General features: G+C 63.7%; 95 protein-coding genes and 1 tRNA gene (1 of these 96 running past the window's edge). 50 read left to right on the top strand and 46 right to left on the bottom strand.

From position 1 onward, the window contains the following. The 5 genes from ACTIFE_RS03145 to ACTIFE_RS03125 all read left to right on the top strand — a co-directional run. A protein-coding gene (locus ACTIFE_RS03145; protein ID WP_439527713.1) for an ATP-binding protein crosses the window boundary here: on the top strand, positions 1-1,582 show its final stretch. 2,801 nt of this gene lie to the left of the window's left edge; only the last 1,582 of its 4,383 coding nucleotides appear in the window; its start codon lies off the left edge, out of view; its stop codon occupies positions 1,580-1,582. A gap of 200 nt (positions 1,583-1,782) precedes the next feature. Then, positions 1,783-1,859, top strand: a tRNA-His gene (locus ACTIFE_RS03140). A gap of 407 nt (positions 1,860-2,266) precedes the next feature. Next, positions 2,267-3,094 carry a sulfite exporter TauE/SafE family protein gene (locus ACTIFE_RS03135; RefSeq protein WP_439527712.1) on the top strand — a complete coding sequence of 276 codons (828 nt, stop codon included), beginning with the start codon at positions 2,267-2,269 and terminating at the stop codon, positions 3,092-3,094. Then, a complete protein-coding gene (locus ACTIFE_RS03130) occupies positions 3,094-3,819 on the top strand; it encodes an AzlC family ABC transporter permease (RefSeq protein WP_439527711.1) in 726 nt (241 codons plus the stop codon). Before ACTIFE_RS03135 ends, ACTIFE_RS03130 begins: the two co-directional genes overlap by 1 nt. Beyond that, positions 3,812-4,132 carry an AzlD family protein gene (locus ACTIFE_RS03125; RefSeq protein ID WP_439527710.1) on the top strand — a complete coding sequence of 107 codons (321 nt, stop codon included), beginning with the start codon at positions 3,812-3,814 and terminating at the stop codon, positions 4,130-4,132. Before ACTIFE_RS03130 ends, ACTIFE_RS03125 begins: the two co-directional genes overlap by 8 nt. Here ACTIFE_RS03125 and ACTIFE_RS03120 read toward each other — a convergent pair. Further along, positions 4,129-5,691, bottom strand: a complete 1,563-nt coding sequence (locus ACTIFE_RS03120; RefSeq protein WP_439527709.1) for an AAA family ATPase — start codon at positions 5,689-5,691, stop codon at positions 4,129-4,131. The genes ACTIFE_RS03125 and ACTIFE_RS03120 overlap by 4 nt on opposite strands. A gap of 149 nt (positions 5,692-5,840) precedes the next feature. Here ACTIFE_RS03120 and ACTIFE_RS03115 point away from each other — a divergent pair, with 149 nt between their 5' ends. The 8 genes from ACTIFE_RS03115 (at position 5,841) to ACTIFE_RS03080 (ending at position 17,247) form a co-directional block, all read left to right on the top strand. Then, positions 5,841-6,221, top strand: coding sequence for a hypothetical protein (locus ACTIFE_RS03115; RefSeq protein ID WP_439527708.1), 381 nt, complete (start codon positions 5,841-5,843; stop codon positions 6,219-6,221). Between the two features lie 190 nt (positions 6,222-6,411). Then, complete coding sequence (gene lysM / locus ACTIFE_RS03110; protein WP_439527707.1) at positions 6,412-6,855, top strand: peptidoglycan-binding protein LysM; 444 nt, start codon at positions 6,412-6,414, stop codon at positions 6,853-6,855. 456 nt (positions 6,856-7,311) lie between these two features. Continuing rightward, positions 7,312-8,982, top strand: a complete 1,671-nt coding sequence (locus tag ACTIFE_RS03105) for a thiamine pyrophosphate-binding protein (RefSeq protein ID WP_439527706.1) — start codon at positions 7,312-7,314, stop codon at positions 8,980-8,982. A 126-nt stretch (positions 8,983-9,108) separates the two neighbouring features. Continuing rightward, positions 9,109-9,939 carry a universal stress protein gene (locus tag ACTIFE_RS03100; RefSeq protein ID WP_439527705.1) on the top strand — a complete coding sequence of 277 codons (831 nt, stop codon included), beginning with the start codon at positions 9,109-9,111 and terminating at the stop codon, positions 9,937-9,939. A 438-nt stretch (positions 9,940-10,377) separates the two neighbouring features. Then, on the top strand, positions 10,378-13,107 hold the full coding sequence (locus ACTIFE_RS03095) for a bifunctional acetate--CoA ligase family protein/GNAT family N-acetyltransferase (RefSeq protein ID WP_439527704.1): 2,730 nt from the start codon (positions 10,378-10,380) through the stop codon (positions 13,105-13,107). Between the two features lie 77 nt (positions 13,108-13,184). Continuing rightward, positions 13,185-14,192 carry a threonine dehydratase gene (locus ACTIFE_RS03090; RefSeq protein WP_439527703.1) on the top strand — a complete coding sequence of 336 codons (1,008 nt, stop codon included), beginning with the start codon at positions 13,185-13,187 and terminating at the stop codon, positions 14,190-14,192. 165 nt (positions 14,193-14,357) lie between these two features. Continuing rightward, positions 14,358-15,410 (top strand): Fe(3+) ABC transporter substrate-binding protein, encoded by a 1,053-nt coding sequence (locus ACTIFE_RS03085; RefSeq protein ID WP_439527702.1) that lies wholly within the window; start codon positions 14,358-14,360, stop codon positions 15,408-15,410. 91 nt (positions 15,411-15,501) lie between these two features. Continuing rightward, complete coding sequence (locus tag ACTIFE_RS03080; RefSeq protein WP_439527701.1) at positions 15,502-17,247, top strand: ABC transporter permease; 1,746 nt, start codon at positions 15,502-15,504, stop codon at positions 17,245-17,247. Here ACTIFE_RS03080 and ACTIFE_RS03075 read toward each other — a convergent pair. The 9 genes from ACTIFE_RS03075 to ACTIFE_RS03035 all read right to left on the bottom strand — a co-directional run bounded on the left by ACTIFE_RS03075 (position 17,223) and on the right by ACTIFE_RS03035 (position 28,507). Beyond that, a complete protein-coding gene (locus ACTIFE_RS03075) occupies positions 17,223-19,373 on the bottom strand; it encodes a putative bifunctional diguanylate cyclase/phosphodiesterase (protein ID WP_439527700.1) in 2,151 nt (716 codons plus the stop codon). The two genes, ACTIFE_RS03080 and ACTIFE_RS03075, sit on opposite strands and share 25 nt — an antisense overlap. A gap of 397 nt (positions 19,374-19,770) precedes the next feature. Next, a complete protein-coding gene (locus ACTIFE_RS03070; RefSeq protein WP_439527699.1) occupies positions 19,771-20,400 on the bottom strand; it encodes a CoA transferase subunit B in 630 nt (209 codons plus the stop codon). Positions 20,401-20,418: 18 nt separating this feature from the next. Then, positions 20,419-21,114: a CoA transferase subunit A gene (locus tag ACTIFE_RS03065; protein ID WP_439527698.1), complete on the bottom strand. Its 696-nt coding sequence runs from the start codon at positions 21,112-21,114 to the stop codon at positions 20,419-20,421. 262 nt (positions 21,115-21,376) lie between these two features. Further along, the gene (locus ACTIFE_RS03060; RefSeq protein ID WP_439527697.1) at positions 21,377-22,519 is read right to left on the bottom strand and encodes a GNAT family N-acetyltransferase; all 1,143 of its coding nucleotides are present in this window, start codon (positions 22,517-22,519) and stop codon (positions 21,377-21,379) included. Positions 22,520-22,758: 239 nt separating this feature from the next. Next, the gene (locus ACTIFE_RS03055; protein ID WP_439527696.1) at positions 22,759-23,583 is read right to left on the bottom strand and encodes an ABC transporter permease; all 825 of its coding nucleotides are present in this window, start codon (positions 23,581-23,583) and stop codon (positions 22,759-22,761) included. Beyond that, positions 23,580-24,506, bottom strand: a complete 927-nt coding sequence (locus ACTIFE_RS03050; RefSeq protein WP_439527695.1) for an ABC transporter permease subunit — start codon at positions 24,504-24,506, stop codon at positions 23,580-23,582. The genes ACTIFE_RS03055 and ACTIFE_RS03050 overlap by 4 nt, the downstream gene beginning before the upstream one ends. Before the next feature lie 26 nt (positions 24,507-24,532). Next, positions 24,533-25,690 carry an ABC transporter ATP-binding protein gene (locus ACTIFE_RS03045; RefSeq protein ID WP_439527694.1) on the bottom strand — a complete coding sequence of 386 codons (1,158 nt, stop codon included), beginning with the start codon at positions 25,688-25,690 and terminating at the stop codon, positions 24,533-24,535. A gap of 118 nt (positions 25,691-25,808) precedes the next feature. Beyond that, positions 25,809-26,894: a polyamine ABC transporter substrate-binding protein gene (locus ACTIFE_RS03040; protein ID WP_439527815.1), complete on the bottom strand. Its 1,086-nt coding sequence runs from the start codon at positions 26,892-26,894 to the stop codon at positions 25,809-25,811. A gap of 227 nt (positions 26,895-27,121) precedes the next feature. Then, complete coding sequence (locus ACTIFE_RS03035) at positions 27,122-28,507, bottom strand: glutamine synthetase family protein (RefSeq protein ID WP_439527693.1); 1,386 nt, start codon at positions 28,505-28,507, stop codon at positions 27,122-27,124. A 235-nt stretch (positions 28,508-28,742) separates the two neighbouring features. Between ACTIFE_RS03035 and ACTIFE_RS03030 the strand changes: the two genes are divergently transcribed. The 4 genes from ACTIFE_RS03030 (at position 28,743) to ACTIFE_RS03015 (ending at position 33,415) form a co-directional block, all read left to right on the top strand. Then, positions 28,743-29,531 carry a GntR family transcriptional regulator gene (locus ACTIFE_RS03030; RefSeq protein WP_439527692.1) on the top strand — a complete coding sequence of 263 codons (789 nt, stop codon included), beginning with the start codon at positions 28,743-28,745 and terminating at the stop codon, positions 29,529-29,531. A 126-nt stretch (positions 29,532-29,657) separates the two neighbouring features. Next, positions 29,658-31,109, top strand: a complete 1,452-nt coding sequence (locus ACTIFE_RS03025; protein WP_439527691.1) for a glutamine synthetase family protein — start codon at positions 29,658-29,660, stop codon at positions 31,107-31,109. A 53-nt stretch (positions 31,110-31,162) separates the two neighbouring features. Then, a complete protein-coding gene (locus ACTIFE_RS03020; RefSeq protein WP_439527690.1) occupies positions 31,163-32,554 on the top strand; it encodes an aspartate aminotransferase family protein in 1,392 nt (463 codons plus the stop codon). Between the two features lie 495 nt (positions 32,555-33,049). Beyond that, positions 33,050-33,415: a BA14K family protein gene (locus ACTIFE_RS03015; RefSeq protein ID WP_106754024.1), complete on the top strand. Its 366-nt coding sequence runs from the start codon at positions 33,050-33,052 to the stop codon at positions 33,413-33,415. Between the two features lie 171 nt (positions 33,416-33,586). Here the strand turns inward: ACTIFE_RS03015 and ACTIFE_RS03010 are convergent, their stop codons facing one another. After that, positions 33,587-34,039, bottom strand: coding sequence for a YaiI/YqxD family protein (locus ACTIFE_RS03010; protein ID WP_439527689.1), 453 nt, complete (start codon positions 34,037-34,039; stop codon positions 33,587-33,589). Then, positions 34,036-35,292 carry an NAD(P)/FAD-dependent oxidoreductase gene (locus ACTIFE_RS03005; protein ID WP_439527688.1) on the bottom strand — a complete coding sequence of 419 codons (1,257 nt, stop codon included), beginning with the start codon at positions 35,290-35,292 and terminating at the stop codon, positions 34,036-34,038. The genes ACTIFE_RS03010 and ACTIFE_RS03005 overlap by 4 nt, the downstream gene beginning before the upstream one ends. Positions 35,293-35,440: 148 nt before the next feature. Here ACTIFE_RS03005 and ACTIFE_RS03000 point away from each other — a divergent pair, with 148 nt between their 5' ends. Then, positions 35,441-36,781 carry an HD domain-containing phosphohydrolase gene (locus ACTIFE_RS03000; protein ID WP_439527687.1) on the top strand — a complete coding sequence of 447 codons (1,341 nt, stop codon included), beginning with the start codon at positions 35,441-35,443 and terminating at the stop codon, positions 36,779-36,781. A 10-nt stretch (positions 36,782-36,791) separates the two neighbouring features. Here ACTIFE_RS03000 and ACTIFE_RS02995 read toward each other — a convergent pair whose 3' ends face one another. Then, entirely contained in the window at positions 36,792-37,583 is a 792-nt protein-coding gene (locus ACTIFE_RS02995) for a glycosyltransferase family 2 protein (protein ID WP_439527686.1), read from the bottom strand. 445 nt (positions 37,584-38,028) lie between these two features. Here ACTIFE_RS02995 and ACTIFE_RS02990 point away from each other — a divergent pair, with 445 nt between their 5' ends. The 6 genes from ACTIFE_RS02990 to ACTIFE_RS02965 all read left to right on the top strand — a co-directional run bounded on the left by ACTIFE_RS02990 (position 38,029) and on the right by ACTIFE_RS02965 (position 44,457). Further along, a complete protein-coding gene (locus ACTIFE_RS02990; protein ID WP_439527685.1) occupies positions 38,029-39,195 on the top strand; it encodes an acetyl-CoA acetyltransferase in 1,167 nt (388 codons plus the stop codon). Between the two features lie 425 nt (positions 39,196-39,620). Continuing rightward, positions 39,621-41,072 (top strand): siroheme synthase CysG, encoded by a 1,452-nt coding sequence (gene cysG / locus ACTIFE_RS02985; RefSeq protein WP_439527684.1) that lies wholly within the window; start codon positions 39,621-39,623, stop codon positions 41,070-41,072. Positions 41,073-41,122: 50 nt separating this feature from the next. Continuing rightward, a complete protein-coding gene (locus ACTIFE_RS02980) occupies positions 41,123-41,419 on the top strand; it encodes a DUF2849 domain-containing protein (RefSeq protein WP_439527683.1) in 297 nt (98 codons plus the stop codon). Between the two features lie 52 nt (positions 41,420-41,471). Then, positions 41,472-43,130: a nitrite/sulfite reductase gene (locus tag ACTIFE_RS02975; protein WP_439527682.1), complete on the top strand. Its 1,659-nt coding sequence runs from the start codon at positions 41,472-41,474 to the stop codon at positions 43,128-43,130. After that, a complete protein-coding gene (locus ACTIFE_RS02970; RefSeq protein ID WP_439527681.1) occupies positions 43,117-43,881 on the top strand; it encodes a phosphoadenylyl-sulfate reductase in 765 nt (254 codons plus the stop codon). The genes ACTIFE_RS02975 and ACTIFE_RS02970 overlap by 14 nt, the downstream gene beginning before the upstream one ends. Positions 43,882-43,902: 21 nt before the next feature. After that, the gene (locus ACTIFE_RS02965; RefSeq protein ID WP_439527680.1) at positions 43,903-44,457 is read left to right on the top strand and encodes a DUF934 domain-containing protein; all 555 of its coding nucleotides are present in this window, start codon (positions 43,903-43,905) and stop codon (positions 44,455-44,457) included. Between the two features lie 439 nt (positions 44,458-44,896). Here the strand turns inward: ACTIFE_RS02965 and ACTIFE_RS02960 are convergent, their stop codons facing one another. From ACTIFE_RS02960 to ACTIFE_RS02930, 7 genes are all read right to left on the bottom strand, one after another. Beyond that, complete coding sequence (locus ACTIFE_RS02960; protein WP_439527679.1) at positions 44,897-45,109, bottom strand: cold-shock protein; 213 nt, start codon at positions 45,107-45,109, stop codon at positions 44,897-44,899. 300 nt (positions 45,110-45,409) lie between these two features. Then, positions 45,410-46,216 (bottom strand): alpha/beta fold hydrolase, encoded by an 807-nt coding sequence (locus tag ACTIFE_RS02955; protein ID WP_439527678.1) that lies wholly within the window; start codon positions 46,214-46,216, stop codon positions 45,410-45,412. 20 nt (positions 46,217-46,236) lie between these two features. Next, positions 46,237-47,298 (bottom strand): branched-chain amino acid ABC transporter permease, encoded by a 1,062-nt coding sequence (locus ACTIFE_RS02950; protein WP_439527677.1) that lies wholly within the window; start codon positions 47,296-47,298, stop codon positions 46,237-46,239. Between the two features lie 10 nt (positions 47,299-47,308). After that, a complete protein-coding gene (locus tag ACTIFE_RS02945) occupies positions 47,309-48,337 on the bottom strand; it encodes a branched-chain amino acid ABC transporter permease (protein WP_439527676.1) in 1,029 nt (342 codons plus the stop codon). Continuing rightward, positions 48,334-49,059: an ABC transporter ATP-binding protein gene (locus ACTIFE_RS02940; protein WP_439527675.1), complete on the bottom strand. Its 726-nt coding sequence runs from the start codon at positions 49,057-49,059 to the stop codon at positions 48,334-48,336. The genes ACTIFE_RS02945 and ACTIFE_RS02940 overlap by 4 nt, the downstream gene beginning before the upstream one ends. Continuing rightward, a complete protein-coding gene (locus tag ACTIFE_RS02935; protein ID WP_439527674.1) occupies positions 49,052-49,831 on the bottom strand; it encodes an ABC transporter ATP-binding protein in 780 nt (259 codons plus the stop codon). The genes ACTIFE_RS02940 and ACTIFE_RS02935 overlap by 8 nt, the downstream gene beginning before the upstream one ends. A gap of 335 nt (positions 49,832-50,166) precedes the next feature. Further along, the gene (locus ACTIFE_RS02930) at positions 50,167-51,387 is read right to left on the bottom strand and encodes a substrate-binding domain-containing protein (protein ID WP_439527673.1); all 1,221 of its coding nucleotides are present in this window, start codon (positions 51,385-51,387) and stop codon (positions 50,167-50,169) included. 301 nt (positions 51,388-51,688) lie between these two features. Between ACTIFE_RS02930 and ACTIFE_RS02925 the strand changes: the two genes are divergently transcribed. From ACTIFE_RS02925 to ACTIFE_RS02915, 3 genes are all read left to right on the top strand, one after another. Continuing rightward, positions 51,689-52,330 carry an NUDIX domain-containing protein gene (locus ACTIFE_RS02925; protein ID WP_439527672.1) on the top strand — a complete coding sequence of 214 codons (642 nt, stop codon included), beginning with the start codon at positions 51,689-51,691 and terminating at the stop codon, positions 52,328-52,330. Positions 52,331-52,393: 63 nt separating this feature from the next. Continuing rightward, the gene (locus ACTIFE_RS02920) at positions 52,394-53,866 is read left to right on the top strand and encodes an aldehyde dehydrogenase family protein (protein WP_439527671.1); all 1,473 of its coding nucleotides are present in this window, start codon (positions 52,394-52,396) and stop codon (positions 53,864-53,866) included. A 38-nt stretch (positions 53,867-53,904) separates the two neighbouring features. Beyond that, positions 53,905-54,657 (top strand): SDR family oxidoreductase, encoded by a 753-nt coding sequence (locus ACTIFE_RS02915; protein WP_439527670.1) that lies wholly within the window; start codon positions 53,905-53,907, stop codon positions 54,655-54,657. Between the two features lie 17 nt (positions 54,658-54,674). Here ACTIFE_RS02915 and ACTIFE_RS02910 read toward each other — a convergent pair whose 3' ends face one another. The 6 genes from ACTIFE_RS02910 to ACTIFE_RS02885 all read right to left on the bottom strand — a co-directional run bounded on the left by ACTIFE_RS02910 (position 54,675) and on the right by ACTIFE_RS02885 (position 60,156). Beyond that, on the bottom strand, positions 54,675-55,055 hold the full coding sequence (locus ACTIFE_RS02910; protein ID WP_439527669.1) for a phosphate acetyltransferase: 381 nt from the start codon (positions 55,053-55,055) through the stop codon (positions 54,675-54,677). Further along, positions 55,055-55,435, bottom strand: a complete 381-nt coding sequence (locus tag ACTIFE_RS02905; RefSeq protein WP_439527668.1) for a MaoC family dehydratase — start codon at positions 55,433-55,435, stop codon at positions 55,055-55,057. The genes ACTIFE_RS02910 and ACTIFE_RS02905 overlap by 1 nt, the downstream gene beginning before the upstream one ends. A 497-nt stretch (positions 55,436-55,932) precedes the next feature. Then, complete coding sequence (locus ACTIFE_RS02900) at positions 55,933-57,477, bottom strand: AMP-binding protein (RefSeq protein ID WP_439527667.1); 1,545 nt, start codon at positions 57,475-57,477, stop codon at positions 55,933-55,935. Between the two features lie 38 nt (positions 57,478-57,515). Further along, entirely contained in the window at positions 57,516-58,322 is an 807-nt protein-coding gene (locus ACTIFE_RS02895) for an enoyl-CoA hydratase/isomerase family protein (RefSeq protein ID WP_439527666.1), read from the bottom strand. Beyond that, complete coding sequence (locus ACTIFE_RS02890) at positions 58,319-59,020, bottom strand: TetR/AcrR family transcriptional regulator (RefSeq protein WP_439527665.1); 702 nt, start codon at positions 59,018-59,020, stop codon at positions 58,319-58,321. The genes ACTIFE_RS02895 and ACTIFE_RS02890 overlap by 4 nt, the downstream gene beginning before the upstream one ends. 260 nt (positions 59,021-59,280) lie before the next feature. Further along, positions 59,281-60,156 carry a MurR/RpiR family transcriptional regulator gene (locus tag ACTIFE_RS02885; RefSeq protein WP_439527664.1) on the bottom strand — a complete coding sequence of 292 codons (876 nt, stop codon included), beginning with the start codon at positions 60,154-60,156 and terminating at the stop codon, positions 59,281-59,283. A gap of 185 nt (positions 60,157-60,341) precedes the next feature. On the opposite strand from ACTIFE_RS02885, the gene ACTIFE_RS02880 reads away from it, so the two are divergent. From ACTIFE_RS02880 to ACTIFE_RS02850, 7 genes are all read left to right on the top strand, one after another. After that, positions 60,342-61,121 (top strand): N-formylglutamate amidohydrolase, encoded by a 780-nt coding sequence (locus tag ACTIFE_RS02880; protein ID WP_439527663.1) that lies wholly within the window; start codon positions 60,342-60,344, stop codon positions 61,119-61,121. After that, positions 61,121-61,717 carry a TRAP transporter small permease subunit gene (locus ACTIFE_RS02875; RefSeq protein ID WP_439527662.1) on the top strand — a complete coding sequence of 199 codons (597 nt, stop codon included), beginning with the start codon at positions 61,121-61,123 and terminating at the stop codon, positions 61,715-61,717. Before ACTIFE_RS02880 ends, ACTIFE_RS02875 begins: the two co-directional genes overlap by 1 nt. Continuing rightward, positions 61,717-63,057 (top strand): TRAP transporter large permease, encoded by a 1,341-nt coding sequence (locus tag ACTIFE_RS02870; RefSeq protein WP_439527661.1) that lies wholly within the window; start codon positions 61,717-61,719, stop codon positions 63,055-63,057. The genes ACTIFE_RS02875 and ACTIFE_RS02870 overlap by 1 nt, the downstream gene beginning before the upstream one ends. A 174-nt stretch (positions 63,058-63,231) precedes the next feature. Continuing rightward, positions 63,232-64,281 (top strand): TRAP transporter substrate-binding protein, encoded by a 1,050-nt coding sequence (locus ACTIFE_RS02865; RefSeq protein WP_439527660.1) that lies wholly within the window; start codon positions 63,232-63,234, stop codon positions 64,279-64,281. A gap of 84 nt (positions 64,282-64,365) precedes the next feature. Further along, a complete protein-coding gene (locus tag ACTIFE_RS02860) occupies positions 64,366-65,733 on the top strand; it encodes a glutamine synthetase family protein (RefSeq protein ID WP_439527659.1) in 1,368 nt (455 codons plus the stop codon). Between the two features lie 85 nt (positions 65,734-65,818). Further along, positions 65,819-67,207: an aldehyde dehydrogenase family protein gene (locus ACTIFE_RS02855; RefSeq protein WP_439527658.1), complete on the top strand. Its 1,389-nt coding sequence runs from the start codon at positions 65,819-65,821 to the stop codon at positions 67,205-67,207. Positions 67,208-67,516: 309 nt separating this feature from the next. Beyond that, a complete protein-coding gene (locus tag ACTIFE_RS02850; RefSeq protein ID WP_439527657.1) occupies positions 67,517-68,680 on the top strand; it encodes an iron-containing alcohol dehydrogenase in 1,164 nt (387 codons plus the stop codon). Between the two features lie 264 nt (positions 68,681-68,944). Here ACTIFE_RS02850 and betB read toward each other — a convergent pair whose 3' ends face one another. The 3 genes from betB to betI all read right to left on the bottom strand — a co-directional run bounded on the left by betB (position 68,945) and on the right by betI (position 72,793). Further along, on the bottom strand, positions 68,945-70,408 hold the full coding sequence (gene betB, locus ACTIFE_RS02845) for a betaine-aldehyde dehydrogenase (RefSeq protein WP_439527656.1): 1,464 nt from the start codon (positions 70,406-70,408) through the stop codon (positions 68,945-68,947). A 91-nt stretch (positions 70,409-70,499) separates the two neighbouring features. Continuing rightward, entirely contained in the window at positions 70,500-72,161 is a 1,662-nt protein-coding gene (gene betA / locus ACTIFE_RS02840) for a choline dehydrogenase (protein ID WP_439527655.1), read from the bottom strand. Further along, positions 72,158-72,793, bottom strand: coding sequence for a transcriptional regulator BetI (betI, locus tag ACTIFE_RS02835; protein WP_439527654.1), 636 nt, complete (start codon positions 72,791-72,793; stop codon positions 72,158-72,160). The genes betA and betI overlap by 4 nt, the downstream gene beginning before the upstream one ends. A 237-nt stretch (positions 72,794-73,030) precedes the next feature. Here betI and ACTIFE_RS02830 point away from each other — a divergent pair, with 237 nt between their 5' ends. The 8 genes from ACTIFE_RS02830 to ACTIFE_RS02795 all read left to right on the top strand — a co-directional run bounded on the left by ACTIFE_RS02830 (position 73,031) and on the right by ACTIFE_RS02795 (position 80,153). Further along, entirely contained in the window at positions 73,031-73,999 is a 969-nt protein-coding gene (locus ACTIFE_RS02830) for a choline ABC transporter substrate-binding protein (RefSeq protein ID WP_439527653.1), read from the top strand. A gap of 89 nt (positions 74,000-74,088) precedes the next feature. After that, positions 74,089-74,934, top strand: a complete 846-nt coding sequence (gene choW / locus ACTIFE_RS02825) for a choline ABC transporter permease subunit (protein WP_439527652.1) — start codon at positions 74,089-74,091, stop codon at positions 74,932-74,934. Then, complete coding sequence (gene choV / locus ACTIFE_RS02820) at positions 74,934-75,956, top strand: choline ABC transporter ATP-binding protein (RefSeq protein ID WP_439527651.1); 1,023 nt, start codon at positions 74,934-74,936, stop codon at positions 75,954-75,956. Before choW ends, choV begins: the two co-directional genes overlap by 1 nt. A 66-nt stretch (positions 75,957-76,022) precedes the next feature. Next, positions 76,023-77,201, top strand: coding sequence for an NAD(P)/FAD-dependent oxidoreductase (locus ACTIFE_RS02815; RefSeq protein ID WP_439527650.1), 1,179 nt, complete (start codon positions 76,023-76,025; stop codon positions 77,199-77,201). A gap of 128 nt (positions 77,202-77,329) precedes the next feature. After that, entirely contained in the window at positions 77,330-78,448 is a 1,119-nt protein-coding gene (locus ACTIFE_RS02810) for a LacI family DNA-binding transcriptional regulator (protein WP_439527649.1), read from the top strand. A gap of 86 nt (positions 78,449-78,534) precedes the next feature. Continuing rightward, positions 78,535-78,990 (top strand): Rrf2 family transcriptional regulator, encoded by a 456-nt coding sequence (locus ACTIFE_RS02805; RefSeq protein ID WP_439527648.1) that lies wholly within the window; start codon positions 78,535-78,537, stop codon positions 78,988-78,990. A gap of 516 nt (positions 78,991-79,506) precedes the next feature. Next, positions 79,507-79,701 (top strand): hemin uptake protein HemP, encoded by a 195-nt coding sequence (gene hemP, locus ACTIFE_RS02800; protein WP_439527647.1) that lies wholly within the window; start codon positions 79,507-79,509, stop codon positions 79,699-79,701. A gap of 101 nt (positions 79,702-79,802) precedes the next feature. Next, positions 79,803-80,153, top strand: a complete 351-nt coding sequence (locus ACTIFE_RS02795; protein ID WP_439527646.1) for a DMT family protein — start codon at positions 79,803-79,805, stop codon at positions 80,151-80,153. A 72-nt stretch (positions 80,154-80,225) separates the two neighbouring features. Here ACTIFE_RS02795 and ACTIFE_RS02790 read toward each other — a convergent pair whose 3' ends face one another. The 6 genes from ACTIFE_RS02790 to kynB all read right to left on the bottom strand — a co-directional run bounded on the left by ACTIFE_RS02790 (position 80,226) and on the right by kynB (position 85,675). Next, positions 80,226-81,431: an ABC transporter substrate-binding protein gene (locus ACTIFE_RS02790; protein ID WP_439527645.1), complete on the bottom strand. Its 1,206-nt coding sequence runs from the start codon at positions 81,429-81,431 to the stop codon at positions 80,226-80,228. Between the two features lie 150 nt (positions 81,432-81,581). Further along, on the bottom strand, positions 81,582-82,565 hold the full coding sequence (locus ACTIFE_RS02785) for a branched-chain amino acid ABC transporter permease (RefSeq protein WP_439527644.1): 984 nt from the start codon (positions 82,563-82,565) through the stop codon (positions 81,582-81,584). A gap of 13 nt (positions 82,566-82,578) precedes the next feature. Further along, the gene (locus tag ACTIFE_RS02780; RefSeq protein ID WP_439527643.1) at positions 82,579-83,451 is read right to left on the bottom strand and encodes a branched-chain amino acid ABC transporter permease; all 873 of its coding nucleotides are present in this window, start codon (positions 83,449-83,451) and stop codon (positions 82,579-82,581) included. Between the two features lie 12 nt (positions 83,452-83,463). Further along, positions 83,464-84,171, bottom strand: a complete 708-nt coding sequence (locus ACTIFE_RS02775; RefSeq protein ID WP_439527642.1) for an ABC transporter ATP-binding protein — start codon at positions 84,169-84,171, stop codon at positions 83,464-83,466. Further along, positions 84,168-84,938 carry an ABC transporter ATP-binding protein gene (locus ACTIFE_RS02770; RefSeq protein WP_439527641.1) on the bottom strand — a complete coding sequence of 257 codons (771 nt, stop codon included), beginning with the start codon at positions 84,936-84,938 and terminating at the stop codon, positions 84,168-84,170. Before ACTIFE_RS02770 ends, ACTIFE_RS02775 begins: the two co-directional genes overlap by 4 nt. Before the next feature lie 107 nt (positions 84,939-85,045). Then, positions 85,046-85,675 carry an arylformamidase gene (gene kynB, locus ACTIFE_RS02765; protein ID WP_439527640.1) on the bottom strand — a complete coding sequence of 210 codons (630 nt, stop codon included), beginning with the start codon at positions 85,673-85,675 and terminating at the stop codon, positions 85,046-85,048. A 624-nt stretch (positions 85,676-86,299) separates the two neighbouring features. Here kynB and ACTIFE_RS02760 point away from each other — a divergent pair. After that, a complete protein-coding gene (locus ACTIFE_RS02760; RefSeq protein WP_439527639.1) occupies positions 86,300-88,384 on the top strand; it encodes a putative bifunctional diguanylate cyclase/phosphodiesterase in 2,085 nt (694 codons plus the stop codon). Positions 88,385-88,447: 63 nt separating this feature from the next. Here ACTIFE_RS02760 and kynA read toward each other — a convergent pair whose 3' ends face one another. Together kynA and kynU are read right to left on the bottom strand one after the other, a co-directional pair. After that, positions 88,448-89,287, bottom strand: coding sequence for a tryptophan 2,3-dioxygenase (kynA, locus tag ACTIFE_RS02755; RefSeq protein ID WP_439527814.1), 840 nt, complete (start codon positions 89,285-89,287; stop codon positions 88,448-88,450). 22 nt (positions 89,288-89,309) lie between these two features. Continuing rightward, positions 89,310-90,539, bottom strand: a complete 1,230-nt coding sequence (gene kynU / locus ACTIFE_RS02750; RefSeq protein WP_439527638.1) for a kynureninase — start codon at positions 90,537-90,539, stop codon at positions 89,310-89,312. A gap of 158 nt (positions 90,540-90,697) precedes the next feature. On the opposite strand from kynU, the gene ACTIFE_RS02745 reads away from it, so the two are divergent. The 3 genes from ACTIFE_RS02745 to ACTIFE_RS02735 all read left to right on the top strand — a co-directional run bounded on the left by ACTIFE_RS02745 (position 90,698) and on the right by ACTIFE_RS02735 (position 93,464). Further along, entirely contained in the window at positions 90,698-91,414 is a 717-nt protein-coding gene (locus tag ACTIFE_RS02745) for a GntR family transcriptional regulator (protein ID WP_439527637.1), read from the top strand. Positions 91,415-91,627: 213 nt separating this feature from the next. Then, complete coding sequence (locus tag ACTIFE_RS02740; protein ID WP_439527636.1) at positions 91,628-93,010, top strand: L-serine ammonia-lyase; 1,383 nt, start codon at positions 91,628-91,630, stop codon at positions 93,008-93,010. 52 nt (positions 93,011-93,062) lie between these two features. Beyond that, on the top strand, positions 93,063-93,464 hold the full coding sequence (locus ACTIFE_RS02735) for an MAPEG family protein (protein WP_439527635.1): 402 nt from the start codon (positions 93,063-93,065) through the stop codon (positions 93,462-93,464). A gap of 355 nt (positions 93,465-93,819) precedes the next feature. Here the strand turns inward: ACTIFE_RS02735 and ACTIFE_RS02730 are convergent, their stop codons facing one another. From ACTIFE_RS02730 to ACTIFE_RS02715, 4 genes are all read right to left on the bottom strand, one after another. Then, complete coding sequence (locus ACTIFE_RS02730) at positions 93,820-94,866, bottom strand: P1 family peptidase (protein ID WP_439527634.1); 1,047 nt, start codon at positions 94,864-94,866, stop codon at positions 93,820-93,822. An 82-nt stretch (positions 94,867-94,948) separates the two neighbouring features. Then, a complete protein-coding gene (locus tag ACTIFE_RS02725) occupies positions 94,949-96,031 on the bottom strand; it encodes a TRAP transporter substrate-binding protein (protein WP_439527633.1) in 1,083 nt (360 codons plus the stop codon). A gap of 492 nt (positions 96,032-96,523) precedes the next feature. Next, entirely contained in the window at positions 96,524-97,141 is a 618-nt protein-coding gene (locus tag ACTIFE_RS02720) for a GntR family transcriptional regulator (protein ID WP_106753971.1), read from the bottom strand. A gap of 41 nt (positions 97,142-97,182) precedes the next feature. Further along, a complete protein-coding gene (locus tag ACTIFE_RS02715; RefSeq protein WP_439527632.1) occupies positions 97,183-98,253 on the bottom strand; it encodes an anhydro-N-acetylmuramic acid kinase in 1,071 nt (356 codons plus the stop codon). A gap of 169 nt (positions 98,254-98,422) precedes the next feature. Here ACTIFE_RS02715 and ACTIFE_RS02710 point away from each other — a divergent pair, with 169 nt between their 5' ends. Together ACTIFE_RS02710 and ACTIFE_RS02705 are read left to right on the top strand one after the other, a co-directional pair. Beyond that, entirely contained in the window at positions 98,423-99,838 is a 1,416-nt protein-coding gene (locus tag ACTIFE_RS02710; RefSeq protein WP_439527631.1) for a pyridoxal phosphate-dependent decarboxylase family protein, read from the top strand. A gap of 23 nt (positions 99,839-99,861) precedes the next feature. After that, positions 99,862-100,092, top strand: coding sequence for a DUF2798 domain-containing protein (locus tag ACTIFE_RS02705; RefSeq protein WP_439527630.1), 231 nt, complete (start codon positions 99,862-99,864; stop codon positions 100,090-100,092). 15 nt (positions 100,093-100,107) lie between these two features. Here the strand turns inward: ACTIFE_RS02705 and ACTIFE_RS02700 are convergent, their stop codons facing one another. Next, a complete protein-coding gene (locus ACTIFE_RS02700; protein WP_439527629.1) occupies positions 100,108-102,441 on the bottom strand; it encodes a S8 family serine peptidase in 2,334 nt (777 codons plus the stop codon). A gap of 372 nt (positions 102,442-102,813) precedes the next feature. After that, positions 102,814-109,569 (bottom strand): DUF4214 domain-containing protein, encoded by a 6,756-nt coding sequence (locus tag ACTIFE_RS02695; protein WP_439527628.1) that lies wholly within the window; start codon positions 109,567-109,569, stop codon positions 102,814-102,816. A 147-nt stretch (positions 109,570-109,716) separates the two neighbouring features. Here ACTIFE_RS02695 and ACTIFE_RS02690 point away from each other — a divergent pair, with 147 nt between their 5' ends. After that, positions 109,717-110,607 carry a LysR substrate-binding domain-containing protein gene (locus tag ACTIFE_RS02690; RefSeq protein ID WP_439527627.1) on the top strand — a complete coding sequence of 297 codons (891 nt, stop codon included), beginning with the start codon at positions 109,717-109,719 and terminating at the stop codon, positions 110,605-110,607. A 125-nt stretch (positions 110,608-110,732) separates the two neighbouring features. Continuing rightward, the gene (locus tag ACTIFE_RS02685) at positions 110,733-112,517 is read left to right on the top strand and encodes a diguanylate cyclase (RefSeq protein ID WP_439527626.1); all 1,785 of its coding nucleotides are present in this window, start codon (positions 110,733-110,735) and stop codon (positions 112,515-112,517) included. A gap of 11 nt (positions 112,518-112,528) precedes the next feature. Here ACTIFE_RS02685 and ACTIFE_RS02680 read toward each other — a convergent pair whose 3' ends face one another. The 3 genes from ACTIFE_RS02680 to ACTIFE_RS02670 all read right to left on the bottom strand — a co-directional run bounded on the left by ACTIFE_RS02680 (position 112,529) and on the right by ACTIFE_RS02670 (position 115,121). Continuing rightward, positions 112,529-113,959 carry an FAD-dependent oxidoreductase gene (locus ACTIFE_RS02680; RefSeq protein WP_439527625.1) on the bottom strand — a complete coding sequence of 477 codons (1,431 nt, stop codon included), beginning with the start codon at positions 113,957-113,959 and terminating at the stop codon, positions 112,529-112,531. Between the two features lie 59 nt (positions 113,960-114,018). Beyond that, the gene (locus tag ACTIFE_RS02675) at positions 114,019-114,396 is read right to left on the bottom strand and encodes an ArsR/SmtB family transcription factor (RefSeq protein ID WP_439527624.1); all 378 of its coding nucleotides are present in this window, start codon (positions 114,394-114,396) and stop codon (positions 114,019-114,021) included. A 317-nt stretch (positions 114,397-114,713) separates the two neighbouring features. Further along, positions 114,714-115,121, bottom strand: a complete 408-nt coding sequence (locus ACTIFE_RS02670; protein ID WP_439527623.1) for a cyclophilin-like fold protein — start codon at positions 115,119-115,121, stop codon at positions 114,714-114,716. Between the last annotated feature and the right edge of the window lie 222 nt (positions 115,122-115,343).

Here is a 115,343-nt window from a genome sequence, read left to right as displayed (position 1 = left end):
GGCCACCGTTCAGGCCGCTGTGCAGACGCCTGCTGCTGCGGACACCGGACCGCTGCGTCCGGTTGCGCCCCCGGCTGAGCCGATCGACCCGCGCCTGCTCGACCGGCTGCCCATCGGCATCGGCATCGTCCGCGACCGGGAAGTGCTCTATGCCAACGAGACGCTCCTCTCCCTGCTCGGCTATCCGCACATCGAGGCGCTTGAGGAAGCCGGCGGCTTCGAAGCAATTTTCGTCGATCCGGAACACATGCCCGGCGACCGGCTGGAAGGCACGATCGACGAGGCCATGCTGCTGCGCCGTGCCAATGGCCGCCTGTCTCCGGTGGACGCGCGGATGCACACCGTGCCGTGGAACGGCGGACGCGGCCTGATGGTTTCCATCGTGGAACGTCCCGTCGCCGCCCAGCCGGCCTCGCCGCAGCCAGCCGCCAACACGGCCGATATGGAACTTGGCCTGTCGCTGGCGCGCGAGCAGATCAGCGAGATGGACACGATCCTGGAGACGGCCACGGACGGCGTGCTGCTGCTTGACCGCTTCGGCACGATCCTGAAGGCCAATGGCTCGGCGGAGGCGCTGTTCGGCGCCGCCCGGTCTGACCTCGTCGGCACGCCGCTGACCGGGTTCCTGGCCCAGGAAAGCCACCGCTCGGCGATGGATTATCTCGATGGCCTTGCCCGCAACGGCGTTGCCAGCGTGCTCAATGATGGCCGCGAGGTGATCGGCCAGGTGTCGTCAGGCGGCCTGATCCCGCTGTTCATGACCATCGGCCGGCTCGGCTCCGGTGATACGCTGAAGTTCTGCGCCGTGCTGCGCGACATCACCCAGTGGAAGGCGGCGGAAGAAGAACTGACCAAGGCCAAGCGGCAGGCGGAGAACGCCAGTTCGCAGAAGTCCGACTTCCTCGCCAAGATCAGCCACGAGATCCGCACGCCGCTGAACGCCATCATCGGCTTCTCGGAGGTGATGATCGAGGAACGCTTCGGCGCCATCGGCAACGAGCGCTACAAGGAATATCTCAAGGACATCCGCACCTCCGGCTCGCATATCATGAGCTTGATCAACGACTTGCTCGACCTGTCGAAGATCGAGGCGGGCAAGATGGACCTGACGTTCGAGGCCGTGTCCGCCAATGACATCGTGCGCGAATGCGTCGCCCTGATGCAGCCCCAGGCCAACCGCGAGCGGGTGATCATCCGCGCCAGCCTGCCCGGCACCGTGCCCAATGTGGTGGCGGACCTGCGCTCGCTGCGCCAGATCGTGCTGAACCTCCTGTCCAATGCGATCAAGTTCAACAAGTCGGGCGGCCAGGTGATCGTCTCCACGGCGCTGGAGCCCTCGGGCGAGGTCGTGCTGCGCGTGCGTGACACCGGCACGGGCATGAATGCCAAGGATCTGGCCGCCGCGCTGGAACCCTTCCGCCAGGTGCACACCGCTCGCCATGGCGGCGGCACCGGCCTCGGCCTGCCGCTGACCAAGGCGCTGGTGGAGGCCAACCGCGCCGGCTTCAAGATCGACAGCGTGCCGGACCAGGGCACGCTGGTGGAGATCACCTTCCCGCCGCAGCGGGTGCTGGCGGAGTAAACGCTGCCAAAGACATGGGGCGGGCTGCTAGCCGGCTCGCCCTATGCCCTTGACGGCATTCAGCTGTTGATCTTTTTGTGCGCAGCGCGAATTGGCGCTTGAGATCACCGCCCGGCTCGGCTAAGTACCCCCTTGCAAAGCGGATGACTGCAAAGTATGTTCCGCGCCACTTTGCAAGGCCATTTCGCCTTGCTGCTTGTGCAGACGTAGCTCAGTTGGTTAGAGCGTCGGATTGTGGCTCCGAAGGTCGGTGGTTCGAATCCACTCGTCTGTACCATCTCCTCCTCTGCGAATTTGCTCCCAGATCAAGCAAGGGTTACACGACCCTGCGGCGGAGCAATTGCGGGCAATTAAAGTCCTGTTTCAACAGCTGCCGTGATCTTCGCCGTGGCGTAAAAACGCCTTCACCAGCGCCAAACGGATCTGGCCAAACGGCAGCAGCCACGTATAGTGGGTGAGCCTTCTACCCGGCTGTGCCGCGATCCGTCTGCCCCGGACGCGCGGGCGGCGCGGGTGGGATCCGGGCATGGACCTGTCCCAGGCCGAATGCGCGAACACTTGGTGTAAACGGCAGGACTGTGTTCAAAGGAGAACATCAATCGCATTCCGGTCAGCCGGAACCGGCGCAACTGACCCGACGGATGCGGGCCCCGGCGCTGGTCCGGCGCGCCGTTCGGGGTCATCATGGACGAACTTTCCCTTGCAACGCTGGCGCTTCTCGCCGGCACGCTGCTTGCCACCGGCTTTGTCACAGGCATCATCGCCGGCCTCCTGGGTGTCGGCGGCGGCATCGTCATCGTGCCGGTGTTCTACTATGTGCTGCCGCTGATCGGCGTCGCGGACAGCGTCACGATGCATCTGGCCGTCGGCACCTCGCTGGCCACGATCATCGTCACCGGCGCTTCCTCGGCGCGGGCGCACATGAAACGCGGCAGCGTTGACAAGGCCCTGTTGAAGCGCTGGTGGCTGCCGATTGTTGCCGGGACCGTGGCTGGCGGCGTGCTGGCGGGCAATGTCTCGGGTGGCATGCTGACGCTGATCTTCGGAACGGTTGCCCTGCTGGTCGCCCTTAACATGGTGCTGCGCAAGGAAGGCTCCGGCATTGCCGACAGTCTGCCGGGCGCCCCCTTCCGCGAGCTGCTCGGCTTCATCATCGGCGGCATTTCGGTGATGATGGGCATCGGCGGCGGCACGCTCGGCGTACCGATCCTGACCCTTTTCTCCTATCCGATCCGCCAGGCCGTCGGCACGGCTTCGGCCATCGGGTTGATCATCGCAATCCCCGGCACCCTGCTGGCAATCTACTATGGCTGGGGCCATCCGGATCTGCCGCCCTTGTCACTCGGCTACGTCAATCTCGTCGCCTTTCTGCTGATCGTGCCGACCTCGGTCTATTCGGCCCCGATTGGCGCAAAACTGGCGCATACGCTGCCGCCGGCCAAGCTGCGGCTGGTGTTTGCCGCCTTCCTGTTCTTCACCGGCGCCCGCATGATCTGGGGTGTGTTCGGCTGATGGGAGGACGGGCACCGATTACCGCCGAAGGCATGTGGCTGGGGGCGCGGCTCACCGTGCCGCTCGTGCCGGGCATCATCACCTTTGCTGCCGTGTTCGGCACCGTCTGCGCCCAGAAAGGGCTGACGATTGCCGAGACGATGCTGATCAATTCCTTCGTCTTTGCCGGGGCATCGCAGTTTGTCGCGATGGAGCTCTACCGCGATCCGGTCACACCCACCGTGCTGATTGCCATGACGGGCATCGCGGCGGCAGTAAACCTGCGCATGCTGTTGCTGGGGGCGTCCTTGCGTCCCTGGCTTGGCCAGTCACCGGCCTGGCAGGTCTATCCTGGCCTCTATTTCCTGACCGACATGAACTGGCTGCTGGCCCTGCGCTACCATGCCGAGGGCGGGCGCGACTGGGGCGTCTATTTCGGCAGCGGCATCCTGCTGTGGCTGCTGTGGACCGTCTCGGTGGTGCCGGGCTACTACCTCGGCCAGCTTTTTGCCGAACCTCAGAAATGGGGGCTGGATCTCGTCATGCCCGCCCTGTTCATCACCATGCTGGTGCCGATCTGGAAGGGCCGGCGGCAAACGCTGAGCTGGCTCGTCGCGGCCTTTGTCGCGGTGGCAAGCTGGCAACTGATCGGCGGCTACTGGTTCGTGCTGACCGGTGCCATCGCCGGCGCTGTAGCCGGCGCCTTCATTGATGACCCGGAACCGAAGGAGCAGGCCCGTGGCTGAGAGCGCCTGGACAATCGACGGTCTGTTCTTCCTCACCGTGCTGGCCATGACGGCGGCGACCTATTCCATGCGGGCGGGCGGCTACTGGATCATGGGCCGGGTGCCGCTGACCCCGCGCGTAAGGCGCGGACTGGAATCCCTGCCCGGCGCCATCATCGTCTCCACCATCCTGCCGATCGCGCTGAAGGGCGGCATCCCGGCGGCTCTTTGCCTGGCGGTCGCAGCCGCCGGAATGGCAGTGCTGCGCAAGGACATCATCGCCGTCTTCCTTGGCGTTGCAGCAGCGGCGGCGGCACGAGCTGCCGGCATCTAGGGCAGCTGCAGTGCAGCCCTTGCCGCGGCAAGCGCCGTCTCCCGGTCGGCTCCACCCGGCAGGACAGTCCAGTCCATCCGGCCGAGATCATAGGACAACTGGCGGGTGACGATTTCGGCGGTGGCATCCGATGCGTCCCCCTTGCGTGCGGTGACGCGCGCCTTCAGCACCGCCGCATCCGCCTCAAGCCACAAGCCCTTGAAGGGCAACTCCATAGCCTGCGCCAGGGCAGCAACGGCGGCGCGCTCCTCGGGCTTCGCATAGACGGCGTCGAGGACGACAGAATGGCCGGCAGCAAGCGCAGCCCGGGCCTTTTCAAGAAGCGCGCCATAGACAGCATCACTGGCAGCCTGTGTGTAGGCGGCGGCCGGGGCAGGCTCGGTCTCACGCAGGCCAAGGCCGCGCTTGCGCTCCACATCCGAGCGCAGCACCCTTGCACCAGGCAACGGCTTCAACTCTGGCGCAAGGGCATGGGCAAGTGTTGACTTGCCGGACCCGGACAGGCCGCCAACGGCAATCAACCACGGTGTTGCCGGTTCAAGCGCCCTTTGTGCCAGATCGAAATAGGCAAGCGCCGCAAGTTGCTGGACCCGGGCGGCGGCAGCTTCCTGCTGCATGCCGATGCTTGCCGAGGCAATCTTGGCGCGGATCGCCGCGCGCATGGACAGATAGAATGGCAAGGCTGCAAGCCCTTCCTCCCCATGCGGCAAAGCGGACTGGTCGAGGTAACGGTTGAGGAGATGACAGGCCGGACCAGCCTGGCCCCGCTCGACAAGGTCCATCAAGGTAAAGGCAAGGTCATAGAGGACATCCCCCGTGGCGATCGCCTCATCAAACTCCACGGCATCGAACAGAACTGGCTGACCGTCAATCAGCGCCACATTGGCAAGATGCGCATCCCCGTGCGCGAGGCGAACGAGGCCCTGCTCTCCGCGCCAGTGCACCAGCGGCGTGATCCGCTTCAGCGCTCCAACGGCTGCAGCCGTCAGGGCGTCGGCCTGCGCCGTGTCAAACAAGTGCGGTGCGGCGCGAAAAGCGGCTTCATTCTGGGCCGTAAAGGCAGCAAGATCGGCAAGCCAAACGCCGGCATCCCGGCGGAAAGCCCCTGCATGGGCGGCGGCCAGTGTGGCTGCCAGGGCATCGATCAGCTTTAGCGGCAACGGGCCGGCATCTGCCAGGCGGTCCAGCGTCAAGGTCTCGTCAAACCGTCGCATGTGTACGAGGGGTTCAACCAGCGTACCGTGGCCATTGAGCCCAAGACTGCCGTCAGCCTCCCGCGTGATCGAAGCCTCGCCGAGATAGAGATCGGGCGCAAACAGGCGATTGCGGCTGAGTTCGGCCGCGACAGCCGACCGCCGCAGCTCAAGGGTCGAATAATCGAGGAACGGAAAGCGCACGGCGCGTTTCATCTTGTAGGCGTCCGGTCCAATCAGGAAAATGATGTTGGCATGGGTATCGATGCGGCGCGCATCCGGGGTGCGTGCTGCGATCTTGTCGAGAGCGGCAAGGGCTTCACTCTGAAGCATGGCGTGGCTGGCACTGGACTGTCCGGTCTGCATTCTGGTCTCCGCAACTGACCCCTCAGACAGACTGTGCCGAGCCGGACAGGGGCAACTTGATCCTGCTCAAGGAACCGGCACAGAACTGTGACAGTCTGGGGTGGATGACGAAACCGGCAAAACGTCGGTTCGCACGGAGGGATACGCCCATGACCGAGAGCCTTGGCCTGAAGAAGATACGCCTCAACCTCGCCCGCACGAAGGATCATCCCAACGGATCCGCCCGGCATGGCTATGAGTTCACGGCGCCGCTGGACGAGACCGGCCATATCGATGCCGCAGCCTGGAAGAAGGCGCGGGCCCATTGCCGGGTGCGCCGGTTCTGGGGCAGCGAGGAAGAGGAAATCGGCCATCTGGTTCACCGGCCAGGCGGCTCCTGGGCCTTCCACTATGACATCGAGGGGGAGGACGATGACGAGGCCGGATATCGTTTCGGCACGCATGCCTTTGAACCGGGGGAATATGTGTCGATCCGCGACGAGGACGGAGAAATGCACACGTTCCAGGTGGTCACGGTGGTCAACGTGTAAGCCGGTGGACTGGAAAATCTTCCCGCTTTCCTAACGTTACATCTACAGGAATGTCGTTTTCCAGTGTTACAATTGCGGAGTAACGAGCGCGCCAGAGGGCCGGCAAAGAGCCTTCGCCCTCCGGCCGGGCTCACGATTGTAGAGGTCGGCCAGATCGGTTGACGGTATTTTTCAAGGGTGGAACACGACCATGGGTTTCTTTGATTTTGTGAAGGATGCGGGCAAGAAGCTGTGGGGCAGCGATGAGCCGGAGGCCACCAGCGCCGAAGCCATCGAGAAGGAAGTGGCCGCGCTTGGCCTTGATGGCGACATCAAGGTGGAAGTCTCGGGCGACAAGGTGAAGATCGCCGGCGCCGCTCCGACCCAGGAAGCCCGCGAAAAGCTCATTCTGGCCGCCGGCAATGTGCTGGGTATCGCGTCGGTGGAAGAAGAGATCACCGTCGCGACAGCCGAACCGGAAGCCCGGTTCCACACTGTTGCCAAGGGCGACACGCTGTGGAAGATCGCGGAAGACACGCTCGGCAAGGGCGGCCGCTATATGGAAATCTTCGAGGCGAACAAGCCGATGCTCAGCCACCCGGACAAGATCTATCCGGGCCAGGTTCTGCGCATTCCGGGTTCGGCCGTCGCCTGACAGGGATTTGCACTCAGCGGCGCGCGGCTTTCTGCTGCGCGCCGGTGTTTGTTGAAACACCTCGGCCACACCCACATCATCCCGGCCAAGCAAAGCGCAGAGCCGGGACCGGAGAGCCGGGGTCTTGATAGTTCAGAGAGTTAACACTGGAGAGACCTTGCCTCTCCGGTCCCGGATCTTCGCTTCGCTGCGTCCGGGATGACCACAGAGGCGGCGTCAGCAATCCGGCGCGCAAGGTCCGGCTGCGCGCCGTTTTCATTCCAAAGCGGCGCATGATCCGGCCATGTTGGCGGAAATAGCGCATCAGATTGCTCGCCAGCATTCCAATTTGGAATAACCCCATTGCAAAAAGCCGTGCATGTGCGCCCCGGCTTGCGTGTCCTGGCGGCTCGATCTGCGCTATAGGACGGGGAGATTCCCTTGCGGGGTGCCCCGCAATGACGGCGGGTGACGAACATGGCGCAGAAGACAGGCGGGCAGCTCCTCGTTGAGGCCCTTGAAACCCACGGCGCAGAGCGCGTGTTCTGCGTGCCGGGCGAAAGCTATCTCGCCGTTCTCGACGCCCTGCATGATGCGAAGATCCCCATCACCATCTGCCGCCAGGAAGGCGGCGCGGCGATGATGGCGGAAGCCCATGGCAAGCTGACCGGCCGTCCCGGCATCTGCATGGTGACGCGCGGCCCCGGCGCTACCAATGCCTCTGCCGGCGTACATGTGGCGGCGCAGGATTCGACGCCGATGATCCTGTTCATCGGCCAGATCGAGCGCGGCATGCGCGAGCGCGAGGCCTTCCAGGAAGTCGACTACCGGCAGATGTTCGGCGGCATCGCCAAATGGGTGGCCGAGATCGACCACGCCGAACGCGTGCCGGAGTTCATCTCCCGCGCCTATCACGTCGCCACCTCCGGCCGGCCTGGGCCGGTGGTGCTGGCGCTGCCGGAAGACATGCTGGTGGATCTTGCCGAGGTGAGCCAGCCGCAGCCCTGGCGGCAGGTGGAAACCCATCCAGGCCTGACCCAGATGGCCGACCTGCAGAAGCGCCTGTGGGCAGCGGAACGCCCGATCGCCATCCTCGGCGGCAGCCGCTGGACCGAGGAGGCGGTGGCTGCCTTCACGCGTTTTGCCGAGCGTTTCGACCTGCCGGTCGCCTGTTCCTTCCGCCGGCAGATGCTGTTCGACAACCTGCATCCGAATTACGCCGGTGATGTCGGCATTGGCGCCAACCCGAAGCTGCTGGCACGCATCAAGGCCAGCGACCTGATCCTGCTCGTCGGTGGCCGCCTGTCCGAGATGCCGAGCCAATCCTATTCGCTGCTGTCGATCCCCGTGCCGGCGCAGCAGCTGGTGCATGTGCATCCGGACCCCGAGGAACTGGGCCGCGTCTACCGCGCCAGCTTGCCGATCAATGCCGCGCCGACCGGCTTCTGCAAGGCCGTCGAAGGTCTGCAGCCGCCGACCGCGCCGAAGAACGCCGGACAGGCCGCCGAAGCCCATGCCGACTATCTGGCCTGGTCCGGCGCACGGCCGCAGACGCCGGGCGCGCTGCAGATGGCCGGCGTGATGGAGCACATCGAGGCCGAGATGGCCGCGGACACGATCTTCACCAATGGCGCCGGCAACTATGCCACCTGGCTGCACCGGTTCCACCGCTTCCGCCGCTTCGCCACGCAGGCTGCGCCCACCTCCGGCTCGATGGGCTACGGCCTGCCCGGCGCCATTGCCGCCAAGCTCGCCTTCCCGGAGCGCGACGTCATCTGCTTTGCCGGCGACGGCTGTTTCCAGATGACCATGCAGGAGCTGGGCACGGCGGTGCAGGACAATGCGGCGGTCATCGTGCTGGTGATCGACAACGGCATGTATGGCACCATCCGCATGCACCAGGAGCGGCATTATCCCGGCCGTCCCTCCGGCACCAAGCTGGTCAATCCGGATTTCGCAGCCCTTGCCCAGGCCTATGGTGCCCATGGCGAGACGGTGCGGGAGACGGCGGAGTTCGGGCCCGCCCTCGCCCGGGCCAAGGCCAGCGGCAAGCCGGCGGTGCTGCATCTGCTCATCGATCCGGAAGCGCTGACGCCGGCGGCCTCGCTGTCGCAGATCCGGGCGGCGGCAGAGGCGGCCAAAGCCTGAAGCCACCGCTAGAAACCACCGCCTGAATCCGTTTCGTCTTGATGCGCGTCAAAGTCTGGACACGACAATGGACCTATTGTCGGATGTGACAGGCTCGACGGGAAGCCCAACGGACGGAGGAAGCACATGGCTTTGAAGGATATTCTGGCGATCACCGATCTTGCCGGCGACCAGACGGCAGCCAAATATGCAATCGACCTTGCCGCGCGCTGCGATGCGCATGTGACTGGTCTGGCGCTGGCCTTCGAGCCGGTCGTCCCGGCTTTTGCCGCAGCCCCCCTGCCGGCCGACTTCATCGAGGCCAGCCGGCAGCAGGCTCTGGCCGCCGCGCAGGCGTCGCTGGCCGCGTTCAACGAACTGACCCGCCTTGGCGGCGTCAAAGGGGAAGGCCGGCTGGCCGAACTGATGACCGGCGGACCGATGGAACCCGTGCTGCGGCACTGCCGGCTGACGGACCTGATCGTCGTCGGTCAGGAAAACCCGGACAAGCCGGAGCCGATGCGCGAATTGCTGATCGAGACAGCGCTGTTTGAAAGCGGCGTGCCGGTGCTGCTGGTGCCCTACATTGGCGCGCCGTCGCCGAAGCTGGACAGCGCGCTCGTCGCCTGGGATGGCAGCCCGACGGCCACGAGAGCCGTACATGCTGCACTGCCGATGCTGTCCCTTGCCAAGAAGGTAACGGTCCTCATCGTCAACAAGGGCCGCAAGATGGCCGGAGAGCCCGGCGCCGACATGGCGACCTATCTCGCCCGCCACGGCCTGAACGTGACCGTTGACGTGGTGACCAACCCGCAGACCTCGGTCGCCGACACGCTGCTCAACTATGTCAGCGACAACGGCAATGATCTGGTGGTGATGGGCGGCTACGGCCACAGCCGGGTGCGCGAGTTCCTGTTCGGTGGCGCAACCCGCGATATCCTCGCGTCCATGACCGTTCCGGTCCTGATGGCGCACTGAGATAGGCCTCACAATACCGTCCTTCCCCCTTTGGGCAGGCTATCGCATATGTGGCCAGACGCTTTTCGAGGTGTCTCAGCCCCCCTCCCCCTCGTGGGGAGGGGTAAGGGGGGGGGGCACGGCAGGTCGTTTGGTCATAAAGCGTCTGATGAAAGCCAAGTTAGGAACGTGAACCCTGGATTTTAGTCCTCTCCCCCCACCCCCAAGCCCCTCCCCACGAGGGGGAGGGGAGCGGAGAGGCCTCGACCGGGTTTGATTCTAGGCTCAGTCCCTGACATCGATTAAGTGCCAGACTTCATATGTGATAGCCCTGCGTTGGCGGGGGAGGCGCGTCCTGCGGCAATCACGCAAACGAAATACAAACCGGGTACTGACTTGATTGTCGTCTTGCTGCTGACGAAATGAACCAGCATCAAGGCCATGCTCAAGGAGGCCGCCGTGACGATCCGCAACCTGGAAGCCGCGTTCCAGCCGAAGAGCATCGCCCTTGTAGGACCGAACCGGCACGGAGACGCCGTTCTGCGGCACCTCCTCCACCGCCTCGCTGCAGCAGGCTTTCCGGGTGCAAAGGCACTGGTCAGCATCACAGTCCCCGAAGACATCGATCCGTCTGGCTACACGATCGCCAGTTCCCTTGCCGATCTTGGTTTTCCTGCCGATCTCGTCGTCTATCTGGGTCCGGCGGACTTGGCTGAGGACCTCACCACGACGGCCAGCATCATCGGCGCCCGGGTTGTCCTGTTTGCGTCTGCCGGTTTTGACAGCTTTCCCGAGGCGACCGTTGCCGCCTGCCTGCGTGCTGCCAGGCCGCAACGCCTGCGGCTGATCGGTCCAGGCAGCATCGGGCTGGCCGCGCCGCATGCCAGGCTTGATCTGCTGGTGACGCGGGATCCGCCACTTGCCGGCGATCTGGCGCTGATTGCGCGGTCCAGCGCCATCGTCAATGCCACCGTCACCTGGGCCAAGGCCCGCAAGCTGGGGTTCTCCGGCATCGCCGCGGTCGGCCAGCGCTCCGACGTGGATGTGGGCGACCTCATCGACTATTTCGCCGCCGACATACGCACGCGGGCCATCCTGTTGCATATCGAAAGCCTCAGCAATCCGCGCAAGTTCCTGTCAGCCGCCCGCGCAGCTGCGCGTGGCAAGCCCGTCGTACTGGTGCGGACAGGCCGTAGCCGTGATGCCTTTGCCACCGGCAAGACCCACGCCGGCAAGGTCACGCAGCGCGATCCGGTGTTCGAGAGCGCCCTGCGCCGGGCCGGCATCCTGCGCGTCGGCGACCTCGACGAGATGTTCGAGGCGGTCGAGACGCTGACACGTTTGCGTGCGCCGCAGTGCCGCAAGCTGGCAATCATCGCCAATGGCCGCAGCCTGGCGACGCTGGCGGCGGACAAGCTGATCCATGGCGGCGGTGAAATGGCCGAACTTGCCGAAGAAACGCGCGCCAAACTTGCGCCTCTCGGGCGGCCAGAAGCAGTGCCCGGCAATCCGATGACCCTGCCAGAGGCGGCCGGCCCCGAGGCCTTTGCCGCCGCGATCGGCGCGGTTCTCGCTGATCCGGCTCCCGATGGGGTGCTGGTGCTGGCTGCGCCCAATCCCTTCATTCCGGCCGGCGACATCGCACAAGCCATTGCAGCAGCGGCGAAAGCTGACCTGAAACGGCTGGGCCGGCGCAAGACGTTGATTGCCGCCCTCATCGGTGAAGATCCCCTGCCTCGCAGTGCGCTGGACGAGGCCAAGGTACCTGTGTTTGCCAGCCCGGCAGAAGCGGTCCGCGCTGTCCTGCACCAGATCCGCAGCGCCGAAGCGCAGGAGGCGCTGATGGCGGCACCGCCCAGCTTGCCGGCGGATTTCACGCCCGAACCGGACAAGGCCCGGCATTTGCTGCGCCATGTTCTGGCCGACGGACGGACGATGCTCGACCCGCGCGAGACCGCCGACCTGCTGGCCGCCTATGACATTCCGATGATCGAGACGCATCTGGCCGCCGATTGTGATGCGGTGCGGGCGCTTGCCTTGGACATCCTGACCCGCCATGCCGCGCTGGTGGTCAAGGTCTGGTCACCGGACCTGCCATTCAAGTCCGACATCGACGGTCTGCGGCTGCGGCTGACATCGGCCGAGGCTGCCGAGACGGCAGCGCGCGACATGGCCGCTGCGATCATGGCCAAGTACCCGCAGGCCCGCATCCATGGCTTCACCGTTCAGGCCATGCACGACGCCCGCCAGACCCTGGAAGTATTCACCGGGATTGCCGACGAGCCGCTGTTCGGACCGGTCATGGTGTTCGGCCAGGGCGGAACCTCGGTGGAAGTTTCAGCCGATGTCGCCCATGAGCTGCCGCCGCTCGATCTCAATCTTGCAGACAACCTGATCGGCCGGACGCGCGTCTCCCGCCTGTTGCAGGCGCATCGGGGCCAGCCAGAGAAGAACCGCGCCGCCGTGGCCCTCACCCTGGTCAAGCTGTCGCAGATGTCGGTCGACTTGCCGGAACTGAAGGAACTGGACATCAATCCGCTTGCCGTCGACGCCAACGGGGTGACTGCTCTGGATGCCCGGGTGGTGCTGGGCGAACCAGCCCGGCAGGCCGGCCGGAGCGGCGCTTCGCGGCTTGCCATCGCGCCCTATCCGAAGGAGTGGGAGCAGGTCATGCCGCTGAAGGACGGTTGGGAGGTCTTTGTGCGGCCGGTGCGGCCGGATGACGAGGACCTGTTCCGGACCTTCTTCGAACAAATTTCGCCAGATGACCTGCGGCTGCGCTTCTTTGCGCCGGTAAAAGACTTCAATCACAAGTTCCTCAGCCGCCTGACCCAGCTCGACTATGACCGGGCCATGGCACTTGCTGCGATCGATCCACAAACCGGGGCTTTGCTCGGCGTTGTGCGCCTGCATGCCGATCCGGACCACCGGACGGGGGAGTATGCGGTGATGGTGCGTTCGGACCTGAAAGGCCGAGGACTTGGCTGGGCCTTGATGAAACTGATCATCCGCTATGCCCAGGTCGATGGCATCGAAACAATCAAGGGCGAGGTGCTGAAGGAAAACACCAGCATGCTGGCCATGTGCGGTGCGCTCGGCTTTGCCATTGCAACTTCCCCGGACGACGCAGCGATAGCCATCGTCACGCTACCGGTGCACGCGGCCGTTGCACGACTTGATACGCCCTGAACGCACCTTCCCGGCGCAAGCCCGATTGGCTAGGGTTGGCGGATCTTGTTGCCAAGCCCCGACTGGACGGTTGTTTCATGCTGACCCTTGCCGCCCTTGAAGACGCCGCCCGCATCGTCTATCGTCATATGCCGCCAACGCCGCAGTATGTCTGGCCCCTTTTGTCAGAGGCGGTCGGGGCAGAGGTCGCCGTCAAGCACGAGAATCATACGCCGGTCGGTGCCTTCAAGGTCCGCGGCGGGCTCGTCCATCTGGCTCGGCTGGCGCAACAACTTCCGGCCGGCAGCGGCGTGATTTCAGCGACACGAGGCAACCATGGCCAGAGCCTCGCCTTCGCGGCCCGCCAGTTTGGCCTGACCTGCACCATCGTCGTCCCGAAAGGCAATTCGAAGGAGAAGAACGCCGCCATGCGGGCGCTCGGTGCCGAACTGATCGAGTTCGGCGAGGACTTCGATGCGGCGAAATCCCACGCCATCGAGCAGCAGCAGTCGCGGCGCTTGACCTTTGTCGCCTCGTTCCAGGCCGACCTTGTCGCCGGCGTTGCCAGCTATGCGCTCGAGTTTCTCCGGGCCTTTCCGCGTCTTGATGCCGTCTATGTGCCGATCGGGCTTGGGTCGGGCATCTGCGGCATGATTTCCGCCCGTGACGCGCTCGGGCTGAAGACTGAAGTGGTCGGCGTTGTTTCGGACCGGTTCGACGGCTACGCGACCGCGTTCGAAACCGGCCAGATCCGCGACACAGGGGCCGCGTTCAGCTTCGCCGACGGCATGGCGGTTCGCGTCGCTGATCCCATTGCCCTGGCCGTGATCCGCGGCGGAGCCTCACGGATCCTCAGGGTCAGCGACCACGACATCGGCCGCGCCACGCGGCTTCTGTTCCGGGCAACGCATAACCTGGCCGAGGGCGCAGGCGCGGCAGCGCTCGCTGCACTGATGCAGGAGAAGGACAAGATGGCGGGCCGCAAGGCCGGGGTCGTTCTGACCGGACAGAACATCGACCGGGACTGGATGGTCGACATTCTTGCCGGCGGCACGCCGCTGCCCGGTCGGCCCAAGCCATTGGCGGAGCCAGCCGGAACTGACTGAAAAACCTGCATGTTTTACTCATATTCACATTACAATAATTCTAAACTATTGATTTCTCAAGTTTTCTTGACTTTCCGGAACGTTACACTCATATATCCGCCCGTACTGTCCTCTCATCGAGGACAGGGTTCCCAGGGCCTTTACCCCTGCCGACTGGAGGATATCATGGCGTTCAATGCACTTTCGACCCTCGCCCGCCGCGCGCTGCTGGCGACCACCTTCGTGGCCGTTGCCGCTCCTGCTGCGCTCGCTGACGGTGAAGTGAACATCTATTCCTACCGCCAGCCGACGCTGATCCAGCCGCTTCTGGACGCTTTTACCGCTGAAACCGGCGTGAAGACCAACGTGATCTTCGCCAACGAGGGCCTTGAAGAACGTATCGCTGCCGAGGGCGCAAATTCTCCGGCCGACGTGCTGCTGACGGTTGACATTGGCCGCCTCGATGGCGCCAAGCAGGCCGGCATTACCCAGCCGATCGTGTCCGATGTCGTCAAGGAAAACATTCCCGCGACCTATCTGGATCCGGAAGGCCATTGGGTCGGCCTGACGACGCGCGCGCGCGTGATCTATGCCTCCAAGGACCGCGTCCAGCAGGACACGATCACGTATGAGGAACTTGCCGATCCGAAGTGGAAGGGCAAGATCTGCACCCGCTCGGGCCAGCACGTCTACACCATCGGCCTCGTCGCCTCGATGATCGCCAACAAAGGCGCTGAAGAGACCGAAAAGTGGCTCGTTGGCCTGCGTGACAACCTTGCCCGCAAGCCGGCCGGCAACGACCGCAGCCAGGTGCAGGGCATCAAGAACGGCGAATGCGACATCTCGCTCGGCAACACCTATTACATGGGTGCAATGATGACGAACGAGAAGGAGCCGGAACAGAAGGAATGGGCCGCTTCGGCCAAGATCCTGTTCCCGAATGCGGCTGATCGCGGCACCCAGGTGAACATCGCCGGCATCGTCATGGCCAAGAATGCCCCGAACAAGGACAATGCGCTGAAGCTGGTCGAGTTCCTGTCGACCCCGAAGGCGCAGCAGATCTATGCCGAAGCAAGCCACGAGTACCCGGTCACCCCGGGCACCGAGCCTTCGGATCTGGTCAAGTCCTTCGGCACGCTGAAGGCTGACACCCTGCCGCTGGCCGAAATGGCCAAGAACCGCAAGGCTGCCAGCGAACTGGTCGACAAGGTCCGCTTCGATGATGGTCCGGCCAGCTGAGACCTGAACTGAACCTGTCAATTCCGGGCGCCGCGAAACCATCGCGGCGCCCTCTTGCATTTGAAGGCCGCAGCAGGCTTATGGCAGGACGATGACGAATGCCTCCCCCTCCCCTGTTCAGCCCCGCATGTCCGCCGGCGTGATGCCGGCCCGGACCGGTGACCGGCTATGGCAAGGGCTGGCCTGGATTGCGGCAGCTATCGTCCTGATGCCGCTGATCTCGCTTGGCGTACTGGCTTCAGGCTCGTCAGACGGGGTGTGGGGCCATCTGCTCACGACCGTCCTGCCAGGATCGCTCAAGACAACCTTCCTGCTGATGCTGGGCGTCGGGCTTGTCACGACGATAACCGGGGTCTCGACAGCCTGGCTCGTCACCATGTGCCGCTTTCCGGGCAGGGGTCTGTTCGACTGGGCGCTTCTGGTGCCACTGGCGGTGCCGACCTACATCATCGCCATCGCCTATGTGGAAGTGCTGCAATATTCCGGTCCGGTGCAATCCGCGATCCGGTCCGTGTTCGGCTTCACCTCGGCGCGGGACTACTGGTTCCCAGAGTTACGCTCGCTGGGCGGGGCGATTTTCGTGATGTCGGCCGTGCTCTACCCGTATGTCTACCTGACAGCACGGGCGAGTTTCCTGCTGCAGTCCGCCGGCACGCTGGATGTCGCCCGTACCCTTGGCGCCGGCCCGTTCCGGGTGTTCGCCAGGGTGGCGTTACCCCTGTCGCGCCCGGCCATCGCCGTTGGCGTGTCACTGGCGCTGATGGAATGCCTCAATGATATCGGCGCGGTCACCTTCTTCGGCGTCAAGACGCTGACCTTCTCAATTTATGACACCTGGCTCAACCGCTCGAACCTGACCGGAGCCGCACAGCTCGCCTGCGCCATGCTGGTCGTCGTCTTTGTGCTGCTCACTCTGGAACGGCACGCAAGGGCGCGGCAACGGTTTGACCAGTCGCGCGGCAAGCACCACGCCCCAACACCCTACCGCCTGACCGGATGGCGCGCAGGGGGGGCCATGCTTGCCTGTGCACTGCCGGTGTTCCTGGGTTTCGTTGTCCCGGCAAGCCTCTTGGCCGAGCGCTCCAGCCGCCGGCTGGAGATGCTCGCAGACCCGGCTTTCCTGAGGGCTGCGGGGAACAGTACCCTGTTGGCCATCATCGCCAGCCTGGTCATCGTCACGCTGGCGGTGGTGCTTGTCTACGCTGTTCGATTGCGCAAGTCGGGCCGTTTGCGGCTCGCCTCCCGGATTGCCGCGGTCGGCTATGCTGTGCCGGGCACTGTTCTGGCGGTCGGCATTCTCATTCCGCTTGCCCGCTTCGACAACGGCCTTGATGCCATCATGAAGCAGATGTTCGGGTTCGGCACGGGGCTCTTGTTGCTCGGATCAGGCGCCGGGCTTGTCTATGCCTATACCGCGCGTTTCCTGGCAGTGGCACATGGACAGGTCGAGGATGGATTCAGCAAGATATCTCCGCATCTCGACATGGCGGCCCAGACCCTGGGCCGGCGCGCGACCCGCATTCTTGCAGAGGTGCACCTGCCGCTGCTGAAGCCGGTGCTGTTGTCGGGGCTGCTCATCACTTTTGTCGACTGCATGAAGGAACTGCCTGCGACCATCCTGTTGCGGCCGTTCAACTTCGACACATTGGCAACAACCGTCTTCGAGGCCGCATCGCGCGAGGCCTTCGAGGATGCCGCCCTGCCGGCCCTGACCATTGTTCTTGTCGGGCTGGTGCCGGTCATCCTGCTGGCGCGAACCAGTGCCCGTACCTACCGGGATGCGGTGTCGCGCCGGACGTCCGCCAGCACGGATCAGACGGCGGTCGGTCGGGCCTGAGCCAACCGGGCGCTGTCAAGGGGCGCCACCGGCTTGGTCGCGCCGAGGAACGGCTGACGCCAGGCAGCAAACATTGACGCAGCCATCGGCATGCTGAAGAGGTATCCTTGCGCCGTCTTGCAACCGCAAGCCCGCAGGAACTCCAGTTGCTCCTGCGTCTCCACGCCCTCTGCAACCACTTCGTAGTTCAGATTGCGGGCCATCACCAGAATGGTCTCGACGATCCGCTGATGCCGCCCCTCCTCACCGGTGCCGGCAATGAAGGAGCGGTCAATCTTGAGGGTGTCGAAGGGCAGGTTCTGCAGGTGGGCAAGGCTCGAATAGCCCGTGCCAAAGTCATCGATCGCAAAGCGGATACCCGCTGCGCGCAACCGCTGGGTCGCCGCGCATACAAGATCCGGATTGGCCATGGCCACGGTCTCGGTGAGTTCCAGTTCCAGCATCTCGGGCGGAAAGCCGGTATCCCGCAGAATTCCCAGAACGCGGTCGGTATAACCCGACCATTCCAATTGGCGCGTTGAGACATTGACAGCGAGCGGCAAGGGGTGGCCCGCATCAATCCATTCGCGCCCCTGGCGACAGGCCAGTTCAAGCACCCTGTCCCCCAGTCGCAGGATCAGGCCAGTCTCCTCGGCGATTTCGATGAAGGCAACAGGAGCCAGCAGGCCGCGCTTCGGATGGTTCCAACGCGCAAGCACTTCAGCGCCCGTTACCTTGCCGCCGGCACAATCGACCTTGGGCTGAAAGAAAATCGTAATCTGGTCACTGGCCAGCGCGACCCGCAGTTCCGTTTCCATGCGCAGCCGTTCGCGGGCCTCGACATCGCCGTCCGTGCGATTGAAGATACGCAGCGCGTTTCCGCCGGCAGCCTTGGCCGCGTACATCGCAATGTCCGCATGCTTGAGGATCGCGGACATGTCAGCACCATCGTCCGGATAGACGGCAATGCCGATGCTCGCACCAACCGACAGTTCCTGTCCATTGACACGGCACGGCGTTTCCACCGCATGCAACAGCTTTTCGGCAAGCGACGTGGCTTCGCCATACCCCGGCTCATGCAGAGGAATGATCAGCGCAAACTCGTCGCCGCCAAAGCGTGCCATGCGGCGCAGCGGTCCATGCGGCAAGGCGCCAGGACGCACCTGCATCTGTGGCCCAAGCAGGATCGCTTCAAACCGCTCGGCAATCTGCCCGAGAAGCAGGTCGCCGTAGTCATGGCCGAAACTGTCATTGACCCGCTTGAACCGGTCGAGGTCGATGAACAGGACCGCCATCCGGCGCGGGCTGCCATCTGACAGGAGTTGCCAGCGCTGGAAATGCTGACGGAAGAATTCCCGGTTCGGCAGGCCTGTGACGCCGTCCATGAAGGCGAGCTTGTTGATCTGCTCCATGTTGGAACGGATTTCATCGACCATGTTGCTGTAAGCGCGCGCAAGAACGCCGATCTCATCGATGCGCTCCACCGGAAACCGGGTACTGAAGTCGCCCGCACTGATCTGATGGGCAACATTGGTCAAGTGTTTGATCGGCTTCAGGAACCCGTTGCCAAACTTCAGCACCACGGGAACAGCCATCGCGAGCAACATCGCAGCGACTGCGGCATTGCGTTGCCAGATCCGGGACAGGATCTCGAAAAGCTCCGGATGACGCGCACTGACAAGGACGGCACCGGCAACAACACGCCCGTCACGGCTCCAGACCGGCATCGCCACCTGGACAAGGGGCCCATCGACCTCTTCGATCGGTTGGGAGGTCTCGATTGTCTGCAGCAGCAGCGGATCAATGGGAACACGGTCGAACAGGCTGGTGGCCGGATCGGAATCGATCAGGATCGTGCGCCTGGGATCATAAACCTTGGCAACCGTGATCATGCCGCTGGCGGCGATGCTCTCCAGTTCCTGGGCCAGGATGAGATAGTGGTGATTGGCAAGTTGCGGCGTCGCCAACCGGCTGACGGTATTGGCAATCGCCTGGACGTTGGCGAGCGACTTGGTTTCCTCGTCGCGATAGTCGAGATAGCTGGCCGTTCCGACCATGATGACGATCATGATGGCACAAAGGGAGACAACGAAGAAGGTGAAGCGCGTGCGAAGGCCCGATGCCCGCCGCAGGGCCCAAATCTTCAATCTCGCCAGTTGTTTCCGCATATGCCCCCCTGATCGCGTGATGCGATCCGTGCCGGCATGTCATGGCAGAAAATCATGTCGGCCCGATTGACGCAGCGCAGCAAATCAATCGAAGCCCGTAAACCAGGCAGGACAATGAGCTGGCTAATTTAATGCCGTGGAGAGCTGCCTGTTCGAGGCATAAAAGCACGGCAGAAAAAATGTTGCCGGCAAATATAAGTTAACCGGCAGTCGCTCAAGCCAGATACCAGAAGTCTGAAAGCGATCCAAAACGGAACAAATTCCAGAAATTCAAAACATCCAATTCCGGAAATAGTGCAATTCGATCAAACAAACTATCCGTTACGTCAAGAAGAAATTCAGGCGGATCAATTAATTGATCCGCCTGAATACAGAATCAGAACTTGAGGGAGGCTTCTGTGGCCGCCTTCACTTCATCTTCGGTTACGTCCTTGGCCAGCTCGACAACTTTCAAGCCGTCAGGGGTAACATCAAACACACCGAGATTGGTGATGATGCGGTCGACACAGCCAACACCAGTCAGCGGCAGGGTGCAGGCTTTCAGCAGCTTGCTTTCGCCCGCCTTGGACGCGTGGTCCATGATGACAACCACGCGCTTGACCCCGGCCACGAGGTCCATCGCGCCGCCCATGCCCTTGACCATCTTGCCCGGGATCATCCAGTTGGCGAGATCGCCCGTCTCCGACACTTCCATAGCACCCAGGATCGACAGATCGATGTGGCCACCACGGATCATGCCAAAGCTGTCGGCGGAGGAGAAATACGAGGTCTGCGGCAGCTCGGTGATCGTCTGCTTGCCGGCGTTGATGAGGTCGGCGTCGACTTCGTCATCGGTCGGGAACGGCCCCATGCCGAGCATGCCGTTCTCCGACTGCAGCGTCACGTGGACGCCTTCGGGGATGTAGTTGGACACCAGCGTCGGGATGCCGATGCCAAGGTTGACGTAGAAACCGTCTTCCAGTTCCTGCGCGGCCCGCTGGGCCATTTCGTCACGAGTCCAGGCCATTGCTCAGTCTCCTCGGCTTCAGGCGGCGCGGGTGGTGCGCTTTTCGATGCGCTTTTCGAAGGTGCCGACCACGATGCGGTCAACGAAGATGCCCGGAGTGTGGATCTGGTCCGGATCAAGATCTCCGATCTCGACCAGTTCCTCGACTTCGACAACCGTCACCTTGCCGGCGGTCGCCATCATCGGATTGAAGTTCCGCGCCGTCTTGCGATAGACGAGGTTGCCTTCCTTGTCGGCCTTCCAGGCCTTGACCAGCGACAGGTCCGACACAAGCCCGGTTTCGAGGATGAAGGTCTCGCCGTTGAACTGCTTGTGTTCCTTGCCTTCGGCGATCAGCGTGCCCACACCGGTCTTGGTGTAGAAGCCCGGAATGCCGGCGCCGCCAGCGCGGATGCGCTCGGCCAGCGTGCCCTGCGGGTTGAATTCAAGTTCGAGTTCGCCGTTCAGGTACTGCTTCTCGAACGTGGCATTCTCACCCACATAAGACGAGACCATCTTGCGGATCTGGCGCGTCTGCAGCAGCAGGCCGAGGCCGAAATCGTCCACGCCGGCGTTGTTGGATATCGCCGTCACGCCCGTCACGCCGCTGTCGCGCAGGGCGACGATCAGGTTCTCGGGGATCCCGCACAGGCCGAAACCACCGGCCATGATGGTCATTCCGTCAAACACAAGGCCATCCAGCGCGGCCTTTGCGTTCGGGTATACCTTGTTCATCGTTGTCTCCTCAAAACCGACCGGAACAGGCGTCGCGACCGACGCGCGCGACCGGGCTGACACCTGGAAGGCTGCTCCTCCCGCCCAGGCCCGGCCACCACACCGACATGACGCCGCGGTCAGGTTGCGACGCAACAAGACCGGTATTTTCCGCCCACGTCAACTGTCTGAAGGCGGGATAGCACAATTGAACAGGTCTCCGCTGGCGGGCAGTGACACGTCTTGTATCCCTGGAAAACAAGGCGTCCGGTTCGTTCGTGCCTCAGGCACTTTGCGCAGGCGCCCCGGGTGCCGAAAGGCGTGCCGTCTCGTCGCGCAGCCGGCGCGCAATTGCCTTGAGCCGCCGCAAAGCCAGATAGGCAGTCCCCGCCGTCGTCAGGGGGCGGGCATAGGCGTGGATCGGCCAGGGGTCGCCGCCGAAGCGGGTCTTGTAGAACTGGACGCCAGAGCCAAAGCACAGTTCGGTGAAGCCATTCTGGCCGGCCCAGTCGATCAACCGCGCAAACAGGACAAGGCCGGGCGAGAAGCGGCGCCATTCCTCACCACCCATGGAGATCAGCATGGCGGACAATGCGCTGCCTCGAGACAGCGCACAAATGGCCCCGGCAACGCGGGTCTCGTCCCTGAGGGCAAACAGACGTAACGGACAGTCCGGGCCATATTCACGCAAGAGACTGTCGATATAACTGGACTGCGCCGGCTCTTCTTCGAGGGTATTATACCACTGCTTTTCCTCGAAGCGGTGTTGCCGCTGCAGCCGGAGCTGATCGAGAACAAAGATACGGTCTTGTTCAGACCGTGCCTCGACAAAATGGATGCCAGCAGCCTCCAGCTTGCGGTACTTGCCGCGCGCTTCCTTGTAGACGTGCTTGCGGCGCCAACCGCCCGGTCCCTCGCCCGCCGTCAGGTCGAGCGCATAGATCGGATCCTGCACGAGTTCGGTCGGCAGGGCATGCAGCGGGTTCGGGCGACCGGCAATGCGCGGCGGGACCTTTTTCACATCGATCAGGTCGACGTCAGAAAGGGCATCCTCGACAAATCCCCATAGCAGGTCGGTGAGCGTGTCATCCAGCTCGATGTCGCCGGCCAGAACAGGGGCGCATTGGTCCACGAGGCCGAAGTCCGGAATACCGCCCATCTTGACCGGGCCACGCCGGAACACGACCAGAGGTATCAGCATCACGGACTGGCTAGTGCTGGCCTCGCAGACCTCGACAATCCGGAGCTCTGCGCCTTGAGCGGCAAAGACATGTTCCGCCATCGTGGAAAGCACCGCCGGCGTCTGAAACGGCGTTGAAACGGCACCGCCCGGCAGGGCGTGCCAGAGCGTGTCGAGAAAAGCGCGGTCCGGGTCTCTGTGCAGCCGGCTGATCAGCCTGTTACCAGCATCCGGTAATCTGTACATGGGCACGCGACAATCCGGGGCACGAAGTTGCATGGTCGCCCCTGCACGCCACCTGTCACGAAAATGCAACCGGTACGTGCTCAAGAGCACTCAACAACACCCTAGCCTTGATGTCTTTATCAATGCTTGATGCCCGAACTATTTCGCTGAATCCCCGTGGAAACGCGCAGACAAAGAAAAACCCGCCAGATGCAACGCATCGGCGGGTTTTCTGTCTCAGAACATTTTCCAGGCAGCGCTCAACCGGTAGCGGCAGCTGCGCGGCGTTCATCCCGCTCACGGAGCATCTCCTGGCGCCGTGTTGCCAGCGACGCGATGACGACGGCAACGGTCACAATACCAACCAGGATGGTACAGGCTGCATTGATTTCCGGTGTCACGCCAAGGCGCACCTGGGAGTAGATTTTCATCGGTAGCGTTGTCGCGCCAGGGCCGGTGGTGAAGCTCGAGATCACAAGATCATCCAGCGACAGCGTGAAGGCCAGCATCCAGCCGGCGATCACGCCCGGCAGGATCAGCGGCAGGGTGATGACAAAGAAGGTCCGGGCCGGCGGGCATCCCAGATCCAGCGCGGCCTCTTCCAGTGAACGATCAAAACCGACGAGCCGCGACTGCACCACCACCGCGACAAAACACATGGCGAAGGTGGTATGCGAGATGATGATCGTCCAGAAACCGCGCGGCTGGTCAATGGCCACGAACAGCAGCAGGAACGACAGGCCGAGGATGATTTCGGGCATCACCAGCGGTGCGTAGATCATGCCGGAAAACAAGGTCCGGCCCCGGAAGCGGCCGATACGGACCAGGACCAGGGCAGCCATTGTTCCGAGCACGGTCGCCAGCGTCGCCGACAGGAACGCCACCCGCAGCGACACGAAAGCAGACTCCAGCAACTGATCATTGTTCAGGAGTGCAACGTACCACTTTGTCGAGAACCCGCCCCAGACGGTCACGAGACGGGATTCGTTGAACGAGAAGACCACCAGGATCAGGATCGGCAGATACAGGAACGCAAAACCGAGCACGATAGAGGTGATGTTGAACCAGGAAGGGCCCGTCCTCATGCCGCCTTCTCCGCTGCTTTGTGCTGGTAATGCTGGAACAGCACGATGGGAACCACGAGGATGAGCAGGAGCACGACGGCCACAGCCGAGGAGACCGGCCAGTCACGGTTGTTGAAGAACTCCATCCACAATGTCTTGCCGATCATCAGGGTCTCCGACCCGCCCAGCAGATCCGGGATCACGAACTCGCCGACCGCCGGAATGAAGACCAGGAAACACCCGGCGACCACACCCGGCAAGGACAGCGGGAACGTGATGGTCCAGAACGCCTTCCAGGGCGGGCAGCCAAGATCCTGCGCGGCTTCAAGCAGGGACTCGTCCATCTTCTCGAGGCTCGCATAGAGCGGCAGCACCAGGAACGGCAGATAAGAATAAACAATGCCGATATAGACCGCCGAGTTGGTGTTGAGGATGATCAGCGGCTCGCTGATCACGCCAAGGGCCAGCAGCAACTGGTTCAGAAGACCCTCATTCTTGAGGATGCCGATCCAGGCATAGACGCGGATCAGGAACGAGGTCCAGAATGGCAGGATCACAAGCATCAGCAAGGTCGGACGCCAGGCTTTCGGGCTGCGTGCCATGCCATAGGCAATCGGATAGCCGACCAGCAGGGTCAGCAGCGTCGAGGTGCCGGCGATGACGACACTGGACAGGTAGGAGCGCCAATAAAGATCATCTTCAGTCAGCCAGACGTAATTGGCGAAACTGAAGCCGGACAGCGTCTCGAAGAAACCGCTCACGCCGGCCGACCAGTCGAAAGTCGGGGCATAGGGCGGGATGGCGACGGCGATTTCCGACAGCGAAATCTTGAAGACGATGAAGAAGGGCGCCAGGAACAGCACCAACAGCCACAGGAAAGGCACGCCGATCACGAAGAGGCGTCCCAGTCTTGCCTTCACCTTGTCCGCACCGATTGTTTCCATGGCACATTCCCTTTCCGGATCGGCCGTCAGGCGGTGAGAATGACGCCGGCATCGCGGGCCCAGCACAGGACCACATGATCATCCCAGGCAATCGGCCGCTCGACGAGGCGGGTGCGGTTGGTGACGGTCGAACGCAGGGTCTGCGCATCCCCGAGGCGCGAGTGATAGATCGAAACGTCGCCAAGGTAGGCGATGTCCCAGACTTCGGCCCCGACGGTGTTCACGGCCGGCGCCCCGGCCTGGCCGACTTCGATCTGCATCTTTTCCGGGCGGATGGCATACCAGACGGTATCGCCGACTGCTGCGGAGGTCTCCTGGATCGTGTCGATGTCAAAGCCGCCCCAGGCATCGACAGCCCGCAGCAGCGTTCCGCCTTCGACCTTGGCCGTTACCCGGGCCTCGATCAGGTTGATGTCGCCGATAAAGTCGGCCACGAAGCGGGAATTCGGCATTTCATAGATTTCACCGGGTGTTGCCACCTGGATGATCTCGCCCGCGTCCATCACCGCGATCCGGTCGGCCATGGTCATGGCCTCTTCCTGGTCGTGGGTGACGACGAGGAAGGTCATCTTCAGCTCTTCCTGCAGGTTCATGAGTTCGAACTGGGTCTCCTCGCGCAGCTTGCGATCAAGCGCGCCGAGCGGTTCGTCGAGCAGCAGAACTTTCGGACGCTTTGCCAGCGAGCGGGCGAGCGCAACGCGCTGGCGCTGGCCACCGGACAACTGGTGCGGCTTGCGCTTGGCGAATTTCTCCAGCTTGGTCAGGCGCAGCATCTCGGCGACGCGCTCGGCCATCTTGTCCTTTGCCATGCCATCCTGCTTGAGACCAAACGCAATGTTGGCCTCCACGCTCATATGCGGGAACAGGGCATAGGACTGGAACATCATGTTGGCCGGACGGCGATACGGCGGGACACCGGCGAGCGACTGCCCGTCCAGAAAGATCTCGCCTTCGGTCGGCGTCTCGAAGCCGGCGAGCATGCGCATCATGGTCGTCTTGCCGCAGCCAGATCCGCCGAGCAGGGCGAAGAACTCGCGCTCGTAGATCTTCAGGCTGAGGTTGTTGACGGCGACAAAGTCGCCGAACCGCTTGGTAACATTGCGAAATTCGATAAAAGGAACGGATTGCGGGTTCTCCCAGGGCGCAAAGGCCCGACGCACCGGTCCAACGGGTTTCTTGGCCAAAATCCATCCCCTCGCAAACCCGCCAGCGGCTCCGGCTGCTCGCCAATGGCGAGCCGTCCACCCGTGCCGCGGCGCCCCCTGATGTGAGCGGGCCCGGTTTGACCGGGCCCGCGCTAGGTCAGCTTCCGCTCTTGACCTTCGTCCAGACGCGGTTCTGAACCCGGTTCAGTTTCGCGTCCTTGGTCGAGACCGTGTAGAGCTTCTGCACGGTGGTCTCGTCCGGATAAATCGCTGTATCCTCGAAGACTTCCTTGTTCAGCAGCGCCTGGCTATCCTTGTTGCCATTGGCGTAGAACACGAAGTTGGAGGCCTTAGCAGCCACTTCCGGACGCATGATGTAGTTGAGGAACTCATGCGCCTCGGCGACGTTCTTGGCGTCAGCCGGGATCGCCATGTTGTCGAACCACATCAGCGCACCTTCTTGCGGAATGGTGTACTGCACGGTCACGCCGTTGTTGGCCTCCGCAGCGCGGTCACGCGCCTGGAGGATGTCACCGGACCAGCCGACAGCCATGCAGATGTCACCGTTCGCCAGAGCGTTGATGTACTCCGAGGAATGAAACTTGCGGATATACGGCTTGATCGACACCAGCAGTTCGCCGGCCTTCTCGATGTCCTCGGCGTTGTTGCTGTCCGGATCAAGGCCGAGATAGTTCAGCGCTGCCGGGATGATTTCCTCCGGCGTGTCGAGAACGAAAATGCCGCAATCGGCGAATTTCGACACGACTTCCGGCTTGAAGAACATGTCCCAGGAGTTGACCGGCGCATCCGGCATGCGCTCCTTGATCTTCTCGACGTTGTAGCCGATGCCGGTCGTGCCCCACATGTAGTTAATGGCGTATTCGTTGCCCGGGTCATATTTCGACAGGCGGGCTTCGATTTCCTTCCACATGTGCTTGCTGTTGGTCAGCTTGGACTTGTCCAGCTTCTGGAACACGCCGGCCTGGATCTGGCGGCCGAGGAAGGTGCCGGTCGGGACGACGACGTCATAGCCCGTGCCACCGGCAAGCAGCTTGGTCTCCAGCATCTCGTTGCTGTCGAAGACCGAATAGTTCACCTTGATGCCGGTTTCCTTGGTGAAGTCCTCAAGGATCGCATCATCAATGTAATCGGACCAGTTGTATACGTTTACAACACGTTCCTGAGCGAGCGCAGGGCCCGCGATGACTGCAAGCGCCGCAGCGCCCATGAGAAAAGTCTTCAACATGCTTCTCGTCTCCACTCCACACCTGTCTGGTTGACGATCGCCAGCCCCTCGCGCCGCAGATCCCGGCAGACTCTTTTCAACGTCCTTAGGTCCAGTTTCAGCGACACAGATGCGACATCCGAAGCTGAGACTAAAAGCGAATTCCTGCAGGCTCAACAGTTGGTTGGAGGGGCCGTGATGTTTTTTCAGGCACGCCCGGCCCTTCCCTTGTTCAAAACGTTCCGTCAAAGATACGTCTGGCGCTCAAGTGACGAAATTTCGCGGCCAAACGCGTTGAGTTCCTCGCGCTTGATGTCACTGAGCACCTTGTGCATATGCGCGCCCACAGCCTCCTTCATGCGCTCGGAAGCCACGAAGGCATCAATCGCCTCATCCATCCACGGGGTCAGACGCTTGAAGCCCTTCTCATAGGCATTGCCTTCCACCGGTGGGGGCGGCTCAGCCTGGGCCTTGATCCCCTCAAGCATGCCCGCGAGCACTCCGGTCAACACCAGATACGGATTGGCGTCGGCGCCGGCAATCCGGTGCTCGATGCGGGAGGCCGACGGCTTGCTGGCCGGGACCCGCAAGGCGACGGAGCGGTTGTCATAGCCCCAGCAGATCGAGGTCGGGGCATAGGAGCCCGGCTGCATGCGGCGAAACCCGTTGAACGAGCAGATGTAAAGCAACAGCGACTGCGGCATGGTGTCGATCAGGCCGGCGATCGCATGCAACAGCCGTGTCTCGCCATGCACCGGGTCGGCGAAGATGTTGCCGGTCGCGTCCTCCATGGACACGTGCACATGCATGCCGCTTCCGGGCCATTCCGCAAAAGGCTTGGCCATGAAGGACGCCTTCAGCTTGTGCTTGCGCGCCACGCCAGCCACCAGCCGGCGCAGCAGGACAGCATCGTCAGCAGCCATCAGCGGGTCATTGCGATGGTGCAGGTTGAGCTCGAACTGGCCGGGAGCTGCTTCCGAGACGGCGGCATCTGCAAGGATCCCCTGCAACTCCGCGCCGGCGCGGATCTCGTCGACCAGCGGCATCAGCGATTCCAGATCCGACAGAGCATACATGTTCTGGCGCGCCGGCCCCAGATGCGTGGAGAACACCGGCTTCGGCGGGCCGCTCCAGTCACTGTCGCTCTCCTCGAACAGATAGAACTCCATCTCGAAGGCCGACGTGCCCGACAGCCCATGTTCGGCGAGCTTGTCTGTCATGCGGGCAAGGACGTGGCGCGGATCGATCAGGAACGGGCTGCCGGCGCGGTCATACATGTGCATCAACACCTGCGCCGTCTTGCGCTCGGTCCAGGGCACGATCTTGAGTGTCCGGGCGATCGGCCAGCAGACGCCGTCCATGTCACCGGTCTCGATGTGCAGGCCGGTCTCCTCGACCTCGCGGCCCCAGACATCAAGACCGAACAGGGCGAAAGGCAACGCAACGCCTTCCTCGAAAACTTTGCGGATGGCATTGCCGGGCAACCATTTGCCACGCAGCACGCCATTGGTATCGGGCAGGATGACTTCGAACGTATCAATGTCCGGATGTTCGGCGAGGAAGCTTTCCAGCACCTCTTCCCAGCCCTCGTCGGCCGGGCGAACCCAGGTCTGGCGGGGGACTGTTTGCATGTCGGCTCTCCTTAGGGCTGCCCGAAGCACGGACCGTTCCCGACGGGACCGGTGTTGCTGCGGCGCTTTCGATAATTGCGAAACCGACCAAAATGTGATCACGTCTGGGAATGGCTGTCAAGGAAGCGGAACACAGTTCGATGCTGCGCCGCGATCTGGCAGAACAGCCGCCTTGCATCAAAGACCCGGCGCTCCGGCACCCGCCGCACCGACCGAAACCTCAGGACCTTGCCCCATGTCCGCTGCCGCAAGCCAGCCCCCCGACCCTACCAGTGACCCTGCCCGTGGCCCTGCCCCCGCCGCCTCTGCCGGGGCATCCTCCCCCTCGCGGCGCCTCGCCCGCGACCACGTGGAACAGAGCCTCAGGACCGCCCTTCTCACCGGCCGCTTCATCCCTGGAAAGGCCGTCACGCTGCGCGGACTGGCGCAGGAGCTTGGCGTCAGCCCGATGCCCGTGCGCGAAGCGATCCAGCGCCTTGCAGCCGAAAATGCCCTGTATCTGAAGCCGAGCGGGCGCGTCCAGGTGCCCGAAATGACCGAAGGCCGCTTTGCCGAGATCCTGACCGCTCGCGTGTTGCTGGAACCGGAATTGGCTGTTCGGGCCTTGCCGTTCCTTGACAGGACAGCCGCGCGCGAGTTGGAGGAGATCGATCTTAAGATGGACGTCAGTATTGCCACCGGCGACCCGGAAGCGTATCTGCGCCTCAACCATGCCTTTCACTTCCGGATCTATTCAGCAGCGCGCTCCCTCGTGTTGCTGCCCCTTGTCGAAAGCCTGTGGCTGCAGTTCTCGCCCTATATGCGCACGGTCTATGGCCGGGTCGGCACCGCGATCCTCATAGATCACCACAAGGAAGCCATCCGGGCGATCCGGGGGCGGGATGCTGAGGCCTTTGCGACCGCCATTCGCGCTGACATCCGCGAAGGCATGAGCTTCCTCGAACGGGCCACTCCCGGCCCAGCGCCCCTGCCGGAGCAATCCCGGAAGCTCCCTTTGGCGCAGAAGGGGATTGACGAACTCTGATTTGTGATCACAAAATCAGCCTGAAGGAACGCTTCGGCCCGCGCGGCAGGCGGCAGCCCTTGCACAGTTCCGGTGGCAGCGCGCCTTGACGGCGCGGCCGACCGGCGCAAGATGCGGCAGCCTCCGATGTGGCCCCTGACAAGGAGCCTGCGGACCGGAACACGCCTTTTCAGGAGCCTACCCGTGAGCAAGAAGAAGAAAGTCCCGACCCTGACCAGCCTACGCGGGGTGGCGGATATGGAAACCGCGCAGATGTGGCTTTCCGAACGCGGGATCGAGGACATCGAGTGCATTGTCCCGGACCTTGCCGGCGTGGCACGCGGCAAGATGATGCCGACCCAGAAGTTCCTGTCCGGTCCGGTCATGACAATGCCGTCGTCCATCTTCGCCCAGACCATTTCCGGCGACTATCCGGAAGACGACGACCGGTTCCAGCACAATCCGATTGACGGTGACCTCTATTTCCGGCCCGACTACTCGACCCTGACCACCGTGCCGTGGGAGACCGACCCGACCGCGCAGCTGATTCACGACGCCTACACCCGTGACGGCATTCCGGTGGAAACCGCGCCGCGTAACGTCCTGAAACGCGTCCTGGCCCTCTATGAGGAAAAGGGCTGGAGCCCCGTTGTCGCACCGGAAATCGAGTTCTATCTGGTCAGGCCGAACACCGATCCGGATTATCCGCTGGAGCCGCCGACGGGCCGCTCCGGACGCCCGGAAGCGGGTCGCCAGTCCTATTCGATCTCGGCCCTGAACGAATTCGACGATCTCATCGACGACATCTACGACCTGTCGGAAAAGCAGGGCCTCGAGATCGACACGCTGATCCACGAGGAAGGCGCGGCGCAGATGGAGATCAACCTGCGTCACGGCCATCCGCTGGAACTGGCTGACCAGGTGTTCCTGTTCAAGCGCACCATTCGCGAGGCCGCGCTGCGCCATGACATGTACGCGACGTTCATGGCCAAGCCGATGTCGAACCAGCCGGGCTCGGCCATGCACATCCACCAGTCAGTGACCGACATCGAGACGGGCGAGAACATTTTCTCGAACAAGGATGGTGAGGCAACATCCGAGTTCCTGTCCTTTATCGCCGGACACCAGAAGTACCTGCCGCATGTCACCTGCATCATGGCGCCCTTCGTCAACTCCTACCGCCGCTTCTCGCGCAGCACGGCGGCGCCGGTGAACGTGTTCTGGGGCTATGACAACCGCACCGTCGGCCTGCGCGTGCCCTATTCCAAGCCGAATGCCCGGCGCCTTGAGAACCGCGTGCCGGGTTCGGATGCAAACCCGTATCTGGCCATCGCCGCCTCGCTCGCCTGCGGCTATCTCGGCATCGAGAACAAGCTGCAGCCGGACGAGCCGCGCATGTCGGATGCCAGCAACATCCAGCAGTCGCTGCCACGCGGCCTGATGGAGGCCCTGGCCCTGTTCGAGGAATGCGAGGAACTGATCGAGGTGTTTGGCGAAAAGTTCTTCGCCACGTACCGCGCGATCAAGCAGGAAGAGTTCGAGACCTTCATGTCGGTGATCAGCCCCTGGGAACGGGAATACCTGCTGCTCAACGTCTGACCAACCGGCGCGGGACATGCTCCCGCGCCCCAACCCCTGACCTGGAGCCCATCATGACGGCTGTTTCCAATCGCTATCCGACCGCGCAGCTGCGCGCGCTGGACGCGGCGCATCACTTCCACCCGTTCACCGACACAAAGGCGCTGAACGCGGAAGGCAGCCGGATCATCACATCTGCCAAGGGCGTGTGGCTGACGGATTCCGACGGCAACCGGATCCTCGACGGCATGGCCGGGCTCTGGTGCGCCCAGGTTGGCCATGGCCGCGAGGAAATCGCCGATGCGGTGCACCGGCAGATGGGCGAACTGTCCTACTACAACACCTTCTTCAAGACCTCGCATCCGCCTGTGATCGCACTGGCGGAAAAGCTCGCGGAAATCTCTCCGCCGCAGTTCAACCGGACCTTCTTCTGTTCCTCCGGTTCCGAGGCCAATGACACCATCTTCCGCATGGTCCGCTTCTACTGGGACCAGATGGGCAAGCCTGAGAAAAAAATCATCATCGGCCGCTGGAACGGCTATCACGGCTCGACCCTGGCCGGCACCAGCCTTGGCGGCATGAAGGCGATGCACGAGCAGGGTGACCTTCCTGTCCCCGGTGTGCGCCACATTCCGCAGCCCTACTGGTTCGGCGAAGGCGGTGACATGAGCCCTGCCGAGTTCGGCATCTGGGCGGCGCGGGAACTGGAAAAGGCGATTGACCAATATGGCGAAGACAAGATCGCCGCGTTCATTGCCGAGCCGATCCAGGGGGCTGGTGGCGTCATCATTCCGCCGGAGACCTACTGGCCCGAAGTGTCCCGGATCCTGAAGGAACGCGACATCCTGTTCGTGGCTGATGAGGTGATCTGCGGCTTCGGCCGGCTCGGCACCTGGTTCGGCTCCGATTTCTTCGGCATCGAGCCCGATCTGATGGCCATCGCCAAGGGCCTGACCTCAGGTTACCTGCCGATGGGCGGGGTGCTGGTCTCCGACAAGGTGGCAGCCGGCGTCATCGACAAGGGCGGCGAGTTCTATCACGGCTACACCTACTCGGGTCATCCGGCCTGCGCTGCCGCAGCACTGGCCAACCTGGAAATCATCCAGCGCGAAAACCTGGTCCAGCGTGTGGCGGACGACATCGGCCCCTATCTGCAGGCGCGCTGGCGCGCACTCGGCGAGCATCCGCTGGTGGGTGAGGCCCGCATGACCGGACTTATCGGCGCCCTGGAACTGGTCCCGGAGAAAGGCAACCGCAAGAAGGCCTTCCCCGATACCGGCACCGTCGGCACGCTGTGCCGCGACATTTCCTTCGGCAACGGGCTGATCATGCGCGCCGTCCGCGACAGCATGATCATCTCGCCGCCGCTGGTGCTGACCCATGACGAGGCCGATCTCCTGGTCGCAACCGCCAAGAAGACCCTCGACGACACCCACGCCGAACTGAAGCGCCGCGGCATGATCTGAGACCGGCATCGATTGCCGAAAGACTTGAACATATCAACCCCGCCAGGTTTCTGGCGGGGTTGCCTTTTGCTGACGATCCCTTCGGCGTCACCCGGCCAAGCGAAGCGCGAGCCGGGGCCTACTCGCTTGCAGAGCCTCTGCTTCCATTCGATGTGCCGGCTCTCTTGCAGGCAGCTTCCGCATAATCGGACACACGGTCGCTCTGCGAATGAGTAGACCCCGGGTCTTCGCTTCGCTGCGCCCGGGGCGACACGGAACAAGTTCACCGCCGCCATGAAGACGACCAACGGCCTGGCACTGAGCCCGACTTCTGGGCGGGGCTCTTTGCCAACTCACCCCCCTTCTGCAAAAGCCGTCAGATCGTGACAGGGGTCACATCTGCAATTTGGGAAGCTGTTACCTTAGGTCACATCGAAACGAGGACATAACAACACGGGCGAAGGCCTCTCCTCGCAAGACCAGTCGGATGAACAGTCAAGCAGAAGGAACACCATCATGTCGAATACTATGATGAAGACAGCCGCCGCCCTGACCCTCACAGCCGGCCTTCTGGTCGTTGCTGCAGGATCCGCCGAAGCTGGCCATCGCCGCCATCACGGCTGGGGCACGGGCGCCGCCGTTGCCGGCGGCCTGATCGCCGGGGCTGTCATCGGCTCCGCACTCGCCGCCCCGTCCTATGCCGCTCCGGCACCGATGTACATGGCCCCGGCTCCCGGCTATGTCGCTCCGGCGCCGGTCTACTACCGCCCGGCTCCGTGGACCCCGGAATGGTACCGCTACTGCAGCTCGCGCTATCGCTCGTTCGATCCGCGCACCGGCTACTTCCGGACCCACAGCGGCCGTCACGTCTTCTGCCAGTAACTGGCACAAGCCCTTTCAAGCAGACATTTTCAGCAAGCGTTTCAATGCGTCTTTTCAGCGACCGGGACCGGTTTTGAAGTCCCGGAACACAGCCCAGGCGGCCGAACCGCCACCGAAAGGCCTCGCCCTCACCGGCGGGGCCTTCAGCTTTGGCAAGCCCTTGCCCCGGAATTAGCCTGCCGACTTGCGGCGGGCAGCGCGTACCATGCTTTCGAGAGCCTGCAGAAAGCGCGAGCGGTCGAGCTTGGAGAAGGCAGGGCCGCTCTCGCGGATCTGGCCCGCCTCGCGCAGTTGCGTCTTCAGATCGCGCATGGCCAGCGCCATGCCGACATCGTGAAACGGCTTTCCGGTGGAGCCAAGCACATCCGCGCCGGCCTTGACGCAGCGCGCGGCGAGCGGAACGTCGCCGGTCACCACCACATCCCCCGGCACAACAGCTTCAGCGATCCAGTCATCGGCCTGATCGAGGCCGCCGGGTACGATCACGCGTTCAACGCCGGGCTCATCCGGCAGCCGCATCCAGGAATTCGATACAAAGACGATGCGCAGGCCATGGCGAACGCCGACCCTAGCGGCTTCTTCCTTCACCGGACAGGCGTCTGCGTCGATGTAGAGAACGGTCATGCCACCGGCTCCTGCGTCGGCAACCGGGCGGCCATGCCGTGCGCGGCGGCAAGCCCGGTGGCAAAGCAGGCCTGTAGGAGATAACCGCCCGTCGGGGCCTCCCAATTGATCATCTCGCCGGCAGCGAACACATCCGGCCGGGCTTTGAGCGAGAAATCAGGGTTGAGGGCCGACCAGTCAATGCCGCCGGCGCTGGAAATCGACCGTTCGATGCCGGCCGTTGCCGTAACTGTGACCGGGAGCGACTTGATCCGCTCGGCAAGGTCAGTCGGGCCGACGGCGTCAGCCGCGCATTCGCGCAGCAGGGCGATCTCTACCGGAGCAAGCCCGAGCGCCTTGCGCAGGAAAGTCGAGCGCGACTGCTTGCCCTGTGGCCGGTCCAGCTTCGCCGTCAGCGTCGCTGCATCTGTATCCGGGCGCAGATCGACATAAAGGGTCGCCGACCCGTCGCGTTCCAGCGTATCCCGTAAGGCCGACGAAAGGGCATAGATCGCTCCGCCCTCGATGCCCGTCCGGCTGATCATCGCCTCACCGCGCTGGCTCATTGTGCCGTGACGAACGGCAATCCGCTTCAGCGGTGTGCCTGCGAACTTGTCGGAAAACATGTCTGACCAGGGCACGACGAAACCACAGTTCGACGGACGCAAGGGTTGGATCCCGACGCCTTCGGCGGCAAGGGGCGCCATCCAGTCGCCGGTTCCGCCGAGACGTGGCCAACTGGCACCCCCAAGCGCCAGCAACGTGACGCAAGCGGAAATGACGGTTTCGCCGCCGTCCGGATGATGAAACCGCGATGCCCCCGGCGCCGCGAAGCCGCTCCAGGCTGCACGGGACACCAGCCGCACGCCGCGCGCCCCCAGCCGCGCCAACAGCGCACGCAGCATTGGCGAGGCTTTCATGGCCTTGGGAAAGACACGGCCGCTGCTGCCAATGAATGTTTCCTGCTCAAGCCCTGCCGCATAAGCCTGCAACGCCTCGGGATCAAATGCGCGGATCGCCGGCTCCAGATGTGCGGCGGCTGACCCATAGCGCGTGAGAAAGCGATCCAGCGGCTCGGAATGGGTGAGATTGAGCCCGCCACGCCCGGCCAGCAGGAATTTGCGGGCCGGTGACGGCATCCGGTCGACAAGGGTGACGGCATGACCCGCCGCCGACAGATGATCCGCCGCGATGAGGCCCGCCGGGCCAGCGCCGATGATGAGAACATCGACTGATTCGGTGGCGGCAGCCGGCAGCAGGGCGTCTTGGGGCATTGATGGCTTCCTGATCACATGGGGGTGTGGTTGTGCCCTTTCACTGCAATCGACGCAACAACTCGAGCGCGAAGACACCGGGAAAGCCGTCGCCTCCCCAGGGAGACGGTAAACTTCTATCGATCAGGAATACACGCAAGCAAGCTTAATGCTGAAAATGGAAACGAAAAAATCATTTATTAGCAATTGTAGCCTCTTTTTATCCTACGTCAGATTACTAGCTTTGCCCAGTAAAAGCCGGATCACACACCTTGAGTCGGACATCTTGGCAGGGGTTGATACGAAAGGATCATCGATGATGCAAGATGTGTCAAATCAGATCCTCGTTGTAGATGGCGACGTCAAAGTGACGTCGAGCTTCCAGAATTTACTTGGCCAGAAATATAAAATTGCAACTGCGTCAAGCTCTATTGAGGCATCCCTTTTCCTCGAAGCGAACCACAATGTAGGTGTAATTGTTGCTGCACTGAACCTTCCCGGTGTCGACGGGATCGAGTTTCTGCGTAGTCTTATTGACAGTCATCCTGCCGCGTCGCGCATTCTTCTGACAAATGATCGGACGGTGGAAGTCGCCAAGCGCGCCGTGAACGACGCCAATGTCCTCATGTATCTCAACAAACCCTGTACGGTCGACGAAATGGAGGCCGCGATCCGCAACGGCCTCACGCACAACACCCGGCTGGTGCGCGAAAGGGCTTTGCTGGAGAAGACGCTGGCGGGCACTGTCAAGATCCTGATCGAAACCCTATCCCTGTTCCATGCGGACGCCTTCCGCAAGACAGCTGTCCTCCGCCAATGGGCCTTGCAGGTGGGCAAGGCCATCGGTGTGAAGCGAGCCTGGGAACTCGAGATGGCAATGATGTTCTCGCCGCTTGGCGAGGCCTTGCTGCCCAAGGATATCTTGTCGCGCTACCGTTCGGCGCGGTCATTGACCGACCAACAGCGCGAGATGCTGTCCCGTGCGCCGGAGCAGACCCGCGATCTGCTGCGCAACATCCCCCAGTTCGAGCGGATCGCCGATGTGCTCTACTATGCAAATCGCGGCTATGACGGCTCGGGGTTTCCCGCTGACGGTCCGGTTGGCAAGGACATTCCCTTGCATTCTCGTATCCTGAAGATCCTGACCGATCTCTGGTATGCCAGCCCGGACAGCGGCCTGGATCTGGCTGCCTTCGAGGCCTTGTCGATCAACCGCAAGCAATATGATCCCAAGTTGCTGGAAATCGTCCGCGCCACTCTGCTGGCCGATGAACTGAACAAGTCCAAGAGCGTCAAGACCGTTTCCTGCCATATCCGAGCCTTGCATCCGGGCGATGTGTTAATTGACGATATCCTGACCGATGGGGCACATGAACTTGTCCTGTCACGCGGCCATCAGTTGACGAACACAACCATCAAGCGCCTGTGGCAGTTCGACCGGTTGTCCGGCTTGCGCCAGCCGATCCGCGTGCGGCGGGTTGAAAGGGAGGCGGACAGCATCGTCGCCTGAGACCCGGACGTCAGCTGCGCCCGAGCCTTTTCGCCAGCAGTTCGGCCTCATAGGCCTTGGCCACGCGCAGGAAGCGTGCGTGGGCATAGTTGAGCGACAGGATCAGCCCCCACCAGCCATAGCGCATGTATTTGCGCGCCACATAAGCCTTCAGAAATGCGAAGGGAAACTCGGTCAGCAACCGCCAGCGCGGCAGTGACCGGCCCCGGACGCGCATGTCGGTTACCTGCATTGTCGAGTAGCGATTGTATTTCTCGACCTGGAAAGTGAGCGAGCGGATCGAGTGATGCGCGACGATGCCCTTGAGGTCCGCCAGCCGCGCACCGGGCTCGGGGCGCACCGTGTCATGCACGGTCGAGGCCGAGAACCGGCCCCTGCGCCGGTCGTAGAGGCGGATCTGGTGATAGCCATAGGCCCAGGACGCCGGTTCATCCTCATGGGCATAAACGTCGCGGATCATCACCCGCCAGCCATCCGCCGCAAGGTGGCCGCCCGCGCCCATCAGAGCCCGGATTTCCTCGGCAAGACCAGACGTCACCACTTCATCGGCGTCTAGATTGAACAGCCAGTCATTGCGGCACTGGTCCTCGCCGAAGCGTTTTTGCGGGCCGTAGCCGGGCCAGGCATTGAACACCACCCGCGCGCCTTCAGCTTCTGCAACCGCCACCGTCGCATCGACCGAACCACTGTCGATGACGATCACCTCGTCCACCCAATCCTTCACGGAGCGAATGGTGTCCGCAATGCGGTCCGCCTCGTCACGGGCGATGATGAAGACGGAGAGGGGCAAGTGTTCGCTCATGCTTCGAAGGTCCGCTGGCGCCGGCACGCGGCGCGGCAAGTCTGTCCCTGTTAGTCAATATCCGGCGCTGGTGGAAGAGCCCGTGCGGGCCGGAGGCGGAAAAGCAAAAGAGCCGGGGGGAAACCCGCCCGGCTCGGAAACATCTGCAATGACCGAAGTACCAAAAACCTGTTCCGCAACGGGTCTCCTTATCGCAGCGGCAGGTGACAACCGTGTGAACCGTTTGCTGCATCGCAAAATTTTTACCCACCGCATTGCAGCACCCACCAAAGGGAGGATGCCCCGGCGACTGGAAACTAGGACAAACTGCGGCCTATCTTACGTTAAAGTCAGTTTGTGACTTGCCGCTGCAGCGCCGGGATGGAACCATCCGGCCAACGCGGGAGGAAACTGGCCATCCCGAGCCTGCAACGGCGAGGACGGGCCGAGAACAAGGAACCGGAACATGACCGCAGCCATCGTGGGTTGGGCCCATCTGCCCTTCGGCAAGCACGCCGAGGAAACCGTCGAGAGCATGATCGTCCGCGCGGCAACGGACGCCATCATCGACGCCGGCATCGAGCCGAAGGACGTCGGCGAAATCTATCTCGGCCATTTCAACGCCGGCTTCTCGCGGCAGGATTTCACCGCCTCGCTGGTGCTGCAGGCCGATCCGGCGCTGCGCTTCACGCCGGCCACCCGGGTCGAGAACGCCTGCGCCACGGGCTCTGCCGCCGTGCATCAGGGCGTGCGCGCCATTGCCACCGGCTCGGCCCGTTTCGTGCTCGTGGTCGGCGTCGAGCAGATGACGACGACACCGGGACCGGAAATCGGCCAGAACCTCCTGAAGGCCTCCTACCTCAAGGAAGAGGGTGACATTCCGGCGGGCTTTGCCGGCGTGTTCGGCAAGATCGCCGATGCCTATTTCCAGCGCCATGGCGACCAGTCGGACGCGCTGGCGAAGATCGCGGCCAAGAACCACCGGAACGGCGTCAACAATCCGTACGCCCAGATGCGCAAGGACTTCGGCTTCGAGTTCTGCCGCCAGGAAAGCGACAAGAACCCCTTCGTCGCCGGCCCCTTGAAGCGCACGGACTGCTCGCTGGTCTCCGATGGTGCGGCCGCGCTCGTCCTGACCGATCCGGCCATCGCGCTCGGCATGAAGAAGGCCGTTGCCTTCCGCGCCATGGCGCATGTGCAGGACTTCCTGCCGATGTCGAAGCGCGACATCCTGAAGTTCGAGGGCTGCCAGACGGCCTGGGGCAAGGCACTCACCAATGCCCGGCTGACGCTCGATGACCTGTCCTTCGTCGAGACGCATGACTGTTTCACCATCGCCGAGCTGATCGAATACGAAGCCATGGGTCTGGTGAAGGAAGGCGATGGCGCCCGCGCCATCCTGGAAGGCTGGACCGAGATGGACGGCAAGCTGCCGGTCAACCCCTCCGGCGGCCTGAAGGCCAAGGGCCATCCGATCGGCGCCACCGGCGTGTCCATGCATGTGCTGACCGCCATGCAGCTCACCGGCGAGGCCGGTGGCATCCAGGTGAAGGACGCCTCCATCGGCGGCATCTTCAACATGGGCGGCGCGGCCGTCGCCAACTATGTGTCGATCCTGCAGGCGATGAAGTAAGGGCGGGGGTACGCCTCACACCCACGTAGCGAACAGGGTGCCAGGCAACGCATCGCCTTGCCTGGCACCCTGCCCTTCCCTCCCGGAGGTCATCCCTGCCCCCGTGCGGGGATCTGCACTGCTCCAGCGCCAGAACGCACCCTCACCTGCTCGCAGCAAGGCCGAATGGATCCCCGCACGGGGGCGGGGAGGACTGCGGTGGGTGGTTTTCCGCTGAGCGACAGGCGGTTGTCCAGTCGATGAGGCGTCAGCCGGACATCGCAAGGCGGCAGGAGGAGCCTCGCGCCCCGCCCAGCGTTTCTGGCAAAATTCACTGCTACAGGAGCATTTTCTCCCCCGCCCACGAACTTTGAAAAACGATGCCCGGTATTTTGCGAAAGCTCCCGGTATCTTGAGCATAGTTTTTCATCGCCCGGAGTGCGGCCATGTCCGTTCGCAGCGAAACGACCGATCTGAAGCGCTTGTCGCGCCTCGACGTGTTCCCCGCCTTTCACAAGGTGGCGGACCGGCGGGTTGTTATCGTCGGACATGGCGGCGAAGCGGCGGCCAAGGTGCGGCTGCTGGGGGAAACCAACGCCATCATTGAGGTGGTGAGCCACGAGATCGAGCCGGAGCTGGCCGAGGTCATTGCCGCCGTCGGCGCGCATCACATTGCCGAGGATTTCCGCCCGCGCCACCTGAACGGCGTGGCGCTGGTGTTCTCCGCCCGCGAGGACGAGCGGCTGGACCGCGCCGTCGTCGAGGCCGCCCGCATTCTCGGCGTTCCGGCCAACGCGGTCGACAAGCCGGAGCTTTGCGACTTCTACACCGGCGCGCTGGTCAACCGCGCCCCGATCGCCGTGGCGATTACCTCGACCGGCGTCGGTCCCGTGCTTGCGCGCCACATCCGCGCCCGCATCGAGGGCCTGCTGCCGCGCTCGACCGGTGATCTGGCTCGTCTCGCCGAAAGCCTGCGCGAGACAGCCGCCCGCGTCCTCACCGATGGCGCGACCCGTCGCCGCTTCTGGGCGAAGTTCTTCTCCGGCCCCGTTGCCACCAATTTCTTTGCCGGCCGTCCGGATGTGGCGCGCGTGGAAGCGCAGCGCCTGCTGAATGCGGCCCAGGACGAGAGTGGTTTCGTCTGGCTGGTGGGCGCCGGTCCCGGCGCCGAGGATCTCCTGACGCTGCGGGCCCAGCGCCTGCTGCAGGAAGCCGATGTCATCGTCCATGACGCGCTGGTGCCGGATGCCGTGGTGGCCATGGGACGGCGCGACGCCCAGCGCATTTCCGTCGGCAAGCGCAAGGGCGCCCATTCGGTGCCGCAGGAGCGGATCAACAGCGTGCTGGTCGAGCTGGCGCAGGACGGCCACAAGGTCGTGCGCCTGAAGGCCGGTGATCCGCTGGTGTTCGGCCGGGCGGGCGAGGAAATGGACGCCCTGCGCGCCGCCAGCATCGGTTTTGAAGTTGTGCCCGGCGTCACGGCCGCCTTTGCCGCCGCCGCCTCTGCGCAGATCCCGCTGACCCTGCGCGGTGTCGCCTCGACGCTGGTGTTTGCAACCGGCCACAACGCCGACAGCGAGACCCTGCCCGACTGGGCCGGTCTGGCGCTGAAGGGCGCGACCGTTGCCGTTTACATGGGCCGCACCGTGGCTGCTGCGGTGTCGCAGCGGCTGATCGAGGCCGGTCTTGCTGGCAGCACGCCTGTCGCCATCATCGAGAACGCCGCCCATCCGGAGGAGCGCCAGTTTGCCGGCACGCTGGCCGACCTGCCGGCGCTGGGTGAGCGGACGGATATTTCCGGCGCGACGCTGATCGTCATCGGCGAGGCCGTCGCCCATGCGGCCCTGTCGAAGGCCGCCCCGATTGCTCCGCGCCTGCGGGCCACCATCGCCGCCTGAGGGCGCAGAACAAGTGGCGGCCCGTCGCGGGGCGGCCTGAGGAGAGAGGAATGAAGGTCATCACCGCCAACCGTCTGATCGACGGCGAGGTCGTGTTTCTGGGCGCAGACGGCACCTGGGTCGAGCTGATCGGCAAGGCGCGCGTGCTTGCGGACAAGGACGAGATCGCCGCCGCGCTCGCCCTTGGGGCGCAGGCTGTTGCCGCCCGGCTGATCGTCGAGCCCTACGAGATCGACGTGATCGAGATCGATGGACGGCTGGAGCCTTCGCGCTTCCGCGAGAAGATCCGCGCCGCCGGCCCTACCACCCATCCCGCCCTTGGCAAGCAGGCCCGCGAGACCGCCTGACAACGAGATTTGCGGGGGAAGGCACCGGCCTTCCACCTGCCGGAGACGCGCCATGTACCGCTACGATGAATTCGACCAGGCCTTCGTTCAGGAACGCACCGCGCAGTTCGCCGACCAGGTGCGCCGCCGCCTGTCGGGCGAACTGTCGGAAGACGAGTTCAAGCCGCTGCGCCTGATGAACGGGCTGTACCTGCAGCTGCACGCCTACATGCTGCGCGTCGCCATCCCCTATGGCACGCTGAACAGCCGCCAGATGCGCAAGCTGGCGCATATCGCGCGCACCTACGACAAGGGCTATGGCCACTTCACCACGCGCCAGAACATCCAGTTCAACTGGCCGAGCCTGAAGGACACGCCGCGCATCCTGGAAGAGCTGGCCGAAGTCGAGATGCATGCCATCCAGACCTCCGGCAACTGCATCCGCAACGTGACAGCGGATCATTTCGCCGGCGCTGCCGCTGACGAGATCGCCGACCCGCGCCCCTATGCGGAGATCCTGCGCCAGTGGTCGTCGCTGCACCCGGAGTTCTCGTTCCTGCCGCGCAAGTTCAAGGTCGCCATCACCGGCGCCCCGCATGACCGCGCCGCCGTGCAGGTGCATGACATCGGCCTGCAGCTGGCCCGCAACGAGGCCGGCGAGATCGGCTTTGTCGTCTTCGTCGGCGGCGGTCTTGGCCGCACGCCGATGATCGGCCGCAAGGTGCGCGACTTCCTGCCTGAGGAAGACCTCCTGGCCTATTCGGAAGCGATCCTGCGCGTCTACAACCGCTATGGCCGCCGCGACAACAAGTACAAGGCGCGCATCAAGATCCTCGTGCACGAGACGGGCCTCGAGGACCTGAAGGCGGACATCGAGGCCGAGTTCGAGAAGATCCGCTTCGGCATCCTGCGCCTGCCGGACGCGGAAGTGCGCCGCATCGAGACCTATTTCGCCCCGCCGCAGCTCGACCCGCGCGCCGGGACGAGCGCCAAGGTCGAGACGCGCAAGGCCACCGATCCCGCCTTCGCCCGCTTCGTGGCGCATAACCTCAATCCGCACCGGGTGCCGGGCTACACCAGCGTGACCCTGTCGATGAAGCCGATCGGCGGCATCCCGGGCGATGCCACCGACGCCCAGATGGACGTGATCGCCAATCTCGCCGAGGGCTATGCCTTCGACGAGATCCGCATCAGCCACGAGCAGAACGTCATCCTGCCGCATGTGGCGCTCGATGACCTTCCGGAAATCTTCGACGTGCTGGTGAAGACCGGCATGGCGGAAGGCAATGCCGGGCTCATCACCGACATCATCGCCTGCCCCGGCATGGACTACTGCGCCCTTGCCACGGCCCGCTCCATCCCGGTGGCACAGCGGATTTCCGAACGCTTCGGCGCGCCGGAGCGGCAGAGCGACATCGGCGAGCTGAAGATCAAGATCTCCGGCTGCATCAACGCCTGCGGCCATCACCATGTCGGCCACATCGGCATTCTCGGCCTCGAGAAGAAGGGCGAGGAGTTCTACCAGATCACGCTCGGCGGCTCGGCCGACGAACGGTCCTCGATCGGCGAGATCGTCGGCCGTGGCTTCTCCTCCGACGAGGTGGTGGATGCCATCGAGATGCTGGTGGACACGTATCTGAAGCTGCGCGGCTCGAAGGACGAGACCTTCCTCGACGTCTACCGCCGCCTCGGCGAAGACCCGTTCAAGGAGGCGCTCTATGGGGCTGAGTGATCTGGCCGGACTGGCCCTCGACCCGGATCTGGGGGCCGGCGCAGAAGCCCGCGCCTTCGCGGCCCAGTATGAGGGCGCGGCGCCGCTCGAAATCCTGAGCGACGCCATCAACACCCACTACCGTGGCCGCATCGCGCTGGTGTCGTCTTTCGGCGCCGACTCGTCCGTGCTGCTGCACATGGTGGCCGCGGTCGACCCGTCGACGCCGGTTCTGTTCGTCGACACGGGCAAGCTGTTCTCGCAGACGCTGCGCTACCGCGATGCGCTGGTGGAGCAGCTTGGCCTTACCGACGTGCGTGTCGCACGGCCCGAGCGGGACGAACTGACCGCCATCGACCCGGCCGGCATGCTCTGGATGAACGACACGGATGCCTGCTGCAATGTGCGCAAGGTGCTGCCGCTGGCCCGCGCGTTGAAGGGCTTCGACGCCTGGATCTCCGGCCGCAAGCGGTTCCAGAGTTCCACACGTGCGGCCCTGCCCGTGTTCGAGGCCGAGGACGGCCGCGTCAAGGTCAACCCGCTCGCCAACTGGACGGCGGCGGACATTCTCGAATACGCCAAGCTGCATGACCTGCCGCCGCATCCCCTCGTCGCCGAAGGCTATCCGTCCATCGGCTGCCTGCCCTGCACCGACAAGGTCGCTCCGGGAGAAGACCCGCGCGCCGGGCGCTGGCGCGGCCAGGCCAAGACCGAATGCGGCATTCATCTTTCCCTGTCCTCGAGCCCGCTGCCGGGCGCGGGCAACACCTGACGCTGCAAGGACGCACCTCGCATGACCAAGATCTACGCCAATGGCGCCTTTACCGAAGAAGCCTGGGTGCGCCTTGAGGCCGACGCAGAGCTGCCGGCTCAGCCCGCTGCCGAAGGGGTGAGGCTGATGGTTCCGCTCGCCCGCTTCCTGGCCGATCCCGAGCGCCTTGTCGCACTTGGTGACAGCGCGGCGGTGCTGATTGCCGCCGGCGAGGACGTGCAGCAGTTGGAGCCGCATCTGACCCATCTGCCGCGCGTGCTGGTGGAATTTCCGAAGTTCACCGACGGGCGCGGCTTCTCTGCCGCCCGCATCCTGCGCGAACAGCTCGGCTACGCCGGCGACATCCGCGCCATCGGCGATTTCATCCTCGACCAGATCCCCCTGATGCGCCGCTGCGGCGTGTCCAGCTTCGAGATCGTCAAGCCCCAGGTGGAAGCCGCGCTTCGCGCTGGCGAATGGCCGGAAGTCACCCATTACCTCCAGCCGGTCGGCAGTGTCGCCGAAATCCCGGCCGGCACCCGCCCCTGGGCCCGCCGCCCCTCCGACCTGCACAAGGTCGACCAGGCCGCCGAGTAAGGCACTGATCGTCGCCCGAGCTCCCTCTCCCCCGTGCGGGCAGGGCGATTACATGTGTGGCCAGACGGTTTTCGAGGCCTCTCAGCCCCCCTCCCCCTCGTGGGGAGGGGTGAGGGGTGGGGGGCACGGGAGGCCGCTAGATCACAAGGCGTCTGAAATCAGCCTGGTCAGCAACGTCGGCAATTGGATTTAAGTCCGCTCCCCCCACCCCCACCCCCTTCCCACGAGGGGGAGGGGAGCTGAGAGGCTCCGACAGTTCAAACTTTCTCGGCACAGTCGTTCACATCGAACACGTCACAGACATCACATGCAATCGCCCTGCCCTCAAGGGGGGAGAAGGTTGCTGGGGCTTTGCCAAAGTCGCAGATGCCGGTCAGAGCATTGCCCAAACAAAAACGGGGCGGCCACTGGCCGCCCCGTTTCCTTGAAATCTTGCGGATCAGGCCAGAGCCAGTTCGGCAGCCTGCTTGCCACGGCCGCGGCGGTCGTCTTCGGTGATGAAGGTCACCTTGGCGCCTTCTTCCGGCGTGCCCATACCCGAGCGCTCGAAGGCCGAGATGTGCACGAACACATCCTTGCCGCCATTTTCCGGCGAGATGAAGCCGAAGCCACGGTCATGGTTGAAGAATTTGATGGTGCCGGTTTCGCGCATGGCAGTATCCCTTCCCGAAGTGTCGTAGTCGGTTCGCGCCCCGCAGGCGTATCCGGCGGAGCCATGGCAACGACGCAGCCCAGGCAGAAACGGGAAAGGCAGGCCGAGTTGGCGCCAGGCGCCCGTCACCAGTCTTTCCGGGTCCCCAATGGTCTGGGTCGATGCCCGTACGGCTGGCAGAAGCTGGGCCGATGCCGAGGAGATAGGGAGCCGGTCAGCCCCTTGCAAGGTTCGCCGGCAAGGCGCAGGCCCTTGCTCCTGCAGGTGCGCGCCTGCGCGGGAGAGTCCCTGCAAGACGGGTCATATTCCCGCCAGGTCCAACACCAACCGGTTCAATCGCTCCGGTTCCTCAAGATGCGGTGCATGTCCTGAACCGACAAAATAATGCACCGTCGCACCGGGCACATTGTCGGCATGCCAGTCGGCGACGGCCCTGTCATAAAGCGCACTCTGGCCACCGCAGACCAGATGCAGCGGGCAATCAATTTCTGGCAGGAACGCACGGAAATCCTGCGCCGTCAACGAGGCCCACATCGGTTTCAAAAGACGGGGGTCAGCCGCGAGGATCTCCCGCCGGGCATGGGCAAGGCGCTGCGGATCGGGGACCTCGCCGGTCGCAAAGAGGCGCATCGCGATCCGCTCGGCCATCTGTGGCCAGCGGGGAATGATGGCTTCCAGAACCTCGGCGTTATGCAGGACATCAAGCCCGTCGCGGACGCCGCCGGACCAGGTGGCGTCGTTGACAACCTTCGGTGTCATGTCGAGCGCAACCAGTGCCTTCAGCCGGGAGGTGCCATGGCGTTTCGCCAGTGCATAGGCGACATGCGCGCCCATCGACCAGCCGACCAGGACAACGTTCGAGAGATCGCGGTCCCGCATCAGTTCGGCAACCGCATCCGCAGCCGCCTCGATGGTGAGTGCCACTGCCGGTCCGGTCTGCCCGTGTCCCGGCAGGTCCGGAGCGAGCACATTGGCCTTGCCGGCCAGCGCCTGCAGTTGCGGCTCGAAGAAGCCGCCGTGACAGGACCAGCCATGCAGCAGGATGATGGCGGGAGACGTCGCCGCATCGGGACTTGCCTCCCGGACAAAAAGGCCCTGGGCACTCACGCCGTGCCTCACCACCGCTGTCATGCCTTGCCCGCGCGCAGCCGCCCGACGATGCCGGTCGGGAAGAAATACACCGACAGGACGAAAAGCACGCCAAGCCACAACAGCCAGCGGTCGGGAGCGACCAGGTCCGGCAGCAGCGGAATGCCGGCTGTTGCCTGTTCCGCCATGCCCATCAGCGCCTGCAGGTAGGTCTGCGCCAGAATAAAGATCACCGCCCCCAGCACTGCCCCGTACATCGTCCCCATGCCGCCAATGACAACCATCAACAGGATATCGACCATGATTTCCATCGAAAGGGTCGTCGCCGGGCCGGTATAGCGCAGCCACAGGGCCAGCAGCACACCGGCCATCGCGGCCATGACGGCGGAAAGCACGGTCGCTGCCGTCCTGTAGCGCACCACCTTGTAGCCAATGGCTTCGGCGCGGAAGGAATTGTCTCGCACCGCCTTCAGCACCCGGCCGAAGGGGGAATTGACGATCCTCAGCAGAGTGAGGAACAGCGCCAGGGCAACCCCAAAGATCAGGTAATAGCTCAGCACCTTGCCATCGATGCGGACGCCGAGCACCGGCTCCGCAAGGAGCTTGAAGGCGGGTGTCAGTTCCCGTGGGATCCTGTAGTTCAGCCCGTCCTCGCCGCCGGTGAGGAAGGAGAGCTGCGACACCAGAACCGCGAAGGCGCTGGCGATGGCCAGTGTCACCATGGCGAAGAAGATCGCCTTCACGCGCAGTGAGAACAGCCCAATGGCGAGCGCCAGAACAGCCGCCAGTGCCACGCCGCCGAGGGCGCCAAGACCGGCTGCGGCAAAGCTTGCCCCGCCCAGCGACAGCCCGAGCGCAGTGCCATAGGCGCCAAGGCCGAAGAACATCGTGTGGGCGAAGGAGACGATGCCGGTGTAGCCGATCAGGAGGTCATAGCTCGCCACTAGCACGATGAAGATGCAGATCCGGGCCGCGGTTTCCAGGGACTTGCTGCCAGGGAACAGGAAAGGCGCGAAGGCAAGGCTTGCCAGAACGAGCAAAAGCAGGAGTGTGAGCACAAGGCTTCCCGGACGATCACCGGACAGGAGTTTCATCAGCATGGGGCGCTCCTCACTTGGCCTTGACGACGGGATAAAGCCCCTGCGGTCGCCACATCAGCACCACCACCATCAGCGCGATGGTGGAGACAAGCGCCACCTTCGGCGCGGCAAAAGCGGTGTAGTTGGACAGAAGCCCGACCAGAAGCGCGCCGATGAAGCAGCCCTCCACAGACCCCAGACCGCCGATGATGACGACGATGAACACCAGCACCATGATTTCCGAGCCCATATGCGCGGTGATGGTCTCCTGATAGAGGCCCCACATCACGCCGCCGAGACCGGCCAGCGCCGAGCCGACCATGAAGACGACGAGGAACAGGCGGCGGATGCGGTAGCCGAGCGCTTCCACCATCTCGCCGTTCTCCACCCCGGCACGGACCAGCAGCCCGACCTTGGTGTGTTTCAGCACATGCCGCATCGCGACAAACAGCGTCAGCCCGAGACCGACGGCGACAAGACGGTACTTCTCGATGGCCGCATCTCCGATCACCCAGGAGCCCTGCAGCGCCAGCGGCCGCGCCAGGTGGATCGCATCCGGGCCCCAGACCACATGGATGAGTTGCTGCGCAATGATCATCCCGCCCATCGTCACCAGGATCTGCTTCAAGTGCTGGCCATAGACCGGGCGGACAATGACCCGCTCGAAAGCGTAACCCATCATGCCCGTCGCCAGCATCGTGACGAGGATGGCGATCAGCATGGCGGCGAGGTTCATCATCACCGCCGGATGCGCAGTCCAGCCGGACAGCCAGCCGAGCACCGAGAACCCGACAAATGCGCCAACAGCGACGAAAGCGCCATGGCCGAAGTTGATGATATCCATCAACCCGAACACCAGCGTCAGACCGGAGGCCATGATGAAGATCATCAGCCCCATGGCGAGCCCGGCCACGGTCAGCGTCGCCCAGGTGGACGGATTGCCGGTGACGAAAAGTCCGCCCAGCATCAGGAGGGGCACCAGCAGGATCGGCAGTTTTTCGGCCAGTCTCTCACCAAGCGGCCGCGCCTCGATACGGGGCCGGATCTGCGTCTCGCTCATTGATGTGCCTCCAGGCTCAGTCCCATCAATCGTTCCTGCAAGGCCGGGCTGGCCACCAGGTCGCCCATGCCGCCTGCGTGAATGATGCGCCCGTCGTCCATCACCGCGACGGAATCGCCGAGGCTGGAAGCCATGGCGAAATTCTGTTCAACGAGGAGGATGGTCGTCTCGGTTTCCTTGAGCTGGCGCAGGGCGTCCGTCATCGCGACGATGATCGCCGGGGCCAGGCCCTTGGTCGGCTCGTCGATCAGGATTAGCCGGCGCGGCTCGATGATCGCCCGCGACACCGCCAGCATCTGCTTCTGCCCCCCCGAAAGCGTTCCGGCGGGAGAGGTCCAGAAGTTCCGGATCGGCGGAAAAAGATCCTGCACCCACGAGAGCCGCTTGGCATCGATCGCACCGGAGGTGGCGGCGAGCATCATGTTTTCCGCGACCGTCAGATCGGTGAAGATGCCCATGTTTTCCGGCACATAGGCAATGCCGGCGCGGGCGATCGACGGCGTGTCCAGCTGGGTGATGTCACGGCCGTCAAAGCGGATCTGGCCCTGGCTCGCCCGCCACAGGCCCATGATGGTGCGCAAGGTGGTGGTCTTGCCGGCGCCGTTGCGGCCAAGCAGAACTGACACTCCGCCCTGCGGCACGGTCAGCGAAACGCCCTGCAGGATGTGATAAGGCCCGATATGGGTGTGGACGCCGTCCAGCGTCAAAAGCGGGTCAGCCACGGGCAGCCTCCGTCACGCGCTTGCCGAGATAGGCTTCCTGCACCACGGCCGAATTGATCACGGTGGCCGGTTCGCCATCGGCGACCAGGGCCCCGTTGTGCAGCACGATGATGCGGTCGGCGAGGGTGCGGATCACGTCCATCTTGTGCTCGACCAGCAGGATCGTGCGGTCCTTGTCGGCCTTCAGTTGCTTGATCAGATTGAGGATCACCGGTACCTCGTCGACGCTCATGCCGGCGGTGGGTTCGTCGAACATCAGCACCTGCGGTCCCAGCGCGATCAGCAGCGCCACTTCCAGCTTGCGCTGGTCGCCATGCGGCAGGGCGTTGACCGTCTGGTTCGCCTTGTCGAGAAGATGCACTTCCGCCAGCACATGTTCGGCCCGCTCGATCAGCTCGACATGGCTGTCGGCCATGGAAAAGAAATCCAGACCCAAACTGGCCCGTGCCTGCGCCACCAGGCGCACATTCTCGCGCACTGTCAGGGTCGGAAACAGGTTGGTCAGCTGGAACGCGCGGCCGATGCCCTTCAGCGTCCGCTCCGGCACGCTCATCCGGGTGATGTCCTCGCCATTCAGCACCACCTTGCCATGGCTCGCCCGAAGCTGGCCGGAAATCAGGTTGAAATAGGTCGTCTTGCCGGCGCCATTCGGCCCGACAATCGCCGTCAGCGTCCCGCGCTCGAAGGCGCAGCTGACATGATCCACAGCCACATGCCCGCCGAAGCGGATCGTCAGCTCATGGGTTTCCAGAATGGGATGTTCACGCGCCACTGGATGGTTCCATGCGGGGTTGGGGGGAAGGCGAGATTGGTGTTCCGGGGCCACAGCAGTCCCGCGCGCCGCAGCGCCCCTCTCCCCCCCTTGAGGGGGAGATGTCTGCGACAGCAGACAGAGGAGGGTACAGCGGTCCAGCGCAGTCAACGCGAGACGAGAGTGCCTAGTACCCCCCTCTGCCCCCATCCGGGGGCATCTTCCCCTCAAGCGGGAGAGGGGGCTGCGGCTCAACGGGAAACTCCGGACCAAAGCCTGTTTGGTGTGTCCGGCCCCCCCAACCCCTCCCCACAAGGGGGAGGGGAGCGGAGAGGGTACCGCTTGCAGTCACCAGCTTACTTCTTGTTCTTGATCGGGATGTTCATGTCCTCGATCTTCAGTTCACGCACCAGTTCCGGAATGCCCCAGGCCACAGCCGGGTCAACCTTGATCTTGAAGTGGTACATCGACTGAAGCGCCTGATGGTCCTCGGGACGGAACACCATCTTGCCCTTCGGCGTCTGGAATTCCATGCCTTCCATGGCGGTGATCAGCGCTTCCGTCTCCGTCGAACCGGCCTTCTTGATGGCCTCGACCACGGCAATGCCCGCTGTCATGCCACCTGCGGTGAAGAAATCCGGCGGGGATTCATGGCGCTTCTGGTGCTCGGTGACGAGCCAGTCGTTGACCGGGTTCTTCGGGATGTCGTGATAGTAATAGGTCGCCCCTTCCATGCCCGGCAGTGCCTTGTAGGCAGCCATCGCGGCCAGGATGTTGCCGCCCGTGGCGATCTCGATGCCGAAGCGCTCCGGCTCCATCGCCTTGATCTTGCCGATCGGGTTGTTGGCACCGGCCCAGATGATGAAGAGGAACTTGCGGCCCGGCTGGTCCTTCATCTGGTCGAAGATGCGTTGTGCACTGGCGGTGAAGTCCTGGGTGTCGGTCGGGACATATTCCTCGACAGCCAGCTTCGCTCCGGTCGGCGCAAGCGCGTCCCGGAAGGCCGCAACGCCATCCCGGCCAAAGGCATAGTCCTGCGCCAGGGTGGCGATGGTGACGCCGTCCTGGCCGAGGGCGACCGCGTTGGCGATGGCGTCCTGCGAGGAATTGCGGCCAGTGCGGAAGATGTAGCGGTTCCAGGCTTCGCCGGTGATGCTGTCGGCCACCGCCGGCTCGACGATCAGGATCTTCTCATATTCCTCGGCGACCGGCAGCATGGCCAGCGCCACACCGGAGGCGACCGGACCAACCGCGATGTCGGCATTGTCATCGCCATAGGCCTCAGCCAGCACGGCCTTGGCAACATCCGGCTTGGTCTGGGTGTCCTTCTCGATCACAACCAGCTTGCGGCCGTTCACTTCCATGGTGCCGCCGGTTGCATATTCGAGGCCCATCATCAGGCCGATATGCGACTGCTTGGCATAGGCTTCCAGCGCGCCGGTCTTGTCATAGACATGGGCAATGCGGATGTCTTCGGCCTGGGCGGCAGAGCCGAGGGCAAACGGGGCTGTGGCAGCCAGCCCGAGAGCCGCAACAAGCGCAAGGCGCTTCAGCGGCATTGGCACGGTCGATTTCATTGGCAAACTCCTCCCGAGGACTGAAACGCGCTCCCTCGCATTCCAGAATGTATCCAGCCTTCCGCGAAACCTTGAATGCGCGCCGGTCATGGCCGGAGCGTCGTGGCGATGGGGCTCACGCCAGGCAGGTCTCGCCGACAGGCCCCGAGAGGTCCAAGGGAGATCCAGCCAGGACGGCGGAAACCGGATGAGTTATATGAAACCTGAATCAGGTGTCATGTCAAATGACAGTTTGGCGTCTGGTCCACGCCAGTGGTTCCTGTAAGCTGCCGGCTGTCCGAGACAGGAGCATGACTGCCGCATGGCAACAACGCCAGAAACCACCCCCGATGCTGTCCGCCAGCCCTCCCGCGTCGAGATCCTGTCCCGCCGGGAGGCCTACCGCGGCCGGGCCACAGTGGAGGAAATCACACTGCGCCAGACCCGGCGCGATGGGTCCGCCCAGGACATTACCCGAGAAGTCGTCCGCTATGGCAGCAATGTCGTTGCCGCGTTGCCTGTCGACATTGCGCGCAGGTGCCTCCTCCTGTGCCGCCAGTTGCGCGTGCCGATGCTGATAGACCAGAACGACCCCTACCCGCTCGAAGTCTGCGCCGGCCGGCTGGAACAGGGCGAAGGCGCGGAAGATGGCACTCGCCGCGAGCTTCTGGAGGAGTTCGGCGTCACGGCGTTGACGCTGACCCATGTGATGGCGAGCTACACCAGCCCCGGCATTCTCGGTGCCCGTGCCGACCTTTACCTTGCCACTTATGATGGCACGCCCCGCGCTGCCGGAGGCGGCCTGGCCGATGAAGGCGAGGACATCGACGTCATAGAGCTCAGCTTTGCCGATGCTGCCGCTCTTCTCGTGACGGGGAGCCTGCGCGACGCCAAGTCCGTGATCCTGCTGCAGCATCTCATGCTGAGACACCCTGGACTGTTTCCGACCATGAACGGCGCCTGAGGTCGATTGCAGACCCTTCCACCTTCCGTTAGCGTCTGGGGCATCCGAAGCGGGAGACGGACGATGCCGAATCAGACGGGCGCCAAGCAAGAGATCCTGTTGCCGGGAGCGGTCATTGACGGGGTCGTCGGCCCTGCCACCGGCGATGACCGCTTTGACAGCATTTGCCCGTCGGATGGCCGGCTGATCGCCCGCATTCCGCGCTGTGACGCCGCTGATGTCGGCCGGGCTGTCGCCAGCGCCCGCCGCGCCTTCGATCTCGGCCCCTGGCCGCGCCTCACAGCGCTGGAGCGGGGCCGCCTGCTGCTCCGGCTGTCCGCGCTTGTCAGCGAGCACGCCGAGGAACTGGCGGCCCTCGAATCGCTCGACGCCGGCAAGCCGCTGCGTCAGGGCAAGGCGGACATCGTCGCCCTCGCCCGCTATTTCGAGTTTTACGGCGGCGCTGCCGACAAGGTGATGGGCGACACGATCCCCACCGCCGACGGCTTCCTCGCCATGACCTTGCGCGAACCACTCGGCGTCGTCGGCGGCATCATCCCGTGGAACTATCCGGCGCAGATCATGGGCCGCGTCGCCGGGGCAGCGCTTGCCATGGGCAACACACTGGTGCTGAAGCCGGCGGAAGATGCCTGTCTCAGCGTCCTGCGTGTCGGCGAACTGGCGCTGGAGGCCGGCTTTCCGGCCGGTGTCTTCAACGTCGTCTCCGGCTTTGGCCACGAGGCCGGCGCTGCCCTTGCCAACCATCCGGGCCTTGATTTCCTCACCTTCACCGGCTCGCCGGAAGTCGGCGTGATGATCCAGACGGCGGCGGCGCGCAACCACATCGGCTGCACGCTGGAACTGGGCGGCAAGTCGCCCCAGATCGTCTTCGAGGATGCCGATCTCGAACAGGCCGTGCCGGTCATCATCAACGCCATCATCCAGAACTGCGGCCAGACCTGTTCGGCCGGCAGCCGGGTCTTGGTGCAGCAGGGCATCTGGCAGCCGCTTGCCGATGCCTTGCGTGCCCGCGTGCGCACACTGGTCGCCGGCCCCCATGACCGCGATCTTGATCTCGGCCCCCTCATTTCGGAGGGCCAGCTGCGCCGAGTCCGGTCCTTTGTCGAGCGGGCCGCCAGCGACGGCATTCCCCTCATTGCCGAAGGCGCCATCGCCCCCGATGCACCGGAGAGCGGCTTCTACGTGCCGGCCCGGATCTATGGCCCCGTGCCGCCCGAGCATCTGCTGGCACGCGAGGAAGTGTTTGGCCCGGTCCTGTCGCTGATCCCCTTCCGCGACGAGGCCGAGGCGATCCGGCTCGCCAATGGCACCGACTACGGCCTTGTCGCCGGCGTGTGGAGCCGCGACGGCCAGCGCGCCGTGCGCGTCGCGCGCCAGGTCCGCGCCGGTCAGGTCTTCGTCAACGCCTATGGCGCGGGTGGCGGCATCGAGCTGCCCTTCGGCGGCTTCAAGAAATCCGGCCATGGCCGCGAGAAGGGCTTCGAGGCGCTGTACGAGTTCTCGGCGACCAAGACCCTCGTCCTGCGGCATGGTTAGCCAGCAAAATAACTGATTAAAATCGGGGAGGAATGAGCATGGCAGACAGGCTGAAGGGCAAGGTGGCCGTGATCACCGGCGCGGGCTCCGGTTTCGGCGAGGGCATGGCCAAGCGCTTTGCCGAGGAAGGCGCAAGGGTTGTCGTGGCGGATCTGAACAGCGAGGCCGCAGCCCGCGTCGCCGGCGAGATCGGCGCTTCCGCCGTCGCGGTCACCGCCGATGTCACGGTGCGCGCCGATGTCGAGCGCATGGTCAAGGCCGCATCCGAGGGCTTCGGCCGCCTCGACATCCTCATCAACAACGCCGGCTATTCCCACCGCAACAAGTCGCTGCTCGAGGTGTCCGAAGACGAGTTCGACCGCATCCTCGCCGTCAACGCCAAGGCGATCTACCTGTCCACCCTCGCCGTGGTGCCCATCATGGAAGCCCAGGGCGGCGGCGTCATCCTCACCACCGCCTCGACCGCCGGCCTGCGCCCCCGGCCGGGCCTGACCTGGTACAACGCCTCGAAGGGCTGGGCGATCACCGCCTCCAAGTCGATGGCCGTGGAACTCGCGCCAAAGAACATCCGCGTCAACGCGCTCTGCCCCGTGGCCGGCGAGACCGGCATGCTGCATCTCTTCATGGGCGAAGACACACCGGAAAAGCGGGCCCAGTTCAAGGCCTCGATCCCGCTTGGCCGCCTGTCGAAGCCGATGGACATGGCCAATGCCGCGCTGTGGCTCGCCTCCGACGAAGCCGATTTCATCACCGGCGTTGCGCTTGAGGTCGACGGCGGCCGCTGCATCTGAGCAGCCGTCCCTTCCTTTCAGGCCTCCAGCCGCTTCACCGCGTCCTCGACATAGACGAGGGCGCGGCCCTCGCAGACGCGCGTGCCATCCGGCAATTCGCAGACCGTCTCCAGATCGACCAGATGCTTCTCCGGCCGCAGCCGCGTGATCGTCACCCGCGCGGTCAGCTCCACATCGAGCGGAACAGGTGCGAGAAACCGCATCTCCTGCTTCAGGTAATTTGTCCCCGGTCCCGGCAGGTCGACGCCAAGGAGACAAGAGAACAGCGCCCCGATCAGCGGCCCCGGCACGCCCTCCGCCGGAGACACCGCCGTCCCCGACAGGCGCGAGAACGCGGCGAGGTCCGCATCCGAATAGCTGCGCGTCAGGCTCGCGCTTTCACCCACAACAAAGCCCATCATGCGCCTCCTTCGAGCGTTGCCAGACCGGTCAGCACATCCTCGCCTGTCGCCGCCCGGCTGACGCGGATGCCGACCGTGCCAGCCGCCTCGCCCCGCTCCAGCGCGATCACCAGGTCCTCGCCGGCAAAGGCCGGATGGGGAAACATCAACGCCTGCGCCTGATGCCGCTGCCCGGGAAACAGCTCGCCCAAGAGCCCGAACACGCGGGTGTAGATCAGCATCCCGTGCGACACGGTGCGGCCGAAGCGGGTGCGGGCGGAAAACTCCGGATCGACATGGATCGGATTGTCGTCTCCCGACACGGCGGCAAAGGCATCAAACTCCGCCTGGCTCGGCGTCCAGGACCGGCGATGCGGCAAGGGATCGGCTGGTGTCATGCGGGTCTCCGGGCTTTCATGTCTGGTCTCTTGCGGGGCCTCTCGGCTCCCCTCCCCCTCGTGGGGAGGGGTCGGGGGGGGCTGCCGAGGTGGTTGTCTGGCTGGTGTTCATCCCGAGGCTCTGGTCCAGATCATGAAGACCTCTGCGATCCTGAGCGGTTGCCCCCCACCCCTCACCCCTCCCCACGAGGGGGAGGGGGGCGGAGAGGCAATAGGGACTGGAAGGGCCATTCGGGTCTCCGGAGTTTCATGTCTGGTCTCTTGCGGGGCCTCTCAGCCCCCCTCCCCCTCGTGGGGGCCGAAGGCGGGGCGAGACCGTTGGCTCGACCCAGGTCGGGGTCGGGGGTGGGGGGCTGCAGAGGTGGTTATCTGTCTGGTGTTCATCCCGAGGCTCTGGTCAAGATCATGAAGGTCCCCCGCGATCCTGAGCGGTTCCCCCCACCCCTCACCCCTCCCCACGAGGGGGAGGGGAGTGGAAAGGCTGCGGAGCCGTTGCTTCACCCGTGAGGAGATCCCTCCCCCAGCCTGTCCTTAAGGATGTTCTTGCGCACCTTGCCGGCGGCCGTGCGGGGCAGGTCGGTGACGACGGAGAAGCTCTTGGGCACCTTGTAGGCGGCAAGCCGCTCGCGGCACCAGGCGGGCAGGTCGGCTGCCTCCAGCGCTGCTCCGGGCCGGGCAATCAGGAAGGCCGCGCCGACCTCGCCCCATTTTTCGTCCTGGACGCCGATAACCACCGCTTCCAACACGGCCGGATGGGTGAGCAGCACCCGCTCGACCTCGGCAGGATAAATGTTCTCGCCGCCGGAGATGTACATGTCCTTGATGCGGTCGACGATGAAGTAATAGCCATCCGCATCCCGCCGGGCGATGTCGCCGGTCTTCAACCAACCATCCTCGGTGAAGGAGCCGGCAGTTGCCTCTGCATTGTCCATGTAGCCCGGTGTCATGCCGGGCCCGCGCACCTGCAGCTCGCCCTCCCCGGCGCCCTCGACAACGCGCCCGTCCGCCCCCTCCAGCCGCACCTCGGCGAGGATCTGCGCCTTGCCGACCGAGCCGAGCTTGGCGCTGGCGTGGGCCGGGTCCATGATGAACAGCGTCGGCCCGGTTTCGGTCATGCCCATGCCGTTGCAGATGGTGGCGCCGCGCGCCTGATATTCACTGAGGAGCTTTTCCGGCACCGGCGCCCCGCCGCAGACCAGCGAGCGCAGGCGGGCAATGTCGAGATCACCGAAACGCGGATGCAGCGCCAGCGCCTGATAGATCGCCGGCACGCCGAAGAAGGCCGTCACTTCGCCCTCGTCGATCAGCCGCACCACATCGTCGGCCTCGAACTTGCGCAGGATGGTGGAGCGGCCCCCGAACAGGAACAGCGGCAGGGTGAGGAGATTGATGCCGGCGGTGTGGAACAAGGGCAGGTAATTCACCGAGGTGTCGGTGCTGGTGAGATCGGTTGCCTGGACATAGTTGACCGCATTGGCCCAGGCCATGCCGGCGGTCTGGATCACCGCCTTGGGCAGGCCCGTGGTGCCGGAGGTGAAGAGCAGATACCACGGCGCGCTGGCCTTGACGGGTCGTCCCGAGACAGCGGCAGCAGCGGCTGCATCCGCGTCGGCAATCAGATCCGCCAGCACGAAGGGCGTGTCCATGCCGGGCTCCAGCCCGATGCGGGCAAGGCCATGGCGGGCGGCCAGCTCGCGGGCGACGTCCGTGAAGGCCGTGTCATGCAGCAGCACATGCGCGCGGCAGGTGGCAAGCAACGGCGACAGCTCGGCAAAAGGCTGGCGCCAGTTGAGCGGCACCAGCACGAGCCGCGCCTTCTGCGCCGCGAACAGCGCGATGAAGAACTCCGGCCGGTTGAGGCTGAGGATCGGCACTCGCGCCCCCTCCACCAGCCCCATGTCGAGGAGGGCTGCGGCCAGCCGGCTCGCCTGCCGCTCCACCTCGGCAAAGGTGAGGCTCTCCCCCGCTGCATGGTCGATGAAGGCGACGCGGTCCGGGGTCAGTTCGGCCCGGCGGGCGGCCATGTCGGTCACGTGATCCATCGGTCCTCCAGAGATGTGGTCAGGCCTGCCGGCCGCAGTCAGGCGCGGGCGCTCCCCGCAGCGAAGTCGCGCATGCGCGTGAGCGTGTCGGGGTGGGTGACAAGCGCCAGGAACCGCTGGCGCTCGGCCTCCAGCCGTACCGCAACGGCTGAAATCTGCTCCGGCGGCCAGACGCCAGCGCGGGTGGCGGCAAGGCTGCGCGGATCCTTGGCCGCCAGGGCGGCGAGCCAGCCGGCGATCACCGCCTCCACCCCGCCCGGCCCGGCCAGTTCGCTCACCAGACCCAGGCGCAGGGCTTCGTCGGCGCTGATCCGGCGGTTGAGATACTGGATCGACAGGGCCGCGCCCGTGCCGATCCGGTCGGGCAGCAGGGCCGTCCAGCCGCCATCGGGCGCAAAGCCCATGTCCACGTAATAGGGCTGGAAGAACGCGGAAGGGTCGGCAGCGACCAGATCGCTCGCCAGCACAAGACCGGTCGAGCCGCCGGTGACCGGGCCATTGAGCGCCGTCAGCACGGGCATCGGGAACGCCAGCAGGTCGAGGATCGCCCCGTTCAGCTCCCCCACCAGATCGGCAGCATAGGCGTTGAGCTCGCCCGCGCTGCCCGCATGGGCGAGAAACCCGGCAATGTCGCCGCCAATCGAAAAACTGCGCGCCGAGGAGCCCAGCACCAGCGCCCTTGCCCCGGACTGCCGCGCCACCGCGATGGCAGCCCGCAGATCCCCCAGCAGCTCTGGCACCAGCGCATTGTGCCGGCGTGCGCGGGTGAGCGTAAGGCGCGCGTGACCACCGTCCAGTTCAAGCCCGACCAGCGAGGCGGCTGCACCTGTCACGGCAAGACTCACGACCTGTCCCCGCGCGGCGCAAGTCCATGCACGATCAGGTCATGCGCGGCGTCAACCACCTCGGCAACGGGCGTGCGGTCCTCCCAGATGACCGCACGCTCGCCGAGCGCGCGGGCAATTCCCATGAGGGCCCACGCACGAACTTCACAATCCCCCGGGCGGATCTGTCCAGCAGCCTCGGCTTCGGTCAGGGCCAGGCGATAGCCGTCTGCGAAACTGCTGAAATAGGCGCGATAGGCCGCCGGATCGACGAACAACGCCTCCTGAATGATGCGGTAGAGATCCGGATGGGCGGCAACGAAGTCGAGAAAGCCGCGCAAGCCGGCCTTTTCCGCCGCGAGCCGGTCGGGAATATCGACCGTTGCCTGGGTCAAGGCGCGTCGGACAAGGCGGCCCATCTCCAGAACAAGCTCGGAAAACACCTCTTCCTTGCCCTTGAAGTAGATGTAGAACGTGCCCTGCGCGCAGCCGGCCTCGCGCGTGATCGCGCCGATCGAGGCTTCGCTGAAGCCCTTCGCGCCGATCACCCGCTCGGCCGCATCCAGGATCGCCCGGCGCGTCGCTTCGCCGCGTGCCGTCTTCGGCTGGATGCCGCGCGGTTCGTCTTCATCCGCTGGCAGCGCATCCGGCACGGCCTTCGTCTTGCGCGGCCTTGCGCTGGCAGCTTCAGATCGGACTTGACGCCTGCGTTCGCTCACGGGACACCTTGGTCTGGCCGGCGCGCTGGAGGCTGCACCAACATGAAACATGAATCACTATTCATGTTTTGGTGCTGAATGCAAGCCCGCGCTGCGCGGGCGAAGGGAAGCCGGAGTATCGTGGCGAGGTCGCAGACACGGAGCCCCTTTCGGCCCAGACCTCTACCCTCCGTCGGCGTCATCCCGGGCGCAGCGAAGCGAAGACCCGGGACCGGTGAGCCAAAGTGCCTCCGGTGTCATCGCGTTGAAAACTCGAAACCTCAGGCCTCTCCTTCGTCGCCCTCCGACGGCCGCGCCGGGTCTGCTCCGTTTCGTAAGGCTTCCAGCGCCTGCATCCGCTGCTCGCTGCGCTGCCAGTTCTCCCGTGTGACGCCCGCGATCAGCACCTCCGCCACCGCCATCAGCGCCGTCGAGGAATCCCAAGGCGAGGGCACTGCCACCCGAACCGGCAGCACATGCTGCGATATCCGGGCGACCGGGGACATCCAGCTGTCAGTGATAAGGCCAACGGTAACCCCCTGCCTTGCGGCCGCCTCGGCAAAGCGGATGATGCCGGCCTGGTAGCGGCGAATATCGAAGACGAGGAGCACGTCCTTTGGCCCCATTCCGATCAACTGATCGAACCAGTTGCTTTCCTGGCCGGCCAGATGATGCACCCCGGACCGCACGATGCGCAGATGCGCCGCCATATAGCGCGCCAGCGCATCGGTAAACCGCCCGCCGAGCAGATAGACGGTGCGCCGCTCATCGGCCAGCAGACGGGTGAATGTGTCGATCTCCCGGGCAGGCAGATGCTGGAACGTCTCGCGCAGGTTCTCGACCAGCTTGTCGGCAAAGGCATTGCCGCAGCCGGTATCTGCGGATGGCAATGACGGATCTCTGGCAAGCGGTGCCTTCAGCTGGTTTTCAAGTTCCAACTTCAGCCGCCGCTGGAATTCCGGAAATCCCGGAAAACCAAGCCTTGCAACAAACCGCAGGATGGTCGGCGAACTGACGCCGGCCGCCCCGGCAAATTGCGCCACGGTCTGCAGGCCAAGCAGCGGAAAATTGGCCAGCAACGCCTGCGCCGCCCGCCGCTCCGTCGTGGTGAACTCGTCCAACCGTTCCCGGATTTCCTCGACCAAGGTCTGGTCCATCCGCGTTCCCCCCTGTTGCGCTTGCTTGCATCCGGCGCCGTCTGGCCCGATCGGCCATTTTGATGTTTTCTGTTTGACAGGCACCGTTTCCTTGTATCAAATCATACACAGCGTGGCCGTCTACGCAATTCTGTAACAAAAAATACAAACATGAACAGACGGCCGCATCCAGATGGGGAGGCAGCATGGCGCAGCCGGATCGGCCGCTTGCCGGCAACGGGACACCTGTGTCCGTCGAAAACCGCAACGGCAAAAGTGACTATGTCCTTGTGTGCGACCACGCCTCGAATTTCATTCCCGAGGCCTATGGCGATCTTGGCCTGAGCGCAGAAGCACGTGTTGCCCATATTGCCTGGGATCCCGGCGCGCTTGGCACGGCGCAGGAAATGTCGCGCCTGCTGGATGCACCGCTGGTCTACCCGCTTGTTTCGCGCCTGATCATTGACTGCAACCGAGACCACGCGGCCCACGACCTCATTCCGGCGGTCAGCGAGACCACGCGCGTTCCGGGCAACGAGAGCATTTCCGACGAAGACCGCAAACGGCGGATCGACCTGGTGCATGTGCCCTTCCATGCCACCATCGACGCGCTGGTGGCGGAGCGGACGCAAGCCGGCAGGCGCAGCGTGATCGTCTCCGTCCACACCTACACCCCCGTCTACAAGGGCGTTCCGCGCCCCTGGGAAATCGGCATCATCGCCGATACGGATCGGCGGCTGGGCGACGCGATGATCGCGGCGCTGAAGGCTCCAGGTGACCTGACCGTGGGAGACAACGAGCCCTATTCTCCGGCGGATGGCGTCTATTACACCCTGACCCGCCACGGCGAATCCCAGGGCCGCGCCTGCGCCATGATCGAGATCCGCAACACCGATGTCGCGACGGCCGAAGCTGAGCAGATGTGGGGCCAGCGACTGGGCAAGATCCTTGCCGATGCCTTGCCGCTGCTCGCGGAGGGCTCCTGATGCCTGGCTTTGCGCGCACCTACGTCCGCTGGGTGGATGGCTTCAACATGGGGCTTGGCCGGATCATCATGTACGGCCTGTTCGTGATGATGGCGATCCTGCTGTGGTCGTCGATGTCCAAGACCTTCTTTCGTCCCTCGCTCTGGACGCTCGAGCTCGCGCAATTCGCCATGGTCACCTATTTTGTCCTTGGCGGGCCTTACTCGCTCAAGGCCGGTGCCCATGTGCGCATGGACCTGTTCTATGCCGAATGGTCCTTGCGCAAGAAGGCCTGGATGGACTCGATCACGGTGTTCCTCCTGATCTTCTATCTCGGTGTGCTGCTGTATGGATCGCTGACATCGACGGCCTTCTCGCTGGGCTATTTTGGCGACCATCCGTTTGAGTTCTATCGGGATCTCGTCGTTGCCTTCGTCACCGGCGGCCCCGATGCGGCCTCGGAGGTGATCGGCCATCTGGAGCGCAGCCGCACGGCGTTCCGCGCCTATATGTGGCCGATCAAGCTGATCATGACCTTCGGCTTTTTCCTGATGCTGCTGCAAGCCATCTCCGAGTTGATCAAGGATATCGCGCGCCTTCGCGGGGAGACGATCTGATGTCCTATGAGATGATCACCATCTTCATGTTCTCGTCGATGATGCTGATGATGCTGACGGGCCAGCGCGTCTTCGGCGCCATCGGCGGCGTCGCGGCCATTGCGGCGCTCGCGCTGTGGGGAACCGGTTCGACCGACATCCCTTACGCCCAGGCCATCAAGCTGATGAACTGGTACCCGATGCTGACGCTGCCCATGTTCATCTTCATGGGCTACATCCTGTCGGAATCGCGGATCGCGGAAGACCTTTACCGGATGTTCCACGTCTGGATGGGCCCGGTCAGCGGCGGCCTTGCCATCGGCACCATTCTCCTCATGGTGCTGGTCTCGGCGATGAACGGCCTGTCGGTCGCCGGCATGGCCATCGGCGCGACCATCGCCCTGCCGGAGTTGCTGCGGCGTGGCTATGACAAGCGGATGATCTCCGGTGTCATCCAGGCCGGGTCTTCGCTTGGCATTTTGATCCCACCCTCCGTGGTTCTGGTGCTTTACGCCATGATCGCGCGGCAGCCGGTTGGTAACCTGTGGCTCGCCGGCGTCGTTCCGGGCCTGATGATGGCGGCGATGTTCATCGTCTATGTCCTGGTCCGCTGTCGGCTGCAGCCGGAACTCGGCCCTCCGCTTCCCGCCGAGGAGCGCAACGTTCCGTTGCCGGAAAAGCTGCGCCTGCTGACCGCCGGGCTGCTGCCGATCGGCATCTTCCTCGTCATGATGGTGCCCTTCGTCAATGGCTGGACCAGCCTTGTCGAGAGTTCCGCCATCGGTGCGCTGACCGCCTTTGCAGTTGCGCTGGCAAAACGGCGCATGACCTGGATCATCTTCCACTCCTGCGTGAAACAGACCCTGTTCATTTCCTGCATGTTCATGTGGATCATCCTCGCCGCCCTCGGCTTCGGCGCCGTTTTCGACGGTCTGGGCGCAGTCAAGGCCATCGAGTATTTCTTCACCAGCGAGCTCGGGCTCAATCCCTGGATGATCCTGATCCTGATGCAGCTGTCGTTCCTGGTGATGGGCACCTTCCTCGATGACACGGCCATGCTGGTCATCGTCGCCCCGCTCTATGTGCCGCTGGTCGCCAAGCTCGATCTCGGCATGCCGGCTGACCAGGTGCTGATCTGGTATGGCGTGCTCTACACGATCACGACCCAGATCGCCTATATGACGCCGCCCTTCGGCTACAACCTGTTCCTGATGCGCGCCATGGCACCACCGGAATTCTCGATGCGCGACATCTATGCGTCGATCATTCCGTTCGCGCTGATCATGACGCTGGCGCTGGCGATCATCATGATTTTCCCGCAGATTGCCTTGTGGCTGCCAGGCCTGGTCTACGCAAGGTAGCGGAAAAAGCTGTCCGGACCTGTCTGGCCCGGGCGGCAAGGGAGGAAGCAAGAGCCGCCCTCTGGCGGCCACCTGACACGATTTCGACATGCGGACGACCCCGCCGGGCAAAAAATAACGGCCAAAGGCCATCCCGCCCGGGGTCTGGATCACCGAAAAGGGGAGTGACTAGACATGACGAGCAGACGTGAATTCCTGAAGAATGCCGGCCTGACAACCGTTGCCGCAGCCGGCGCAACCACCCTCGCGGCGCCTGCCGTGCTGGGCCAGGCCCCGATCAAGTGGCGCCTGCAGACCTATGCCGGTCCCGCCCTCGGCGAACACGTGATCAAGCCGGCCATCGATGCCTTCAATAAGGCGGCCAATGGCCAGATGGAAATCGAGCTGTTCTACGCAGACCAGCTGGTGCCCACCTCCGAGCTCTTCCGCGCCATGCAGAAGGGCACCATCGACGCCGTGCAGTCGGATGACGATTCCATGGCCTCGCCGACGGAAGTCACCGTGTTCGGTGGCTACTTCCCCTTCGCAACGCGCTACTCCCTCGACGTGCCGGTGCTGTTCAACCAGTACGGCCTGAAGAAGATCTGGGAAGACGAGTATGCCAAGGTCGGCGTGAAGCATATTTCCGCCGGCGCCTGGGACCCTTGCCACTTCGCCACCAAGGACCCGATCAACAAGCTCGAGGACCTCAAGGGCAAGCGCATCTTCACCTTCCCGACCGCCGGCCGCTTCCTGACCCAGTTCGGCGTCGTGCCGGTGACCCTGCCCTGGGAAGACATCCAGGTCGCCGTCCAGACCGGCGAACTCGACGGCATCGCCTGGTCGGGCATCACCGAGGACTACACCGTCGGCTGGGCCGACGTGACCAAGTACTTCCTCACCAACAACATCTCCGGCGCCTGGGTTGGCCACTTCTTTGCCAACAACGACCGTTGGAACGAACTGCCGGATCATCTCAAGGTGATGCTGCAGCTCGCAATGGATAGCTCCCATCTGTATCGCCAGTGGTGGTACTGGGGCGGTGAGGCGGACCTGCGCGTCAATGGGTCGAAGCTGCAGCTGACCTCGATCCCGGACTACGAGTGGGTGGTTGTCGAACAGGCCGCGCTTGCCTTCTGGGACGAGATCGCTGCCGAGTCCCCGGTCAAGGCCCAGGTGGTCGAGATCATCAAGAAGTACAATGACGTGATGTCGAAGGCCGGACAGCCTTATCGCAACGGCTGATGAGCTGATCGTGGCCCGGACCGTTCTGCGGTCCGGGCTGCCTCCGCACTGACCTTCTCCGGACAAAAAGAAAAGTACATCCAGATGGCTGGCAATCTGACTATCGACGCCCTGAAAGTGGCGGCTACTGAGGGCAGGATCGACACCGTGCTGGCCTGCATGGTCGACATGCAGGGCCGCCTCATGGGCAAGCGCTTCCACGTGCAGCATTTCCTGTCGAGCGCCCATGAGGAGACGCATGGCTGCAACTATCTCCTGGCGACAGACCTCGAGATGTACACTGTTCCGGGCTATGCATCGACCAGTTGGGCGGGCGGCTATGGCGACTACATCCTGAAGCCGGATCTTTCCACGCTGCGCCTGGTGCCCTGGCTGGAAGGCACCGCCATGGTGCTCTGCGACGTGCTGGACCATCACACCCACGCCGATGTGCCACAGTCCCCGCGCGCCATGCTGAAGGCACAGATTGCCCGGCTGGATGCGATGGGCTTTACCGCCATGATGGCGACCGAACTGGAATTCTTCCTGTTCGCCAAGAGCTTCGACGAGATCCGTAAATCCGGCTTCCGCGATCTGGAGCCGATCTCGGCCTATAACGAGGACTACCACATCCTGGCGACGACCAAGGAAGAGCATGTGATGCGCCCGCTGCGCAACCATCTCTATGCCGCGGGCATCCCGGTGGAGAACACCAAGGGCGAGGCCGAAGCCGGCCAGGAAGAACTCAACATCCGTTACGCTGACGCCCTGTCCTGCGCCGACTACCACTCCATCGCCAAGCATGCGGTGAAGGAGATTGCCTGGCAGCAGGGCCATGGTGCCACCTTCCTGTCCAAGTGGCACAAGGACCGCACCGGTTCGTCCTCCCATGTGCACCAGTCGCTCTGGACCACGGACGGCAAGCCCGTCTTCTTCGATCCGTCCAAGCCGCATGGCATGTCGGACCTGATGCGCCATTACATGGCTGGCCTCATCAAATATGCGCCGGACTACACCTATTTCCTGGCGCCCTACATCAACAGCTACAAGCGTTTCCAGAAGGGCACCTTCGCGCCGACGCGGATGGTTTGGTCGATCGACAACCGCACCGCCGGCTTCCGGCTCTGCGGCGAGGGCTCGAAGGGCGTGCGCGTCGAATGCCGCATTGGCGGCTCAGACCTCAATCCCTATCTGGCGCTTGCCGTCCAGATCGCGGCCGGCCTGCGCGGCATCGAAGAAAATCTGGAACTGGCTCCGCCCATGACCGGCGACCTCTACGAGGCTGAGAAAGCCAAGCAAATCCCGCGCAGCCTGCGTGACGCGCTGTCTGCGCTGAATGCCTCGTCCATGTTGCGCGAGGCCTTGGGCGACAAGGTGGTTGACCACTACCTGCGTGCAGGCGAATGGGAACAGGAAGAATTCGACCGCGTGGTGACCGATTACGAGATCGCCCGCGGATTTGAACGCGCCTGAGGATGGCTGGCCCGGATCACCCGGGCCGCTGTCCCGGCAAACACTGCAGCCGCCGGCACCCGGCGGTGTTTCTTGAAGGTGACCCATGTCGGACACGATCAAACTCATCTCCCCGGTCGACGGATCGGTCTATGCGGAACGCGCGGCGCTGGACGCTGTCGCGGTGGAACGGGTGGTCACCGCCGCCCGCAGCGCGCAGGTCGGCTGGGCCGCGACCCCGCTTGCCACCCGCGTTGACCTCTGCCTCAAGGCGCTTGATGCCCTCCTGGCGATGAACGACGACATCGTCACCGAACTGGCCTGGCAGATGGGCCGCCCCGTGCGCTACGGCGGCGAGAAGAACGGCCTTACCGAGCGCACCCGCTACATGGCAAGCATTGCCGAAAGCGCGCTGGCCAACATCGAACGCAATGATCGCCCGGGTTTCAAGCGCTACCTGAAGATGGAGCCGCTCGGCATCGTCATGGTCATCGCACCATGGAACTACCCGTTCATGACCGCCGGCAACGCGATCTTCCCGGCGCTGATGGCCGGTAACGTCGTCATCCTCAAGCACGCCGCGCAGACGCTGCTGGTCGGCGAGCGCTTTGCCGCTGCCTTCGAGAAGGCCGGCCTGCCGAAGGGCGTGTTCCAGAACATCGTGCTGTCGCATGACGGCACCGAGAAGCTGCTCGGCTCCGGCGTCATCGACCATGTCAACTTCACCGGCTCGGTCGCCGGCGGCAAGGCCATCGAGCGGGCACTGGCCGGCACCTTCGCCACCATGGGCCTGGAGCTTGGCGGCAAGGATCCGGCCTATGTCATGGCCGATGCGGATCTCGACTATGCGGTCGCCAACCTCGTCGACGGCGCCTTCTTCAACTCCGGCCAGTGCTGCTGCGGCATCGAGCGCATCTATGTGCACGAAAGCCGCTACGACGCCTTCGTCGACGGCTTCGTCGCCATGACGCGCGACTACAAGCTCGGCAACCCGCTCGATCCGGAAACCACCATCGGCCCGATGGCCCAGACCCGCTTTGCCACCTGGGTCCGCGAGCAGACGGAAGAGGCGATCCGCAAGGGCGCCAAGGCCCATATCGACATGTCTGCCTTTGCCATGGACAAGGCCGGCACGCCTTACCTCGCCCCGCAGGTGCTGACCAACGTCAATCACCAGATGTCGGTGATGCGCGAGGAAAGCTTCGGCCCGGTCGTCGGCATCATGAAGGTGAAGGACAACGCCGAGGCGATCCAGCTCATGAACGACAGCCCCTATGGCCTCACCGCGTCCATCTGGACCGAGGATGCCGTGGCTGCCGAGAAGATCGGTCACCAGATCGAGACCGGCACCGTGTTCATGAACCGCTGCGACTATGTGGATCCCGGCCTTGTCTGGACCGGCGTGAAGGACACCGGCAAGGGCGCCGCCCTGTCGGAAGTCGGCTTCGCCAACCTGACCCGCCCGAAGTCCTACCACCTGCGCCTCGAGCATTAAAAAGGGGCGGCGCTGGCTGGATCGCTCGTCGGTGAAGCCCGATGCCGCAACTCTCTCGCGCTTGGCCGAAGCCTCTCGCCCCCCTCCCCCTTGAGGGGAGGGGTCGGGGGTGGGGGTAGCAGACCGAGACCGCAATGACTGGAAGGGCGATCTGGAACGGGCGTCGACAAGCTGGCTTCTGTTGGCACAGACCCCCACCCCTAACCCCTCCCCTCAAGGGGGAGGGGGATTGCAACGCCCGACCTGTTCCTCGTTCAACACCATCCACTGCGTTGACCCCAACGCACCAACTGACTGAAAGCCCGACCCATGACTGCTCTTCCGTCCGTGAACTGGTCCTATCCCACCGCCGTGCGCTTCGGCGCGGGCCGCATCAAGGAACTGCCTGCCGTCGTCAAGCTCGCGGGCATGAAGCGCCCGCTGCTGGTCACCGATCCGGGCCTTGCGAAGCTGCCGATGATCGCCGACATGGTCGCCCTCTTGACAGCCGATGGCATCGACTGCGCCGTCTTCTCCGACGTCAAGCCGAACCCGGTCGAGAGCAACATTGCCGCAGGCGTTGCCGCCTACAAGGCCGGCGGCCATGACGGCGTGCTGGCGGTTGGCGGCGGCTCCGGCCTCGATGCCGGCAAGCTGATTGCCTTCATGTCCGGCCAGACCCGCCCGATCTGGGACTTCGAGGACATCGGCGACTGGTACACCCGCGCCGATCCGGCCGGCATTGCCCCGATCGTCGCCGTCCCGACCACGGCCGGCACCGGCTCGGAAGTCGGCCGCGCCGGCGTCGTCACCAACGAGGCGACCCATACCAAGAAGGTGATCTTCCACCCGAAGATGCTGCCGGCCTATGTCATCTGCGATCCGGAACTGACCACCGGCATGCCGCGCATGATCACCGTCGGCACCGGCATGGACGCCCTCGCCCATTGCCTGGAGGCGCTGTGCTCGCCGTTCTACCACCCGATGTCGGAAGGCATCGCGGTCGAAGGCGCGCGTCTGGCGATCCACAACCTGCCGATCGTCGCCGCCAACGGCTCCGACCTTCTGGCGCGTGGACACATGATGAGCGCGGGCGCCATGGGTGCCGTTGCCTTCCAGAAGGGTCTCGGCGCCATCCACGCCCTGTCCCACCCGGTCGGCGCGCTCTATGACACGCACCACGGCATGACCAATGCCGTGTTCATGCCCTATGTGCTGAAGTTCAACCGTCCGGCCATCGAGGCCAAGATCGAGCGTCTGGCGGCCTTCTGCGGCATTGCCGGCGGCTTCGACGGTTTCCAGGCGCATATCCTGAAGATGCGTTCCGACCTCGGCGTGCCGCACACCATCGGCGGCCTCGGCGTCGACGGCGCCAAGCGCGACCTCATCGCCGACATGGCCATCGTCGACCCGACCGCCGGCGGCAACCCGGTCGAACTGACCCGCGACGCCGCCCTGTCGATCTTCGACGCGGCGCTGGACGGCAAGCTCTGACAAGAGCCGCGCCGCAGTACCGATGAGAAATGGCCGGGCCTTGTGTCCGGCCGTTTTGTTTTTCAGGGGCTTGAGTGTGGCGGCAACCGTTCGCCCCCCACCCCTTACCCCTCCCCACGAGGGGGAGGGGCGCTGAAAGGCCTTGCCCGCAGAACGCAGTTCAATCTGCTTGAGGTCATGCCGCCCCCCTCCCCCTCGTGGGGAGGGGTAAGGGGTGGGGGGGAAGCCTCACCTCAAGCGCTTGGGCAAGCCGGCGACGAACGATCAGAACGCCGCTGCAACATCCCCCATCTCGACATAGACGCTCTTCACCTGGCTGTAGTGGCCGATGGCGGCATGGCCGTTCTCGCGGCCGATGCCGGAAGACTTGACGCCGCCGAAGGGCATTTCGATGGGGGTGAGATTGTAGGCGTTGATCCAGCAAGTACCGGCGGCAAGCTGGCCGATCACCCGGTGGGCGCGCTGGATGTCGCAGGTAAACACACCGGCGGCGAGACCGAATTCGGTCGCGTTGGCCCGCGCGATCACCTCTTCCTCGCTGTCGAAGTCGAGCACGCACATCACCGGGCCGAAGATCTCTTCCCGGGCGATGCGCATCTCGTCCGTCACATCGGCAAACACGGTCGGCTGCACGAACCAGCCTTGCGGGAACGCCGGCACCTGGGCTTCCCCGCCGCCGCAGACGAGCCGCGCGCCTTCAGCCTTGCCGATTTCGATGTAGCCCAGCACCTTGTCGAGCTGCGGCTTGGAGACGAGCGGGCCGATGTTGGTCGCCTCGTCCAGCGGATCGCCGAGCACGGCGTTCGCAGTGCGTTCAGCCAGGCGCTTGAGGAAGGCGTCCTTCAGGCTGCGATGCACGAAGACGCGGGTGCCGTTGGAGCAGATCTGGCCCGAGGAATAGAAATTGGCATTGATTGCCGCCGAGACGGCGTTGTCGAGATGGGCATCCTCGAATAGGATCAGCGGCGACTTGCCACCGAGTTCCAGCGTCAGGTGCTTCAGGTTGCTGCCGGCAAGGCCCGCGACCTTGCGGCCCGTCGGCACCGATCCGGTGACGGAAACCTTGGCCACCGCCGGATGCGAGACGAGCTTGGCCCCAACCTCGCCCGCGCCCTGCACCACGTTGAAGACGCCAGCCGGAACGCCGGCCTCCAGCAGCGCCTCGGCCAGCTTCAGCGCGCTCAGCGGCGTCACTTCCGAGGGTTTGAAGATCATGGCGTTGCCGCAGGCAAGCGCGGGGGCAGCCTTCCAGCAGGCGATCTGGATCGGATAGTTCCAGGCGCCGATACCGACGCAGATGCCGAGCGGCTCGCGGCGGGTGTAGGCGAAGGAACCGCCAAGGTCGATGTGCTCGCTGGTCAGCGTGGCGGCGAGATTGCCGAAATATTCAAAGCAGTCAGCGCCGGAGGCCGCATCGGCGATCAACGTTTCCTGCAGCGGCTTGCCGGTGTCGAGCGTTTCCAGCTCGGACAGGGCGCGGTTGTTGGCGCGCAGGATCTCCGCCGCCCGGCGCAGGATGCGGCCCCGCTCGGCTGCCGGGATGGCGGCCCAGATCTTCTGGCCTTCGCGTGCGGTGGAGATGGCGGCCTCGATGGTCAGGTCATCAGCGGCATGCAGGCGGGCGATGACTTCGCCGGTGGCGGGATAGAGGCTGTCGAAGGCCGCGCCATTCGGGCTTTCGACATATCCGCCGCCAATGAAATGGGAGGCTCGGGGCTGGGCGCGCATGAGGTCGTCCTTGCAAGTCGGTCAGGAGGGAAACAGGACCGGCCACCGCCTTGGCAGACGCCTCCTGCTGTTCGTTGGGTCGCAGGATGGCTCAGCGCTGGCGCGTTTGCCACTGCGGATGGATCCAGGGCTCCAGATTGGAGGCCGCAAGCGGCGCCTTGCCGAGAATGTGGTCCGAGGCCTTCTCGCCCACCATGATCGACGGGGCATTGAGGTTGCCGTTGGTCACCTGCGGGAAGATCGAGCTGTCGGCCACGCGCAGGCCCTCGACGCCGATGACCCGGCATTCCGGATCCACCACCGCCATCGGATCGCTCGCAGCCCCCATGCGGCAGGACCCGCAGGGGTGATAGGCGCTCTCCACATGCGCGCGGATGAAAGCGTCGAGCTCCGCATCGCTCTCTACGCCGGCACCGGGCTGGATCTCGCGGCCGCGATAGGGCGCAAAGGCTTCCTGCCCGAAGATCTCGCGGGTGAGCCGGATCGCGGTGCGGAAATCGGCCCAGTCGTCGGGATGCGACATGTAGTTGAAGAGGATCGAGGGCTTGGCCAGCGGATCACCCGATGTCAGGCGGATGCGGCCACGTGACTTGGAGCGCATCGGCCCGACATGGGCCTGGAAGCCATGCCCCTCGGCGGCCGCCTTGCCGTCATAGCGCACGGCAAAAGGCAGGAAGTGATACTGAATGTCGGGATACTCGACGCCGGCCTTGGAGCGGATGAAAGCACAGGCCTCGAACTGGTTCGAGGCGCCGAGGCCCTTGCGCGTGAACAGCCACTGCGCCCCGATGAGAGCCTTGGAAACAAGGTTCCAGTGCTTGTAGAGCGTGATCGGCTGGGTGCAGGCCTGCTGGATATAGAGTTCCAGATGGTCCTGCAGGTTGGCACCGACGCCCGGCCGGTCAGCAACCACGTTGACACCCATCTCGCGCAGATGCGCTGCCGGTCCGATGCCCGACAGCATCAGGATCTTAGGCGAGTTGATCGACGAGGCCGACAGGATCACTTCCCGCGCCGCCCGCACCGTGACGGGCGCGCCGGAGCCGCGTTGGTACTCGACGCCCGTTGCCCGCCCGTTCTCGATGACCACCCGGCGGACGAAAGCGCCCTTGACGATCTCGACATTGCCGCGCTTCAAGGCAGGTTTCAGATAGGCATTGGCGGCGGACCAGCGCTGACCGTTCTTCACGGTCATCTCCATGTCGCCGAAGCCCTCCTGCTTCTGGCCGTTGTAGTCGGCCGTGGTCTCGTAGCCCGCCTGCTTGCCGGCCTTGATGAAGGCATCGAACAGCGGGTTCCACTTGGTGCCACGCTGCACATGCAGCGGACCGGAGCGGCCCCGGAAGCCATCGTCGCCGGTCGGGGTCTCCTCCTGGCGCTGGAAATAGGGCAGCACGTGCCGGTAGCCCCAGCCGATGGCGCCCATCTCTTCCCAGGTGTCATAGTCGCGCGCGTGGCCGCGCACATAGACCATGCCGTTGATCGAAGACGAGCCACCGATGACCTTGCCGCGCGGGGTCGCCAGAATGCGACCGCCCAGATGCGGCTCGGGCTCGCTCTCAAAGCCCCAGTCGTAGCGGCTCATGTTCATCGGATAGGACAGCGCCGCCGGCATCTGGATGAAAGGCCCGGCGTCCGTCCCGCCGAACTCCAGCACCAGCACCCGGTTTTTCGGATCCTCGGACAGCCGATAGGCCAGCGCACAGCCCGCAGAACCCGCTCCGACGATGATGAAGTCAAACGTGTCGCTCATGCAAAGGGCTCCGGATCGGAAAAGGTCACAGCAGCTCCGGACGAGCGGGCCTTGTGCAACTGGATCTGCGCCTCGACATAGTCCTCGACGAGGCGGATGGCAGCCTCGGGATCCGGCGGCGCCTCCTTCAACGCGCGGCGGATCCACACCCCGTCGATCATCGAGGCCGTGCCCTCGGCCACCAGCTGCGCTTCAGCCAATGGCAGAAAGCTACGCAGGCTGTGCGTCAGGTTCGAGACAAGGCGGGCAGAATAGATGCGCAGCAAGCGCTGGCTGGCCGGATTGGTGCGGGCCTGTGAATAGAACGCCAGCCAGGCGGCAATCACCGCCTCGCGGAACTGTCCCGTCTCGAAGTTGCCGGCGATGATCGCTGACAGGCGCGCGCGCGGCGTTTCTGCTTCCGCCAGCCGCGCCCGGATGCCCTCGCCCAGTTCATGCAGCAGATGGCGCATGGTGGCGGCAAGCAACTGATCCTTGGAGCCGAAATAGTGATGCGCGAGCCCGCCTGATACGCCGGCCTTGCGCGCGATCTGCGCAATGGTCACGTCGCAATAGCCCTGTTCGTGAATCGCATCGACTGTCGCCGCGATCAGGCTGCGCCTGCGCTCCGCCTCCATCCCGATCCTTGGCATGTCGTTCTCCCGGTGGTCGTAAATGATTATTTTTAATTGAACGATCAATCAATCAAAACTTGCCAAAGCCGATGGTCAATGGTTCATTAAGTCTCACCAGAGGGGCAAACCTGCCGCAAAGACGGCTAAATCAATCGGTTGCCCATTGTTTGAGATGTCCGTCCGGGGTTCATTGGGACTGAACACCGGCGAACGCCCCCGTGTACCGGGGCGCCTACAACAGCGGGAGACAACCGGATGAAGCGCGTATTCACTTCCATCACCGGCGCAGCCTTGGCCCTGGCCATGACTGGCGCCTTGGGACTGGCGACTGCAACACACGCCCAGGCCGCCGAACCGGACAGCTGCAAGACCGTGCGGTTCTCGGATGTCGGCTGGACCGACATCACGGCGACCACCGCTGTTGCCTCCACCATCCTCCTGGCGCTCGGCTACGAGACCAACGTCAAGGTCCTGTCCGTTCCGGTGACCTATGCGTCGCTGAAGAACAAGGACATTGATGTCTTCCTCGGCAACTGGATGCCGACGATGGAGGCCGATATTGCGCCCTATCGCGATGACAAGTCCGTTGAAACCGTGCGGGCGAACCTCGAAGGGGCGAAATACACCCTCGCCGTGCCGAAATACACCTATGACAAGGGCCTCAAGAGCTTTGGCGACATCGCCAAGTTCCAGGAGGAACTTGCCGGCAAGATCTACGGCATCGAGCCCGGCAACGATGGCAATCGCCTCATCCTCGGCATGATTGATGGCGACCAGTTCGGCCTCAAGGGCTTCCAGATCGTCGAGTCCTCCGAGCAGGGCATGCTGGCCCAGGTCTCCCGCGCCACCAAGCGCAAGGAAGATGTCGTCTTCCTCGGCTGGGAACCGCACCCGATGAACTCGAATTTCGAGATCGCCTATCTCGAGGGCGGCGACGACGTATTCGGCCCCAATCTCGGCGGCGCGACCATCTACACCAACGTGCGCGCGGGCTTTCTTGAGGAATGCCCGAATGTCGGCCAGTTCCTGAAGAACCTGAACTTCACCCTGGCGCTCGAAAACGAGATCATGAGCAAGATCCTCGACGGTGGCCAGGATCCGGCCATTGCCGCCCAGAGCTGGCTGTCGGCCAACCCGCAGCTCATCGAGGGCTGGCTCAAGGACGTCAAGACCCGCGACGGCGAGAGCGCCATGGACGCGGTCAAGCTGGCCCTCGGCCTCTGAGACAAGCAGCGTCCGGCTGGCCGCGGCGCGCTGCGGCCAGCCGGACCCGCACCTGTTGCGGACCTGACCTCAGCTGGGAGAGGTGACCCTTGGATTATCTGACGAGCCACAAGCTGCCATTCGGGCAATGGGCCAAGGCCCTCGTCGACTGGCTGACAACCCATGCGTCCTGGTTCTTTGATGGAATTGCCGTCGGTCTCGAAGCGATGATCGGTGCCATTCTCTATGTCCTTCAGACACCGGATCCGCTGGTGGTCGTCGGCGCCGTGACGGTTCTTGCCTTCGTCGTGCGCCGGAATATCAGCTTCCCGCTTTTCGTCCTCGGGTCCTTGCTCATCATCATCAATCTGGGCTTCTGGGAAGAAACCACTAACACCCTTGCGCTGGTGCTCGGGGCCTCCACGGTGTGCATGGCCGTCGGCGTGCCGATCGGCGTGCTGGCCGCCCATCGGCCGAATTTCTACACGGCGCTGCAGCCGGTTCTTGATCTGATGCAGACGATCCCGACCTTCGTCTACCTCATCCCGGCGCTGATCCTGTTCGGCCTCGGCATGGTGCCGGGCCTCATTGCCACGGTCATCTTCGCCCTGCCCGCGCCGATCCGACTGACCCAGCTTGGTGTCTCTTCCACACCGACCCAGCTTCTGGAGGCCGGCCACGCCTTCGGCGCCACCCGCTGGCAGCTGTTATGGAAGGTGGAGTTGCCCTATGCCCTGCCGCAGATCATGGCCGGCCTGACACAGACCATCATGCTGTCGTTGTCGATGGTGGTGATTGCCGCGCTCGTCGGTGCTGATGGCCTTGGCGTTCCAACGCTGCGCGCGCTCAACACCGTAAACATCGCCATGGGCTTCGAGGTTGGCGTTGCCATCGTCCTGATCGCCATCGTGCTCGACCGGTTCTTCCGGCTCGGCCGCCCGACGGGAGGCCGCTGATGAGCGATCCGATCGTTTCCTTCCGCAATGTCGACATCGTCTTTGGCACCAAGCCACACAAGGCGCTGCCGCTGATTGATGCCGGCAAAACCCGGCGCGAGATCCAGGACGAGACCGGCCAGACACTCGGTGTCGCAGGCGCCACTTTCGACGTCCAGCCCGGCGAGGTCATCGTGCTGATGGGCCTGTCCGGCTCCGGCAAGTCAACGCTTCTGCGCGCCGTCAACGGTCTCAATCCGGTCATCCGGGGCGAGACCTTGGTGCGGGATGGCGAGGATCTCGTCAATCCGGCGACTTGCGGCGAGGAGCGCCTGCGCCGGCTGCGGCGCAGCCGTGTCGCCATGGTGTTCCAGCAGTTTGCGCTGCTGCCCTGGCGCACGGTCGCCGAAAATGTCGGCTTCGGTCTCGAACTCGCCGGCATGGGCCTTGCTGAGCGCAGCAAGCGCGTGGCCGCACAGCTCGAACTGGTCGGCCTCGGCGGCTGGGGCAACAAGCAGGTGCACGAGCTGTCCGGCGGCATGCAGCAGCGCGTCGGCCTCGCCCGTGCCTTTGCCACCGACGCGCCGATCCTGCTGATGGACGAGCCCTTCTCCGCGCTGGATCCGCTGATCCGCGACAAGCTGCAGGACGAGCTGATCCAGCTGCAGCAAACTCTGCACCGGACCATCATCTTCGTCAGCCATGATCTCGACGAGGCCGCCAAGATCGGCAGCCGCATCGCCATCATGGAGGGCGGCCGCGTCATCCAGCTGGGCACGCCGCAGGAAATCGTCCGCCGTCCGGCAACGCCCTATGTGGCGGAATTCGTTGCCCACATGAACCCGCTCAACGTGTTGCGCGCCCAGGACATCATGAGCCCGGTTGCCGCCTCCGCCACCAGCAGCTCGAATTGCGAGCTGGTGACGCCGCTGCGCCAGGTCATTGCCCTGAAGCGGGCGGGCTCGGGTCCGGTCCTCGTCATCGACAACGGTCGCCCTGTCGGCCAGATCGGCGAGGCGGAACTGCTCGGCTGCATGGCTTGAAACTGGACTGCAACGGACCTGCGAATAGCAGGAGGCAAGTCATCCGCCTCTTGCTATAAGCCAGCCATGACACGAGTTGACGTCCTGATCCTGGGTGCTGGCGCCGCCGGCCTGATGTGCGCCATCGAAGCGGGCAAGCGCGGCCGGTCGGTGCTCGTCCTCGACCACGCCAAGCGCGCGGCGGACAAGATCCGCATTTCCGGCGGCGGCCGCTGCAACTTCACCAATATTCATGCCAGCCCGGCGAACTTCCTGTCGCAGAACCCGCGTTTCAGTGTTTCAGCGCTGAAGCGCTACACGCCCGCGGACTTTCTCAAGCTGGTCGACAGCCACCGCATCCCCTGGCACGAGAAGACCCTCGGCCAGCTGTTCTGCGATGACAGCGCGCAGGACATCATCACGATGCTGCTCGCCGAGATGGAGAAGGCCGGCGGCAAACTGTGGCTGGAAACTGGCTTCACCGACATCAGCAAGCCGGATGATCGTTTCGTGATCGAGACCTCGCGCGGCCGCGTCGAGGCGACGTCCCTGGTGGTGGCGACAGGGGGACCATCGATCCCGAAGATGGGCGCCACCGGCATCGGCTACGACATCGCCAAGCGCTTCGGACTGAAGGTCGTGCCTCCGCGTCCGGCCCTCGTCCCCCTCACCTTCTCCGACGCCAACAAGGCCCTGTGCCAGAAGCTCGCCGGCGTGTCGGTGGACGCCATTGTGCGCTTCAATAAGACATCCTTCCGGGAAGGCCTGCTGTTCACGCATCGGGGCCTGTCCGGGCCCTCGATCCTGCAGATTTCCTCCTACTGGCGGGAAGGCCAGCCGATCAGCGTTGATCTTGCCCCCGGCACAGATGTCTTCGCCGCGCTAAAGGACGCCAAGCAGGCGCAGGGCCGTCAGGACATCCGCACCGCCGTCGGCCACATCCTGCCGCGCCGGCTGGCGGAGGAACTTGCAACCGAATACGGCCTCGGCGGGCGCCTTGCCGATCTTTCGGACAAGGTGCTGCGCCAGACCGCCGACCGGCTCAATGCCTGGTCGCTGCTGCCAGCCGGCACGGAGGGCTACCGCACGGCGGAAGTGACACTCGGCGGGGTGGATACGGACGACCTGTCCTCAAAGACAATGGCAGCGATCAATGTACCCGGGCTCTATTTCATTGGCGAGGTGGTTGACGTGACAGGCCATCTCGGCGGCTTCAATTTTCAATGGGCCTGGGCCTCTGGCCATGCTGCCGGGGCCAGCGCCTGAGCTGCGCCCTTCATTGGCGGAAAAGCAGCTCCTCTCCTCAGCCGGCGCAGCTTTTTGCATTGCAACAAAATGGCTGACAAACCTGTCACCTGCGATATAGTTCAGGTGGGGTTTGAGGGCGATGTATCATGCAGCGGATCACCATTCACGATGTGGCCAGGAAAGCCGGCGTCAGCCTGGCAACCGTTGACCGGGTACTGAACCGGCGCCCCGGCGTCCGGCCCGCGACCATTGAAAAGGTCGAGACTGCGGTGAAAGCGCTCGGCTACACGCCCGATGTCTTTGCCGCCAATCTCGCCAAGCGCCGGCTCTATCGCCTGACCTTTCTCATCCCCAACGGTCCCAACGCCTTCATGGCCGATCTGCGGCAGGAGGCCGAGCGCATCGCCTCGCGCGTTGCCGGTGAACGGGTCGCCCTCACCGTTCAGGACATTGATGCCTTCGACAGCCATTCGGTCGCCGGAACGCTGGCGCTGCTGGATCGCACCGGCTGCGACGGCGTTGCCGTCGTTGCGCCCTCCTCGCCGGAAGTACGTGCCGCCATCGACCGGCTGACCCTGCGCGGCGTCCCCGTGGTGACCCTGGTCTCCGATCATCCAACCTCGGCACGGGCGCATTTCGTCGGCATCGACAACATGGCGGCAGGACGGGTGGCCGGACGCTTGCTGGGCCGCTTTCTTGCTGGCAACCGGCAGGGGCACCGGGCCCGGATCGGCTTCATCGCCGGTTCGCTGGGCCTGCGGGACCATGCCGAACGCCACGGCGGCTGCCTGGAAGTCTTTGAAGAGCTTTATCCCGAGTTCGAGCCGGTCCGTGTCCGCGAGGGCCGTGACGACAACGACCGGACCTATGACCTCACCCGCAAGCTTCTGGCCGAACATCCCGATCTCGCGGGCCTTTACAACATCGGCGCCGGCAACCGGGGCGTCATTGCCGCGCTGGAGGAAGCTGGCCAGGCTGGCCGTGTCACGTTCATCGCCCATGAACTGACGCCCTACACCCGCGTCGCACTTGAGCGCGGCACCATTGCCGCCTTGATCGCTCAGGATCCGGGGCACGAGATTCGCAGCGCCGTCCGGGTGCTGAAAGCTCTCATCGATGGCCAGCCCATCCTCGATGCGCAGGAGCGGATCGGCATCGACATCTTCCTGCCGGAGAACCTGCCGCCGCAGACTGGAGCGAGTGCCGACAGGCCCTGCACCGACGCAATTGCCCCGGTCAGGCTCGCCAAACACGGCGCGCTCTGAATTCGCTGAACCCGGATGTCAGATTTTGTCTGCTCCCGCCGCCTTGCCCATTGACGCAGGGGCCGGCAGTGGACATATCTAAACCTATGCGCCTTACTCAACAAACCAACTACGCCGTTCGCACGCTGATGTACTGCGCAGCGAACCCCGACAGGCCCAGCAAGGTGGCTGACATTGCCTCCAGCTTTGCCATGTCCGAGACGCATCTGTTCAAGATCATGAAGGTCCTTGTCGATGCGGATCTCATCAAGACCATCCGTGGTCGCAACGGCGGCATCACCCTCGCCCGCCCGGCGGAAAAGATCACCATCGGCGAAGTTGTCCGCGCCGCGGAAGACTCGTTCTATCTGGCCGAGTGCTTCAACTCCGGCCGCAAGGATTGTCCGATCCTGACCACCTGCGGCTTCAACGGCGTGTTGCACGAGGCGCTTGAGGCTTTCATGGACGTGCTGGACCAGAAGACGATCCACGACATCTCCGAGAACCGCCTCGACCTGCGCCAGCTCCTGCACATCGACGAACCGATGGCTGCTGCCAGCTGACGGCGAAGGCAGCGTCCTCGTTACGCGCCTCATTCTTCCGCGCTGTCCCGGCCTTGTGCCGGGACCTGTTTGTTTGGCGCGGCGCGTTGGCAACTTCCCCTTGTCATTTGAACAGGTCCCGGCACAAGGCCGGGACGGCGCGAACGGCGTGCTTTGCCTGACGCATCAGGATCCAGGATCCCTGGTTTCGATACGTTTGAGGATGTCATTTGGGGGCTGCAAGGTCCGCGATTGCCTTGGCTTGTGCTCTTTCAGCCGGCGCTTCTCGCTGAAGGCTTTCCAAAAATACCGGGCTGGCTTGCCGTTTGAGGGAGAGGAGAAAACAGCTGGCTTGCCTGGCATTTTGACTGGAGATCAGTCTTGCCTGAGACGCCGGGCCGGAGGACGCGATTTCCGGGGCAGCGCCGTTCAGGCCTTGTCTTGGTACTTTATTCTGAGTATTAGAGTCAAGTTAATTGTTGCGAGCTACTCGCAACTTGGAACGCCTCTAAACTCTTGAAGTATCGGGGAAACCAGATGGCAGACGCCAATCCGCGCCAGGCAAAGCTCACCCTTCCTTCCTTGCGCAAAGTTTCTGCGCCGCGCGAGGACAATAGCCAGATGGACAGCGCGACGTTGTTCCGCGGCAACCGCGAAATCCGCATCCGGCACAATGAGGAAACCTATCGGCTGACCATCACCAAACTGGGCAAGCTGATTCTCACCAAGTGACGGGGCCCGGGCCAGCGACGGCAGTTGCTGCCCATCAGCGAAACGGCTAGGAGCTGGGAACGGGGTGGAGACGTCCACCCGGCTTTCCTTTGGATCCTGCCATGACCTCGCTGCCCGTTCCCGTGACAACCATCGGCCTGTTGCTGGCCTCCAACATCTTCATGACCTTCGCGTGGTATGGCCACCTGAAGTTCAAGGGCACCGCCCTGTGGCTGGTCATCCTGGCAAGCTGGGGCATTGCCTTCTTCGAATACTGCCTGCAGGTGCCGGCCAACCGGATCGGGCATGGCTATTTCAGCGCCGCCGAGCTGAAGACCATCCAGGAAGTCCTGACGCTCTCGGTCTTTGCCGTGTTTTCCGTCTTCTATCTCGGCGAACCCATCCGCCTGAACCATTTCATCGGCTTTGCCCTCATCGCCGCCGGCGCCTGGTTCATTTTCCAGAAGTGGTGATCCGCCCGCACAAAGACAAACCGGCGGCCCCTATGGGACCGCCGGCCATAAATCCATGCCAAACTGGCAGGATTACTTCATGTCAGCGACTTTTTCGAAGCCGTTTGCACCGACCTTGAACAGAGCGTACACGCCCGGGACGTCGCCAGCGGCATCGAAGTTGTAGGTGCCGGCCGCGCCCTTATAGACGAGCGGCTTGCCTTCGGCGATCAGCGCCTTGGCCTTGGACCACTCGCCCGGCATCACGGCTTCGCCGTCCGTGGCAGAGGTCAGCTCGCGCAGGGCTGCACCGACCTTGGCCTTGTCTCCACCGGCCTTTTCAATGGCCAGAGCCATCAGGAAGGTAGCGTCATAGGAGGTGGTCACGAAGACCGCATCCGGATCGCCGCCAATGTCCTTGAAGTTCTTGGCGAAGACTTCGAGCGAATCGGACTTCTCGCCAACCGGTGCCGAAGCCAGGAAGGTACCGAGGTTGTTGGCGCCCAGTTCCTTGATCGGAGCGTCGGACTTCATGCCATCCGCGCCGACGTAGTTGGTGAAGAAGCCGTTCTCCAGCGCTTCACGCAGCATGGTCAGGCCGCTGCCATCACCATAATCGAAGATGACCAGGGTGTCGGAACCGCCCTTGGCCAGCTCTGCCAGGTTCGAACGGTACGACGCCTTCTCGCCTTCATGCGCGGCAAAGGCAGTGATCTTGCCGCCGATGGCTTCGAACTCGGCCTTGAACGCGTTGGCCAGGCCCGAACCGTAGTCATTGTTCAGATAGGCAACGGCAACGCTCTCCATGCCCTGCTCTTTCAGCGAACGGGCCAGGGCACGGCCCTGGTAGTCATCCGAGGGAACGGTCCGGAAAACCAGATCGTTGTCCTTCAGGTTGGTGATCTCCGGCGAGGTGCCCGACGGAGTAATCAGCGCAATGCCGGCCGGGATGGCGACGGAGTTGGCCGCTGCGATCACAGCGCCCGAGCAGTGCGGGCCGACGAGGCCGACAACGCCGTCAATGTTGACGGCCTTGGTGGCGGCGTCCGTGCCGTTCTGCGGATTGCAGGCGCTGTCGCCGGTGACCTGCACCAGCTTTTCGCCGTTGCCGATGCCGCCCTGGGCGTTGACTTCGGAAATTGCCAGTTCAGCGGACAGCAGCATGGCCGGCGCCATGGCTGCGATCGGGCCGGTGATGCCACCGAGCAGGCCGATCTTGACATCAGCCTGTGCGGCAGTGCCGGTGAGTGCGGTGGCCGCCAGGAGCGAACCGGCGAGTGCCAGAACCTTCTTATTCATTTCCAAACCTCCACTTCTTGTTCCAGGAGCTGTGTCGCCCCTCTGAAGCTGGAACCGGACGAGCCGGGATCCTGCTCGGTGATCGGTCCCCTTGTTGCCGGGGACCTTTTCCTGATGCAGCTTGAGGCCTGCCCCGCCGCATCGAAGCTGTCAATGCCCCTTGCGCGGCGTTGCCTTCGCCGTCGCAGCGGGCGCATTGCGCGCACCGCCCAACGGTTCGGGCAGGAGACCTTCCGGACGATACCTCAGCACCAGCTGCAGCATCAGCCCGATCAGAAACACACGAATGTATTTCGCCTGAACCGCATATTCATGCGGCAGCCGGTCGGTTGCAATCTCTGAAACGGACCAGATGATCCACACAACCGCCGCCCCGAGGATCGCACCGCGATTGTTGCCCGATCCGCCCAGGATCAGCATGATCCAGACAAGGAAGGTCGCCACCATCGGATCAATCGCCTCCGGGGTGATCGACCGGCTGAAATGCGCGAACAGCGCGCCGCCCAGCCCCATCAGCGCCGACCCGAAGATGAAGGCCTGCAGGCGGCGGAAGGCGATGTCCTTGCCCATGGCGGTGGCCGCGACTTCATTGTCGCGCACGGCACGCATCATCCGGCCCCAGGGGGCGTTGTACTGCCGCTCGACCGCCACATAGACGATGGCAAGGACCAGAAGGACAATCGCAAGATAGGCGATCTGCGACTCCACATAGGGCAGATCACCGAAGGGGCGCGGGATGTTGTTGATGCCCTTGGCCCCGTTGGTCAGCACGTCTTCCGACTTGATCACCAGGCGGATGATCTCGGCAATGCCGATCGAGGCGATGGCGAGATAGTCGGAGCGGAAGCGCAGGCAGACCTTGCCGATTGGCCAGGCCACCAGCCCGGCGACCACCATGGCGCCGACCCAGCCGACGAGCGTCGGCAGTTCGAAGCCGCCGATCCGCCCTTCGGCATAGGGGCTTGTCAGGATCGCGGAGGTATAGGCGCCAACGGCGAAGAACCCGGCGATGCCCGCGTTGAAGAGGCCGGAATAGCCCCACTGGATGTTCAGCCCGAGGGCCAGGATGGCATAGATGCCGATGAAGACGCCCATGAAGAGCGCGTAGTTGGCAAGTCCCAGAGCCAGTTCCATCTCTCGCCTCCCCTCAGAGCACCTTGCCGCGCAGCAGGCCGGTCGGACGGACCAGCAGCATCACGAGCAGGATGGCAAAGGCCATTGCGGCCTTGTACTCGCTGGGCAGAACCAGCACGGACAGTTCCTCTGCGATGCCAACGATCAGGCCGCCGAGCACGGCGCCCTCGACCCGGCCGACACCGCCCAGGATCGCTGCGGCAAACATCGGCAGCAGCATCGACCAGCCCATCATCGGCTTCAGTTCGGTGTTGAGGCCGAGGAAGACGCCGGCCGCCGCACACAGGCCGCCGGAGATGATCCAGGTCAGCATGACGACCTTGCGGTTGTCGATGCCGGACAGGAGCGCCAGGTTCGGGTTGTCCGACATGGCGCGCATGGCCTTGCCCCATTTGGAGCGGTTCAGGAACAGCTGCAGCGCAACGACCAATCCGATCATCGCCGCGACGGTATAGATCTCGCGGTCGCGCAGGCGCAGCCCGAAGTAATCGTCCGGTCTGACCAGGCCGCGGGTGTAGGTCTGGGTGTTGACACCCCAGACAACCTGCACCACCGCCCGGATCATCAGCGCGATGCCGAGCGACGACATCACGGTGATGATTTTCGGCCGCTCTCGGAAGGCGTCATAGAAGATGCGGTCAATACCGACAGCGATACCGGCGGTCAGGACGATCACGAAGGGAAGCACCACCAGCGGCGGCACGCCCAGGAGCTGCACCAGCGCCAGTGCGAGAAAGGCGCCGAGCGTTGCAAGATCACCATGTGCCAGATGGGCATAGCGCAGGATGCCGAAAATCAGCGTGATGCCGACGGCACCCAGCGCGTAGATCGAACCGATGACGATGCCCGGCACGATATGGAAGTTGAGAAAATCAATCACGGTCATGGATCGTCCGCCTCATCCGCCGAGGAACATGTCAGCGACCTCGCGGTTGGCGAGGAGCTCAGCGCCGGTGCCTTCATGGCGATTGGCCCCCGACGCCAGGACATAGGCCCGGTCGGCAAAGGCAAGCGCCTGTTTGGCGTGCTGTTCCACCAGCAGGATGGCGACGCCCGTGTCGCGCACGTCCCGGCTGATCTGGAAGATCTGTTCCATGTATTTCGGCGAAAGACCGGCCGTCGGTTCGTCGAGAAGCAGAAGCTTGGGATCCAGCATCAGCGCGCGGCCCATGGCCACCATCTGGCGCTGGCCACCGGAGAGGTTTCCGGCCAGGGTGCGGCGACGCTCCTTGAGGTCCGGGAACAGGGTGTAGATCCGGTCGTATCCGGCGCTGAGGTCGCCCTTGCGCAGGAAACCGCCCATCTCCAGGTTCTCGTGAATGCTCATTTCACGGAAGATGTTGTCCACCTGCGGCACATAGCAGATGCCGCGCTGCACGATGCGGTTCGGGGCCCAGCCGGTGATGTCGTCGCCATCGAAGCGGATCGAGCCGCCACGGATGGTGAGAAGCCCGAACACCGCCTTCATCGCCGTCGACTTGCCCGCGCCGTTGGGACCGACGATGACGACGATCTCCTTCTCGTGCACGACCATCGACACGCCCTGCAGGATGTCGGCCTCGCCATAGCCACCGACGAGATCCTGCATGTTCATCAAGACGTTCATGCAGCATCTCCCTGGGTTTCGCCAAGATAGGCCTCAAGCACCCGGGGATCGGACCGCACGGTCTGGAAGTCGCCGGAGATCAGCACCTTGCCCTCGGCCATGCAGATGACCGGGTCACACAGCTTCTCGATCATTTCCATGTCATGCTCGATCAGGATGAAGGTGTAGCCGCGCTCCTTGTTGAGGATCTGGATCTTTTCCTCGAGCTTGCGCAACAGCGTGCGGTTGACGCCGGCGGCCGGCTCGTCAAGCAGCACCAGCTTGGCGTCGGTCATCATGGTGCGGCCGAGTTCCAGAAGTTTCTTCTGGCCACCGGACAGGTTTCCGGCGCGCACATCGGCCACATGGGTCAGTTCCAGGAACTTCAGCGTTTCCTGGGCGCGGGCTTCCACCACACGCTCAGCGTCGCGCACCTTGCCCCAGCTCAGCCAGTTGGCCAGCAGTTTCTCGCCGGGCTGCGACGGGGGAACCATCATCAGGTTCTCCAGCACCGTCAGCCGGTGGAACTCATGCGGGATCTGGAAGGTCCGCACCAGCCCGCGATGAAACAGTTCATTGGCGGGCAGGCCGGTGACGTCCTCGCCAAGGAAGCGGATCGTGCCGGCTGTTGGCGGAAATGCTCCGGCAATCAGGTTGAAAAGTGTCGTCTTGCCCGCCCCGTTGGGACCGACGAGACCGGTGATCGTGCCCTCCCGGACATTGAAGCTGCATTTGTCGACAGCCCGGAATCCACCGAACTGCTTCACAAGCTGGTCAAGTTCCAGCATCTGTCCATCCCCGCCGCCGGCTCGCACCTGGCGCCCTGTTGTTGTTTTCAGGTTTTTCATCTTGGCTTGCACCCGCTCCCCACGGACAGCTCTTCGGTCTTTGGGCTTCAGGCCAACGACCTCAGAATTGCCCGTACAGGCGCAGCATCCAGCCCTTCTAACGGGATGGGCAGCGCAATCAACTCAAATTCACCTTCCGGAACTTTACTTAAGTCAAGATTTTCCAGAATGCGCATGTCATGGCGAAAAAATGCCATGTGAGAGGGCAGGTCCTTGGAAGTTTCTGGATCCACCGACGGCACGTCAACCCCGACCAGCCGAACCCCCGCTGCCGCCAGCACCGCGACCGTTTCAGGGGCAAGCGCCCGGAAGCCGGTCGGCCAGACATCGGGATCCAGTCCATCGGTGAGCCGCAGCAGCACGCGCGGCGGCACCCCATCGAGGCGACCGGCAAGCGCTTCCGGCCCGACCAGCGCACTCGTGCCCCGGACATCGAGGACCCGCGCCGGACCGACGAAATCTTCGAGCGACAACTTGTCGATCGAGGCCGCCCCTTCTGCATAGTGCAGCGGCGCATCCGCATGGGCGCCGCAATGCACGGACATAGTAAAAGCGGCCACGTTTACCGGACATCCTGGCCCCATCGCAAATGTGGTGCGGGCCTCGTAACGCGCGTCGCCCGGAAACACGGCGGACGTCACTCGCAAGGGCGGCGTTATATCAATGATGTTGCGCAAGAGACCTCCCATCCCCAGCCAGACACACGGCACAGGCGCTGACCACGCACGAAAATGACCGTGGCAAGATAATATATAATTTCACCCCGCTCGCAATGCGAGAATATCACCGGACAAGGATTGATGCGGCAGCCGGCCGGCTATTCTTTCCCGACTTACCTTTGCAACGCACCCGAAGCAGCTTTGGACCGCTGTAACTGGCCGCTGACGCTACGTCGTCTTCACCCATCATGTACTTTCGGATGAATGAAAATGAGTGCGGGCCTTGACGCCCTCAAGAACTGAACCGAACTACACGCCTGCCGATGATATATATGTTTCGGCACACCACGATACAGTTGCATGGTCTATCTGGGTGCCCAGAACCACTCAAATTTTATAAACACTTACGATCTGTTTCACCGAATATTAACTGAGGGCGTTAAGTCTTAAACCACACTTTTTTCGGAAAGTTGATTACGATTGGTGCAATCCACAATTGAGACGCGAGACTGTTGGTTCAAGCCCGCACATGGACGAGGATAGTGAGAAGGCAAGAGGCTTTGACGGCTTCCCCGCCTGGATCATTTTCCGTCGGCAGGCCCTCCCCCAACGGCATCGCGCTTGATCCCCAGGCAGGATGACATGACGCTCACCGAAGCCGACATCGACTTGATCGACACGATCGACCCCCGAGAGCTGATGGCTCAGGTCGACCGGATCGCAACGGCGATGTGGGTGTTCGATTTTGAACGCAAGCGCATCGTCTGGGCCAACCATAGTGCTCTTGACGTCTGGGGAGCCACCAGCCTGGCAGAACTGCGCAGGCGGGACCTGGGTGTCGACATGTCCCGTGCCGTCGCAGAGCGCCTTGACCAGTACCGGGCAGATTTCTGCCGCGGGGATGCAACCTTCTCCGAGAACTGGACCATCTATCCGAACGGCATCCCGAAGACGCTCCAGGTGGTGTTCCGCGGACTGCGCCTGCGTGATGGCCGCATGGCCATGCTGTGCGAGGGCACGGTCAATCATGACATCCGGCCGGAAACGCTGCGCAGCGCCGAGGCGCTGCTGCACACCCCGGTGATGATTTCGCTGTTCTCCCGCAACGGCGCCCCGCTCTACCGCAACCCTGCTTCGCGCGCGTCCCAGATCGACCCTGACCTGACCCTGCACAATCGCCTTGTGGACGCAACCGTGGCCGATGCGCTGACCGGAGCGCTGGACTACGGCTCGGACTGCAAGGTGGTCGCCCAGACCCGGACCAATCGGGGCATCCGCTGGCACGAGATCACCGCGCGGATCTGCCGGGATGCCGTGACCGGCGTCCAGGCCTATCTTGTCAGCGAGATCGATGTCACCGAGTTGAAGGAAACCCAGGAACGGGCGCGTTTCTTTGCCGACCATGACCTTCTGACCGGCCTGCCGAATCGCGTCTTCCTGCAGGCGCATCTGCCGAAGATGATCCGCAACGCCACCACCGACGCACAAAGCCTCTACCTCTATTTCATCGACCTCAACGGCTTCAAGACCGTCAATGACACGCTGGGCCACGCGGTCGGCGACCTGTTGCTGAAGGCGGTGGCCGGGCGGCTGTCCGGCTTTGTTGCCGAGCGCGGCACCGTGGCCCGCCTTGGCGGCGACGAATTCCTGGTCTGCATTCCCGACCGCACCGGCACGCTCAATCCGCAGGAATTCGGGCGCCAGCTGATCGATCTCTTCCTGGAGCCAATGGACATTGCCGGGCATGTGCTGCACACCACGCTTGCGGTCGGCCTCAGCATCTGCCCCGACGACGGGACCGATATGGACACCTTGATGCGCCACTGCGATCTGGCGCTGTTCGAGGCCAAGAACGACAAGTCGAGCAAGGTCACGCCCTTCTCGATGGATCTGCGCCAGCGGCTGGAAGAGAAAGTCACGCTCGAAAAAGATCTGTGGCGCGCGCTCGAGCGGGACGAGTTCGTCCTCTATTACCAGCCGCGTCTCTGCGTGAAGACCGGCGCCATCGTCTCCGCCGAAGCCCTGATCCGCTGGCAGCATCCCGAGCGCGGGTTGCTGGGACCACTGTCCTTCATTCCGGCCTGCGAGGAAACCGGCATGATCATCGACGTTGGCGAGTGGGTCTATCGCAATGTCGCCCGGCAACAGGCCCAGATGCAGGCCGAAGGCATCGACATTTCCCTATCGATCAACCTCAGCCCGCGCCAGTTTTCCGATCCGGACCTGATAACCAAGATCCTGCGCCTGCCGCTGGACACCGGCTGCAACCCGGAACGGCTTGGCTTCGAGATCACGGAGTCCGTCCTGCTCGGCGACAGCGAGATGATCCGCACCGCACTTCAACGAATGAAGAACCATGGCTACCAGATCATCATCGATGACTTTGGCACCGGCTATTCCAACCTCGCCTATCTGCAGAAATACCCCATCGACGTGCTGAAGATCGACCAGACCTTCATTCGCGACCTGAAGACAACGGCCCCGATCACCCGCCTTATCGTTTCTCTGGGACAGGTCCTGAACGTCAGGATCGTCGCCGAAGGCGTGGAACTGGGGGAACAGCTCGACTGGCTGGTCGAGAATGGCTGCGACGAGTATCAGGGCTTCTATTTCAGCCGGCCCGTGCCCTATGACGACTTTGCCCGGCTCTATGAAACCAACCGGGAGCGCCAGGAGATGCTGGCAAAGATGCGGGACGGCCAGGGGCTGAGGGTGCTTCGCTCCTGACCGCCCGCGCGGCGGATGTGTCGGCGATGGGCCGGGCACTTCCACATTTCAGGCACCCCGGTGTTAAAGGTCGGCGCGCAGCGCCCACAGTTCGGGGAACAGCACCACGTCCAGCATGCGCTTGAGGTAATTGACCCCGCTCGTGCCGCCCGTGCCGCGCTTGAAGCCGATGACACGCTCCACCGTGGTCACATGGTTGAAGCGCCAACGCCGGAAATAGTCCTCGAAGTCGACCAGCTTTTCAGCCAGCTCATAGAGCGGCCAGTAGCGCGCCGGATCGCGGTAGACCTCGATCCAGGCCAGCCGAACACTTTCGTCCGCCTGATAGGGTGCCGACACGTCCCGCTTCAACGCCGCATCCGAGATGGCGAAGCCGTTGCGGGCGAGCAAGCGGATGGCCTCGTCATAGAGGCTGGTGTCCTGGCGGATCGCCTCGAGCCAGGCATAGACCCCGTCCACATGTTCATGCGGGCGCATCATGGCGGCATTCTTGTTGCCCACCATGTATTCGATTGCGCGGTACTGGAACGACTGGAAGCCGGACGACTGGCCCAGCGCATCCCGAAACGTGGTGTAGTCGCTCGGCGTCATGGTGCGCAGCACATCCCAGGCCGAATTCAGCTGCTCGAAGATCCGCGCAACGCGAGCGAGCTGCTTGAACGCCGGCTGCACGTCATCCGCCGCGATCCGCGCCTTGGCGACGGTGAGTTCGTGCAAGGCCAGCTTCATCCAGAGTTCCGACGTCTGGTGCTGGATGATGAACAGGAGCTCGTCATCCGCCGTCGACACCGGCTTCTGCGCCGTCAGGATCTTGTCCAGCGAGAGATAGTCGCCGTAGGACATGCGACCGTCGAAGCGCATTTGCGCTCCGTCTTCTGCCGGATCATAGGCCTTCGGGGCCATGGGGCATTTGGCGTCGCTCATCTCAGGTCACCTTGGCGCGTGTCTTGTACTCGTGCCGGTCCCAGGCGCGGGTAGCCAGGATGTCGGCGAGGATGTCGACGGCAGCGACCACATCGGCGTGGGACACGTAGAGCGGCGTGAAGCCGAAGCGGACGATGTCCGGGGCGCGGAAGTCACCGATCACACCGCGCGCGATCAGCGCCTGCATCAAGGCATATCCCTCCGGGAAATGGAACGACACCTGACTGCCGCGAACGGCTGCATCGCGCGGGCTTGCGAGCACGAGACCCTCGCAGCGGCTTTCCACTTCGCGGATGAACAATTCGCACAATGACACCGACTTCGCCCGCAGCACCGCCATGTCGACATCGTCGAACACGTCAAGCGCGGCTTCGAGCGCGGCCATTGACAGGATCGGCGTCGTGCCGACTTTCATCTGGTCGATGCCCTGCGCCGGTCGGTAGTCCAGTTCAAACGCAAACGGCGCCTCATGGCCATGCCAGCCGGCCAGCGGCTGTCGCGCCACGCCCTGATGGCGCCTGGCCACATAGACGAAGGCCGGCGCGCCCGGGCCGCCGTTCAGATACTTGTAGCCGCAGCCGATGGCGAAATCGGCCACGCACGCGTCCAGCTCCACCTGGAAGGCACCAGCGGAATGCGCCAGATCCCAGAGGGCGATGGCGCCGGCAGCATGGGCGCGCTGGGTCAGGTCTTTCATGTCATGGCGGCGGCCGGTGCGGTAGTCAACCTGGGTGAGCATCATCACCGCGACGCTGTCATCGATTGCGCCAGCCACTTCCTCTGGAGCGACCAGGCGCAGTTCATGCCCCTTGTCCAACAGGTCGCGGAGCCCCTGGGCCATATAGAGATCGGTCGGGAAATTGCCGGTGTCCGACAGGATCACCTTGCGCTCCGGCCGGAGGGCTAACGCGGCCGAGAGCACCTTGAACAGGTTGATCGAGGTGCTGTCGCCAGCAACGATCTGCCCTGGTGCTGCACCGACCAGCCGTCCGATGCGGTCGCCGATGCGGTTCTGCATCTCGACCCAGCCATGGGCGTTCCAGGCGCGGATGAGGCTGGTGCCCCATTCCTTGCGGATGACCTCTTCGATCCGGGCCGGCACATGCGCAGGCAGCGGCCCAAGCGAGTTGCCGTCGAGATAGATCACGCCCTCCGGCAGATCGAAGGCCGCACGCTTGGCCGCCAGCTTGTCTCCGGCGTCGAGCGGGTGAGTGGTCAATTGGCTGGTCATGTGCGCTCCCTCTGAAATCATGGCTTGGGCGGGTCAGACTCCCGCTCCTGATTGATCAAAGGCTAGCAGGCGCTTTCAACCCGCGCAACAGGATTATATATAATTTGACGCTTGATATATTTTGAAGCACCTATGGAGCCTTGCTAGGGGAGACCTTCATGCCCAAGACCGAGGACGCCTACCTCGCCCTCCGGGCCGCCATTCTTGACTGCAGCCTGCCGCCGGACACCCCCTTGACGGTCTCGACCCTGAAGAACCGGTTCGGCTTCGGCTGGACCCCTTTGCGCGAGGCGCTGTCGCGGCTGGAGGCCGAGCGCCTTGTGATTCTGGCGCCCAATCGCGGCTTCCGCGTTGCCGGTGTGTCTGCCGAAAGCCTCAAGGATTTGCAGGAAGCACGGCTGGCGCTGGAAACACGGCTGCTGGTCCGCTCCATTGCCGAGGGCGACGAGAGCTGGGCCGGGGCGGTGGTGGCCGCGCATCACTTGCTGGCATCGACGCCGGTCCCCAGTCCGGAGGCGCCAACCGCCGAAATCCACCTTTGGGAAACCCGGCACGATGCGTTCCATGCCGCGCTCCTGTCCGGTGCCAAGGCCCCTTGGCTGACGCTGTTCGCCGCGCAGATATCGGCTCAGTTGCGCCGCCATCACCGCAACATGCTGAGCGCGCCGGATGTACGCCAGCGCATGCTCGATGACCGGGATGGCAGCCTGCGCGCGACATACGAAAACACCCTTGGCCTTGCCCACCATACCCTGCTGATGGAGGCAACGCTGGCCCGGGACACCGCACTTGCGGAGCGCCGGCTGATCGAACATGTCGGTTTTTCCCAGGCTGTCTATGAAACACTGTGGCCAACCCCCGACCGCCCCGCCTGAGACCAACCCGCCTGAGACCGACCAACCTGACACCTGCAAGCCTGACACCCACGAACCGGCCGCCTCTCGTCGCCCCGCATTTACGACCTCGAAATGGTGAGAAACCGGCACAGTTGTACAACCCGCCGTTCTGCCGGGTGACGGGAGCACAAAATATGGGCATGATCCGCCCGCGTCGGGCAGGACCCGGCGGCGCACAGGCAGCGGAAATCCATGTTCATCAGCGTCTTCGACGTCTTCAAGATCGGTCTTGGCCCCTCCAGTTCCCACACCGTTGGCCCGATGGTTGCAGCCGCAAGGTTCCTGTCCGCCATTGATCCGCTGCCGGCAGCAGCCGCGCGGGTCCAGGTCCGGCTGCACGGGTCACTGGCCTTCACCGGCAAGGGCCACGCCACCGACCGGGCCATCTGCCTGGGGCTGATGGGCGCAGTTCCCTCCCGGCTGGATCCGGAAGAGGTGGAGCCGATGCTGGAACAATTGACCCGCGACAAGGAGATCAAGGCGCTCGACGGCACAATGCTCGCCTTTGACCCGGACGCAGACCTGATCTTCGACTTCGGCCCCGCCCTGCCACTGCATTCCAACGGGGTCGTGTTCAGCCTGCTTGATGCCGCAGGGACCGTGCTCACCGATCTGACGCTCTATTCCATCGGTGGCGGTTTCATCGCCAGCGCCGAGGAAATCAGCCAGAGCCGGTCCGGCGGCAACGATCTTGCACAGCAGGACGTGCCCTACCCTTTCCCCAATGCGGCCACGATGCTGGAAATGGGCAAGGCCTCCGGCCTCACCATCGCGCAGATGAAATGGGCCAACGAATGCGCTGCCCGTCCGGCAGCGGAAGTCGAAGCCGACATTGACCGGATCTGGGCCGCGATGAATGCCTGCATCGACCGCGGCCTGAAGCAGGACGGCATCCTGCCCGGCCGGCTCAAGGTGAAGCGCCGTGCCCGCGCCATTCACGAAAAGCTGCTCGCCGACCACGGCAACAATTCGCCCTTCAAGCACACGATCATGGACTGGCTCGGCGTCTATGCCATGGCGGTGAACGAGGAAAACGCCGCCGGCGGCCGCGTGGTCACCGCCCCCACCAATGGCGCGGCCGGTGTCATCCCGGCGGTGGTGCGCTACTACCTTGACCATTGCCCCAATCCGGATCAGGCCGGCATCCGCACCTTCCTGCTGACCGCTGCGGCCATCGGCGGCATCATCAAGGCCAATGCCTCGATTTCCGGCGCCGAAGTCGGCTGTCAGGGGGAAGTCGGCTCGGCGTCCGCCATGGCAGCTGCTGGGCTTTGCGCGGCGCTTGGCGGCACCAACGAGCAGATCGAGAACGCCGCCGAAATCGCGCTGGAGCATCATCTCGGCATGACCTGCGACCCGATTGGCGGGCTGGTGCAGGTACCCTGCATCGAGCGCAACGCGGTTGGCGCGGTCAAGGCCGTGACGGCGGCCTCGCTCGCCCTGCGCGGCGATGGCACGCATTTCGTGCCGCTCGACGGCTGCATCGAGACCATGCGTCAGACCGGGCTGGACATGACGGAAAAATACAAGGAAACCTCGACCGGCGGCCTCGCGGTGAATATCGTCGAGTGCTGACCGTGCGGATCCGTCCGCATCTTGCCACTCGTCCCCTGCTCCGGAGGTCGCCTTGGATTCCCTGCTGCTGATCGTCACGCCCGTCTATGCCGCGCTGCTGGCGCTGTTGTTCCTGTATCTCTCGTTCCGCGTGATCAACCGGCGCAAGGTCGTCAGGGTCGCCCTTGGTCATGACGGGGACAGCGACCTGACCCGCCGAGTCCGGGTGCATGCCAATTTCGCCGAGTATGTCCCGTTCTCGCTGCTGCTGCTGGCCCTGTGCGAGTTGCAGGGCGCGCCCTTCGAACTGCTGCATGGCTATGGCGCGGTTCTCCTCGCCGGTCGCCTCAGCCATGCCTATGGCGTATCCCAGTCGGCCGAAAACCTGAAGTTCCGCATGGCCGGCATGATCGCCACCTTCGGCGTAATCGCCGCCACCGCCCTCACCAGCCTCTATCTCGCCGTCTCCGGCTGATGAAGCAGCAAAAACGCTTTTGAACCCGGGTCTGTGCCTCTCAGCCCCCCTCATGGGCAGGGATATCGCATAAGTGGCCGGACGATTATCGAGGCCTCTCAGCCCCCCTCCCCCTCGTGGGGAGGGGGAGGGGGGTGGGGGGCACGGGAGGCCATTGGATCACAAGGCGCCTGAGATCATCCTGGTCAGGAACGTCGGTAATTGGATTTATGTCCGGGGCCCCCCCCCCAACCCCCCCCACGAGGGGGAGGGGAGCGGAGAGGCTTCTAAAACTATCTAAGCAATGCACAGCCCTGACCTCGTCCGGAGGGGACAGGTGTTGGCAGCTCACAAGCCATCGTTGGTTCTCCCCCACTCAAACAGGCGGCAGCACCAGTCCTTCAAACCGTGATGGCTTCATGCGCCCGGCATCGAAGCCATCCATGCCGCCAGCGGCCAGCAGCGCATTGAGGATCGCCTCTTCCGCCGCCTCGATGGCCGCCTCGAACAGCGGCGAGATCTCGTCATTGCCGATGCCGCCGAACGGAACCACACCGCCCCGGCGCTCCGGCGTCAGGCGCAGGCTTTCGGCGGTCGTGAAGGCCAGCGCATAGTCGCCTGACCCGTTGGACAGGGCCGCGCCGGTTCGCGCGAGACCGCCAAAGCTGCGTGCAGCAAGGCGCTTCAGGTTGCGCGGACACAGCGGCGCATCCGTTGCCAGAATGAGGACAATCGACCCGTTCACATCGGCGGTCGTCATCGTTTCAACCGGCACGCCGTCGATGCGCAAGTCCCCGCCATAATTGGCCTGCACCAGCACGCCAAGCGTTGCCGTACCATAGCCTTTTACCTCGACCACGCGCGAGGCCGTGCCGATCCCGCCTTTCAGGCCGAAGGCAACCGTCCCGGTTCCCGCACCGACCGCCCCTTCCGCCACCGGTCCACCGGACGCCGCCGCAATGGCCTCACCGATTTCCCCGGGCGTCGGCCGCCCGGCGCGGATGTCATTGAGGCGGCTGTCGTTGGTCTCGCCGACGACCGCATTGATCGAGACCACACGCTCGTTGCCGGTAAGCCCCAGCAGATGCGCATGGATTGCCTCGATGGCCCGCCCCGTCGCCAGCGTATTGGTCAGAACGATCGGGCTTTCCAGTTCGCCCAGTTCCTCCACCTGCGTCGACCCGGCGAATTTGCCGAAGCCGTTCAGCACAGCAAACCCCGCGGGCACCTTGTCCTGAAACAGGTTGCCGCCATGCGGCAGGATCGCTGTCGCCCCGGTGCGGATCCGGTCGCCCTCAATCACGGTCCTGTGCCCAACCAGAACGCCCGCCACATCCGTGATCGCATTGAGCGACCCCGGAGCAAAACGGCCAATCGAGCGGCCAAGATCGCGCAAGCGCGGGCGGATGGACGGGTTGGACATGGTCATTTCCATTCTGCACAGACAGGAAAGGCGGCGGGATGCTCACCATCCCGCCGCCTTCCGATTGGGTCAGATACGCGGCTTACGAGCCCCAGACGGCCGCACGGTCGGCATACATCCGGCCTTCCATCGCCTTGGTATAGGCCGAGCACTGCTTGATGTAGTCGACATAGGCGCCGTGGATCTTTTCCGACATCGGATCGCCCTTCGGGAACGCCTCGAGCACCTCCTGCGAGGCCTTGCCCAGCGCCGCCACCACGTCCGCCGGGAAGGCCGAGACCTTGGCACCCTTGGTCACCAGATCCGCCAGAACGCGCGTGTTGTTGTAGCGGAACTCGGCAATCGTATCCTCGGCCTGCGCCCTGGCCGCGCTGGCGAAGATCGCCTGCAGCGTCGGCGACATGTTGCCCCAGATGTTCTGGTTCACCATCATTTCCAGCGCCGGTCCCGGCTCATGGAAGGCCGGCAGGTAGTAATAGGGCGCAACCTTGTAGAGGCCGAGCGCCACGTCGTTCCACGGACCGACGAACTCTGCCGCATCGACGACGCCGGACTGCAGGGCCGGGTAGATTTCCGGAGGAGGCGTCAGCACGGTGTTGACGCCCAGCTTGCGCATGACATCGCCGCCAAGCCCGGCAATGCGCATCTTGAGGCCGGCCAGATCATCCAGCTTCTCGATCGGCTTCTTGAACCAGCCACCCGCCTGCGCGCCAGAGCCGCCGGCATAGAAGGACTTCACGCCAAACGGCGCATAGGCCTCGTCCCAAAGTTCCTGACCACCGCCATAGCTGATCCAGCCGGACAGTTCGGTCTGGTCCAGGCCATAGGGAACCGTGGTGAAATACATCGCCGCGCGCACCTTGCCGGCGTGGAAATAGGGCGCCGTATGGCCCATGTCAGCTGCCCCGCTCGACACCGCCGAGAACACCTCGAACGGGGGAACCAACTCGCCGCCGCCGTAATAGGTGATCTTCACCTTGCCGTCGGTCATGCCCTCGATGCGCTTGGCCAGCTTTTCGGCGCCGGTGCCAACGCCCGGAAAGCCGCGCGGGAAACCGCCGACCAGTTTCAGGTTCAGCGTCGCCTGGGCAATGGCTGGCGCTGCCAACAGCGGGCTGGCGGCGGCGGCAATCGCACCGGCTTTCAGGAAATCACGACGTTGCATGCTGTTCTCCTCCCCGACTTCGCGGTTGTGACCCAAGCTTAACCACCCGGACGGCGATTTGGCCAGATACCACGTCAAAACAAACAGGGTGCAGTGCAGTGACGAGGCTCTCCGTGTTGTCAGACAGATGCAAAATGACCATCTGCAAACAGCCACAGCCGTCACACGACATTGATCGAGGCCTATCGCTCCCCTCCCCCTCGTGGGGGCCGAAGGCGGGTCGAGACAAGTGGCTCGACCCAGGCTGGGTTGGGGGTGGGGGGCGGACTTAAATCCAGTGACATTGCGTTCCTGACGAAACTCACTTCAGACGCTTTGTGATCTGATGGCCTCCCGTGCCCCCCACCCCTCACCCCTCCCCACGAGGGGGAGGGGGGCTGAGAGGCCTCAAAAACCGTCTGGCCAGATGGCGATAGCCTCCCCACGAGGAAGAGGGGAACTGAGAGGTTCCAGCAAGATCCCGACAATCGCAGCAGCCACTCGTGGTCCGCCTCAGCTCTTCTTCAACCGGGTCTTTTCCGCCCGTTCGATATGGCGGCGGGCGAGGGTTTCGGCGGCGTCGGAGTCCCGGTCCGCGATGGCCCGCACGATGGCCGCGTGTTCCTCGACGGCGGTTTCCCGGCGCTCCGGCGTGTCCAGCGTGGTGCCGGCCATCAGGATCATCGACAGGCGCAGGTGATCGATCAGGCCGACGAGATAGCGGTTGTGCGAGGCAAGATAGAGCCGGCGGTGGAACTCGCGGTTGGAGCGCACCAGCGAGGCCTCGTCAGCAATGCGCTGCCGGTCGGCCTCCACCAGATCCTGCAGGATCTCGATTTCGGCGTTGGAGGCATGCTGGGCCGCCAGCCGCGCGGCCGTGCCTTCGAGCACTTCGCGCATGTAATAGACTTCGGAAATCTGGCCGTGATCCAGCGTCGGGATCACCATGCCCCGGTTCGGCTCGTGCACGGCAAGCCCCTGCGCCTCCAGCCGTTTCAGGCCTTCGCGGATGGGCGTGCGGCTGACGCCGAAGGTTTCGGCAAGGTCCGCCTCGCGCAGCCGGTCGCCCGGCTTCAGCGTGCGGTCCTCGATGGCCTCGACCAGGCGCTTGTAGATTTCTGCTCCGTTCATGGCACCCTGTCTAGCCGGTGTCAGAGACGTTGAAAAGCGTCTCAGCTTGGCCGGTAAAGCCGCCCGCCAATCACAGGTTCACGGGCGCCTGTCGTCGATGGATAGCTTGTCGGCAGACCAGCCATGAAGCGAGCCCCGAGAAACGCCATTGCCTGCGCTTCAAGGGCATCGCCGTCGATGCCGTGGCTGTCCGCGTTCTCCACCTTTCCGGACACGCGCTGCGCCAGTTCTGCCATGAGCGTTGGATTGCGCCGGCCTCCGCCGCACACGATCCAAAGTTTCGGCTCCTTCGGCAACAGGGCCACGGCGCGGGCGACCGCCTCTGCCGTGATCGCCGCCAGTGTCGCCGCGCCATCGAGCAGGCTCATTCCCTCCACCCATTTCAGCGAAAAGGCATTGCGGTCGAGTGATTTCGGCGCAGGCTGGGCGAAATAGGGATGCGTCAAGGCCACCACCAGCCGCGCCACATCCACATGTCCCCCCGATGACCAGCGGCCATCCCGGTCAAAGTCATCAACGCCGGAGCGGCGGACGAAATCATCGAGCAGCGCATTGCCCGGGCCGACATCAAAGGCCAGCAGGTGGTCACCATCGATATAGGTCAGGTTGGCGACGCCGCCGATGTTCAGAAAACACATGGGCTGGCGCAATGTGCCCGCCAATGCCTGATGAAACACCGGCACCAGCGGCGCGCCCTGCCCGCCGGCCGCCATATCCGCCTGGCGCAAGTCGCCGATCACCGGCAGGCGCAACGTATCGGCCAGTTGCTGCGGATCACCCAGTTGCACGGTTTCGCCCGCCGAAGGATCATGCCAGATCGTCTGGCCATGGAAGACGACAAGATCCGGACGGTTTCCGGTCTCGTCGAGGAACGCCGCGATGGCATTCCGATGATCTTCGGTGATGACATCGGACAAGGCCTTCCAGCCACTGCGTGCTGCCGGACCTGCGGCAATCGCGGCCAGGATGGCTGCACGGGTCTGAGGCTGATAGGGCAACGTGCAAGCCGCACCGGCCGCCTGCATCTGCACCCCGTCCGTCCGGATCTCCGCCAGATCGATCCCGTCAGCGGATGTGCCGCTGATTGTGCCAAGCACTGTCAGGGGTTCCATGGTGTCTCCGGGTTCAGGCGATGCGGTCCTGTCCGCATTCGCGCGAAAGCCTAACCAAATCCATGGCCTGAGCCAAGCGTCAGGCGCGCAACCGGCAAGACACGCCTTGCCATGCCCGGCCGGCGCGTCTACCCCTACCCAAAACACTGAGCCATTTGGGAGGATGCGGGTGGACAAGAGCGAATTCCGTCACTGGGCACACCGCGCTGCCGACTGGGGCGCGGACTACCGCGAGAGCCTGCGCGAACGGCCTGTCCGGGCCAAGACCCAACCGGGCGAGATTGCCGCGAAAGTCCCTGCCTCGCCGCCCGACAGCGCCGAGCCGATGGAGACCATTTTCGCCGACTTCGAGCGCGACATCCTGCCCGGCATGACCCATTGGCAGCATCCCCGCTTCTTCGCCTACTTTCCGGCCAACGCTGCACCGGTCTCGATCATTGCCGAGTATCTCGTCACCGCCATGGCCGCCCAGTGCATGCTGTGGCAGACCTCGCCGGCAGCAACCGAACTGGAAACCCGCGTGCTCGACTGGCTGCGCCAGGGGCTCGGCCTGCCGGCGGGCTACCATGGCGTCATCCAGGATTCCGCCTCCTCCGCGACCCTTGCCGCCGTCCTCACCCTGCGCGAGCGGGCGCTGGCCTGGCGCGGCAATGCCGACGGCCTGTCCGGCTCACCGCGCCTGCGCGTCTATGCCTCCGGTGAGGTACACACGTCCATCGACCGGGCGATCTGGATCGCCGGCATCGGCGGCGACAATCTGGTGCGCATTCCGGTGAAGGGCCCCTCCCGCGCCATGGACCCGCAAGCCCTCAAGGCCGCCATCGCGGCGGACCGGGCTGCCGGCTACCTGCCAGCAGGGCTCATCGCCTGCGTCGGCGGCACCGGCGTCGGCGGCACCGATGACCTGACCGAACTGGGGCCGATAGCCCGCGACAACAACCTGTTCCTGCATGTGGACGCGGCCTGGGCGGGCGCTGCCATGATCTGCCCCGAGTTCCGCGACCACTGGCGCGGCATCGAGTGGGCCGACAGTCTCGTGCTCAATCCGCACAAGTGGCTCGGCGCACAATTTGATTGCTCGGTGCAGTATATCCGCGATCCCGACAGCCTCGTACGCACCCTGGCGATCCGGCCGGACTACCTGAAGACCCACGGCAAGGACGGGATCATCAACTATTCGGAATGGTCCGTGCCGCTCGGCCGCCGCTTCCGCGCGCTCAAACTCTGGTTCCTGATCCGCGCGCACGGTCTGGATGGCTTGCGCCAGATGATCCGCAACCATGTCGCCTGGGCGCAGGAACTGGCCGAAGAACTGCGCGGCGAGCCCGACTTCGAGATCATCACCGAGCCGATGCTGTCGCTGTTCTCGTTCCGCTACGGTCCTGGCGGTTCAACAGGTGATTATGACGCATTGAACCAGCGACTGATCACGGCCATCAATGATGATGGCCGCATCTACCTGACGCAGACGATGGTGGACGGTCGGTTCGTCATTCGCTTCCAGGCGGGGCAGTTTGATTGCACCCGTGACGATGTGATGATGGCGTTTGACGTGATCACGGAAATCGCCCGCCGGCTGAACTGAGCCTGGCGCGGCAGGAGACAGGCATGCACCCGAGATTTGCACCCGTATTGTTCGGCCTGATCGTATCGGGACTGATGTCCTTCATCGTCTCGGGCATCGCCACCTTCAGGGCCTTCGGCTTCGACCCCGGCGTTCTTCAGCTCTGGCTGCAGAGCTGGCTCGTTGCCTGGGCCGTTGCCTTCCCGACCATTCTCGTCGTCGCCCCGCTTGCCCGCAAGCTCGTCGCCCGGCTGGTGCGTCAGCCGGCGCAATAACGCGCAGCAGAAGCCTCAGAACAGGAACCCGTCGTCGAACAGCGACTGGGTCAGGAGCCGCTTCTCGGCAGATTCGGAGAAGCCCAGCAGCAACGCTGCGTCCGCCGTCCGGGTCGAGACGACCATGGTGCTCCAGGCCTCGAGCCCGCTTTCATCCGGCGTCCGGCCGAGGCTGTTGCTGTAGAACGCCGTCACCTTGTCCCGCGCGGACGGAAGACTGTTGTAGATCGTGTTGAACTCCGCCGACCGGGTGAAGGCATCGGCAATGTCCATCAGGCTGGTACCGGCATCGGCCAGGTCAAGCCAGCTGCGGAAGCCATCGCCGTCCGGCGTCCGGTTGAATGCTGTCTGGTACAGGCGATAGAGCTGTCCGGCGGTGCCGTCATTGTCAAAGGCCAGCATGGTGCCGTCCTTGAAGCCGATGCGCTCGATACTGATGAGTTGATCCAGTTCACCGGCATGCTGCAGGCTGATCCGGTTCCCTTCAGCCACGTCGAACTTGAAGACAGCCGCATCATACAGGCTGTCGACCAGCAAGACATCGAGTCCTAGGCCGCCGTGATAGAAGTCATTGCCCTGCCCCTCGATGAAAACATCGTCGCCCGCCCCGCCCAGCACCACATCATCGCCGCGCCCGCTCCAGATGGTGACGCCACGGTCATGGGCGACAATGCGGTCATTGCCATCACCGGTGATCACCGTCGTCACAATGGTCTCGGCCGAAATGCTCAGTGTCCGCCCGCCGAGCCAGGTCTCGCCGGCTCCGGTCAGATCAATCCGGCTCGCCTCGCTGATCGCCGCCGCATTGAGTGTCGTCCGGCCGCTGCTGTCGGACAGGATCCCGGAGCCGAACCGGCCGTGGTCGGCCGTAAAGTAGTGAACCGTATCCGCACCGATTTCGCGGCCATCCAGCTCCAGTGTCGCCGCAGCCCCCAGCGCCGGCAGGCTGACCGACCGGGCGAATTGCAGTTCGACGGTCCAGGTGCCGGCAGCCTCTTCGCCGCGCGGCAGTTGCGTCAGGAATTCCCAGGCAAAGCCGCTGCCGCCTGTGTCGATGCCCTTGTCAGTCCGATGCACAAGGCTGCGGGATCCATCGGCGGACACGAGATAGACATCGCGCAGCGCATCGACGCCCGACACCAGCGTTAATCCCAGCACCGCCGTCGACAGGACAAGGCCATCGGCAACTGTCACCGTCGCCCGCGCCACCGTCCCGCTGGCATCCAGCGCCCAGTCGGCGAAGCTGACGTCCAGTTGCATCTGCTGCTGAGCCGTCCGACCGATGCCCCAGGTCTCCGCAATCCGGACGGCCTGATGCGCATCGACAAGGCCGAAGCCGTAATCATTGGAAAAATGCAGCCCGCCACCATTCCAGTTGGCAGCGCCATTGATCTGGCTCGTGTGCTGCTCATAGCCGGTGGGCGCAGCCCCCGGCAGTGCGCCGGTCGCCCGTGCCGACAGCGCCAGTATGTCTGCAACATCGGCCTGTGTCAGCCGCGCATTGGCCGCCAGCATCAGCGCGACAACACCGGTCACCATGGGAGCCGCCGCGGATGTGCCGCCAAAGCCATCATGAATGTCGCCGGACGCGTAGCCGGCGACGCCAGTCACATCGAGCGTCGTGACACTGCGTCCGGCACCGGAGGACGGCGCGCTGACGAGGATGTTGCTCCCCGGTGTCGAGTAATACGCGACCGTACCGGCATGATTGGTTGCCGCGACGCTGATGACGCCATCCATGTTGGCGATCAGGTCATCTGTGCCATAGCGCCCGTCGAGGCGGCCGTTGCCGGCCGACTTGATGATGACCGTACCCAGCCCGACGCGGCCGTTGACCAGCGCGTCTTCCACATTGGCGCGAATGGCTGACCAGTAGGAAATGTGACCGAACGCCGAGGCCTGAAAAAAGCCGACTGAATAGCTCCAGCTGTTGTTGGCAATGTCGTAGTCCGCCAGGTGCCCCATGGCCTGCCGGATCGACAAGCTGCCATCGCCAAAGATCCGCAGCGAGGCGAGATCGACACCCGGCGCAATGCCGACCGGCCCGCCGGTTGCGGCAGATCCAGCGACAATGCCGGCGACCGCGGTGCCATGGCCATTGCCAAAACCGACCGGATCGCCGTCCACGCCCGTGCGCGCTTCTGCCAGAGCAAACAAACTTGCAGTGGCCTCTCGGAGACCAGCATGCCGATGGTCAACGCCATCATCGACAATCGCAACTGATATGCCGCTGCCGCCCGTGACGCTCCAGACGGAGCCGAGGTTCAGATGCGCCCGCCCCGCACCAGACGCCTGTCCGTTGCCATCCAGATACCATTGACCAGTCAGGGCATAAGTGTCGATACGCATGCGCCGCCTCAAGTTCTCTCAAGGCAACACTAACCACTGATGCTATATCGACGGTTTATTCACTTGGTAATCAAGTAATTATATCCGAGTTAAATCATGTAAAGGTTATGGATGATATAATGTCTATAACACGAAAACAAATTGAAACACTCTGTTTACCTAAAAATCTGAACATGAAGCATTCGGTCTCGCCTCGGCATTCCCTGCCAACCTCGTCATTCCGGACAAGGTGGGCGAAGCGAACCGCAGATCCGGAACCCAGCGCGTCTGTGCGAGCGAACGCGTCCCCAACACCCAAAAGCCCCCCGGATTGCTCCGGGGGGCTCTTGCGATTGGGCCGGAAGGGACGGCCCCTGATGCCTTTGATCGCGGTCAGGCGACCATCAGCCAGACGCCGTCGTCGGTGACATTGCCGGTGAGCTGGATGTGCTCCGCGCTCTCGGCAATCGCGGTGAGCACGTCGCCGCGCGACTTGCCCTCGCCCATCGCCTTGACCCAGCCGGCCAGACCTTCCGCCTCGGCCGAGCGGCCGAAGGCGTTCTCGTAGACCACCTGCACGAAGCCGGCGTCCGACAGATCGGCTCCAAAGCGCGAGGCGAACTCGGCCGACTTGACGAAGGCATCCGCAATCGAGGCAAGGCTCGCCTTGCCCTCGTTCAACGCTTTCGCCCAGCCGCTCAGGCCCGCGATGTCGCCCGGCCGGTCGAAGGCCGCATCGAACAGACGCACCAGCTTGGCCGAGGTCGCGCCCGTGTCCAGCTTCAGCTCCGTGCCGTCGCCGAAGACCAGGTGCTCCACGTTGCTGAGCGAGGCAGACTGCCCGCCCTTGGCCCCGATCACCTCGAAGCCGTTGTCTGCCGACAGGATCTTCACGTCCGCGAAGTTCGCCGTGAACACCACCGTGTCGATGCCGGCCCCGCCGTCAACCCGCGCCGGCAGGCTTGCCACCTTGATCGTGTCAGCCCCGGCCGTGCCGCGATATTCCACGCCTTCGCTCAAGATCCAGACGCCGTTCTTCACGGCGGCAGCCTGGCTGTTTACATGCTCCTGGCTTTCCGAGATCGCGACGAGGATCTCGCCCCGGCTCGATCCGCCCTGCAGCTGCTTCACCCAATGGGCAAGACCGGCCGCATCCGGCACACGGCCGAAGGCGTTCTCGTAGACCCTTGCGACAAACGTGTCGTCGGTGAGGCTCTGGCCACGGGTGAATTCCGGCGAGAAGGCGAACATCTCCGCCACGCTCGACAGGCTCTCGCCGCCCTTCAGCATCTTGGCCCAGTGCGTCAGGCCGGCCGTGTCCGGATCGCGGCTGAAGGCCGCATCATACAGCCGGTGCACGGCCGCTGCTTCCTTGGAAGCATCGAGTGCAACCCGGCGGACCGACGCCGGATCATTCGGCGCGGTCACCCCGCCCAGGAACTCCACCGCCTCCACATTGGCGACATAGATCGAGTTGAACAGCCCGTCCTGCAGCGGCTCGATGCGGAACCCGCCATCAGCCGGGACAATCCGGACCTGATCGAAGGCCAGCGGCAGACGCACCGTATCAAACCCGCCCTTGCCGTCGATCTGGCGCGGCAGCGTCGTGGTAAAGGTCAGCGTGTCGTTGCCGTCCGTGCCGCCCGGCGCCGGCTGGTTCGGCGTCACCGGATCGGTGTTGCCACCGCCGTTGTTGTTGCCGCCGCCAGTACCCCCGCCAGTTCCGCCTTCCACCACATCGGTCAGCGTCAGCGTGAAGGTCTCGATGTCCTCAGGACCGGTTCCGATCGAGGCATCATCCACCGATACCTTCACCGCAATCGTCGACCCGGCCTCGAAGTCCAGCACAGACCCGGCCTTCAGCACCAGCTTGCCATTCTCCACCGCGAACCGGCTGTCCGACACCGCGATCACATTCGTCCCGATCCCGTCGTCCAGCACCGTGACGTCTGCAAGCACGCGGTCCGCAGTGACAGTTCCCTCCGCAAGCGTCAGGCTTGTCGCCGACAGCAGGAGTTCAGGCGCCATGTTCGTGCCGGATGCCGGTGCCGGCAAGGCGACAACTGTGACATCATCAAAGCTGACACCGGGATTGCCCCAGGCATAGAGGCCAACAGTGCCCGAAGCGATGGACCGGTCCTCGGCAACATCCGGGAACAGGTTCAGGCCGTTGAGCCAGACCGAGAACTTCGATCCCTGCACGTCGACACGCAGGTCGACGGTCTCGCCCGGCGTGTAGGTGTTTCGCGCCCGGTCAATGAAGCTCTCACGGCCATTGAGCATTTTCACCAGCGTGGTGAGCCCGTTCTTGGCGTCCACTTCCAGCTTGTAGTAGTTGTCGGCGTCCTGATAGCGCAGCATGAAGCCCATGCCACCCTTGGCCGGAGCCACCAGCTTGGCCTCGACCGAGTAGTCGGTCCAGGAATAGCCGTCCTGCCACAGTGCTGCCGTGCCCTGGTGCAGGGCATAGATGCCGTCACCCAGCGGGCTCCAGCCGCGTTCCCAGACATCTGCTGCAGAAGCGCCCTTCCAGGTCAGTTCCTTGCTGGTGATGCTGCCCGCCTGCACAAGCTTGTCGCCGACCACCTTCCAGTCCGAGGCTCCGCCCAGATCGCCGGTATCCTTGACGGTCCAGCCGTCCATGTCGCCATCGGAGAAGGTGTCATGGATGAGGATGCGATCCTTGCCAACCACTTCCACCTTGACTGTATCGGTGCTGGCCTTGCCATCGGCATCCTTGACTGTCAGTGCGACGGAATGGGTCCCGGCCGCCAGATCCAGAGCCGCCGACTTGCCGGAAGCCGTCGCCGCGCCTGCGCTCCAGTCGAAGCTCGTCACGCCGGACGGCCCGAAGGAATTGACACCGTCAAGGCTGACGGTTGCCGTGCCGTCGCCGTCGATGTCGAGCACGCGGATCGCTTCACCGGCATCTGCCGTCAGCACGGCCTTGGTCACGACCACATCATCGAACTCAGTGATCGTCTGGTCTTTCGAGATGACACCGATGGTGCCTGCTGCCAGCGGATTGGCATCCGTGACCGGCCCCCCGAACAAAACCTCGCCGTCGATGCTGGCCCGGATCTCGTCGCCGACAATCGTCACCTTGACGCGCATCTCGTCATAGAAACGGTAGCCATTGGCCTCGCGGGCCAGTTCGGTCGTCTTGCCGTCCTGCACCTTGACCAGGATGCGCTCGTTCTTCTGCGTGTCCAGGGTCAGCATGTAATGGTTGGAGGCATCTGCAACGCGGAACAGCACACCGACGACATCGTCGTCATAGGAGTTGATCGCTACCTCGAAGGTGTAGTCCGTCCAGGCCTTGGCCTCGTTCGCGCCCCAGATCAACATCTTGGCGTCGGGCGAATTGGTCTGGTCGAACAGCGCGCCATCCGAATAGGGATTGTTCGGGTTGTTGTAGAACGAACCCTTCACCAGCCAGCCGGTCTCCTGCAGCTTGGTGATGGCGACGCTGGCGTTGCCGTAGGACAGGCTGTTGCCCGTGCCGCCGAAGTCGATCTGGAAGGCATTGGGATCGCCGGCGCCAAGGACCGGACCCTTGGCATCGGGACCACCAAGACCGGCGACCTCATCCTTGGTCAGCACCTTCTCGGTGAAGGTGAAAGACGAGATGAAGACGTCGTTGGTCTCGCCATCCTCGTCGGCGAACAGCAGGAAGCCCTTCTTCGGATCGAAGGCATAGCGGTCATTGCTGATCGACTGCTCGCCGACCATGACACCGTCGGCATATTTGACCATCTTGTCGCCTTCGATGGTGAAGGTCAGGCGGTGCCAGGCACCCACGCTGATGCCGCCCGGATAGTTGCCGCCAATACCGATGCCATAAGCGTCGCCGCCGGTTTCCTTGATGAAGATGTCACCGTCCGAGGTGTTGGACACATCCCCCTGGAACAGGCTGGTGAAGGCTTTCCCGCCTTTCGGAAGGAAGATGTCATAAACCAGGGTGAAGGCGTCGAACTTCGCCCCGCCATCCGCTGGAATGCCTTCCGGCACAACCAGCAGGCCTGTGCTCTTGGGCAGCGACGGCACCTTGGCGACCGTCGCGGTTCCCCCCGCCAGTTCAGGCAGGCCAAAGGTCGACGGGGTTCCCGCGGTCAACTCCGGCAGCGAACTGGCCAGGGAGTCCAGCTTGCTCCAGCCATGCAGATTGCCATCGTTGAACGTGTCGATGAGCAGCGTGTCCTTGCCGTCGATAAACACCTGCACGGTATCGTCATGCGTCCGACCGTTGGTATCGCGCGTCGTCAGCGTGAACTCGTGCCGGCCGGAAGCGAGTTCGACTGGCGCCTGGACGCCCGTCCCGACAAGCTTGCGATCGGCATCGCGCCATTCATAGGAGAGGCTGCCGCCGGCCGGGTCCTTGGAGGCAGAGCCGTCGAGGGTGACGACAATCTTGTCCTTGCCCCCTGCATCAACCGACTGATCCGGCCCGGCATCCGCGCGGCCGGCCACCAGCATGTCACCGGCAACACCAGCGTCGGTGTAAACTTCCTGATGCCCGACATACGGCCCCTTGAGACCATTCCGGTCGAGCGTCATGCCACCGCGGCCACCGGTGAGGTAAGTGTCCAGCTCGGTGAAATAGGTGCCGGTGTAGAACGTGTCGTTTTCCGGATCGATGGTGATCAGGCGAATGGCGCCATTGCCGCCGTTGCCGCCCTTGCTGGCATCGCCAGCGCCCGTGATCTCCCGGGACACACCGTCCTGGTAGTTCATCAGCATGTTGTAGACGGTACCGCCGAAGTCGTTGTAGCGGATCGTCGTCTCGGCACCATCGCCGAAGATGTGACCGGAGAAGGTGAAGACCACATTCGGGTTCTTGGAGACGACGTCGCGCCACATCGTCTCGCCGTCATTGGCATCGCCCGGATCGGTGCGGACCGAATAATCATGGCCGGCGCCCTCGTCGTTGAGCGGCTTGCCAAGCGGATCGTGAATGCCATCCCAGTTGGTATAGGCATGGGTGGTCAGGATCGCGCGGTGATCCGGATTCGCTTTCAGCACATCGTCAGCCCAGCGCAGCACGTCGTCACGCGGACCGAACTCCAGGCCCATCACCAGCCACTTCTGCCCGTCCGGAGCGGTGAAGGTGTGGTAGTTGTTCTGGTAGCTGTTCGGCTCGCGGTCATAGACGCCGCCGAAGGTCTCGCTCTCGGCCTTGATTTTCTCCAGGTCGAAGAACTTGTTGTAGTTCACATACTGGCGCGCGTGACCGCCACCGTCATGGTTGCCTGGCGGCAGCAGGAACGGAACCTTGCCTTCGAGGTTGGCAAGGGCCTGGCGCGCGACTTCATACTGGCCAGGCGTGTCATGCTGGGTGATGTCGCCGACGCCGGCGAGGAACTGGATATTCTGGTTGTCGGCGTTGTCGGCAATCCACTTGGTCATGCTCTTGAACACCTGTGCCCCCATCGGGTCGTCGGTGTAGTCCTGCGTGTCCGGGAACACGGCAATGGTGTAGGCCTTATCGCCCGTCACCAGATAGCGCACGTTGTCGGTCACCGACTTGCCGGTGGCATCGGTCGCCGTGATCGAAAGGTCGGATACGCCGAGCTTGCCGAAGTCGAGCGTCATCAGGCCGCTGGCATCGATCTTGACCTCGACAACGGCGCCGTCGGAGGTCGTGACCTTATAGGCAAGGTCCTTGCCTTCGAAGACCTTGCTGAGGTCGATGACCTTGTCGTCCGCACCGACCTTGACCAGGCTGTCGGCGAGAGGAGCCACCACTTTCAGGTCGATCGGCGTCGTGCCGCCATTGCCGGGATCGGTATCGCCGGGCGTCTCATAGGGCTTCAGCGTGCCTGCGCCGGCCGAGGCGGACAAATCCCCCTTCTCAAAACCGAACTTGACGAAATTGAACCCCTGGCCGCTCATATCCGCCGGGCCTTCCAGTGTTACGCCGCCAAGTTCCTCGATGTAGTCGGCAGGGGCTGCGGTCTCGGCATAGGTGACCGAACTGACATGCACCGGCCAGGTCTCGCCATCGTCATCGTTGAACAGGGTCAGGCCAAGCTTGGGGTCAATGGTCACACGGGCCGTGTCGACCGTTGCCGTGCCGAGCGGCTTGCCATCGGCGAAATAGGCCAGGATCGACTTGCCGGCATCGGACTCAGTAACCGTGACAGTCAAACGGATCCAGGCACCGAACTCGAGCTGTCCGGAATAGTTGCCCCCAAGACCAATGGAGAAACTGTCCCCATCATTGCGCAGGAACGTTTCGCCGTCACCTTTCATGTCAACCTGGAACAGCGAGCCGAATTTGTTCATGCCATCGGTCTTCTCGACCAGCATGTCGAGAGAGAGCGTATAACTCTTCACTGGGACCGTACTGTCAGCCCGGATCACCAGCCCGTTTTCCAGGCCGTCGGTCGCCGGATAGGACAGGATCGTCAGGTCCTGGTCCGGCAGGCGCACCTGGCCGGCCGTTGCCATGGAGACCACCTTCACCGGTGCAGCATCGCCGATGACCGTCATGCTGCCGGCACCACGGCTGGCGGCCAGCGCACCTGCCGCAAAGTCGAACTCGGCATGCGGCGCTGCTTCCTTGTCAGACAGGATGTGACCGAGCTTGCTGCCGCCGAGCGCCGTCACTTCGGCGCCGGTCAGTGTGCGGGCGACCACGGCAAAGGCCGACAGGTCGAGGCCCCAGGTCTCGCCGCCATCATCGTTGAACAGGCGCAGGCCAGTGACATTGTCCAGGGTGAAGCGGGGCGTCGGAAGCTTCTGCGTGTCCAGCAGGGTGCCGTTTGCGTATTTGGCCAGCGTCGACGTGCCATCGCCATTATCGGCAAAAGTGACTACAACCCGGTTCCAGGCGTCCGCCTTCATGGCGCCATCGTAGTTGCTGTCAATGCCCAGCTGGAAGTTGCCGGCCGAGCCCTTCAGGAACATGTCCGCGTCGCTTGTCCCGGCTGCGCCCAACTGCAGCAGCGAGGCATAGCCCCCCTTGATCCCGGACGTCGGCACGAGCAGATCATAGACCAGCGAGAAACTCTTGGCCGGGCCGGCGAGACCGTCAACCTTGACCTCGATCGCCTCGGTCTTGGCCAGCCGGTCCGCCTTGAGGATGAACTTGTCCTTGGGTGAAGGCAGGGTCGTGTCCGACAGACGCTTGAAAACGGGGGTGCTCATGACTGGCTCCATTTGCAAATTTAGCCACCAGGAGGGGCAGAAGGATCCGGGTGCAAATTCCCGGGACCGGCGGCGTTGGTGTTTACAAACCGTCAACCATTGCGAAATGCCATTTGAAATTACGATTATGCGTGATAGGTTTTTCCTATGAAATTTCAGCAATTACGCGCATTCCATGTCACTGCATCCGAGGGTGGCGTCGGCCGGGCGGCCCGCCGCCTGTCGGTGACGCAGCCGACTTTGTCGCAACACATCAAGGCTTTGGAGGATCGTTTCGGTGTCGCGCTGTTCGAGCGGGAGGGCCGGCGACTGCGTTTGACGCCAGTGGGCGAACGCCTCTTCAAGATGACTAGCCAGCTCATGACCAGTTGGGATGAGATCGAGAATTTATTGAATCAAAACAATAGTGTGAACGCCGGACGGCTGCGTATCGGCGCTGATGCCCCGATGCATGCCGTCGAGCTGTTACACCGTTACAGGCAAAAATACCCCAATATCGAGGTCTCGATCCGGATTCAGCCCGGCGGCAGCGTGCTCGAACAGCTCGAAGCGGCGAACATGGATGTGGCCATCCTGGTGACACCTCCCGCCGGGGGAAATTTCTATCTGCAGCCGCTCAATTCCGAGCCCTTGATGGCGGTGGTACCCATAGGCCATGCCATTGCAGACCTGCGTTCCATCAGCCTGGCACGCCTGAACGAAGAGACCTTGATCCTGCGTGAAAGACGCAGCATGACGCGGGCTGCCATCGAGGCAGAGCTTCAGGCGCGCAACCTGACACCGCGCTCGGTTGTGGAGATTTCCTCCCGCGAAGCCATCCGGGAGGCCATTGCCCGCGGCATCGGCGTCACCCTCATGGTCTCCAGCGACTGCGTGCCTGACCCGCGGCTTGCGGTCGTGCCCCTCGACATTGAGGACAGCACGACGCACCTGACCGAATATGTCGTGACCCGGCAGGACCGCCGCCGCGCGTCGGTGATCCGTGAGTTCCTTGACATCGCCCTGGTTTATGCCGGCGAGCTGTCGCACAGGAAGTGAGTGCACCGGCAAAGCAACACCCGACAGCCACAACCCACACACACGCCTGACATGCATTTTGCTAACTTGCGATGCGCGCAAGACCACTGTCTACTCGGAAAACAGGCAAAAGATGGCGAGGGGCCATGCGCATATCGACGATCACCAACTGGGCCTACGGCGTCACGCTCGTCCTGACGATCCTGTCCGGCCTTGCCTTTATCCTGTCGTCGCGCAGCGCGACAGACGAACGGGTTGCGGTCGAACATCTGCTGGCCCTGGACAAGATGGCGGAGGGTCTGGCGCTTGGAGCGGAGCTGCGCACCGACGAGGCCCGGCTGTATGTCATGCGCGGCGACCCCCGGCATCTGGCCGCCTTCCACGTTGCGGAGGCCGAAGAGCGGCGGCGCGAGGCCGCCATCGGCGACGCCCGCGCCCTTGGCGTCACCGACGAGGAGATGCAGTTGCTCGAGCGCATCCGCAAGGACGCCGAGGAACTCGACGCCATCGAACTGCGCGCAATTGAAGCCTATTCCGCCGGCAACACAGCCGAAGCCCAGGCGATCCTGTTCGGCGATCAACACTACCGCGAACATCTGGACCTGATCACCGCCGTCGAGGAGTTTCACAAGCTCACGGAGCGGCGGACGGAACAGGAACTGCGCGCTCTGCATGCCCGCAGCGATCTCTTCGGTCTGATTGCCCGCATCACCTTGAGCCTGACGGCCGCCGTCTTTCTCGCGGTGCTGTATTTCATCCTGAGGCGCCGCGTTGCCCTGCCGCTCCAGCGCATGACAGGGATCGTCAACCGGCTCGCCAACCAGGATTTCGCCGTCGAGGTCCCCCGTGATGGACGCCGCGACGAAATCGGCGAGATGAATGACGCCATCCAGGTCTTCCGCGACAACGGACTGGAACGGGCGCGGCTGGACGCCGAACGCCGGCAGGACCTGCATACCAAGGACCTGATCCTGCAAATGATGCACCGGGTGCAGGCCTGCGAGAAGCTGGGCGAACTGGCGGACGTGGTCAGCCGTTTCCTGCCGCAACTGTTCCCGCACCTGCCCGGCGGTCTCTACGTCGTCAACGACAGCCACACCGCCTTGTCGCCGCTCACCAGCTGGCTAGAGCCGCAGAGCGCGTCACCGCGCTTTGCCACCAAGGACTGCTGGGGCCTGCGCCGGGGCCGTCCGCATGCGAGCAAGGACGCCGAGAACGACGTATCTTGCGCCCATGTCGCCAGTGACGGGATCCCGAGCCTGTGCATGCCCCTGACCGCCCAGGGCGACACGATTGGCATGCTCTATCTGGAAGGCCAGGAGGAAACGGCAGCGGCGGTTCAGGACGCCCGGATCTATCTCGAGATCATCGCCGAAAACCTCGGCCTTGCCATCGCCAACCTGCAGCTCCGGGAAAGGCTCATGCGGCTTGCGGTGCAGGATTCCCTCACCGGCCTCCTCAACCGCCGCTCGCTCGACGAGGCGCTGCATACACTTGCCCAGGATAACACCCCGGGCGATCTGTGCTGCCTGATGATCGACATCGACCATTTCAAGCATTTCAACGACGAGTTCGGCCATGACGCCGGCGATGTGGTGATGCAATCGGTGGCCGGTCTCCTTATCGATATTGTCGGCCCCCAGGGCCAGATCTATCGGTTCGGCGGCGAGGAATTCACGGTGCTGCTGCCAGATGCCAGGCTTGACGGCGCTCTGGCACTGGCTGAGCGCATCCGTACCCGGATCGCAACCACGCCGCTGACGCACCGTGGCCGGATCCTTGGCACCATCACCGTCTCCATTGGCCTTGCCACAAGTCCGCACGGCGGCAGCATCCCGACCTTACGCACCCGCGCCGACCTCGCGCTTCTCACGGCCAAGGAAAGCGGCCGCAACCGGACCTGCTGCGAGGCTGCAGGCCCGGCGCAGTAAACCGCGCGGCGTCAGCCGCAGCAGCTCGCCGTCCTTGCTTCCGGAACATGAACCGGGGCCGCCGTGTCGCTGCACCCGCAACCGGCGGCACCGGCGGCCTTCGCCGCCTCGTCCGCAACGCAGCAGGCCGAGACATCCGTCTTCGGCGCGCCACCACAACAGCTGGCTGCCGCGCCTTGCAGATCAGGGTGGAAATCGGTGGAACAGACCCCGGTCTCGGGCAGGTCCAGTTCCACGCGTGCTGCCGCCTCATGGTCCCCGGCGAGTTCGGCGACGATCGACCGCACCTGTTCGTAGCCGGTGGCCAGCAGGAATGTTGGTGCCCGGCCATAGCTCTTCATGCCGGCGACATAGAACCCGGATTCCGACTGCGCCAGTTCCTTTGCCCCATGGGGGCGTACGGTGCCGCAGGAGTGGACATTCGGGTCGATCAGCGGCGCCAGCGACCGCGGGCACTCGAGCGCCGTGTCGAAATCGAGCCGGATCTCGCCCAGCATGGCAAGGTCCGGCCGGAAACCGGTCGCGACCACCAGTTCGTCTGCCGTGACCGACCGGCCATCCATCCCCGTCAGGACAAGCGCATCGCCGTCCAGCGAAATGTCATCCAGGGCAAAAGGATGCACCACGGACACGTCCCCCGCGTCCACCGCATTCCTCAGCCGGGTGCCAAGGGCACCGCGAGCCGGCAAGGCATCCGCCGCGCCACCGCCGAACGCCAGCCGCAAGTCCCTGCGCCGGGACAGCCAAAGGATCTGCGTCGTCGGCTGTTCGAGCCGGAGGGAGATGAGATCCAAAATGACACCGGTCGCCGAGTGACCGCTGCCCAATACGGCGACCCGCTTGCCGGCATAACGGACACGATGCGCGCCAAGCACATCCGGCATGCCATAGGCGATCTGCCCGGCCTGCGCCCGTTCGCCCCTGGCCGCAATGCCATGTGCTCCGCCGAAGTTTGGATGGGTGTATGTTCCCGAGCAATCGATCACCGCGCGGGCATGAAGGTCCACTTCCTTGCCGTCTTGCAGGAGGCGCAGCAGAAAGGGCCGGCTTTCCCGGTCTGCGTCCTTGAGCTTGTCGAGGCCGACCCGGGTGATCGCCGTGACCCTTGTTCCAACACGCAAGACCTCCCGCAGCGTCGGCAGGTCCGCCAGTGGACCCAGATACTGCGACACGAGGTCCTGCCCCGTCGGAATGCTGTCGAGATCCGGTTCCTGCCATCCAGCCGCCGCCAGAAGGGGCCGCGTGGCCCGGGCGATGTTGTAGCGCCAGGGGGAGAACATCTTGACGTGTCCCCAGTGCCGGATGTTCGCGCCGACCTGTGGTCCTGCTTCCAGCACGACCACCTGCATGTTGCGGCCGATCAGTTCAGCGGCAGCGGCCAGACCAACCGGACCCGCACCGATCACGGCAACCGGCAGGTTCGCGGAGCGTTCATTCTTCATGATTTTATCCTCCTAGAAAATTCGAAATATTAGTCCCGACAATACCCGCGCCAGCGCCGTCAAGAGGCAGCGCAACGGCAGGCGTCCATCTCGGTTTGCGGCCCGGCATGAGGCCCAGTGTGCAGATCGGCATGCGGCTCGGATTGCAGGTCAGGCTCCGCGCAGCACTGGTCGAGCAAGGCACCGGTGACTTCCCGCATCATCGGATAATTCGCCCGGCAGATCAGGACCGTCGACCGCCGTTCCTGTGTCACCAGCCCCACCTGCATCAGTTTCTGGCAGTGGTGCGTCAGCGTGGATGCGGCAATGCCGATCCGCTCCTGCAGCCGGCCAACCGGCATGCCCGCCTCCCCGGCGCGCACCAGGGTCTGGAAGATGCGAAGCCGCGTCGGATTGCCGAGGGCTTCGAGGCGAAGGGCGATGTCGTCGATGTTCATATTTCGACAATCACCGAAACAGTCTCGCCCGTCAAGGCTATTTCGGCGTTTGTCGAAATTTAATGCCGAAGGGGAACTGGCCGCTGCTTCAGGTAGATCCAGCCTCATCCGGCGAACAGAACGGACCGCAACGGCAGCAGCCTCAGACCGAGATCAGGCAGCACGGACGGAAAACCAGGCTCAAGCCATGGACTGCATGGCACTGCCAAACACGCGACAAACGCCAGTGATTGATGACTTTCAGAAAAATGGCGCACCGGGCAGGATGAAACTGGGCACCGCTATGTCATTGCGGGGCCTTTATAATTTTGCCGGGGTCATTCTGTGCGCTCTAGCCGGACGGTCACCGGACCAGGGCGATCAAAGATTGAGACATCCCCAATAACCTGCCCGAGCACGATGATACCCGGCGATGGGACGCTGCCGCCGCGATAATAGATAACGAAGTGAGTGGAGCTCCAAAGCCCCAATGTCCCGACGGAAAAGTCGCGTTGCCGCGTCAATTCGGGCAAGGCTGCCGGCAGATAGCCCGTTTTTTCCTGACGAAGATGATCTGTCATCTCGACTGTGAGCGGGAGCATCCGGGCAAGAGCTTTCGCGGCATCGTTACCGGCAAGTTCAGCGGTGACCTCGCCCCAGTTTGATGAGATGCGAATACGATCTTGAGCCATGGCAGGACCAATCACTCCAAAGGTAAAAGCAGCGGCGAGAAGCAGGGCTTTCATTCGGTCGTCCTCCAGAAATGCCGATGGAGCCTGTGTCCGAAGCACAGGCTCCATAACGGCAATTCTTATGAGCCGAGATGCTGGGTGAAGAAGTGGGCCATCCTGTCGAACGGGATCACCTCTACGCGATCGTACAGATCGACATGGCTAGAGCGTGTCGTATCTGACCAGATTCGGGATTCCCTTTGGTGTTGATCCGTGATTCCCTGTTTTGCATCGAAA

This window comes from Pannonibacter sp., from assembly GCF_051860505.1.
Lineage (GTDB): Bacteria > Pseudomonadota > Alphaproteobacteria > Rhizobiales > Stappiaceae > Pannonibacter.
This window is presented reverse-complemented; position numbering and strand designations above follow the sequence as displayed.

What these genes read in the sequence shown, in the direction of transcription:
- ACTIFE_RS03050 (WP_439527695.1), bottom strand. Translation starts at nt 24,506, where the DNA reads ATGGAAACAATCGGTGCGGACAAGGTGAAGGCAAGACTGGGACGCCTC.
- choV (WP_439527651.1), top strand. Translation starts at nt 74,934, where the DNA reads ATGAGCGATCCGATCGTTTCCTTCCGCAATGTCGACATCGTCTTTGGC.
- cysG (WP_439527684.1), top strand. Translation starts at nt 39,621, where the DNA reads ATGTCCGTTCGCAGCGAAACGACCGATCTGAAGCGCTTGTCGCGCCTC.
- ACTIFE_RS02830 (WP_439527653.1), top strand. Translation starts at nt 73,031, where the DNA reads ATGAAGCGCGTATTCACTTCCATCACCGGCGCAGCCTTGGCCCTGGCC.
- ACTIFE_RS02915 (WP_439527670.1), top strand. Translation starts at nt 53,905, where the DNA reads ATGGCAGACAGGCTGAAGGGCAAGGTGGCCGTGATCACCGGCGCGGGC.
- ACTIFE_RS02995 (WP_439527686.1), bottom strand. Translation starts at nt 37,583, where the DNA reads ATGAGCGAACACTTGCCCCTCTCCGTCTTCATCATCGCCCGTGACGAG.
- ACTIFE_RS02930 (WP_439527673.1), bottom strand. Translation starts at nt 51,387, where the DNA reads ATGAAATCGACCGTGCCAATGCCGCTGAAGCGCCTTGCGCTTGTTGCG.
- ACTIFE_RS03020 (WP_439527690.1), top strand. Translation starts at nt 31,163, where the DNA reads ATGACGGCTGTTTCCAATCGCTATCCGACCGCGCAGCTGCGCGCGCTG.
- ACTIFE_RS02910 (WP_439527669.1), bottom strand. Translation starts at nt 55,055, where the DNA reads ATGGGCTTTGTTGTGGGTGAAAGCGCGAGCCTGACGCGCAGCTATTCG.
- ACTIFE_RS02880 (WP_439527663.1), top strand. Translation starts at nt 60,342, where the DNA reads ATGGCGCAGCCGGATCGGCCGCTTGCCGGCAACGGGACACCTGTGTCC.
- ACTIFE_RS03065 (WP_439527698.1), bottom strand. Translation starts at nt 21,114, where the DNA reads ATGAACAAGGTATACCCGAACGCAAAGGCCGCGCTGGATGGCCTTGTG.
- ACTIFE_RS02690 (WP_439527627.1), top strand. Translation starts at nt 109,717, where the DNA reads ATGAAATTTCAGCAATTACGCGCATTCCATGTCACTGCATCCGAGGGT.
- ACTIFE_RS03070 (WP_439527699.1), bottom strand. Translation starts at nt 20,400, where the DNA reads ATGGCCTGGACTCGTGACGAAATGGCCCAGCGGGCCGCGCAGGAACTG.
- ACTIFE_RS02740 (WP_439527636.1), top strand. Translation starts at nt 91,628, where the DNA reads ATGTTCATCAGCGTCTTCGACGTCTTCAAGATCGGTCTTGGCCCCTCC.
- ACTIFE_RS02795 (WP_439527646.1), top strand. Translation starts at nt 79,803, where the DNA reads ATGACCTCGCTGCCCGTTCCCGTGACAACCATCGGCCTGTTGCTGGCC.
- ACTIFE_RS03100 (WP_439527705.1), top strand. Translation starts at nt 9,109, where the DNA reads ATGGCTTTGAAGGATATTCTGGCGATCACCGATCTTGCCGGCGACCAG.
- ACTIFE_RS02885 (WP_439527664.1), bottom strand. Translation starts at nt 60,156, where the DNA reads ATGGACCAGACCTTGGTCGAGGAAATCCGGGAACGGTTGGACGAGTTC.
- ACTIFE_RS02980 (WP_439527683.1), top strand. Translation starts at nt 41,123, where the DNA reads ATGAAGGTCATCACCGCCAACCGTCTGATCGACGGCGAGGTCGTGTTT.
- ACTIFE_RS03085 (WP_439527702.1), top strand. Translation starts at nt 14,358, where the DNA reads ATGGCGTTCAATGCACTTTCGACCCTCGCCCGCCGCGCGCTGCTGGCG.
- ACTIFE_RS02970 (WP_439527681.1), top strand. Translation starts at nt 43,117, where the DNA reads ATGGGGCTGAGTGATCTGGCCGGACTGGCCCTCGACCCGGATCTGGGG.
- ACTIFE_RS02760 (WP_439527639.1), top strand. Translation starts at nt 86,300, where the DNA reads ATGACGCTCACCGAAGCCGACATCGACTTGATCGACACGATCGACCCC.
- ACTIFE_RS03000 (WP_439527687.1), top strand. Translation starts at nt 35,441, where the DNA reads ATGCTGAAAATGGAAACGAAAAAATCATTTATTAGCAATTGTAGCCTC.
- ACTIFE_RS02745 (WP_439527637.1), top strand. Translation starts at nt 90,698, where the DNA reads ATGCCCAAGACCGAGGACGCCTACCTCGCCCTCCGGGCCGCCATTCTT.
- ACTIFE_RS02715 (WP_439527632.1), bottom strand. Translation starts at nt 98,253, where the DNA reads ATGGAACCCCTGACAGTGCTTGGCACAATCAGCGGCACATCCGCTGAC.
- kynU (WP_439527638.1), bottom strand. Translation starts at nt 90,539, where the DNA reads ATGACCAGCCAATTGACCACTCACCCGCTCGACGCCGGAGACAAGCTG.
- ACTIFE_RS02730 (WP_439527634.1), bottom strand. Translation starts at nt 94,866, where the DNA reads ATGTCCAACCCGTCCATCCGCCCGCGCTTGCGCGATCTTGGCCGCTCG.
- ACTIFE_RS03135 (WP_439527712.1), top strand. Translation starts at nt 2,267, where the DNA reads ATGGACGAACTTTCCCTTGCAACGCTGGCGCTTCTCGCCGGCACGCTG.
- ACTIFE_RS02865 (WP_439527660.1), top strand. Translation starts at nt 63,232, where the DNA reads ATGACGAGCAGACGTGAATTCCTGAAGAATGCCGGCCTGACAACCGTT.
- ACTIFE_RS02705 (WP_439527630.1), top strand. Translation starts at nt 99,862, where the DNA reads ATGCACCCGAGATTTGCACCCGTATTGTTCGGCCTGATCGTATCGGGA.
- ACTIFE_RS02945 (WP_439527676.1), bottom strand. Translation starts at nt 48,337, where the DNA reads ATGAGCGAGACGCAGATCCGGCCCCGTATCGAGGCGCGGCCGCTTGGT.
- ACTIFE_RS02950 (WP_439527677.1), bottom strand. Translation starts at nt 47,298, where the DNA reads ATGCTGATGAAACTCCTGTCCGGTGATCGTCCGGGAAGCCTTGTGCTC.
- ACTIFE_RS03060 (WP_439527697.1), bottom strand. Translation starts at nt 22,519, where the DNA reads ATGTACAGATTACCGGATGCTGGTAACAGGCTGATCAGCCGGCTGCAC.
- ACTIFE_RS03055 (WP_439527696.1), bottom strand. Translation starts at nt 23,583, where the DNA reads ATGAGGACGGGCCCTTCCTGGTTCAACATCACCTCTATCGTGCTCGGT.
- ACTIFE_RS03010 (WP_439527689.1), bottom strand. Translation starts at nt 34,039, where the DNA reads ATGACCGTTCTCTACATCGACGCAGACGCCTGTCCGGTGAAGGAAGAA.
- ACTIFE_RS02905 (WP_439527668.1), bottom strand. Translation starts at nt 55,435, where the DNA reads ATGACACCAGCCGATCCCTTGCCGCATCGCCGGTCCTGGACGCCGAGC.
- ACTIFE_RS02670 (WP_439527623.1), bottom strand. Translation starts at nt 115,121, where the DNA reads ATGAAAGCCCTGCTTCTCGCCGCTGCTTTTACCTTTGGAGTGATTGGT.
- ACTIFE_RS02855 (WP_439527658.1), top strand. Translation starts at nt 65,819, where the DNA reads ATGTCGGACACGATCAAACTCATCTCCCCGGTCGACGGATCGGTCTAT.
- ACTIFE_RS02675 (WP_439527624.1), bottom strand. Translation starts at nt 114,396, where the DNA reads ATGAACATCGACGACATCGCCCTTCGCCTCGAAGCCCTCGGCAATCCG.
- ACTIFE_RS02815 (WP_439527650.1), top strand. Translation starts at nt 76,023, where the DNA reads ATGACACGAGTTGACGTCCTGATCCTGGGTGCTGGCGCCGCCGGCCTG.
- ACTIFE_RS03120 (WP_439527709.1), bottom strand. Translation starts at nt 5,691, where the DNA reads ATGCAGACCGGACAGTCCAGTGCCAGCCACGCCATGCTTCAGAGTGAA.
- ACTIFE_RS02680 (WP_439527625.1), bottom strand. Translation starts at nt 113,959, where the DNA reads ATGAAGAATGAACGCTCCGCGAACCTGCCGGTTGCCGTGATCGGTGCG.
- ACTIFE_RS02860 (WP_439527659.1), top strand. Translation starts at nt 64,366, where the DNA reads ATGGCTGGCAATCTGACTATCGACGCCCTGAAAGTGGCGGCTACTGAG.
- ACTIFE_RS03005 (WP_439527688.1), bottom strand. Translation starts at nt 35,292, where the DNA reads ATGCCCCAAGACGCCCTGCTGCCGGCTGCCGCCACCGAATCAGTCGAT.
- ACTIFE_RS02685 (WP_439527626.1), top strand. Translation starts at nt 110,733, where the DNA reads ATGCGCATATCGACGATCACCAACTGGGCCTACGGCGTCACGCTCGTC.
- ACTIFE_RS02720 (WP_106753971.1), bottom strand. Translation starts at nt 97,141, where the DNA reads ATGAACGGAGCAGAAATCTACAAGCGCCTGGTCGAGGCCATCGAGGAC.
- ACTIFE_RS02810 (WP_439527649.1), top strand. Translation starts at nt 77,330, where the DNA reads ATGCAGCGGATCACCATTCACGATGTGGCCAGGAAAGCCGGCGTCAGC.
- ACTIFE_RS02920 (WP_439527671.1), top strand. Translation starts at nt 52,394, where the DNA reads ATGCCGAATCAGACGGGCGCCAAGCAAGAGATCCTGTTGCCGGGAGCG.
- ACTIFE_RS02725 (WP_439527633.1), bottom strand. Translation starts at nt 96,031, where the DNA reads ATGCAACGTCGTGATTTCCTGAAAGCCGGTGCGATTGCCGCCGCCGCC.
- ACTIFE_RS03105 (WP_439527706.1), top strand. Translation starts at nt 7,312, where the DNA reads ATGGCGCAGAAGACAGGCGGGCAGCTCCTCGTTGAGGCCCTTGAAACC.
- ACTIFE_RS02850 (WP_439527657.1), top strand. Translation starts at nt 67,517, where the DNA reads ATGACTGCTCTTCCGTCCGTGAACTGGTCCTATCCCACCGCCGTGCGC.
- ACTIFE_RS03030 (WP_439527692.1), top strand. Translation starts at nt 28,743, where the DNA reads ATGTCCGCTGCCGCAAGCCAGCCCCCCGACCCTACCAGTGACCCTGCC.
- lysM (WP_439527707.1), top strand. Translation starts at nt 6,412, where the DNA reads ATGGGTTTCTTTGATTTTGTGAAGGATGCGGGCAAGAAGCTGTGGGGC.
- ACTIFE_RS02965 (WP_439527680.1), top strand. Translation starts at nt 43,903, where the DNA reads ATGACCAAGATCTACGCCAATGGCGCCTTTACCGAAGAAGCCTGGGTG.
- ACTIFE_RS02790 (WP_439527645.1), bottom strand. Translation starts at nt 81,431, where the DNA reads ATGAATAAGAAGGTTCTGGCACTCGCCGGTTCGCTCCTGGCGGCCACC.
- ACTIFE_RS03025 (WP_439527691.1), top strand. Translation starts at nt 29,658, where the DNA reads ATGTGGCCCCTGACAAGGAGCCTGCGGACCGGAACACGCCTTTTCAGG.
- ACTIFE_RS02700 (WP_439527629.1), bottom strand. Translation starts at nt 102,441, where the DNA reads ATGCGTATCGACACTTATGCCCTGACTGGTCAATGGTATCTGGATGGC.
- ACTIFE_RS02875 (WP_439527662.1), top strand. Translation starts at nt 61,121, where the DNA reads ATGCCTGGCTTTGCGCGCACCTACGTCCGCTGGGTGGATGGCTTCAAC.
- ACTIFE_RS02805 (WP_439527648.1), top strand. Translation starts at nt 78,535, where the DNA reads ATGCGCCTTACTCAACAAACCAACTACGCCGTTCGCACGCTGATGTAC.
- ACTIFE_RS03080 (WP_439527701.1), top strand. Translation starts at nt 15,502, where the DNA reads ATGACGAATGCCTCCCCCTCCCCTGTTCAGCCCCGCATGTCCGCCGGC.
- ACTIFE_RS03015 (WP_106754024.1), top strand. Translation starts at nt 33,050, where the DNA reads ATGTCGAATACTATGATGAAGACAGCCGCCGCCCTGACCCTCACAGCC.
- ACTIFE_RS02870 (WP_439527661.1), top strand. Translation starts at nt 61,717, where the DNA reads ATGTCCTATGAGATGATCACCATCTTCATGTTCTCGTCGATGATGCTG.
- ACTIFE_RS02900 (WP_439527667.1), bottom strand. Translation starts at nt 57,477, where the DNA reads ATGGATCACGTGACCGACATGGCCGCCCGCCGGGCCGAACTGACCCCG.
- hemP (WP_439527647.1), top strand. Translation starts at nt 79,507, where the DNA reads ATGGCAGACGCCAATCCGCGCCAGGCAAAGCTCACCCTTCCTTCCTTG.
- ACTIFE_RS02785 (WP_439527644.1), bottom strand. Translation starts at nt 82,565, where the DNA reads ATGGAACTGGCTCTGGGACTTGCCAACTACGCGCTCTTCATGGGCGTC.
- ACTIFE_RS02695 (WP_439527628.1), bottom strand. Translation starts at nt 109,569, where the DNA reads ATGAGCACCCCCGTTTTCAAGCGTCTGTCGGACACGACCCTGCCTTCA.
- ACTIFE_RS02925 (WP_439527672.1), top strand. Translation starts at nt 51,689, where the DNA reads ATGGCAACAACGCCAGAAACCACCCCCGATGCTGTCCGCCAGCCCTCC.
- betI (WP_439527654.1), bottom strand. Translation starts at nt 72,793, where the DNA reads ATGCCAAGGATCGGGATGGAGGCGGAGCGCAGGCGCAGCCTGATCGCG.
- ACTIFE_RS02960 (WP_439527679.1), bottom strand. Translation starts at nt 45,109, where the DNA reads ATGCGCGAAACCGGCACCATCAAATTCTTCAACCATGACCGTGGCTTC.
- ACTIFE_RS03035 (WP_439527693.1), bottom strand. Translation starts at nt 28,507, where the DNA reads ATGCAAACAGTCCCCCGCCAGACCTGGGTTCGCCCGGCCGACGAGGGC.
- kynA (WP_439527814.1), bottom strand. Translation starts at nt 89,287, where the DNA reads ATGGCCCCGAAGGCCTATGATCCGGCAGAAGACGGAGCGCAAATGCGC.
- ACTIFE_RS03115 (WP_439527708.1), top strand. Translation starts at nt 5,841, where the DNA reads ATGACCGAGAGCCTTGGCCTGAAGAAGATACGCCTCAACCTCGCCCGC.
- ACTIFE_RS02975 (WP_439527682.1), top strand. Translation starts at nt 41,472, where the DNA reads ATGTACCGCTACGATGAATTCGACCAGGCCTTCGTTCAGGAACGCACC.
- ACTIFE_RS02775 (WP_439527642.1), bottom strand. Translation starts at nt 84,171, where the DNA reads ATGAACGTCTTGATGAACATGCAGGATCTCGTCGGTGGCTATGGCGAG.
- ACTIFE_RS02770 (WP_439527641.1), bottom strand. Translation starts at nt 84,938, where the DNA reads ATGCTGGAACTTGACCAGCTTGTGAAGCAGTTCGGTGGATTCCGGGCT.
- ACTIFE_RS03090 (WP_439527703.1), top strand. Translation starts at nt 13,185, where the DNA reads ATGCTGACCCTTGCCGCCCTTGAAGACGCCGCCCGCATCGTCTATCGT.
- ACTIFE_RS03130 (WP_439527711.1), top strand. Translation starts at nt 3,094, where the DNA reads ATGGGAGGACGGGCACCGATTACCGCCGAAGGCATGTGGCTGGGGGCG.
- betB (WP_439527656.1), bottom strand. Translation starts at nt 70,408, where the DNA reads ATGCGCGCCCAGCCCCGAGCCTCCCATTTCATTGGCGGCGGATATGTC.
- ACTIFE_RS02990 (WP_439527685.1), top strand. Translation starts at nt 38,029, where the DNA reads ATGACCGCAGCCATCGTGGGTTGGGCCCATCTGCCCTTCGGCAAGCAC.
- betA (WP_439527655.1), bottom strand. Translation starts at nt 72,161, where the DNA reads ATGAGCGACACGTTTGACTTCATCATCGTCGGAGCGGGTTCTGCGGGC.
- ACTIFE_RS02780 (WP_439527643.1), bottom strand. Translation starts at nt 83,451, where the DNA reads ATGACCGTGATTGATTTTCTCAACTTCCATATCGTGCCGGGCATCGTC.